This window comes from Clostridioides mangenotii TR (genome assembly GCF_000498755.1).
In the GTDB taxonomy this organism is placed as follows: domain Bacteria; phylum Bacillota; class Clostridia; order Peptostreptococcales; family Peptostreptococcaceae; genus Metaclostridioides; species Metaclostridioides mangenotii_A.
In genome coordinates this window covers 1-95,059 of sequence record NZ_AXUS01000012.1, presented here as the reverse complement: position 1 = coordinate 95,059, position 95,059 = coordinate 1, and the positions used below count along the sequence as shown (strand labels likewise).

Below are 95,059 nucleotides of genomic sequence, written 5' to 3'. Positions count from 1 at the left end.
AATATATATAACAGATTGTCTATATGTGCTTAGTTCTAATATCGTTCTTTATGATAAATTTATAAATTTTTTATATACATAATACAACAACTGCAAAAAAATATATCTATATCTGGTATAATAAAGTTTTGAGGAATAGTAATATTATTCCTCAAATGTTGTTTAAAAGATCGGTAATTAGTAATAGTTTAGAAAATATAGATTTTTGAAATAAAAAGACTTTTGGGAGGTAAAAATAAAGTTTAATTTAATAAATATAGAAGATTGGAATAGGAAAGAACATTACAATCATTATTTAAATAATGTAAGGTGCACATTTAGTGTTACATCAAACATAGATATAACAAAATCTTTAAAATACATAAAGTCTAACAATTTGAAGTTTTATCCATCAATTATATATGCAATTGCAAAGGTCGTTAACAATTACAGTGAATTCAGAACTTATTATGTCAACGGTAGATTGGGGTTTTGGGATGAAATAAACCCAAGCTTTACTATATTTAACAAGGAGACTGAGACTTTTTCTGATATATGGGTTAAGTACGATGATAGCTTTAATAAATTCTACGAGAATTATAACAAAGAAGTAGATTTATACAAAGATTCTAAGAAATTAACTCCACAGTTGAATACACCTCAAAATGTCTTTCCTATTTCAAGTTTACCTTGGGTGAGTTTTACAGGATTTAATCTTAATATTTTTGCAGATAGTAGGTTTTTGTTACCTATATTTACAATAGGGAAGTACTTCGAGCAAAATGAAAAGATTATGCTACCACTGTCAATACAGGTTCATCATGCTGTTTGCTATGGATTTCATGTAAGTAGATTTATAGGTAGCTTACAAGATACTATGATAAATTACAATTTATGGCTAACTAAGAAAGAATATTAATAGAAGAGGTGATTTATTAGAACATTGTGGACTTAAATTTTTAATAACTTGCTTTTATGGTATAATGAAGTGTTAAATAATAATACATATTTATTTAAATTGATTTAAATTAGGAGGAAATGATGGGAAATATATTTTATATAGTAAGGCATGGACAGACAAACTGGAATATACAAGGAAAAACTCAAGGTCATGGTAACTCTGACTTAACAGAAAGTGGAGAAAGCCAAGCAAAACAACTAGCTGACAGTTTAGTTGATCACAATATAGATTATGTTTTTACAAGTGATTTAGGACGAGCAGTTCAGACAGCAGAAATAGTGGGAAATAGACTTGGATTGAAAGTAGAGAAAACGGATGGTCTTAGAGAGATGGGATTTGGAGTTTGGGAAGGTCTACTTATAAAGGAAATTCAAAAAGACTATGCAGAGATTTATAATACTTGGAGAAATGAGCCACATTTAGTGAATATACCTGGTGGTGAGACTCTACATTTAATCAAGGAAAGAGTAGATGAATTTATTGAAGGAATAAATGAAAAATACGATAATAAGCGCATTGTACTTGTAACGCATTCAATAACGCTTCGTGTGATGCTTTTATCTTTCCTCAACTCAGGAATGGAAAATGTATACAGAATTAAGCAGGACAATACAGCTCTTAATATAGTAGAATTTAAAGATTATGGACCAGTTGTTGAAAAGATGAATGATACAAGTCATTTAACAAATCATACAAATATAAGCAACTCAGCTTTAGAATAGAGAATTAGTTTTATAATAATAGATTTTGAGGAGAATTTTATGTCTAAAATATTAGTTGTAGGTGGTGGGCCGTCTGGAATCATGTCTGCCATAACTGCTGCAAAAAATGGTCATGAAGTTGTTTTACTTGAGAGAAATGGAGAACTCGGTAGAAAACTTAAGGCCACAGGCGGAGGAAGATGTAATTTTACAAACTACAGAGAAATAGAAGATTTTTTTGATAAAATAGTTACCAATAAGAAGTTCTTGTACAGTAGTTTTTATACTTTCACAAACAGGGATTTAATTTCATTTTTTGAAGAAAATAGTCTTGAGTACAAGGTTGAAGAAGATAATGATTTTAAAGTTTATACAAAAAATGATAAATCAGTGGAATTAATAGATACTTTAAATAAGATACTTATAAATAACAAAGTTAAAATCATGTACAACAAAAAAGTAGAGGATTTTATAGTAGAAAATTCTAAAGTCGCAGGAGTTATACTTGATTCAGGAGAAAAAATCTACTCAGACAAAGTGATTGTCTCTACAGGTGGTATGAGCTATACCCATACAGGATCGGATGGATCTATGTTCAGTGTATTGGAGAAGTACGGTCATGATATCAAGAAAATATATCCAGCTTTAGTGCCACTTAAAATAAAAGATCAGTGGATTAAAAATCTTCAGGGAGTATCTATGAAAAATGTAGATGTAATGTGGAAGGTAAAAAAGAAAAAATTCCACAAAGTGGGAGATATGCTATTTACCCATTTTGGAATCACAGGACCATGTATATTAAAAGTTTCTTCATATATCAATAAAATGTTAGAAGAAAATGAAGTAGAGTTAACTATTGATTTCCTACCAGAGACTTCAGGCGCAGAGATAATAGATATAATTAAAAAACAACCTAGTAGGAATATAGTAAACAATTTAAAAGAAATTTTACCACAAAACTTCTCTAAAGAAATAATTATAAAATTAAATCTATCAGATAAAAAAGCAGCTGAGATGACAAAATCTGAAGAGCAGATGATTATTGAAGAAATAAAGAATATGAAATTAGTATGTGACGGTACAACTGGTCTGAATACCGCAATGGTAACTTCTGGTGGAGTTTCTGTAAAAGAGATAGATTCTTCTACTATGGAGTCTAAAAAAATAGACAATTTGTATATTACAGGAGAAGTAATCGATATCGATGCAGAAACTGGTGGTTACAATTTACAAATAGCTTTTTCCACTGGATATTTAGCAGGTTTAAGCGTTTAATAAATATAAATTGAGGTGTATTAGTATGAATAATTTAGTAATTGCTGTAGATGGACCTGCTGGAGCAGGTAAAAGCACTATAGCTAAAATTATTGCCGATAAACTCGGTATAAACTATATAGATACAGGGGCAATGTATAGAGCTATAACTTTCAAGTGTTTGAAAAATAATGTAGATGTAGAAAATACAGATGAAGTAGTAAAATTAGCAAAAAGTACAGATATCGATTTTAGAGATAATAATATATACTTAGATGATAAAATAGTAAATGATGAAATCAGAACTGTAGATGTAAGCAACAATGTATCTAAAGTATCAAAAATTAAAGAAGTAAGAAATTTGCTAGTAGATGTTCAACGAGATATCGGATCAAAAAGTTCAGTAATACTGGATGGTAGAGATATTGGATCAGTAGTATTTCCAAAAGCCGATTACAAATTTTATATTGTAGCTACTCCTGAAGAAAGAGGCTCTAGAAGATTTAAAGAGATGAAAGAAAAAGGTTATGACGTAAACCTTGACGAAATAATTAAAGATATAGTTGATAGAGACAAAATGGATATGAGTAGAAAATTTGCACCTCTGGTTAAAGCAGATGATGCGTTAGAAATAGACACCACAGGTAAAACGATTGACAATGTTGTGGCAGAAGTTGTATCGAAAATAAAAGCCTAAAATAATAGTTTTGGTTAGGAGAGATAAAATTGAATTTTTATAAATTTGCTATATATCTGTTTAGAGGGTTTTGTAAGGTATTTTTTAGGTATGAAATAATAGGTGCTGAAAATATACCGAAAGAGGGAAATTTGGTCGTAGCATCAAATCATAAATCTAATTTTGACCCAGTGTTTTTAGCAGCATCAATTTTAAATAGAGAAATTGCAGCAGTTGCAAAAAAAGAATTATTCGATATAAAAATATTAGGATTTATACTTAAAAAATTAAATGTAATTCCAATAAATAGAGAAAAGCCAGATGTATCTACTGTAAAAAATATTTTAAAAGCTGTTAAAAACGGGTATGTACTTGGTATATTCCCAGAAGGAAAAAGGATTAAAGGAGATGAATTTGGAGATGCTAAAGCAGGTCTTGCTTTATTTGCGATAAAAAGCAAAGCCAATGTAGTTCCAATAAGTATAATCTCAAATTATAAAATATTTAGAAAAGCTGTAGTTTATATGGGTGAACCTATATCTTTAGAACAGTATTATGGTAAAAAATTGAGTAATGAAGAGTATGAAAAAATTTCACAAGATATTTTGGATGTAATCAAAGATAATTACTTTAAATATTCTAAATAGGGAGCATAGATATGAATATAAAAATATCAAAAAACGCTGGATTTTGTTTTGGCGTTAAAAGAGCTATGAAGATGGCCTGGGATGAGGTTGAGAGTGGAGATGACGACATATATGCACTAGGACCCCTTATCCATAACAAACAAGCTGTCACTAAGTATGAAGAAAAAGGCCTTAAAACTGTAGATGAAGTTAATGATGTGCCTTCAAACATGAATATGATAATAAGATCGCATGGGGTTGCTGAAAAGATTTACAATGAAGCTGTAGAAAAAGATATAAATATTATAGATACAACGTGCCCATTTGTTAAGAAGATACATAATATAGCTAATGAGCACTACAATAAAGGGTACAAAATAATTGTTATAGGTGATGCTAAACATCCAGAGGTAATAGGAATAAACGGATGGTGTGATGACTCAGCAATAGTTATCAAAACGCTAGAAGAATTAAATGACATAGATTTTGATAATTCACTTAAATACTGTGTTGTAGCTCAAACTACAATAAATTCAGCTTTGTACAATGAAATTACAAATTCTTTAAGAGAGAATTTAAAAGAAGTTGTGTTCAACGATACAATTTGTTCCGCTACCAAATCTAGACAACAAGCTGCTAGAGATTTATCTAAGGAAGTAGATTGTATGATAGTTATTGGAGGGAAACATAGTTCTAACACACAAAAATTAGTAAAAGTTTGTGAAGAATACGTTCCTACTTTTGCAATAGAAACTAAGAATGAAATAAATAAAGATGAGGTTTTAAAATACAGTGAGGTTGGAATTACGGCTGGGGCATCGACTCCAGACTGGATAATAGAAGACGTACTGGATTACTTGAAATCTCTATAATTTAATAAAATGTATACTAATTGATCTATGTGGTTAGAATTTTATTAGTTAATTTTAAAAATAGGAGATGATATTATGGAGCTTATAATATCTGCATCTGAAGAATCTTTTCTACATGTAGGATCAATGATTGGGTTTTTCATATTGCTTTTTGAATATATCAACCACAAAACAAGTGGTAAATTCACTAGCGCCATTTCAAACAACAAGAAGTATCAGCCAGTTTTTGGTGCCTTAATAGGTGCAATACCTGGTTGTGGAGGTACTTTAGCAATAGTACCGCTTTATATAAGTGGAAATTTAAGCTTTGGAACCATAATCGCGAGTTTAATAGCGAGCTTAGGAGATGCCGCATTTGTTTTAATTTCGGCTAACTTTAAATTATTTATATTTATTACAATACTCACAACTATAACTGGTATTATAACTGGTTACATAGTTGATGGTTTTAAACTCGGTGAAAAACTTGGTCTTGGAATTTACAATAAAAAAAGGACTGAAGAAAAAGACATTAAGTTAAATAATGGACATAGTCACTCACACAGTCATGGGCACAGCCATGTACATATAGATGACAAGAATCATGAAGGATCAACTATGGATAAGTTGTCAAATGAGCACGGAACAGTAAATAATTTTGCTTTTGTTATAACCCATGGCATAGGATATAAAGTATACATCTCTATGCTTATAATAGGATTTGTGTTTATGGTGGTTTCTCATTCTGGTTTAAACTTGCCATTTAAAGAAGCTATACATACATTAGAGGAGCTTATATCTGTTTTAGGTATACTTTTATCAATAGTGTATATGTGGTGCTTTAAAAAGGTATTTAAGAACGAAAATACGCATGAAGCTGAAAATAAAAAGTTATCTCTTAGAGAGATGTTAATTCACTCAGTAGGTGAAATTTCATTTGTAATAACTTGGATTTTTGTAGCGTATTTTGTTTATGATATAATTATACTTTTATTTGGAGGAGATCAATTCTTAGTAAATCTAGTATTGTCTACAGGAGTAGTAAGTGTATTTATAGGTGCGGCCCTAGGATTAATTCCAGGATGTGGTATACAGATAGTATTGATGTCATTTTATCTAAAGGGAAATATTCCACTAGGAGCTTTAGTTGCAAATGCTATCTCACAAGATGGCGATGCGCTATTCCCAATATTGGCTATGGATAAAAAAGCTGCAATGTGGTCAATGATAATAACTACCATTCCCGCTGTATTTGTTGGGGTTATAGTATATATCGTATTTGGATAGTTTGTATAAAAAATAAAAAATTATATATTAAATAATGAGCGATTGATAGTTTCTAATGACATAAAGATTTCACCTACGAAATTCAATGTAACTAGAAACAGCAATCGCTCATTTTTTTGATGTATGCATACTTAAAGATGCATATCTTTTAGCATTATATATTTAAAGTATAGTAGATTATTTCTCTATGAATCTGAATTGCCGCGATTTAATATATAAAGTTTTTTACTTAAATAACGCAAGAAAACATTAAAAAATAAAATTTCTTTGTATTTTTAGTAAAAATATTAAAAATATTTACTAACTAATGATTATTTTTGGATTTTCTTTAAGTATTGTTATTGTAAATTTGATCTATATGTATTTATCATAGTCAAAATAATGTAAATTAGGCATTAAAATGATGAGTAAAGTTTACACTATCTTATCTAAATAGTATAATGAACGAGTTGGAAAATGGAGTGATCTTCAAAAAATTATCTAGATAACAATTTAATATTTAGAAGGAGTTTTTATGCAAAATAATAGAGCTATAAATACAAAAGAATTAGTGTTGTGTTCACTTTTCACAGCTATGATAGCAATTGGAGCTTTTATCAAGATACCTATACCTTTTATGGATTATTTCACATTACAGTTCCTTTTCGTAATATTGGCTGGGATGATTTTAGGTCCTAGATTGGGAACTATTTCAGTTTCGATATATATCGTTATAGGGTTAATGGGTTTTCCTGTTTTTGCAGCAGGTGGAGGTATTCAATACATACTAAAGCCAAGTTTTGGTTACTTAATAGGATTTAGCATCTGTGCATTTGTCATTGGATATATCTGTGAAAAAATAAAAACGCCAAGCTTCAAGCAATACCTTATTATTTCATTTATAGGAATGTTTTTTACATATTTAATCGGTTTTATTTACAAATATTTAATTCTTAATTTATATATGAATGAAATTACTCCTATAGGTGTGATAGTGTTGTCTGCATTTCCACTTGATATTCCAGGAGATGTAATTTTATGTATCGTCGGGTCAAGTATTGCAAATCAATTACGCCATGTACTAAAAAAGGAGTATACACTATGATAACTAATTTAAAGAAACAAATATTATCTGGTTATGAGATCACAAAGCAAGAGGCTTTAAAAATTATAGATGTTGATTTAGATGAACTCTGTAATGCTGCAAATGAAATTAGACTTCATTTTTGCGATAATTCATTTGATATATGTACTATAGTTAACGGAAAAAGTGGAAAATGCTCTGAAGACTGTAAATACTGTGCACAGTCTTCTCATTACTCAGCAAATATAGAAGAGTATCCTCTTTTAAATACTAAAGAACTCAAGCGTGAAGCCCTTTATAATCATGAAAATGGGATACTTAGGTATTCAGTAGTAACATCAGGCAGAAATTTATCGGAATTAGAATTAAGTGAAATATGTATTAGTTATGAAGAAATCAAAGAAAGTTGTGAAATCTCTCTTTGTGCTTCACATGGGCTTTTAACATATGACCAATTTGTAAAACTTAAGAGTTGTGGTGTAAATAGGTATCACAACAATCTTGAATCTTCGCGTAAATATTTCAACAAAATTTGTACAACGCATACCTTCGATGACAAGGTAGAAGCTATTTTAAATGCGCAAGAGGCTGGATTAGAAGTGTGTAGCGGTGGAATTATAGGTCTCGGAGAAACTATGGAAGATAGAATAGATATGGCATTTGAACTTAAAGATCTTCATATCAATTCGGTTCCTATTAATGTACTTAATCCAATAAAGGGAACTCCCTATGGAGATTTAGGGGTGCTTGATTATGATGAAATCCTAAGGGTTGTAGCTATCTTTAGATTTATACTGCCTAATGCTGCACTTCGTCTTGCAGGTGGTAGGGGGCTACTTACAGATAAAGGAGAGAAGGCATTTATGTCGGGTGCAAATGCTGCAATATCAGGTGATATGCTGACTACATCTGGTATAAGTATAAAAGAGGATATGGAAATAGTAAAAAATCTTGGATTTGAGGTGAATAGAATATGAGTAAAGGAATATTTGTAACTGCAACTGGTACAGATATTGGAAAGACTTATATTTCTTGTTTATTAGTAAAAGCGTTAATTAAAAATAAAAAAAATGCCGGATACTACAAGCCAGTTCTAAGTGGTGCTATAGTAGAAAATGGAACTTTGATACCAGGAGATGTAGATTTCGTATGTAGGGAGTCGGGACTTAAAAATAAGTATGAAGATTTAGTAACTTATGTATTTAAAACACCAGTTTCACCACATATGGCCTCGAAACTAGAGAATATAAAAATTAAAAAAGAAGATATAATAGATCATTATAAAAAATTGGAAAATCAGTTTGATTATACAGTAGTAGAAGGTTGCGGAGGGATTTTTTGTCCACTTAGAATCGATACAGAACAGATTCTCCTGACTGATATAATAAAAATGATGGGATTAGATATTGTAATAGTTGCTTCATCTGATCTTGGTACTATAAATTCTACTGCACTAACAGTGGAATATGCAAGAAGTTGTAACATAGGCATAGCAGGAATTATATTAAATAATTACGAAAAGGAAAATTATTTGCACGAAGATAATAAAGAAAAAATAGAGCTTTTAACAGGAGTAAAAGTAATTGCCTGTGTTAAAAAAGATGATACAGATATTGAAATGACAATAGAAAATTGTCTAGAATTATTTAGTCGATGAAATCTAGTTAATGAAGTGTATAAGCTAAATCTATAGGCTCGATTAATAAAGCATAATTTTATATTTTAAAAATACATCGATATTTGATCGGTGTATTTTTTGACTTAGTATGCTTAATATAATAATTTGATTATATTTGTTAAATAATAGTTATAAAATAAACAAACATATTTCGACTAATATATTGACATTATTACTATAAATATGTAAATATATATCTATAAACAAACATATTCAAACACACAAACACACATAGTAACAAAAGTATAAATAAGGACGGTGCAAAGCATGTTTCAAATAAATAGACACAAAAAAATCTATAACTACTTACTAGACAAGAATAATGCAACTGTCAATGAGCTAGCAGAAATATGTGATGTAGCGCCTATGACGATAAGAAGAGATCTCGACAAAATGGAAAGCGATGGACTGCTTACACGAGTTTTCGGAGGTGCAGTCATTGGCTCTAATATAGTTAAAGAAATTGCGTATGAAGAAAAAGAAAAAATTTCGATCAATGAGAAGATTTCGATTGCATCTGAAGCTTCAAAGTTAGTTTCTGATAATTCAATAATACTACTTGATTCTGGAACTACATGTATGGAAATAGCTAGAAATCTTGTAGATAGATCAAATTTAAAGGTAATAACTACAGATATACTTATAGCTGCTTACCTTATGAAATTTGAAAATATCGAGGTCTACTGTACTGGTGGTAGAGTTCAAACAGACATAGGTTGTTGTATAGACAACACTACTGTAGATTTTATCAGCAAGATTAATGCTGACATTTGCTTCTTAGGAGCTAGTGCTATAAATAACTCTCTAGATGTATCTACTTTTACAATGGATAAAGTACTTGTAAAACAGACAATGCTTAAATCTTCAGAGTATAGAATACTAGTAGTGGATGATACTAAGTTTGAAAAGAGTAGTTTTGCAAAAATTTGTGAGCTGACTGATTTCAATTTAGTAATAACAAATGGCGATATAAAAGAAAGTTTAAAAGAAACACTTATAGAAAATGGAGTAAGTTTACAGCTTGTGTAAATAGGAGGTATAAAATTATGAAGCTATATATAATAGCAGATGATCTTACAGGTGCAAATGCAACAAGTGTGTTGTTGGCAAAAGAGGGATTTAAATGTTCGAGTTTTATTGATTCCAATCTATTAAATGATAGCAATATGGAAAACTACGATGTGGTAGCAGTAAGTACAGATAGTAGAGGAATAAAAGCTAATGAAGCTTATGACAAAGTAGCAAAAGAAGTAAATCGCGTTAAACATGTAAACCCAACTTATGCAAAGAGAATAGATAGTACACTTAGAGGAAATATTGGTTCTGAAATAGACGCAGTACTAGACAACGTAAAAGATAGCGTGGCTATAGTAGTGGCTTCGTATCCAGATTCATCCAGAATATCAATTGGTGGGTTTTTACTTGTAAATTCGATTCCACTTGAGAAGACTCTAGTAGCAAAAGATCCAAAATGCCCAGTTACAAACTCTAAGATAAGCGAAATTATTAAACTTCAAACTAAACACAGTGTTGGAAATATTGGAGTAAATGAAGTTCTAAGAGGACATATTAATTTATGCGATAAAATAAAAGATCTAGCTAATTCTAATAACAGAATAATAGTTATAGATGCCGTTACCAATGACGATATTGATATAATAGCTAAAGCATCTAAAATGAGTGATTTAAATGTAATTACAGTTGATCCAGGTCCGTTTACAAGAAGTTATTTAAATGAAAAATATGGATCTTCAACAGTTGAACAAGGAAAGAAAGTATTCCTATCTATAGGAAGTGTCTCTAAAACTACAATAGGTCAAATTGAACATTTATTAGTAAGCAGAAACCCTGATTTTGTAAAGGTAGATCCATTAAAACTAATAGATGACAATCAATTAGATAAAGAAATAGATAGAGTAATATCTATAATTCGAGAAAAGCTAGAAGCAAATAAATCTAATATCTTAGGAGTATCTACTACAACTAGGGAAGAAGAGGTTCTAGATCTAAAAGCTTTATCCAAAGAATTAAAGATAGATGAAGAAGCTATATCTGTAAAAATTAACAAAGGTCTTGCAAAAATTACTGAAATAGCTTTAGAAATATCTCATTCAGCAATAGGTGCACTTTATACAAGTGGTGGAGATGTGACTATGGAAGTAATGAAGATATTAGAAGTAGAAGGTATAGACATTAAAGATGAAGTAATACCACTAGCAGTTTACGGTAGATTTATCGGTGGAAAATACAATAATATGCCAGCTATTACAAAAGGTGGACTTATCGGAGATGAAAAAACACTTCTAGTTTGTGTAGATTATCTATTAACTAAGATTTCAACACAATACTACGTTAAATAAATTAGATATAAAAAGATTAGACTAAATGAGGAGGTAATTTTATGCAAAAACCATTCATAGGTGTACCAATAGGTGACCCAGCGGGAGTCGGGCCTGAAATAGTAGTAAAATCAATAGCGAGAGAAGATACAAATAGTTATGCAAATACAGTAGTTTTCGGAGATAAAAAAGTATTAGAAAATGCTATAAAAATATGTGATTTAGATCTTGAAATAAAAGTAATAGAAGATGTTAAAGATGGCGATTACAATAATAAAACACTTAACTTAATAGATTTAGACAATATAGATATGGACAAGTTTGAATTTGGTAAAGTAAGCGGTATGTGTGGAAAAGCATCATATGAATATGTAGAAAAGTCAGTTGAATTCGCTTTAGATAAAAAGATAGATGCAGTTGCCACAACATCTATTAACAAAGAGGCATTTAAAGCTGGTAATGTACCGTATATAGGTCATACAGAAGTTTTAGAGGCTTTAACAAATACTCATAATCCTCTTACTATGTTCCAAGTTCGCGACTTAAGAGTATTCTTTTTAAGCAGACACGTTTCTTTAAGAAATGCTTGCGATTTAGTTACAGAGGAAAATATGTACGACTTTATAGTTAGATCAAAGCAGTCACTTGATGAGTTGGGAATTAAAAACGGTAAATTAGCTGTAGCTGGATTAAATCCTCACTGTGGTGAACATGGGTTATTTGGCGATGAAGAAAGATATATAGAAAAAGCAATAGAAAGAGCCAAAGCTGATGGAATAGATGTAATAGGTCCTATAGGAGCAGATTCAGTATTCTTCTTTGGTCTTCAAGGAAAATACGATGCTGTTTTATCTCTATACCATGATCAAGGTCATATAGCAACTAAAACAGTGGATTTCCACAAGACTATATCTATAACAAACAATATGCCATTTTTAAGAACTTCAGTTGATCATGGAACAGCATTTGATATAGCTGGTAAAAATATAGCCGATGAAATAAGTTTAGTTGAAGCAATAAGACTTGCAGCAGATTATGCACCTAAATTTGGCAAATAGATTTATAAGCTATACAAATTATATTTGATAACTAATATGTTAGTTTATATAAATCAATTGAAATAATTATATTAATTTTAAGGGAGAATAATGATATGGAAACAACAACATTGGTATCGTCAGGCCCACAACTTTTATTAGGGCTTGGACTAGGTATTACTCTGTTAATTTTCATGATGCTAAAGACAAAGTTGCATCCGTTTTTAGCTATGATTATCGCTGCATCTGTCACTGGACTAGTTGGCGGAATGGGAGCAGCAGACGTAGTAGGTAGCATTACAAAAGGTTTTGGTAACACACTTGGAAGTATAGGTATTATAATCGGTTTTGGTGTCATGATGGGAGAGATCTTCGAAGTATCTGGAGCTGCAAAAAAAATGGCTCAGGTATTTGTTAAGAAGCTTGGTAAAGGAAGAGAAGAGTTAGCATTAGCTATCACTGGTTTCCTTGTATCTATCCCGATATTCTGTGACTCAGGATTCGTTATACTTTCACCACTTGCTAAATCAATTTCTAGAAATACTGGAAAATCAGTTATTTCACTTGGTTTATCACTAGCAATAGGTCTTGTAATAACTCACTCATTAGTGCCTCCTACTCCTGGACCAGTTGGAGTTGCAGGTATATATGGTGCTAATGTAGGAACTGTACTACTTCTTGGTATAATATGTGCTATACCTATGACAATTGCAGGTCTTATGTACGCGAAATATATAGGTAAAAAAATGTATAGAGTGCCATCTGAAGACGGAGAAACTTATTTAACAGAATATGTTGCTCCTTCAAATGCAGATGTATTAGGTGATTCTTCTGAAGTCTTACCTTCATCTCTAATGTCATTTATGCCTATAATTGTACCAATATTATTAATACTTATAAATACAGTTGCTGCATTATTTAAATATTCTGGCCCTATGGCTGGAGCTATAGATTTCTTAGGATCTCCTATAATAGCAGTTGGTATTGGTCTTATAGTAGCAATTTATGGATTAGGTGCTAAATACGAAAGAAATGAAATAATAGGAGCAATGGAAAAAGGAATAAAATCAGCTGGTGTTATAATGCTTGTGACAGGAGCTGGTGGAGCTTTAGGTATGATAATAAGAGATAGTGGATCTGGTGATTATATAGCTGGATTGATAGCTCAAACTGCACTTCCAGCAGTAGTAATACCATTTGCTATATCTTCTATAATAAGACTTATACAAGGAAGTGGTACTGTTGCGATGACTACTGCTGCTTCAGTTACTGCACCAATGATGGCAACACTTGGCCTTAGTCCTGAACTTGCAGTTTTATCTGCTTGTATAGGTTCTCTAGTATTCTCACACTTCAATGATTCATACTTTTGGGTTGTTAATAGAACTCTTGGAGTTACTGAAGCTAAAGACCAAATTAGAGGTTATTCTATAGCTAGTACTATAGTATGGGGTGTAGGTTTTGTTGAATTATTAATAATAAGTATATTTTTATAGTGTAATGTTTGATTAAATAAATAATATGATATAAAAAAGCTGTACTGCTAGATGCTATGTAAAAGTATCTACTGTACAGTTTTTTTATTATAAATTCGAAATTAAATCAACCCAAGATCCCATTGCATTTAATAATTACCTTGAAATACTATTTAATCTGAAAAGTATATTATGACTTTACTGTAAAAAATGATAAAATAAAAAATAAGATACAAATATAATTGATATGAAATCTATATGGGAGGATTAAATTATGTATGGACCTGATCCAAATTCAATATATCCAAATAAAGATATAAAATCTATTTGTTACATAAAAAATGTAGTGACTCGCCCTAATATCATTATTGGAGAATACACATACTACGATGATATAAATGGAGCTGAGAAGTTTGAAAAACATGTTACACATCACTATGAATTTTTAGGGGATAAACTTATAGTAGGAAGATTTTGCGCTATCGCTAAAGGTATAGAATTCGTGATGAATGGTGCAAATCATAGGATGAATTCTATAACTACATATCCGTTTAATATAATGGGCTCTGGGTGGGAAAAATCAACCCCTACAAGCAAAGATTTACCGTTTAAGGGAGATACAGTAGTTGGTAATGATGTCTGGATAGGGCAGAATGTAACTGTGATGCCTGGAGTACAAATTGGAGATGGAGCTATAATTGCTGCTAATTCCGTTGTAACCAAAAACATACCAGCTTACTGTATTGCAGGGGGCAATCCTTGTAAAATTATAAAAAAAAGATTTAACGATGATCTTATTGAATATTTACTATATATTCAGTGGTGGAATTGGTCACCTGAGAAAATATTTGAGAATTTAGATATACTTTGTAGTGGAGATTTGAACCTAATTAAAAATATATAATACTATGATTTAAATTAATTAATAAATTTATAAAATGTTATATTATGTGGTATCATCTATAAACAGTAGGTATATTGACGAATAGTATATAGTATAGTACTGTTTTATACAGTTATGTAAAATCTTGTAATCTAAAGACTTAAATAAATATATAAAGTATAATTTTTAAAGTAGTTTTTTGTATATCTTAATTTATAATAAATAATAGGAAGGTGATTAAATGTCTTCTGTAGACTTAGCGATACTAGGTGATCTATATAAAGAACCTAAAAGCGCTTATGAGATTCAAAAAAGTATAGAAAAAACTGGAATATCTAAGTGGGTTAAAATAAGTACACCTTCAATATATAAAAAGACAATCCAGTTAGAGAAAAAAGGGTATTTGTCGAGCGAAAGTATAAGAGAGGGTAGAATGCCTGAAAAGACAATTTATTCTATTACCAAATTTGGAAAAGCGTATTATATGGAATTGATGAAAAAAGCCGCTAGCAATCATATAGATATAATGCTTGAATTTAATGCAGTTATTACAAACATAAATAACTTATCCAGTGAAGATGCTAATGACCTGACTAATTCAATTAGAACTAATATAGAAACTAGTATGATGGAATTAGATAAAACTTTAAGAAATACAAACGATATAGAAAACAAAGGCTTAGAAGATACAGAATTGAAAGATAAAAATCTCAAATTAAATTTTATAAATAAATCTATTGTTAAACAACAATCAAATATCTTTAAAACGCTGTATTTATGGATAAGCGACTTTAAGGACGATCTGAATAAAAACACCTAAAACAAAATTGTTTTAAAAAAGATTATAAAAAAGAGTTGACAAAATTATTGGAAGAATATATCATGAGAACAACACAAAATTAAATTAAATCTTATCCAGAGTGGTGGAGGGACTGGCCCTATGAAACCCGGCAACCAGTATATATTTATTATACATTGGTGCTAAATCCTGCAGCGTGATAGCTGAAAGATGAGTATAACTAAGCTTATTAAAGAGCCTGAGTATACTCAGGCTCTTATTTTTTATTTAAGAGCTCATCGCGATTTATTTAATTTTAAATTAAATCAAAGGGGGACAATTAAATGTCACAAAAAGAAACAATATGTGTACAAGGAAATTATAAACCAGAGAGTGGAGAAGCGAGAGTAGTGCCAATACATCAAAGTACCACTTTCAAATACGATGAATTAGATCAATTGGCTGATTTATTTGATTTAAAAGCTGCAGGACACTTTTATTCAAGACTTAGCAACCCAACAGTTCAGGCCCTAGAAGAAAAGATCAATCTATTAGAAGGTGGGGTTGGTGCACTTGCAGCATCATCAGGTCAAGCGGCGAACTTACTTGCAATACTTAATATATGCCAAGCAGGAGATAACTTCTTATGTTCTTCAAAAGTATATGGAGGTAGTATAAACTTATTTGGTCACACATTTAAGAAGTTAGGTATAGACTTAATAAAATTCAACTTAGATGATGACGCTGATAAAATAATAGCTTTAGCAAACGATAAAACAAAGGCTGTTTTTGGTGAGACATTAGCGAATCCTACACTTGAAGTACTAGATTTAGAAAAGATAGTATATGTAGGAAAAGCTCTAGATTTGCCAGTAATCATAGACAACACACTAGCTTCACCATACCTTTGCAATCCAATTGAATACGGTGTTAATATAGTAACTCATTCAACTACAAAATACTTAGATGGCCATGCTGCTGCTTTAGGGGGAATAGTTGTCGATGGAGGTAACTTCAATTGGGAGAATGGCAAATTCAAAGAATTAGTTGATCCTGATCCTTCATACCATGGATTAAGTTATACTGAAACATTCGGGCAAGCTGCTTATATAACAAAAGCGAGAGTTCAACTTTTGAGAGATCATGGAAACTGCCAAAGCCCATTTAATGCTTTCTTAACTAATCAAAATATTGAAACACTACACCTTAGAATGGAAAGACATAGTTCTAATGCTCTTGCTATAGCAAAGTTTTTACAAAATCATAAAAATATTAATTCTATAAACTATCCAGGTTTAGAAGGTAATAAGTACTACGATAATGCTACAAAATACCTTCCTAAAGGTGCAAGTGGAGTTTTATCATTCAACGTTAAAGGCGGCATAGAAAACGCCAAAAAATTTGTAGGCAAGTTAAATGTTGCGGCACTGGTTACTCATGTTGCTGATGTTAGAACTTCAGTTATTCATCCAGCATCTACTACTCATAGACAGTTATCAGAAAGTGAACTTATTGATATAGGAATACATCCGTCACTTATAAGATTATCGGTGGGAATAGAAAATGTAGATGATCTTATAGCTGATTTAGATCAGGCATTAAAGTTTTAATTCTAAATTAGCTTATTATTTAGTTTAATATTAAAGTAGCTTATATTATTTAGAGTTCTGAATTTAGAATAAATTTGTTGAAGTAAAGGAAGATGCGTTATGTCATTAATACTTACAAGAGGATTACCAGCTATAGAGATATTGGTTGATGAGGGGATTGATGTAGTCTGTGCGGAGGATTACATACTAAATAAAAATAAATACAAAAAGATTGCTATACTAAATCTTATGCCTATAAAAATTGATACAGAGTTGGATTTACTTAGAAGATTAGATAAATTTGGGGGAGATTTACTGATAGATTTTATAAATATTTCGTGTAGAAAAAGCAGAAGAGTTTGCAATGAGTATACTTCGGATTTCTATAAATCACTAAAAGATATAAAAGACACTAATTATGATGGGGTAATAATAACAGGGGCTCCGGTCGAACAAATGGAGTTTGAAGAAGTTGATTATTGGGATGAATTAAAGGATATTATAGATTTTAGCAAAACAAATTCTAAATCTACTTTATATATCTGTTGGGCGGCACAAGCAGGACTTTATAAAGATTACAATATCAAAAAACATCCACTTGAGAAAAAATGCTTTGGTGTATTTGAACATAAAGTAAATAAAGATAGTAAGATAGTAGAAAATTTTGATGAGTTGTTTTTTGCTCCTCACTCGAGACATACGACTATAGATATTAATGATATAAAAAATAACTCCGAACTAAATCTAGTTAGCTACTCTGATAAAGCTGGAGCTTATATTATTGCTAATACTAGAGATATATATGTAATGGGGCACAGCGAGTATGCTAAAGAGACATTGGATAAAGAGTACAAAAGAGATATAGAAAAGGAAGTTGAAATAGAAATACCAATAAACTACTATCCTGACGATGATCCTTTCAAAGAACCGGAAGTAAAGTGGAAGGAACATTCAGAGCTTTTATTTAAAAATTGGATAAATAATTATTTGATTTAACCACTTAGTTAATAACCTCCTTTATTAATAGAGTTGAAAAATATAACAAGAAAAAGAGAGTGTTAGGGGTAACCACTCTCTTTTTTATTGTGTACAATTGTTTCTAAGATACATCCATAGGGTATTAAGATGTTATTAATTTTTTTCTATAAATTATTTTTGTTCATTTGTTCATATAAAGTACATATTCATATGGTTTTCTATAAGTAGATAAATAACGCTATATAAATAGTAACCTTTCTATTGACTTAATAATTATATTAAGATAACATTTAATATATTAAACATTATGGTGTTAAATATTATGATTGGAAATATTTAACTATTGAATATTTAATGTATGCAACTATATTAATATTGATAAGATAAGGAGATGTTATTTATGGATGAGGTTGTTTTCAAACACAAGATTATGGAATACAATAGAAATATACATAATAAGTTTACAAATATGCTAAATGAACACTATAAACCTTTTGGTATTACATCAGTTCAAGCTGTTATTTTGCTCGACCTTTACGAAAATGGCGAAGAGAAGATAAGCGATTTAAGTAAAAATCTAAGCATGACAAACAGCAATGTCTCTGTTATATGTAAAAGACTTGAAAAAAACGGATTTATCAACCGTGTAAGAGATAGTGAGGATCAAAGGATTGTTAGGGTAGTTCTTGCAGAAAAATTTATGGATATACAAACTAACTTAGAGTCTAGCGTATTTGATAACTATTTTGAAAATCTAACTGAAGATAAAATTCAGGATATGAAAGATATAGTAAGCGGTTTAGATAAATTGGATAAATTGCTTTCTTGTATAGAGTGTAAATAACTACACCTAAGTGAAAATTAAATTAATCTTAATTGAGGAGATGACAATATGGATGAAAATAAAAATCCCAAAATACCTACTTTTTACACCTATGCTTTAATTATAATATTAGTTATGGTATTTAATATTGCGCGCCCGATGGTAGGCGATAGAAAAATAGAAGAAATAGATTATGGACGATTTATTGCTATGTTAGATGATGGGAAAGTAAAAGAAGTTGAAATTCAGCCAAATAAAATATTGATAACTCAAAAGCCAGATAATAAAAAAGAAGCTACTGAAAAAGAAAACAGCAAAAATGATAACAAAGAAAATATCAATCCTTTCGAAAGCAAAAATACAGATAATGAACTAAATGAGAAAAAATTTATCACTGGTAAAATGGATAATGATCCAGATTTAGTAAAAAGATTAGAAAAAGCTGATGTGAAATTTTCTACTGATATACCTCGTGAAAACTCTCCTCTAGTAAACTTTTTAATAGGTTGGATAATTCCGATAGCTATATTTATGTTTGTTGGGAATATGATTATGAAGTCAATGCAGAAAAAAATGGGTGGAAACTCCATGCAGTTTGGAAAGAGCAATGCTAAAGTATATGTATCTGCCAAAAGCGGAAAGACATTTGCTGATGTTGCTGGTCAAGATGAAGCAAAAGAAGCTCTTACAGAAATAGTTGACTTCCTGAACAATCCTGCTAAATACAAAAAAATAGGTGCTGAGATGCCTAAAGGAGCTCTTTTAGTTGGACCTCCAGGAACAGGTAAGACACTTCTTGCACAAGCAGTAGCTGGTGAAGCAGGAGTACCGTTCTTTTCTATTTCAGGATCAGAATTCGTAGAGATGTTTGTTGGTATGGGCGCTTCAAGGGTAAGAGACTTATTCAAACAAGCTAAAGAAAAAGCGCCTTGTATCGTATTTATAGATGAGATAGATACAATAGGTAAGAAAAGGGATAATGGCTCAGGATTTGGCGGAAATGATGAGCGTGAGCAGACTCTAAACCAACTTTTAAGTGAGATGGATGGATTTGACGGAGGTTCGGGAGTTGTTATACTAGCTGCTACGAATAGACCAGAGAGTCTTGATAAAGCTCTACTTAGACCAGGTAGATTCGATAGACGTATTCCAGTTGAACTTCCTGACTTAGGAGGTAGAGAGTCAATACTAAAAGTTCACTCTAAAAAAATAAAAATATCTGATGATATAGATTTTAATACAATAGCAAGGGCTACATCGGGAGCGTCTGGTGCTGATCTGGCAAATATAGTTAATGAATCGGCACTTAGAGCTATAAAGTGTAATAGAGATGTAGTTATGCAGGAAGATTTAGAAGAGTCTGTAGAAACTGTAATAGCAGGTTATCAACGTAAAGGAGCAGTTATATCTGCTAAGGAAAAACGTATAATTGCTTACCATGAGATAGGTCATGCGTTAGTGGCCGCTGTAGGTAAAAACTCGGCTCCTGTACACAAAATAACTATAATACCTCGTACATCAGGTGCACTTGGATACACAATGCAAGTTGCTGAACAAGAGAATGTTCTAATGAGTAAAGAAGAGGCAATCGAGAAAATTAGAACCCTAACAGGTGGTAGATCAGCAGAAGAAGTTATATTTAACACAAGCACATCTGGTGCTTCAAACGATATTGAGCAAGCAACTAAGATAGCTAGATCTATGATAGCTAGACTAGGTATGAGTGAAGAATTTGATATGATGGCTCTTGAAACAGTAAATAATCAGTACCTTGGAGGAGATGCTTCACTAGCATGTTCGCCAGATACATCAGCTAAAATTGATGAAGAGGTTTTAGCTCTAATAAAAGCTTGTCATCAAGACGCTATTCAAATTTTAAAAGACAATATAGATAAACTACATGAATTAGCTGCATACCTTCTTGAAAAAGAAACAATAACTGGTGATGAATTTATGGAGATTCTTGAAAATAAAGATAACACAAAAGAAGATATAGATTTAAATAAAGAAAGTTAATATATAAGTGTTTTGTAGATTGAAGTAGAAGTTGTATAGCTTTTACTTCAATCTATTTGTTTTTAAAGTAAGCTTTATTATATTTATAATTCAATATAGAGTTTTATTATCTAATTAATATGATGTAATTAATTCAATTAAAAAATATATAGATGTAAATAATTTAAAACTAAAATAATTTACTGATAATAATATATAATAGATATAGGACAATAATTTGAGGAGAAGATAAAAAAATATGTACGTATTAAATTTAAACACAAAGAAAGTTATTGAAAATATAGATGAAAATTTTTATAATAAAGATAATTCATATGTGATTCTTTGCAACCCTGAGAATTTGTTATATTTTAAGGACATTTTAAATATAGATGAAACTACTTATAGGGATTCACTTAGATACGACGATGTAACCAAACTGCATTTATACGATGAGTATGATTATCTGAGCTTAAATACATTTGAGATAAAAGGGAAACAAACAGTTATTGAAGAAGTGAATATTTACTTAGCGGATAACTTTATATTAGTAGTAGTTACTGAGGAACATTTTATATTTGAACTTATAAAAAATATAATGTTTCAAAGTCCTGCTCTAGAAGAAGATCCTCAAGTTGCAATTTTCCAAATAAACTACTTTATCTTTAAAGAGATAATCGTAAGTGGCTTTGAATCTTTAGAGGCAGTTGAAGACTTAATATTAGAAATAGAGGATGATCTGTCAGATAAAGTAAATAACAGTTATTCCGATAGAATAAGTTATGTTAGAGGTCTTGCAAGAGACATTGTAAAAACGATTAGACCTCTTTTATATATAGGAGATAGAGCCGTTAAAGAAAATGTCAGGTACTTAAAATATCCTAAAGTAAAAAAACACTGTATTGAAAATATGCAGAGAACTGACTTAGGTGTAGATAGATTATACAATTTTGCTATATCCACAAGAGAGCTCTCTGATAAATTGCTAGATATCTATTCATCAAAAGTAGGTGAAAAAACAAATAATTTAATAACAAAATTAACACTTGTAACAGCTATATCTGCGCCACTTACAATAATTACAGGTATATACGGTATGAACTTTAGACACATGCCTGAGCTAGGGTGGGTCTATGGATATCCGTTCATTTTACTTGTGATGATTTCTATTGTAGTTATCGGTTTTATTATTTTTAAAATAAAAAAATTATTATAATACAAATTATTTTCTTTGTTTATAAATTATCTATTTATAACCTAAAAGAGAACATTATTCGACCAATAATTTTATTTTGTTGAAAAAGATATATCAATGTTATATAATTAGACATGTAATTACATAAACTATAAGGAGGAAACAACATGCAAAAAAAAGATATTAAATGGTCAGAACTAGGATTTGACTACTTGAAAACAGACAGAAGTTACATTTCTTACTGGAAAGATGGCAGCTGGGATAATGGTGCTCTAGTAGAAGAAGATACAGTAACAATAAATCAAGGTTCTACTGCTTTACATTATGGACAACAATGTTTCGAAGGTTTAAAGGCTTACACTAATAAAGATGGTGGAATCCAATTATTTAGACCTGAGGAAAACGCTTTGAGAATGCAAAGAAGTTGTAAAAGACTTTTAATGCCTGAAGTTCCTGTAGAAAAATTTGTAAACGCTTGTATAGAACTTGTTAAAGCTAACGAAGCTTATGTTCCACCATATGGAACTGGAGCAACTTTATACTTAAGACCATTTGTTATTGGTGTAGGAGAAAATATAGGTGTTAGACCTGCTAAAGAGTACATATTTGGAATATTCTGTATGCCAGTTGGACCATACTATAAAGGTGGTATGTCTCCAGTAAACTACATAACTACTAACTACGATAGAGCAGCAGCTCATGGAACTGGTAAAGACAAAGTTGGTGGAAACTATGCAGCTAGTTTATTAGCTCATCAAGAAGCAGTTGATAAAGGATTTGCTGACTGTATATACCTAGATCCAGGTACTCATACTAAAATAGATGAGGTTGGAGCAGCTAACTTCTTTGCTATCACAAAAGATAACAGATTTGTTACTCCAGATTCATCATCAATATTACCAAGTATAACTAAATTATCTTTACTACATGTTGCAAAAGAATACTTAGGATTAGAAACAGCTCAAGAGTCTGTTTATATTGACAAACTTGATGAGTATGCTGAAGCAGGAGCTTGTGGTACTGCAGCAGTTATAACTCCTATTGGTGGAATTGAACACAATGGTAAATTACATGTATTCCACAGTGAAACAGAAGTTGGACCAATGGTTAAAAAATTATACGATACTTTATCTGGAATCCAAACTGGTGATGTAGAAGCTCCAGAAGGATGGGTAACAAAAGTTAAATAATAGAATTTAATAAATAAAAGTTGATAAAAAGGAGAATTCAAACGAATTCTCCTTTTTTATTGTAAAGATACTGCTATCTAATATACGAATCTTTATTTTTATCTATTTATTAATTTTATGAAATTGTAGTTATTAAAAAAATATGATACGATTATGACAGGATTTAATAATAATTGAATTAATATAAGGAATGATATATATGAAAAGAAAAGTATATGTAAATTTAGAAAAAAGTACATACTGCATAAGAATAGAAAATAACAGCTTTGATTCTATAGGTAAAAAAATAAAGGAAGTACATCAATGCAAAAAAGCAGTAATCATTACGGATGAAAATGTAAATAATTATTATACAGGTAGACTTGAAAGCTCTCTTCTTAAAAATGATTTCGATGTAGATTCTATAGTTATAAAACCAGGAGAAATGTCAAAGTCATTAGATAGTTTGCCCAAAATATATAATAGGCTTATTGACTTTGACGTTACCAGAAACGATTTGCTTATAGCTTTAGGTGGTGGGGTAGTGGGCGATATATGTGGATTTGTAGCATCTTCATTTTTAAGAGGGATTCCGTTTATTCAAATACCAACATCTCTACTTGCGCAAGTTGACAGTTCGGTTGGAGGGAAAGTAGGTATTAATTTAGAAAGAGGAAAAAATTTAGTTGGCAACTTTTATCATCCTAAAGCCGTTTTTATAGACCCACTTGTTCTAAATACTTTACCTGATAAGTATTTTAAAGATGGAATGGCAGAAGTCATAAAATATGGTTGTATAAAAGATAAAGACTTCTTTTATAAATTGAAGTCATTGAAAACTATAAATGAAATTACAGACAATATCGATGATATAATTTACCATTGTTGCTCGATTAAGAAAGAAATGGTAGAAAGTGATGAAAGGGATCTAAATGAAAGAATGATCCTAAACTTTGGACACACACTTGGACATGCTGTAGAAAAATACTACAATTTTGAAAAGTATACTCATGGAGAAGCTGTTGCCATTGGGATGTACAATATAGCGCTTATTGGCGAAAGAAAAGGTCTCACTAAAGATGGAACTTCTGATGAAATAAAAGACATCTTGTTAGAGCAAGGACTAGCATATAAACTAGATGTAAGTTTAAAATCCTTAATGGAGTTTATAAAAAATGATAAAAAAAATATTGGATCAACACTTAAAGTAGTATTACTTAAAGAAATCGGTGAAAGCTATATATACGATACTACTCTTGATTTCTTTGAGGAGGAAATATAATGGCAGACATAAAGTTATACCCTTCAGAATTAAATGGAGAAGTAATAGTTCCTCCATCTAAAAGTATGTCACACAGAGCCATAATCTGTGCTTCATTAGCTTCTGGAACTAGTATAATCGAAAATATAGATTTTTCTGATGATATTAATTCTACAATAAAAGCAATGAAAATACTTGGAGCTGAAATTACAGTTGAAGGAAAAAGTTTATATATACAAGGAATAAAATCTAAAGAAATGGTAAGAAAATTTGAATACAAAAAACAAGTTCAAGATAAAGAACAATTTCAAATATGCAATTATGATTTAACTAATGAAAATATAAACTTCGAAAAAAATATACCAACTGTGGACTGTAGTGAATCTGGATCTACATTAAGATTTATTATTCCTATATTTTCAGCACTTTCAAAACCTGCAAGGTATATAGGTAGAGGAAACTTAGGAAAAAGACCATTAAGTATTTACTATAAAATTTTGATGATCAAAATATCAGGTATGAGTTTAAAAGCGAAGAACTAGATTTAACAGTTTTGGATAATTTAAAACCTGGTGAATTTTATATTGAGGGAAATGTTAGCTCACAATTTATATCGGGACTAATATTTGCACTTCCTTTACTTAATGGTGACTCTAAGATATATATAACTACAGAATTTGAGTCAAAATCATACTTAGATTTAACCATATTAGTTTTAAAGTCATTTGGTATAGATATTAAAAATAAGGGTTACAGAGAGTTTACTATAAAGGGAAATCAAGAGTACAAAAATTGTAATTACAGAGTAGAGGGAGATTACTCACAAGGAGCATATTTTCTATGTGCTAATGCCCTAGGATCTGATATATCTTTATCTGGCTTAAAAGAGGATAGCCTTCAGGGAGACAAGAGAATAATTGGTATTTTAGATAGTATGGGAACATCATCAAAATTTGTAAATGATAAACTTTACAATATATCAAGAGAACTTACAGGTACGACTATAGATGCATCACAATGCCCTGACATTATTCCTGTACTTTCTTTAGTTGCAACATTAAGCAAAGGTGAAACAAAAATTGTAAATGCTCACAGGCTTAAACTTAAAGAGTGCGATAGACTAGAAGCTACAAGATTAGAACTCCTTAAATTAGGGGGAGACATAGAAGCTACAGAAGACAGCTTGATTATAAAGGGTGTTGATAAGCTTCGTGGAGGGATTAAGGTGTGGAGTCACAACGATCATAGGATTGCAATGATGCTTTCTATAGCTTCTTGTTTTTGTGAGGAAGAAATCGTCATTTGTGATAGTGAATGTATATCGAAATCGTATCCAAATTTTTACAAAGACTTCATTGAATTAGGAGGAAAAATAGATGAGTGGAATTTGGGGAAATAATATAAAAATATCTTTATTCGGGGAGTCACATGGAAATTCAATAGGAATTAACATAGATGGACTTGAGCCTGGGATAGAACTGGATTTAAGCGAGGTTTATACAGAGATGTCTAGAAGATCTCCAGGGAAAAGTCTTTTATCAAGTAAGAGAAAAGAATCAGATATGCCCGATATACTCAGTGGATATTTTGATGGTAAAACGACAGGAACGCCACTGTGTGCTGTAATAAAAAACGAGGATAAAAAATCAAATGACTACAGCAAAATAAAAGATTTAGCAAGACCTGGACATGCAGATTACACAGGTTATGTAAAGTACAACACTTTTAATGACTACAGAGGAGGAGGACACTTTTCAGGTAGACTTACAGCACCGTTAGTATTTTGCGGGGCTATTTGCAAACAGATTTTAAAAAGAAAAGGGATCTTTATAGGTTCTCATATTAAAAAAATAAATTGTATAGAAGATGTAAGTTTTGACTATGCTAATATTTCTAAAAAAGACCTTGAGGAATTAAAAAACTATCAATTCCAGTAATTGATAAATCAAAAGCTGCAGATATGGAAAAACTTATAAACTATGCAATAATGTCAACCGACTCTGTAGGTGGAGTAGTAGAGTGTGCTGTTGTCGGTCTAAAACCAGGAGTAGGAGATCCGTTTTTTGATTCTGTAGAGTCTGTCATATCTCACCTTATGTTTTCTATACCGGCAGTTAAAGGTGTAGAGTTTGGTGCCGGATTTGGAGTTGCTGATATGTATGGATCTGAATGCAATGATGAATTTTACCTTGATAAAAAGGTTATAAAAACTAAGACTAACAATAATGGTGGTATTTTAGGTGGAATCACAAATGGAATGCCTGTAATTTTTAAAGTAGCGATAAAACCTACACCATCAATAGCTAAAACTCAAAACACAGTAAATTTTAAAGATTATAAAGAAGAAAAAATAGCTATTGAGGGAAGACATGACCCATGTATAGTACAAAGGGTACTGCCGGTAATAGAGGCAGCAACAGCTATCGGAATATACGATTTATTGAGGGGTAGTATATAAATGAATAAATTAAACGATTACAGAGACGAAATTGATATAATTGATAAAGGTCTAATAGAGTTATTTGAAAAAAGACTTGATATAGTCTTAAAAGTAGCAGATCATAAAAAAGAAAACAAACTTCCTATCTATCAAGAGGGTAGAGAGAAAGTAGTCCTTAAAAAAGCAGAGGAAAATATTAAAAACGATGATTATTTAAATGAAGCATTATTATTTTTTGAATCAATTATGGATATAAGCAAATCTTTACAAAATAGAAAGAATAATAAAAATGACTAAATATATCGAAGGTTAACATAATTACATTATTGTCGACTAATCTTTGGAAATATGTAAGGTTTAAATATTGGAAATACTATATTTCACATAGTGTATACAAAATATAATTTGAGGAGCTTAATTGATATGAGATTAAAAGTAGATACAAAATTAAAAGGGAAATGTCAAGATATATGTATTGGAAGTATAGAGGCTAATGTAAAAGTTTCTAATTCTAGCAGTGAACTGTTACAATTGATAGAATCTGAATGTAAAAGAATTGAAAATACATATGACACTAAAGACGTATCATCTATAGAAAATATAAATGACTCTAGATTAGCTTATAGAAGCATCGGAAAAGATCCAACGAGATATAGACTTTCCTCAGAAGCATTATTTAGAAGAGTAAGTAAAGGTGATGGTCTGTACATAATAAACAATATAGTTGATATTAATAATTTAATATCTTTAAAAAGTGCCTATTCTGTTGGAACTTATGATTTAGATAAAATAGTTGGACAAATCAACTTCACAGTAGGTGGAGAAGGGGAAAGCTACAAAGGAATTGGAAAGGGTTCTGTAAATATTGAGAATCTTCCTGTATTTGAAGATGAAGAAGGAAAATTTGGAAGCACAACTTCCGATTCTACAAGAGCGATGATAAACGATGATTCGGTACATATACTTATGAATATAATATCTTTTAATAGTGATAAGGAACTAAATTCATATATGGATATAGCTGAAAAATTACTAGTCGATTATGCAGAAGCTAAGATAATTGATAAAAAAATAGTCCGCTAAGTAAAGCGACTTTATTGATACTATAGATAGCTGATAAATATAGATAACTAAAATAAACTAGCCAATATAGGCTAGTTTATTTTTATGTAATTACATATCGAAAATACTTCTAGAAACTTTTAAACCGATATCATCTTCGAACTTTTCGAAAATATCCGAGTACATATTTAATGTAGTAGACACGCTAGAATGCCCAATTCTCGAAGAAATAACACTTCCAGAAACTCCAGCTTCTATTAATACATATACATGAAAATGCCTTAATTCTTGAAATGTTGTCTCTGAAAGATCATTTTTTTTAATAAACTGCTTTAATTTTCTGCTTATAACATCCTCAGCGATAGGATTTGCCTTATCATCGTAAAATAGAAGATTCTGTTTAATTCCTAAAGAGTTTTTTATATTTTTTTTGGAAGACACTTCTTTTAACAATTTAAGTTTTTTCATGATTTCTTTCGGGACACTTATAGTTCTAACAATACTTTTAGATCTCGGTTCTTTTAAGATTACAGAACCATTTTCCCTGACCGATACTTTATCGACTCTAAGTGTACTATTATTAAAATCGATATTATTCCAAGTCAGTCCTAAAATTTCTGATAATTTGAGACCTACGCCACTAGCCAGATACAATGGAATTTCAAGAATTGTATCTTTGGAATGCTCAAGTATATCCTTTATATCATTTTTATTAAATTCTCTTTTAAGTTTATAATTAGATTCAATGTTATCTATTTTTATAAACTTTGCTACATTTCGATTGAGTAATCCACAGTCTACTGCGAAATCTAATGATAGCCTCAGTATATTTAGGTGGATGTTTAAAGTTTTAACACTTAACGAACTTCTAAGTTTATCGATGTAGTCTATTATATCTTGAGATTTTAATTCATGAATTTTAAAATTTCCAATCAATGGTTCTATGTATTTTTCAAAAATTCTGATGTAGTAGTTGTATGAAGAAGGGGAGAGGTTCTCCTGTCTTTCAGATAGATACTTCAACATTAGTTCGTTTATACTCATATCACTAACAACGGGTTCATCATTTAAAAGGCTATTTTTTAACTCGATCATTCTTTTCGTTGCTTCTTTTTTCTTTTCAAAAGATCCCATATTTTTTTGTTTTCTTTTACTCGTATCTGAATCTTTGTATTCCAAGTAGACTATATAGTTTTTACTCCTCTTTCTAATAAATACACTTCCCATAGTTTACAACCTCCTAATAGAGCTAGATATATTATATCATCAGCAGATGAAAAAGCAAAACAACAACTGAATTATTACTGACATAAGATAACTAATACTCCTATGTTATTGTATTTACAAAGGTATATTAAACATAACATAAAACATTTATTTTATGATATGTTCAATGTCTAGAATTTTATAAAACATATAATCACCAATTATTTACAATGAAAGGAGGGTAATAATTATCATCTTTATAATATAATTAATTACTGTATAAATTTAAGAACCTTTGATGCCTTAATTTTGTATTCTAATAATGAGACTATTATTTAATTAAGGAGAGGAAGAGGATATAATGAATCATCAGTATTCTCAAATGAAGCCCTTAGAAAGTAAGAACTGCATCCTAAGGGAAGTTAGGCTGGAAGATGCAAAAGATCTATACGAGTACTATAAATTAGATATAGTTGTAAAATATCTACCTATTAATAGACATACAAGTATAAGTAAGACTAGAAAATTTATTAAAGAGTTTTTTATCTATAACTACAACAAAGGTAGAGTAGGGCATTATGCAATTATATCTAAAAAAGATAACAAAGTTATAGGAAATATGGGCTTTAACAATATAGATGTTAATGCTGAAGAAGCTGAGATAGGAATTTGTATCAATCCAGCTTATTGGGGCCATGGTTATGCAACTGAAATAACCGAACCTTTGATAAGGTATGGATTTAATGAATTAAACCTAAAAAGGATAATAGCGGAGACATATAAAGAAAATATTAACTCTACCAAACCCCTAAAGAACTTAGGTTTTAGATATCTTGATACTGTTAGCAAAAACTTCTCTAAACAATCTATGGGTAATAAAAATTTAAAATTTAAAACTACTTCAAGTAGTGGAATTTTGTGTTATAGATATGAACTGTTAAAACAAAGATATAATAGATACTGTTGTTATCGATAAATTATTTGTATTAATCAAACTTAATTAAACATCTATTTATATAAAAATAGGTCTTAATATATAAGGAAAGAATTACTAGAACCTTTCTAAATCTATTATAAGACCTATTTTTATTTATATTTATGATCCTAAGACTTTAAATCCTTTTCCATAAACCTCTTTGACATCTGACACAATTACAAATGCCTCTGGATCTACATCTTTGACTAGTCTATTTAAGAACAACTCTTGTTTTTTTGTAACTACTACAAATAGCACTTCTTTGCTTGTTTTAGTATATCCGCCTTTACCATCTAAGATTGTAAGACCTCTATTTAACTCTTTAGTAATGGCGCTTCTAACTTTTTCAGGTTCTTCTGATATAATATAAAACGCTCTAGAAGAGTTAACACCTTCTACTATGATATCAGCAACCTTTACTATAACAATTAGTGCCATTCCAGAATATAATGCCGTTTCAATACTGCGATTTACAAAACCAGATGATATAACTATCATACCATCTAAACAACTCATAAATTTAGTAACCTTAATTCCAGGAAACTTCTTGCTAAGTATTAAGGCAATTAGGTCAGTCCCTCCAGTAGAAGCATCGGCTTTAAACATAATTCCGAGACCTATCCCAACTAACAATCCACCAGAGATTGAAGAAAGAATTAAATCCTCAGTAAAATGCATTCTAGATAATGGATCTGTCAATTGTACTATTGCAGAAAATAAAACTGTACCAAATAATGTCTTTAATGAATTTTTTAAACCCATTATTCTAAACGCAAGTATTACTAGTGGAACTCCTATAAGCATCATTACAACAGAAACAGGAAGACCTGTAATTTTGTTAAACAATAAAGAAAGACCACTAAGACCACCAGGAGCAATTGTGTGGGGTTTCAAAAAGGCATTTATACCGACACTCATTGAAATACAACCCATAACTAAACCTGTCATCTCTATCAAAATAGGCAATTTACGCTTTTTCATAGTATCACCTCCTCATTGGCTCCAATATGATATTATAACAGTAAAAGCACTTTTTTTAAAGCTATTTCAGCAATAAAAATCATAATAAAAATAATTCTGATTTGTAATATCATTTTACATCTTATTATGATAAATATGGTATAATAATATTTGAAAGCGATGCAAAAATCGATAAATAAATCTGAAAGGAATTGATTATATGAAGGTAACATTACCAGAAACAGCAGCGGAAACACTAAAAAATATTTTAGATGATAATAAAGATAAACCAAATAGCATAAGAGTTTATTTTGAAGGTGTCGGATGCAGTGGACCATCTTTTGGACTAGCTCTTGATGAACAAAAGAAAGACGATTTCGCTTACGAAACCGGTGGACTAAACTTTATCATGAACATGGCAGATTACCAAGAATATGGTGATATTGTCATAGAAGACAGTGGATACGGTTTTAGAGTTGTGCCTGAAAACATGGATGACATGGGTGGTTGCTCTGGTTGCTCTGGATGTGGCAATTAATTTAGTGTCATAATTTGAAAACCAAAATAAGTTTGCTATAACTATATACAATATATTAGGAGTAATCGTAGAATTTTATATTTATTTAAAAGAATAAAGTGAACGAAATTACACCTAAACTGCAAGGAAACAAAGACCTCTCATAGAAATAATTATGTATACATTTGTAAATATAATTTTTTATGGGAGGTTATTATGATTTTAAATGCTTTTTTACCTTTGTTGATTTCAGTCACAGCTTTATCACCTGCGAGTAGTACAGATAAAGTTTTGACAGAATCTCAACTTAAAGATATTTTTCCTGATTCGAACTTGAGAACTGTAATAAAAAGATACATACACCCTGATGAACTTACTATAAGTAAGGTAAAATCTTTAGATGGAGAGTTTTATGCTTCTGGAGAGAAAATCACAAACTTAGAAGGAATATCTTACCTAGAAAATATCGATGACTTTGTTTTTTGGAACAACAATATCAAAGAGTTGCCTAAAGAGATCACCGAATTAAAAGATATAGATTCTTTAAATTTGGCAAATAACTATATAACAGAGCCTAATGTGATAAATGAACTTAAAGAAAGAGGCGTGGACGTAAACAGCGATTTGAACTTTATAAACTCAGAAGAAAACCAATATAAATTGGATACAAAGCACAACTCTATAAATATAGCTGTAGATGAAAAATTTGATCTAAGAAATGTTTTATCTAAGAATATAGACGACTATTATAAACACTGGGAGACTACAGATGAACTTCCGAAAGATTTAAATTTAATTGTTACTGCAGAAAATGATGTTGTTAACATTAATAATATGATAATAACAGGAAAGAAAATTGGAAAATCAAAAATAAGAGTTGAGATAAACAAAGATGAAAATTCATCTCAAATTGTAATGATAAACGTTAATGTTAAATAAAATGAATATTTTAGGTATTGAATAAAAACTAGCTGATTCTCCAAAGCTAGTTTTTTATTGTCCATATAGTTCTGCTACTTAGAAATATTTCTTCGATTCAAATCATATTATTAAGTATGGCAGCTTATAGGAGGATGATAGTATGCAATTTAAATATTTAAACTGGTATACACAAGCTATTGGGGCTACCTTTGGTATGTTATCCTGTATATTTGGATACCTCAATGGTTTTATGTTTGTTTTATTAAATGATCCAAGCAAATATATAGAAAATATAGGGATACTTGGAGTTATATCAAGTTATACTTTATTACCGTTTTGTATTTTGACCTTTATACTTGCACTTATTAGATCTTATACAATTGAAATAGAAGAGAAGAAATTGTTTGGTTTTTCATTTTTATATCTAAACAATAAGATATCTATACTTACAGTATTACTAGGTATTATTGGGAGCAGGCACTTTTTTATAATACCAGCTATACTAATATTGTTTAATCAGTTCAGTTATAAATTTATTAAAAAGGTTGAAAATAATGAAGAACTTGATTCTAATATTAATAAAACGAAAGAAAAATTTGCAGTCATAACTGAGAACTTATCTGAAAACACGGATGTATATGTAGATTTGGAATTAGAAAAAAATATAGAAATAGACTCACCTGAAAGTAGTAAAGAGTTTACTTAAATTAAAGTGTCGATTTAGCATCGACATTTTTTGTTTTATTCTTTTAAATTAATATCGGACCTATGTAATAATACAAGGGATTAAAAAGAGTATTAATGAAATAAATAATAAAGATGATAGAAAAAACTCATTTTATTATTTTTGTAATTGCGAAGCAGATCTAAAGATACCAATGGTATTGATAAATAATACTATTTAAGTTTTACAGGATCAAATTATAATATATAAATTGAAAATTCTAGTTAATAGAAAATGCTTATGACAACATATATTTAAATAGTTTTTAACAATTTGTTTATTTACGTCTAATGATGTAAAGTATTTTTTGATTGATAAATTTATAACTCGGAGAGGAGAACAAATTATGAATTATACAATTAATAAAGATCAAATGACCCCAAAAGAAAGAATGCAGGCTTTTGGAGCGGGTAAAGAAATTGATAGAATACCATGTTCACCATTTTTAGGAGAAAGCGTTGCGCCTTCTTTTGGATATTCAATATATGATTATAATCATTCTGTAGATGTACTAGTGGACGTAGCAGTTAAAAGTTTCGAAAAGTTTCGTCCAGATAGCATTGGATTTGGGCCAGGGCTTCAAGGAATACCAGAGGCGATGGGGAGTGGAGTCGTATTTCCATTAAACAATACGCCTTTTATAAATAAACCAGCTATATGCGATTATAGTGAAATAGGAAAATTAAGACCTATAGATCCTTATAAAGATGGAAGAATACATTACTTTTTAGAAGCACTTAAAATAACTAATGAAAAATTAAGCTGTGAAGTAGGGGTAGGAACTTCTGTAGGCGGTCCTTTTACTTTAGCATCTTTTTTAAGAGGTACTGATAATTTTTTAAGAGATTTAACAAAAAATAAAGAAAAGGCACATGAACTTTTAGAAATTTCAACTCAAAGTGTTATAAATTATATTGATGCAGCTTGTGATATAGGCTTAACTCCTGGTCTTGCTGAGCCAATTGCATCTTGTACAATGATAAGCCGAAAAAACTTTGAAGAATTTGCAAAACCATACTTAAAAAAGTGTATGGATAGAATTATAGAAAGAACCGGAGGAGGATCGACACTTCATATTTGTGGCAAGACAAAAAAAGTATGGGGTCATATGGTTGATATAGGGATAGCTAATCTAAGTTTAGATAATATAGAGGATATAGGAGAATTAAAAGAAGCATATGGTGATAAAGTATGCTTAATCGGAAATGTGGACCCTGTTGAAACAATTATGAGAGGTACAATAGAGGATATATATATGGAAGCAAAAGAATGTATAATTAAAGGCCATGATAGTATGAAAGGGTTTATATTAAGTACTGGTTGCGATGTACCTATAGGAACGGATCCTAAAAAAATAATAGCATTAATGGATGCTGCAAGGATATTCGGATCTAGCAAAATAAATATTAATGAATTATAAAAAGGAGATTAGCATGTCAAATTTAAAAGAAGATTTATTAAAAAAGTTAGCAGATTGTGTTGTAGAGATGGAAGATGAAACTGTAATAGATGTAGCTAATGAGTATATCGAAAATGAATTTGAACCTTATGAAGGCATATCTAACGGACTGGCTCTTGGAATGGAGGATGCAGGTAAGCTTTATGAAGAAGAGGAGTATTTTATACCTGATCTTTTATTGTGTTCAGATGCTATGTATAAAGGCATTGATATATTAAAGCCTCACATTAAAAAAGATTCAGCTAAAGAAAGTTTTAAAGCAGTAATAGGAGTTGTCGAGGGAGATACACATGATATTGGTAAAAACTTATTTAAAATTATGTTAGAAACTTCAGGATTTGAAGTATACGATTTAGGAAGAGATGTCCCTTGTATTGATTTTATTAATAAAGCAAAAGAAATCAATGCTGATTTAATAGGATTATCTACCCTTATGACTACTACTATGGAAAATATGCAATTAGTGATTGATTTATTAAATAAAGAAGATATTCGTGAAAAATTTGTTGTTATGGTAGGCGGAGGGCCTATATCTCAAGGATTTGCAAATGAAATCGGGGCAGATGGATATGCACATGAAGCATCAAAAGCAGCTAAACTCGCAAAAGAGCTAATAAGCAAGAAAAAATATAAAGAGGTGGTATAATGACACCTAAAGAAAGACTATATAAAGCTTTAAAAGGAGAAGTTGTAGATAGAAAACCTTGTATTTGTCCTGGCGGGATGATGAATATGATAGTGGAAGATATTATGGATATTGAAGGTGTATTTTGGCCAATGGCGCATAGCAATCCTAATATGATGGCAAATTTAACACTAGGTATGTATAAAAACAATGGTTTTGAAAACTTTGGAGTACCATATTGCATGACAGTCGAAGCTGAAAGCATGGGAGCAGAAGTATATATGGGAACAAAAACTACAGAACCTAGAGTAATAAAATATCCAATTGAATCGGTTACTCAGTGGAGTAATTTGGACAAGGTTGATGTAACTAAAGGAAGAGCAAAAGTTGTTATAGATGCTATTAAAATATTAAAAGAAAGTAATAATGATGTTCCTATAGTGGCAAACTTGATAGGGCCTGTTAGTTTAGCATCCTCACTTGTAGAGCCAATTACTTACTATAAAGAAATTAGGAAAAAAAAAGAGGAAGCTCATGAGTTTATGGAATTTGTCACAGATAGCCTTATAATTTTTGGGAAGGCTCAATTAGAGGCTGGGGCAGATGTTTTAACTATATCAGATCCAAGTGGTACAGGAGAAATTCTCGGTGCTAAAACTTTTAGTGAGTTTGCAACTCCATATTTAAATAAGATAATAGATCAATTGAAAGAATACGCTCCTGGAGGAACTATTATACATATATGTGGTAAATTAAAAACTATTTATAAAGAATTAAATGATTTACATAGTGATGCAGTTAGTTTTGATTCTATAACTAATGCTAGACAAGTGGTTGAAAATGTTCCAGGAAAAGTTATTATGGGGAATGTTAGCACTTTTGCTATTGAAAATGGAACTAAAGAAAGTTTAAAGAATATCTCTAATTCATGTTTGAAAAGTGGAGTGGATATATTATCTCCAGCTTGTGGAATAGGCGTAAGAAGTAAACTTGATAACATAAAAGTTTTAGTAGAATGTGCAAAACAATATAACAACTAAAATATATCAATTATAGTGTCGATTTAGCGTTGACACTTTTTCTTTTACTATTTTACCTTTTATGATATAATATTAGCACCAGGTAATAATACAAGGGGGTAAGAAATGAATATTAATGAAGTAAAAGAATTAATAAAGCTGATTGATTCAACAAGTTTAGACCATGTAAAGCTTGAAAATGATTCTTTAAAACTAGAAGTCTCTAGAAACAGTAATACAGTTGAAAAAACCCAAAATAATGTAATTAGAGAAGATAAAAAAGAATCTGCTTGTAAAGAAATAACTGTTGAAAAAGAAGAAATCAGAGATAATAATGAAATTAAAACTGAAAATGATGATAATTTATATATAATCTCAGCACCGCTTATGGGAACTTTCTATGGATCTCCAAATCCTGACTCAGAGAATTTTGTTAAAATCGGAGATGTAATAGAAGAAGGACAGACGCTTTGTATTCTTGAAGCTATGAAACTTATGAATGAAATAAACAGCGAAGTTAATGGTGAAATAGTTGAAATATTGGTTAAAAAAGAAGAACTAGTAGAGTACAATCAACCTTTATTTAAGATTAAACCAATGTAAATAGGAGGTAACTGATGTCAATAAATAAAATACTAGTTGCAAATAGAGGAGATATTGCGGTTAGAATAATAAGAACATGTAAAGAGTTAGGTATAAAAACTGTTGCAATATACTCAGAAGCAGATAAAGATTGTCTGCACAGATATTTGTCTGACGAATCTATATGTATAGGACCAAATAACGTAAGAAAAAGTTATAATAACATAGACAATATAATATATTTAGCGAAAAAGTTAAAATGTGATGCTATACATCCTGGATTTGGATTTTTATCTGAAAACACAGAATTTGTAAGCAAGTGTGAAGAAAATGGAATTATTTTTATAGGTCCTACAAAAGAGCAAATGGAACTTATGGGTGATAAGTCACGTGCAAGAGAGACTATGATGAGTCTAGGCGTACCAGTTGTACCCGGATCAAAGTCAGTACTTAAATCTAAAGAAGATGCCCTTGAAGTGGCTTCTGAGATTGGATATCCTGTAATGATAAAAGCATCTAATGGTGGCGGTGGAAAGGGTATGAGGATAGTATTTAATAAAGAAGAACTTCCTTCACTATTTGATATTGCCAGCTCTGAATCTTTAGCGTCGTTTGGTAGCAATGATCTCTATATGGAAAAATTTATAGAGAATCCAAGACATATAGAGGTACAAGTATTTGGAGATAAATATTTTAATGCTATTCACTTCGGCGACAGAGACTGTTCTATGCAAAGAAGAAATCAAAAAGTTATGGAAGAGTCTCTTAGTCCATATATAACTGATGCTGAAAGAGAAGAGTTATTTAAAACAGCGACAGATATTATAAAAGGTATTGGATATTTAGGAGCGGGTACAATAGAATTTATATTTGACAAAGATAAAAAATTCTACTTTATTGAAATGAATACAAGGATACAAGTTGAACATCCTGTTACTGAGATGATTACAAATATTGATCTTATAAGACTTCAAATACTTATAGCTGATGGGAAAGAGATTCCATACAAACAAGAAGATATTATATTTAGAGGTCATGCTATTGAATGCAGAATTAATGCTGAAAACTCACAAATGAACTTTGCACCATCACCAGGTAAAATAGAGTCCCTTAATTTGCCAGGGGGGTTTGGAGTTAGGTTTGACACATTTGTATATTCAGGATATACAATACCTCCTCTTTATGACTCAATGATAGGTAAACTTATATGTTGGGCTGATACAAGGGAAGAGTGCATTGAAAGAATGTACAGAGCTCTAGATGAAATTATAATAGAAGGAATCTTCACTAATATAGATTTCCAAAAATCACTTATAACATGTGATGCTTTTAGAGATGACACACATCATACTAAATTCATAGAGAATGAATTTATGAAAGAGTGTACTTCAATATAAGGGAGCAATAAACAATGATAAAAAAATTCTTACCATCAAAGGGATCTAAGTATGTAACGATCTCTCTGGATGAAAACTTTAAAGAAAATAGTATAAATGAAAAATTTTGGCTATACTGTAAAGGGTGCGATGAGAGAGTATTCAGAAAAGATATTGAAGAAAATTTATACGTATGCCCGAATTGTGGCAGACACTACAGTTTAAAAGCTAGAAACAGAATAAAACTAATTATAGATAGAGGAACATTTGTAGAGCTAAACGAAGAGGTTGAATTTCAAGATCCTCTAAAGTTCCCAAGCTATAATGATAAATTCAATTCATACAGAGATAAAACAGGAGAATCAGAAGGGGTAATAACTGGGTACGGTAGGCTTAACGGTATAAAAACGGTACTTTGTGTTATGAATCCTGAATTTATGATGGGAAGTATGGGTTCTGTTGTAGGAGAAAAAATAACTTACGCAATAGAGTATGCTGCTGAAAACAATCTTCCAATAATCATATGTTCAGCTTCTGGAGGAGCGAGAATGCAAGAAGGTATGATATCTTTGATGCAAATGGCAAAGACCTCTCAAGCTCTTGCTAAATTAGAAGATAAGGCTCTACCTTATATTTCAATTTTAACTGATCCAACAACAGGAGGAGTTACAGCAAGTTTTGCAATGCTTGGTGATATAATAATTTCTGAGCCTAATACTTTGATTGGTTTTGCTGGTCCTAGAGTTATTGAACAGACGATAAATCAAAAACTTCCTGAAGGATTCCAAACTTCTGAGTTTTTACTAGAACATGGATTTATAGACATGATAGTAGATAGAAGAAAAATGAAAGAGGTATTGTACGAAATTCTTAATATGCATAGATAATGTAATTTAAAATAAGATTTATTTATTTTTAAATCCAGCTAAAATTATTAAATATCAGCCGCATAAAGGAGGTTTTATTTTGAGTGATAGTATTAAAGAAAGAATGAAAACTATTGAAAAAGATATAGAGCAGTTAGAAACCATATCTAAATCAAGCAGTATAGATCTAAATGATAAAATAAATGCATTAAAAGATAAATTGAATAAGTTAAAATACGAAGCTTTTACTTCATTGACACCGTACGATAAGGTGGCTCTCAGTAGAGATAAAGACAGACCAACTACTCAGGATTATATAGATAATATCTGTGCAAATTTCTTAGAATTTCATGGTGACAGATTGTACAAAGACGATCCATCTATAATAGGTGGAATAGGCAAAATAGGCAATTATAATGTAACTATAATCGGACACCAAAAGGGGCATGATACTAAAGAAAAAATAAGAAGAAACTTTGGTATGCCTCACCCTGAAGGATATAGAAAAGCTCTAAGACTTATGAAACAAGCTGAAAAATTCAATAGACCTATAATTACATTTGTAGACACTTCTGGAGCATTTTGTGGTCTAGAAGCGGAAGAGAGAGGTCAAGGAGAAGCTATCGCTAGAAATCTACTTGAGATGAGTAAGCTGTCTGTCCCTGTCATTACTTTTGTAATAGGGGAAGGGGGAAGTGGAGGAGCTCTTGGCATAGGAGTTGGAAACGATATTTGTATGCTTGAACACTCTGTTTACTCTGTAATTTCTCCAGAGGGTCTATCTAGTATATTATTTAAAGATTCATCAAGAGCAAAAGAAGCTTGTAATGTTATGAAGCTTACTAGTAAAGATCTTTTTGATTTAAATATAATCGATAAAATTATTAAAGAGCCACTTGGTGGAGCTCAAAAAGATGTTGAGGCCGTTTCTAAGGAGATCAAAAAGTATGTATTAGATAGACTTGACTACTATAAAGATATCTCTAAAGAGGACATCGTATCTATGAGATATAATAAATTTAGAAATATAGGTAAATGTATATAATAATAGGGTTTACCTCAAAATTGATTGATACTTAATCTTTGAGATGTTACCTAATGTATGTAAAAATACAGTTGAATTAAAAGAGCACCTAAAAGTAAGACTTTAGATAGCTCTTTTTTTGATTCTTAATTTATACAAAAAAATAAGTTGTTGTAAGTATTTAAATCACTACTATTATATGTAAAATTAAACTTTTACTGTCATAATAAGTTTTAAATTGTTACTTTGATTATGTGTTTAAGTAGCTACAAATATTATATTGTAAATATCAAAATTTTTGCTTGGCAATATCATAAAATGTCTAGAGAAATAGAAACACTCTTCAAGGTATTTGGATTTTGCAAATAGAATATATATATTAAACAACAAATAAAGAAACTAAAAATTTTCTTAACTAAAGGGGCTGTTAAATTGGAAATATTAAAAGTTTCAACAAAATCGCATCCTAATTCACTTGCAGGGGCTTTAGCAAGTGTAATTAGAAGGGATGGTGTCGCAGAGGTTCAAGCAATCGGTGCAGGGGCTCTTAATCAATCGATAAAGGCGGTTGCAATAGCGAGAGGGTTTCTAGCACCAAGTGGCGTAGATCTTGTGTGTATACCGGCTTTTACGGAGATTGAGATCGATGGAAATAAAAAGACAGCTATAAAACTTACTATTGAACCCAGATAACGTTAAAAGTTTTTGTTTATTTTGATATTTGTGTGATTTGCTATATATTCTTGGTGTAAAGAGATATCTTTGCACTTTTTTTGATTATAACTTTATTAAGATTCTGTTAATAAAGTTTTGACATTTGTATTTAATATATTTTGTTTACTCATTCTTTAAATAATTATGATATAATTTAGTGCGTATGCGTACTTAATTGTATTATTAGAATATACTGAAACCGAAAGGAGCTTATATTTATGGCTCTAATTTATATATTAAAATCTAGCATAGTAAACGTAATCCTTTTAATTATTACATTTTTAGCGTTTGGATTTGTATTCAGCATAATTGAAAGGAAAAACAATAAATTTATTTACTCAGCATTTGGTAGAAGTGGACTTATCGTAACTGGAGCTATAGGCACCATTATTCATGAATTAAGCCATTTAATTATGTGCCTTATTTTTAGACATCATATAAAAGAGGTAAAGCTGTTTAGACCAATTGAGAGTGAATATGATGGAGTATTAGGATATGTAAGTCATACATACAAGAAAAATAGTTTATATCAGAAACTAGGTAATTTTTTTATAGGTATTGCACCATTAATCGGAGGAACACTATCAATAGTTCTTATATTTAGGTTATTTTTGCCTGAAAGTTTTAGTTCGATTATAAACATTCTTAGTTTAGAGACTTATATTGCTAATATAGAAAGTTTTAATTTTATTGGTTTTATTAATTCTTTATCAAAGGATATTTACATATTTTTCACTTTTATGTTCCAAGGAAATAAACTAATCTCGATAAAGTTTATAATTTTTATATTCTTGATGTATTCGATATCAAGCCATATGTCTTTAAGTTATTCTGACTTTAAGAATAGTTTGTCTGGATTAGGTGTACTTATAGCAATAGTTTTTATAGGATCAATAATATCGTATTTACTAGGCGCAGGGGAGAGTAGTATAGCTGATATGATTATAGAGTATAATATAATCGTTATTTTACTAATGATGCTCGGCTTGTTTTTTTCCTTTGTAACATTGATTATATCTTATATTTTGAGCACTATTATAAGAGGGAGAAGTTAACTTAAATTTTGCATGTTTGATCACAGCTTAAAGTAATTGCATAAGCTTGTTATTGAAAGATATCAGTTTTTAGATGAAATTCAAGATAAAATATTTTTTTGAAATAGTTAGATAATTTTAGGCCGAATAAGCATGTATAGTCGAAATATTCGAGAGCTTTGGAAAATCACGTTCTTATGTTGTTGGAGAAACAAACAGGCAAACTGCTAAATATATGCAGTCTGAAAAAACTTAGGACGAACAATTGATTTTATTGGTAATTTATTTAAATAGAATATAAAAAAGGATAAAATTAAAGGAAATCTTATTAAATAATCCCTTTAGGATAGCTACTAATGCAAAGCTCAATGTTCTTGATACACTATAAAGGGATTTTCTTGTTTCACGTGGTATGATTTAAAATTATTCGAAACTGTTAGCATATTTCATTATCAAAAAGGAATATAAATGAAATTGAAGTAAAGCATCAACTATAAAATTTATTTTGAAATTTTCGTAGTTAATTTATGAATTTTTTATTTGTTGTAATATAAATTATGTATATATGTATATAACCCTCCAAAATAGAGGTTATATATAACTAGTCTTTAAATGTATATTTAGGGAATAGTTAAGCGTATAAATTATAGAAAGAGTGCTTTTGTACTAATTTACCTAAAAACAGCTATTTATATACTTACAAAATATATTGCTATAAAATATATCTTTTCTTTTACATTTGGCTCTACCCTTATCTTTTTGTTAATGGACTTACCATTTTGATATTATTAATCTATTTTAGCAATTTGATAACAAGTTATAAATATTCAGTTAGTTAACATAGTTTTACTCATAACAATTTTTATTAATCATAAATTACATATATCATTCAAATTATACATTTCTAAAACACTTTGATCTACTTTTATTCTATCCTCAATCAATGACCTCTTAAATGACCTTTTAAAGACTTTTATTTACTTTCTTGAGTATTTATACCTTTAACTATTATTTGATTTGAATAATTTAATACTTCTCCATTCATTCTGTGCATGATATGATCATCATGCCTGTAGTGATGTCAATATATGTGACATTGCCGTTATATTTGTGCTCAAAAGAATTTTCCTCTAAATTTGAATCATAACCATTTTTAATATATAATTTAATTTACTACTGTTATTATAATAAAATGTTTCATCGTATTAGGAGGTTGAAAATATGTCTGAAACTAAATCAGTTAAAATCAATAATAAATCAAATAAGCCTGATAATATCGTTATTAGGGATAATGATATTATAGATAGATGTATAAGTGTACAGAAAAAGCTACCTGACTTTATGAAGGATTACTTTATTTATTTGAAGGGTTCGGTGGCTGTAACTACTAGGCTTGCGTATTTAGATGATATACATTTTTTTTGCGAATACTTAGTTGAAACTAACGAACTTACTGTTGCAAAGGATGTAGAAGATATTACTGTTGAAGAATTCAATGAAATTAAAGCAAGAGACCTTAACCTATTTTTAGGTGATTATTGTGGTAGATACTATAAAGAAAATGGTAAAAATACAATCTTGTATGAAAATAACAATAGAGCACTAGCTAGAAAAAAATCTTCAATATCTACACTATTTAAGTTTTTGTATAGGAACGAACAAATTGATAGCAATATCACTGATGGACTTAATCCTATTAAGCTACCGAAGCCGCAACCAGACGCTATAAAGCGCTTAGAGATAGATGAAGTTGCAAAGATGCTTGATGCAGTTGATACAGGCAAAGGGCTTACAGATAAAGAGATGGTCTACTGGGAAAAAACAAGATTGAGAGATAAAGCAATTTTGGCTTTGTTTGTCACTTATGGTCTTAGACTCAACGAACTAAGGGAATTAAATATTTCTTCATTTAATTTTTCTAGAGGCGAATTTATGATTTACAGAAAAAGAGGAAAAGAAGTTCTAATGCCTATCAACCATACATGCGAAACAGTTGTAAAAGACTACATAGAAAATGAAAGACCTAATAGTGAGCTTTTAACAGAAGAATTTAAAGACGCTTTGTTTTTATCTCTACAAAATAAAAGAATTACAGCAAAGGCAATAAGGTCCTTAGTAAAAAAATATACATCAATTTCTATGGATACTAGCAGAGATAAAGGATATAGTCCTCACAAACTTAGAGCCACAGCTGCTACTTCACTTATTCAAAATGGTTTTTCCATATACGACGTTCAGAATCTATTAGATCACGATAATGTAACCACAACTCAGCTATATGCTGCACATAAGAAAAACGTAAAACGTGATATTGTAAACAACTTTGAATGGCTTGATGATGAAAATTAATCTAAACAACAGGAACAAATGTTTGAGTTAGTAATACTATTATGATACAATATATAATATAGAACAATTTAAAATATAAACCCAGAAATGAGTGAGATGATTATGTATTTAGATTTAACAGAAAAACAAGCGCTAATATTAGAGTTTATTAAATCAGAGCTTGTTGCTAAGGGATATCCACCTGCAGTTAGGGAAATATGTAATGCAGTTGGACTTAGATCTACTTCTACAGTACATTCGCATTTAAACAAACTTGAAAAACTTGGATACATAAGAAAAGATCCAACTAAACCTAGAGCTATTGAGGTATTGGACAGAAACAAGGACGATAATGTTACTGGATTTAACCAAGAAATCATCAACTTACCACTAGTTGGCGAAATCACCGCTGGTGAACCAATACTTGCTCATCAGAATATTCAAGAATACATACCACTTCCTACTAACCTAATTAAGGGAAAAGACAACTTTGTCCTTAAAGTAAAAGGTGAAAGTATGATAAACGCTGGTATATTAGATGGCGATTATGTAATAGTAGATAAAAATAGTTCTGCGGAAAACTCAGAAATTGTTGTAGCGCTTGTAAACGGAGAAGCTGCTACGGTTAAGAGATTTTTTAAAGAAGAAAACTTTATAAGACTACAACCTGAAAATGAATTTATGGAAGCGATTATACTTAATGACTACGAAGTTGAGATAATAGGTATCGTAACTGGAGTCTTTAGGGTTATGAAGTAAATTTTTAAAGAAAAAGGTTGACTCCTTATATTTGAGCCAACCTTTTTCTTTTTTATTGTTATTTTATTTTAATCTTTTATTCTACACTATCAAAGCATTTTCTGCTGCACATAAGAGCTTTTACAAATTCTCCAACTTTCTTGTGATCAGTGTGATTTTGATAGTTTATAAGAGCTTCTTTACTTTCAAATAAGCTGTTGAGCATAATATCTACATTACTTGAATCTATGGGATCTATGCTAACTTTGATACTTACTACTCCATCTATTACACTTCCAAGAGCTTCAAGATTAGATTTTATTTTTTTAGAACTCTCTATTCGTTCTTCATTTGAAATTTTTTCATCGAAATTCCATAATACAACATGTCTTACGATATTACCACCTCTTATATAAGTATTAACACTAAATATCTAATTAGCTTTGCTTCTACCGTCAATGTAACTTCCTTCAATCTTACAATCGGAGATAAGTCCATCTCCTGTAGATTCGAAAATAATATCGCCACACTCATCGCTTCTATGTATTTTTATACCCATTTTTTTAAATCTATTCATCGTCTCTTTATGAGGATGTCCGTATGAATTATCCTCTTCAGACAATACAACAGCATACTCAGGGTTTACTTTATCCAAAAATTCTTGAGTAGAACTACTTCTAGACCCATGGTGAGCAACTTTTAATAAGTCTACATTATCCAGCTTTCCTAAAATTTCTTTTTCAGTACCCTTTTCGATATCACCTGTAAATATAGCTTTATCGTTTCCATTTGTGTAAACCAAAACTAAAGACTGTTCGTTAGTCGTGTCTCCACCATTAGTATTAAGTACTTCAAAATAAGAATTATTTAAGTAAAACTTGTTATTTTCAAGTGGAACTCCAGGAGATAATCCTTTATCTGCCATAGCATTTATAAAATCTCTGTAGCTCTTAGTGCTTGCTGAACCATTAGATACTAATACGTTCTCTATTTCGAAATTTTTGACTACAGCATCTAAACCGCCCAAATGATCCGCATGTGCATGAGTAGATATTAAGTATTTAATTGATTTTACACCAGATTTATTTAGGTAGTCAACCATTAGATCTTCGTCATCGTTGTCGCCTCCATCAATTAGTGTGAAAACTCCGTTATCTTCTATAAGTATCGAATCGCTATTACCAGTGTCTATAAAATGTATTTTTACATTCTCTCTACTCGTTTTAATAGTTTCTGTACTCTGCTCACTATTACTATCATTAATCACTTCTTTTACAATATCCAACTGATCACATGCTGTTAAAAAAATTGATACTATAAATACTGTAAGTATCATCAATGATTTAATCTTAATTGTATTTTTCTTAATACTTGTTTTGTAACTGTGCTTCATGTTAAATCCTCCATAATAATAACAATAACCCTTATTATACCATTTTATCATTTTTTAGTGAAATTTGTTATTTTATAAGAATAAATGAAGCTTAATCCCCTATATTTACTATTCTATTTTTATTAATCTATATCGATCTCGTATTTTAATTCGACTCTTCTTGATGAATCTCTGTTTACAGATCCATCCTTATTTTTTATAAGATCTGCTTTAGATCTGCCTACAGCTATTATATGCTTAGTAAATTCAGTTTTATATTTATAATCTCCTATCTCATCACTTACCATATATTTAGTTACACTGTAAGCTCTTCTTTGAGACAAATCTAGATTGTATATATAACTCCCTATATCATCCGTGTGACCTTCTACTACAATTTTTGATATATTGCTACCATAGTCTTTATAAACTGTTTCTACATACTTAGGAATGAATTTTTTTAGCATATCTTTTGCTTCTGGCTTTAGCTCATCACTATCTACATCAAACATTGTACTTTCTCCAAAAGTTACTTGACCGCTACTTTTATCGACTTTAACCGGGATATTATCATTCTTTAAAGTTTCTTCTACTGAGTTATTGATATTTTGTGCCAAATCTTGTTTAACAGATCCAGATATGCTCTGAGTGCTAAATAGAGTTAGGATTACAACCATAAGAACAGTTGATAGTAAATCAGTAAAAGTAGGCCAAAAACTACTCTTCTCAAATTCTTTATTCACGGTTCTTCTATATTTATTTATCATATGCCTCATCCTCACCTATTCTATCTTCCGCTTCATGTTTTAGACTGTTATCATCAATTGGGTTACTCTCATCAATCCTTGTATGTAAATCGTCATATCTATTAACGTTTTCGTTTGATCCACTAGCTTAATGTCATCTCCGTCATTTAAGATTTCTTGATCAGTATCGATTTTTTCGACCAATCTCTCTACAAAATCTTTATAATCAATCAAATCGTATTCTTCCATAATCGAAGTATCAAAAGTCATATTTAGTTTATCTTGTATATCTAGAGATTTATCAAATACTTTATCCAGTTTACCTTGAATATCCAAAGAAAAATCGGCTACTACATCTGCCAGAGTGTTTACTGTGTAATCTAGAGTTACTTTTTCTTCTAGTAAATTTCTCTGAGCTTCTGTCATTTCATTTTCGTGTGAGATAAGTTTAGAAAGCATATCTTGTGCATTCCTCTCATAAATTGCAAATCCAGCATTTATATTTTTTATGTAATCTTTAATTTTATATTGGCTCTCAGTAGCATTTGTAATATTCTTTGTTGATTCTTTTAAATCAAATAACATTTCTCTACTTATATCGTCTTGTCTATCGTATTTTTCGAATAATTTATTAAACTTCACATTTAAAATACTGAATTGTTTATCTAACTTTCTGATGCTCTGATCAAATGTCTTTATAGAGCTTTCTGATCCTTCAAGAAGAGTCTTAAGATTTTTTATCCCGTTTATAAACTCTTCATTAAATTCAGTTAGGTCTTGAGAAATTTTATCGAACTTCTCTATAGACTCTATGGACTTACTTATATGTTTAATCGTATTTTTTACTTCTTCTATCTTCTCATCCATATGTTCTGATTTCTTATGAGTTACTTGGGAAGTAAGCAGATTCTCAGTTTTTAGCATAAGTCTAACTAAAATGTGCTCACAGTCTTTAGTTCTAGTGATAGATGTAATAATGATAGAAAAGACTATACCAAAGATACTAGTTAAAAAAGCTGTCTGCATACTGCTTATTGTAGCCGGTAAAGAGTTTACAATATCACTAGTATTAACAGACAACAGCATTGTAGAAAGCCCTACAAACGTACCTAATACTCCAAATAGTATACATATTGAAGAAGCATTTTTAATACTGTTGATTTTATCTAGAAGAGATCTGTTATTATAATTGAGTCCAGAAATTATCTCTTCTATAAATGAAGTTATATTTACATCTGAGTACCTATGATCTTTGCTGTATTCATCGTACTTAATTTTTATCTCATTATAAAATGAACTCGTGTCCTGGTTTGTGTTTACTTCTATAAGCTTCGAATCTATGAAAGCATACAGCTTACTGTTGTCCAATATTTTGACAACAGCAAATGTTGTTATAAATATCAAAAATGCTACTGTAATTGGATTTGTAAGAATCGAGCTTACGAAATTGACAAGTATATTACTCAAATCTATCCCCACCTTATAAATTATTTATATTTAATCTATACGTAGTAGAGATCTAAAAAATGATAGAAATAAGAAAATTAATGGATTTTTATAAAATATCTGTCTATTAATCGAATAATGATATCTGTGTAGTTTCATAACTTTTTTTATAGGCATATATTATATCATCCATTTTGTACAATATGTTTTTTTTGGCGCACTCTTCTTTGAAAATATAAATTAGCTCTTTATACTTTGGCGAAAGGCAATCGTACCTATCACCGTAAGTTTTAATGTATTTATGTTTAAGATTAGGAAATATTTTATCTAACTTATTATAATACCACTCTCTTTGATTATCTCTCAATGTTAATCCTGGATGTATACTTATAAATTTAGCTCCATTCTCATATGCTAAATTTACAATTCCCATAACATTCTCTCTTGTATCTTCAATAAAAGGAAGTATAGGTCCCATTAAAATTCCAGTGTATATTCCCGCTTCAGATAGCTTTTTTATACTTTCAAACCTTTCAGAAGAACTTGATACATTGGGTTCAACAATTTTGCTTATTTTATCATCCCAAGTGGTAATAGTAATTTTTGCGATAGTCGGTGAATGATCTTTTATATCTTTAAATATATCTATATCTCTTGTGATAAGACTACTTTTCGTATCTATAGCCACTCCGAATCTGTATTTATCTATCAGCTCTAGAGCTTCCCTTGTTAATTTGTACTTTTTTTCATATGGATTGTATGGATCTGACATTGCTCCTGTTCCAATAACGCCTTTTTTAATTTTGCTTTTTAGCTCTCTATCAATCATATCAGTTGAGGCTAATTTTGCTCTGACCGTGTCAAAGTTATCAACCTGATAGCACCTACTTCTGCTATCACAGTAAATACAGCCGTGACAGCATCCTTTATATATATTCATGTTGTAGTCTATGCCAAACCAACGTGAAGTTTTAGTCTTATTTACTATTGTTTTAGCTGGTATAAATTCCATTAGAACTCTCCTTAATACTATTATAATCTCTTATTATATTATATAAAATTTAACTTGACATATATATGTCTTATTTAACAATATTTTTTCTAATTACTAGATAAATGTTTGAAAACAATTCCTAATTAATTATAAAAATCAATAACATTGATATTATAGTTAAAGCTCTATATAATAAATATAGATAAATAAAGGTACAAACAAATTAGTAGGAGGACATATGTTGTTATTTTTATTAGAAGATGTAAGGTACAAAAATATTAAATACCCGAAAATAGAAATTGAAGATAAAAAGATCTCATTTATTTGCGGCGAAAGCGGTACAGGAAAAAGCACTCTGCTTAAGCTGCTAAATGGTGTAATTACCGCTGATAGTGGAAAAATATCTTATTTAAACAACTTGATAGAAAGCTATGATTCTATAGATCTAAGGAAAGATGCAATGCTAGTTGGACAAACAGTTTATCTATTCGATAAGACTATAAGAGAAAATTTTTATGAGTACTATGATTTTCGATGTATAGATAAACCAAGTGATGAAGAAATAATAAAATATTTAAAAATTTGCTGCATTGATTTTAGTCTTGACTCAGTATGTACCACTATGTCAGGTGGTGAACGCCAAAGAGTCTATATTTCAATATGCCTTTCGATGCTTCCAAAAACTATAATGTTTGATGAGCCCACAAGCGCTCTTGATGAATATACGTCTGATAGATTGCTAAATAACATTATTGAGTTTTGTAAATCTATGGATATATCTGTAGTTGTAATTTCTCACAATAAAGCATTAGCAGATAGATATGCAGAAAAATTGATTTACTTATCTAGGGAGGACAATTAATGAACGCTATTATAGAACTTAACATACTACAGTTTTCTCTTATATACTCCTTGTTGCTTATAGTACTTTTTATAATGAAAAGATGCAAAATATCTAAAACAAAGATGTTGTTGATAGCTAGTATGAGGATGAGTGTTCAGCTCGCTTTAGCTGGATTTATTCTTACATATATTTTTAAAAACCCTCACCCTATATTTACAATATTATATCTGACTACAATGACTCTGTTTTCAATATATACTGTCCTATCTAGAAACAAAGGTATAAATAAAAAATTTAAGCTTATAGTTGCCTTCTCGTTATCTATTGTTGGTATATGTATTATATTTTTCTTTATTACAGTAGTTATAGGGGTAAGCATATTTAATCAACAGTATATAATACCAATAAGCGGAATGATATTTGGAAATGCTATGACTGGAGTAAGTCTAGGTTTAAAGACTTTCGATGAAAGTATAAAATCTCAGAGAAACAAAATTGATACACTTGTCAATATAGGGGTGACACCAGACAGAATACTCTCTCCTTTTGCTAATCAAGCACTAGAGACTGCAATACTGCCGACTTTAAATTCCATGATCGGCATGGGTATTATATCTTTACCTGGAATGATGACAGGACAGATATTATCTGGAACTATACCGACAACTGCTATACTCTACCAAATTGCAATAATTATAGCGCAGTGTACAGTTACTTGTCTTGCAGTATTTTGTTCGTTACATTTTGGATGTAAAACACTTTACAATAATAGGAATCAAATGCTTATTTATTGAGGAATCTTCTTACACAGGGTATTTTAAATGTAATAAATGGTATTGTAGTTGGAAAACTAATAGATGAAAAGTATTATGATGAATACAAAGAAGTTTACAGAAGTGTAGTTGGGGTTGAAGCCAATATACCTGATCTACCTATACTTTATAATGTGAATTGCAGTCATACGTCGCATTGAATCTCCTGTATTGGATGTTTAAAATAAAACTTATATAAATTAAGAAAGACTTGTTTAAATTTTGAACAAGTCTTTTTTATGTAGCAATATTTACTTGAATTTGCTTAAAATATCTACTTTCTAGTTTATTAGGAAATCTAATATATTCCATCCAGATGATGTATCGGCCTTGTAAAGTTCCGTATAACCACATTTTTTACAACTTATAGTAATAAATTTCTTATTTTGGACATCAAAAATTTTTGCAAAATTCCCCCAGTTGCTTGGAATTGATCGTGTTCATATGAATTTGATCCACATTTAGGACACTCAAATTGTTTTTTTTCCATATACTCTCCTCCTTATTTAAATTAGCTACTATATTATATTACATTAATAGCCAATTTAAAACCAGTGGTATATTAAATAGTTATGTAAATTATTGTATAGTTATGTAACTTTTAGTGTAAAAATATGTAATTTTCCTATTATATTTTCATATATTCATAAAAATAGGTACAGATTTACCCAAATTTTAATACCATATTAGTATACGAGCTAAAAGCTACAGGAGGTGTCACAATGAATAACAACATAGTAGAAGTTAAGAATCTGTGCAAAAGCTTCTACAATAAAGAAGGAGAACTCAAAGTCCTCGATAATATCAACTTTAGCCTTAAAGAAGGTGAAGTTTTGACACTAGTTGGACCATCTGGAAGCGGTAAATCAACTTTACTAAATATATTAACTAAATTATTAAAGCCAACTAGGGGTGATATAAATATAAATGGAAACATCGGATACATGTTCCAAAGAGACAATTTACTTGAGTGGCGAAATATTATGGATAATATAACTATTGGATTGGAAGTTCAGGGAAAGAAAAAGGATAAAGAATCTCTTGAAAGAATTGAAAAATTGCTAAAGACATACGATTTATGGGATTTTAGAAATATGTATCCAAAGGAACTCTCAGGCGGTATGAAACAAAGAGTCGCATTAATAAGAACCTTATCAGTAGATCCTGATATACTTCTTTTAGATGAGCCCTTCTCTGCTCTAGATTACCAGACTAGACTCCTAGTTTGTGACGATGTCTATAGGATTATTAAAAATGAAAATAAATCGACTATTTTGGTTACACATGATATAGGGGAAGCCATAAGTATATCTGATAAGGTAGCTGTTTTATCTAGGAGACCGGCCACAATTAAAAACATTTACGATATAGATATAAAAGTTGAAGGTGAAAAAATACCAATTAAAACACGTAAGGTACCAGAATTCCAAACATACTTTGATCTTTTATGGAAGGAGCTGGACACTTATGAGATTTAGTAAAGAGTCAGATGGATATCTTAGTTATTTAAAAAATGTAAAACTAGAAAAGAGAAAAATACTCTTTTATCAGATACTAATATTAGTTGTGTTTACATTATTATGGGAATTATTAGCCAATATGAAAATAATAGATACTTTTCTATTTAGTAAGCCTAGTAATATCTATAATTTATTTTTGCAATATGCATCTAATGGAGAGTTATTCAAGCATATAGGAGTATCTGTATACGAAACAATAGTAGGATTAGCAATAGGTACTTTTTTTGGTATTATTATCGCCATTATTTTATGGTGGTCTGAAAAAATATCTAAAATACTAGATCCTTTTTTAGTTGTACTAAATGCACTTCCTAAAACAGCCCTTGCCCCAATAATAATCGTATGGGTTGGCGCAGGAGTTGAGGGGATTATAGTAACTGCCGTTGCTATATCAATAGTTGTAACAATTCTTTCAGCTTACAACTACTTTATAAATGTAGAAGAAGAAAAAGTGAAAATGCTTAGAAGTTTTGGAGCAACTAAGCTTCAAATTCTTTTTAAACTTATTCTACCCGCAAATACTGCCAATTTAATTAATTTAACTAAGATAAATATAGGTATGGCATGGGTTGGAGTAATTGTAGGGGAATTTTTAGTTTCTAGATACGGTATTGGATATTTAATTGTATACGGAAGTCAGGTATTCAAACTTGATCTCGTTATGATGGGAGTTATTGTTTTAGCAGTTTGTGCTTGGGCAATGTACGCTGTAGTAAGTCTAATTGAAAAAATTTATCTTAGTAGAAGATGATTTGTTTAAAATAAGGTGCAACCACTGCACCTTATTTCTTTATTCTTTAATTCATATATAGATTAATCGTTCTTTATTCATTTAAATAATCAATTATAAAACCAGAAAATATATTTATTGCATTTTTTAATAATCTTTCATCTAAATCAAATATGCTGCTGTGTAATTTTTCGGATAGCTTTTTATCCTTTGAGGAGGATCCAATATATACATAAAGTCCTGGTATCTTTGATGTATATTCAGAAAAATCATCAGATGTCATTGCTGGGTAATCGATTACATCTATGTATTTGCTTTCAAGAAATTTAGTTGCAGAATCGACCATTTTATTAACTAAGTTCTTATCGTTTATCACAGGAAAGCAAATACCACTTCTATGGAACTTGTATTTTGCTTTATAAGCTTTTGTATATTTATCAGCAATCTCTTCAATTCTATTCATTATATAATCGACATTTTCACTGCTTATAGACCTTACAGTACCTTCAATATCACAAATATCTGGAATTATATTTCTAGAATTACCTGAATGAAATGAGCAAACTGATATAATAGTTGGTTCTTTAGGATTGTTTATCTTATAAGCTAATTTTTGTATAGCTGAATAGATTTCCGAACCTATAGCAATTGGATCTATACAATTAAAAGGCTCGGCTCCATGCCCTCCCTTACCTATTACAGTTAGTTTAAAAGAAGTACCTGATGACATAGCTACATTTTTTGCTATCCCTATATCTCCAACTTCAATTTCTGGCCAAACATGTCCTCCAAGGACAATATCAACTTTTGGATTTTCAAGAACACCTAATTCAATAAGCTTCTTTGCACCACCAATCTCTTCTGCTGGTTGAAATACAAACTTAACTTTTCCATTTACTAAATGCTTAAGCCTGTATAAAACTTCTGCTACACCTAATCCCCAAGCGGCATGTGCATCATGTCCACAAGCGTGCATATTTTCATTTGTAGATTTAAACTTGTGATTAGTCTCTTCTTTAATAGGCAGAGCATCTATATCAGCTCTAAACATAACTGTCTTACTAGAATTGCTAAGAATACCTTCGCCGTTTAATAATGCAACAACCCCTGTATTATTTATACTTTCTATCTCTGTATAACCAATTTTTGTTAGTTTATTTTTAATAAGCTCGCTTGTTTTAAATTCCTTATTTCCTAGTTCGGGATTTTTATGTATAGTTCTTCTTATGTTTATAATCTCTTCTTCTATATCTGAAGTTATAGTTTGTATTTGATTTGTTACATGCTGCTTTAAATTTCTATAATTATTCATCTATCTAATTTACCTCCATTATCTTAAGTTCTATATCTTACTCTATTCTTTATCTTTATGTGATAAAATTAAGTTAATATTGCTATTCTATTATCATATTTGTTTCTAGTTTTACTACCAAAATAAAGGTGCTTGAGAGCCACTTTTATTTTTACACTCATATTTGTAGTTTTTAATTTATATTGGTATTTTTTATACATTTTAATTTTTTAAATCATACGATATTCATGAATTGCATTAATTTTATTAAATAATTCATTTTTTTATAGATCTTTTTTATATTCTTTTGTAAAAATAAAAGGAACATAAAGTAACGATACTAATATCAGTATTTGTACTATCGTAGAAAATGTAATAACTGATTCATAACTATAATCAGACAATATAACACCAACCCCATTATTTAAAGCATGAATTATAGCACAAAACCATACATTTTTAGTTTTCATATATACATAACCCTAAAAATATAGAAAGTCCAATAACAAATATCAAATGGTTAACTGTTCCAAGTATTGGTGTTTTAGGGCTGTACAATGTAAACTGTAGAGGCAAATGCCACAAACTCCAACAAACTCCTAGCATAATAACTCCTAATCTTTTACCAAATCTATCAAATAGAATATCTTGTAAAAAACCTCTCCAACCGTATTCTTCACCTATAAAATAATACATCGAAGCAAAAGACATTATAGGTAAAAAGAACACGTAATTTAAAATTCCATCATAACTAATCTTTTCTCCTTCTATTATCGAGAAAAATACTATAGGAATAATTTTAGTCAGCATAAAATAACCGATCAATAAAGCTCCTATTTTTATATTATTAAAAATGTAAAAATCACTTAAATTAGTTGAATAAATAATAATAATTAAACCACTTATCAATACTAATAAATAATTTATCCATTCAAATTGCTCTGCATTTATCACTTTTAATGATGAAAGAGTAAATAACAATGTAGAAAGTATAAATAAGAATATCATCCCTGAATAAAATTTATGTTTTTCATTATTTCTTCCTTCTGTATAAAATTTTGCAATGGAAACTGAACTCAATGGCAAAATCATCATAAATCCCGCGAAACTCTCTGGGGCGATATACTCTCTAAAACATAATATTAGTCCTAATAAGAAAGTTAGACCAAATGTTATCGAAAAAAATATTATAATCTGTATTTTTTTTCGAATGGCTTCGTCTTCAATGTATCTTGGTTTTAATAAATTTATCCACTTAGCTTGAAGATTCATATAAACTATCTCCTTTATTTTATATTTTTATGTTATAAGTAAGTTATATTATATATATTAAAAATAGATCTTTAACTGTACCTAAATATAAGTAATATAATTCTTCAAATTCACTTAAAATCCTTCTTCTTATGACATTTATAATTTTAATAAAACCATTGACTTTTCACATAAAAAAGGGAGCAATCAAGCTTCCCTTTTTTCTACATTAGTTTTCTATGCTTAAATTATCCTCTAATTTCAATCAATTCGTTATCAAGTCCTTTGAAAATAACTCTTTTCCAGCCAATTTCTCCTGGTACCCTTGGGCTAGGAATATGTGGTTCGATCACAATCGGGACACCTGCATTTTTAAGTTTTTGGTAATCGGTATCGAAATCATCGCTTATAAGGCAAAAATGAAATCCACTTTTTTTCTTTTCTTCAGTCCAATGCTCAAATTCTAGAACAGTATCTCCTAATTTAAGATAAACTACTTTATCAATTTCAGGCATATCCGGAACATCGTGCTCAAAATACTTCCTAAATCCAAAATGTTTCTCATAAAAATCAATTGATTTTTGTCTATCCTTTACAGCAAATGCAACATGGTCTATTCGTTTAAACATTTAAACACATCCATTCTATAATTAATTACTTCATTAAATTTTAAATTACACAAGCTAATATTGACTTAACTTGTTATCTTAATTTGCAATACAACCCAATTAGATGAGCTCGTGTTACAAAATCCATGAGTCTCTCCCTTGGGAGATAAAATAATATCTTTCTCACTTAATACAAATTCCTCGTTATTTATTGTTATAGTCCCTTCACCTGAAATGACATAAAAAACCTCATCAATATTAGAATGCTTATGATCTGTTGTCGTTTGGCCAGGTTCGTAAAGTAGAAGTCCCACATCAAGCTGCCCTTCTTTAAAGATAGCCTTACGTACACTTTTTTCGGAATTAAAATCAAGTAAATCACCTATATTAATTTTATTCATATTAATATTTCTCCCTTTTAAATATTATGTTTAAAATTGTAGTTGATATTCAACGTAACTAGTTAATTACAACTTAATTCTACGACATAATCAAATTATAAATCCCATACTTACTTATTGCAAGTAGGCACCTTTTTGTGATATACTTACCAAAAAGTAAGTATTGTATAATAACTAAAGGAGATAATAAAATGTCATGTAATAAATCATGCCCTATTGAACATACAGTAAATTTGATTGGTCACAAATGGAAAGTGTTAATTCTTAGAAATCTAATGGACAACGGTACACAAAGATTCAATGAACTTAACAGGGGAATTAAAGATATAAGTCAAAAGATGCTTACACAACAGCTTCGTCAAATGGAAGCCGATGGGCTTGTTAGCAGAAAAGTTTACGCTGAGGTTCCACCAAGAGTTGATTATTCACTTACGGAACTTGGTCAGACACTTAAACCAGTCTTAGATGCAATGAATCATTGGGGAACGGCTCATATAAAAAATACTATATCAGGTGACTAAAAGTGATTGCTTGACGAAGTAAATAGATATTTCTTTGTTGTCTTTATAGACTATGTATAAAAAGTATATGCCTCATAAATTAGAACAAACTTAATGGTTAAAGTGATATAATGTTACTATGATTACCTATACTAAGGTTATAAAAGAAAATAAATTTGTAATGGTAATAAATTAAATAAGTATTTAAACGAAAAAATAGACCCTCTTCTACTTATTAGATGAAGGTCTATTTTTTATAACTTTTTAACTAACTCTCCGCTAGTTGATAAATATAAAGGCGAATATTATAACCTCATTTTTGCCTCTTTTTACTAAGGCAACATTATTATTTAAAATCTAAATATAGCTCTGTTAGACAATTACCTAACAGAGCCTATATGTTAAATTAGTTTATAATTATAGTAGTTTTATCTAATACATTATCGTAAATCCAATGAGCATTTTCTACAGCTAATCGAATACATCCATGGCTCAAGGCCATTCCAAGTCTATCATCAATTATTTCAGTTCCTGCTGGATTAAATAAAATTGAATGATAGTAGTAGCTACCTCGAATTCTAGTAGCGTATTTTACTCTATAAGTATCAGAGCCAAAGTAAGGTTTTCTACCGCTAACATAAAAAGTGCCCTTAATAGTTGGTGTACTAGGTTTTCCTATTGTACATAGCCACTTATACAGTAAATTCCATAAACCATCTTGGTTCTTTTCAAATATATAAGTAATTTTATTTTCTAAATCTGTTGTAATTAAATTTGTAGTGGGGCTTTTAATTTCATTATCATTTACAAACTTTGTCATATCCGTGTAAAAGTAATTAAAATCATATTCTTCAGGTGGATTTCCATCATCAGAAAGGAAATAACTAAATATATATCCTTCTTGATCATCATACATAGCACGACTCCAGTCTCCATTTACAGATAAAACTTGTACTATAGATTTTGGAGGAATTATAGTTACTGGATTTGATTCAGCAGATGGATAAGACCTTAGAGTAACATCTGTCCATGTATATTTTGTTTTGGATAAATAATCACTATATACATACCCTCTCTGTCCATTATATGATACTTCATACCAATCTTCTTCAGCTTCGATAACTTGAACCTTAGACCCAGCCGGTATTACAGTGATTACATTTGAAGAAGTGGATTTTTCTTCTCTTAGATTAGTATTAGCTAAGGTATACTTATATGAATTTTGTTGTTGTCTTTTATATTTTTTCATACTTCACCTCTAAATTTACTTTTTATTATATCCTATGAGTCTTTTTCTATATTTAGCACTATTATACTAAAGACTAGCTCATACAATTTGATATAATTATCTTATAAAATATATCTTTGATACTAAAAAATACATTGATAAAATTGTCAATGTATTTTCATGGATATCAATAGTGGATACAAATTGACGAAATCAAATCCACTATTATATAAATAATTTACTATCTTTTCTACCTTATTTCATAAGATATCTAGGGTATCACCGCTCCTTAAGCTTAATTTCATATAGACAAACTTCCTCTTACAATTTTTTAAAATTTTTATTTTCTTTAAATATGCTAGAATATTAACCCAAACTCCTCCTTTGATTATAAGTTAGTTGTTGTGAAACTAAATATTTTTTCAAAGGTCATCCGATTGCTACAATCCATTTAAAGTGTCTAAGTAAACTCATACACTCTATATAATCTTTTTATTTTTTATGATTAAACCTATTAGTCCTATCATAGTATTATTCATAGGTAATATTTTATTTTTAGCATAATTAGATTTTATTAACTTAATTTTGAAAGTTAGTTGGTGATTGATTGGGATTTATTAAAACATATAAAAAGAAGAATTTTCAAATAGAATTAATAACAAGTATAATGCTTATTTTTGCTACAATATCAGCTATTATCATTTGCAATAGCCCATTTAGTAAAATTTATCATAATATATTTAACGATGTATACATAGTCAACGATTTCTCATTACATATGTTTATAAATGATTTTTTAATGTCAATATTTTTTTTAGTTGCAGGTCTTGAGATTAAACGCGAAGTACTTCATGGGAATCTATCTACTCTTAAAAAGGCATCTTTCCCTATAATTGCTGCAATAGGCGGTGTGGTTTTACCTGCAATAATATATTTTATATTCAATAGAAATACTTCTTATTTAAGTGGAATATGCATACCAGTATCCACTGATATAGCTTTTGCAGTAGGCGTATTTTATATATTCAAAAATAAACTAGATCCTAAACTTAGTGTATTTTTACTATCATTGGCGGTTGTCGATGATTTAATATCAATAATATGCATTGGAGTAATTTATTCTCTGAATATAAAATTACCTTTTTTAATAATTGCACTTATTATATTTTTTTTACTTATAATAGCAAATAAAATATTTAATGTACAAAGTATCTTATACTATCTTATTGCAGGGTTATGTCTTTGGTACTTTATCCATCTAAGTGGTATACACTCTACCATTAGTGGTGTTTTATTAGCAATATCTATTCCATCATCTGGACATAGCAAAATAAGTACATTAGACAGACTCCTGAAAATTTTAACTCCTATTAATAATTTGTTCATAGTTCCGTTATTCGCGTTTGCCAACACTGGAATAGTATTAGTATATAACATAGATATCTCTAGCTCATATCCGTTAATTTTAGGTATTATTATAGGATTGTGTGTTGGAAAGCCTCTTGGAATAATCCTATTTACATATATAGGAAGTTTGCTTCATATTACTGAAAAGCCTAAAAATACTAGTTGGGTGTCTTTGTTTATAGTATCTTTATTGGCAGGTATTGGTTTCACTATGTCTATATTTGTAACGGAGATCGCTTTTATACATGACTTAGTTTTGGTAGATATTGCGAAGCTATCTATTCTAGTAGCTTCAATTATATCTGTAATGTCTACAGCAGTTTGCATCTATCTTTATAGTATTTACTTAAAAGTATTTAGGATTCAGTAAAAAGCTTTACGCTATACAGAAGAATATACGAATATATATTATATATAAAACTAACTCTAAAATGATAGAACAAAAAAGGTATTACCAATTTTTCGGTAATACCTTTTTTGTTCTATTATTTTAAATCAGCTTTATTTAAGTGATTTTTCTTAATCTCATCAAGTAGTCCATCTTTCAAATAAATTTCTAATGCACATCCAACCATTGCCTTTACTGATTTGTGAAGTTTTTCATAAGCTTCCTTAGAATTTGCATGATTTAAAAACTCTTTTTCATGAACATATACCATTGGATTTATATCTAAAGCTATTTCTGTATACATAGTAGGACAAACTTGACTTACATTGCCTATATCTGTAGAGCCTACTGGACCATCTTTTCCTTCTAATATATCCGTTATACCTACCTCAATTAAATTGTTCTTTGTTATATCTTGAAGCATCTTGTTGTTTACTATATTGTCAAAAGAATTTTCAAAATATCTATAGGAAAGCTTAGCACCTGTCATTAACTCTGCACCTTTTGCACAATTTATAACCTTTTTAGTTACTTCATCTAAATAACTTCTTTCACTAGCTCTTATGTAAAACTTACAAGACGCCTTTTCTGGAACTATATTTGGAGCTTCTCCTCCATTTGAAACTATCCCATGTATTCTAACATCTGATTTCACATGTTGTCTTAGTGCATTTATTCCTGCAAAGGTAAGTTGTACAGCATCTAATGCATTAACTCCCATATGAGGGTGACTAGCTGCATGTGCTGCTACTCCTTCAAAACTAAACTCTATTGAATCTATTGCCAAAGCCTTGCATTTTATATTATTAAAAGCTTCTATATGCATCTGATAACATACATCAATATCATCAAAAGCCTCTGCTTTAACTAAATCACATTTTCCTCCTGTTGTTTCTTCAGCTGGTGTTCCTATTAATACAATTTTCCCTTTAAAATTTTCTTTTAACTTACTTAATACTATACAAGCCCCTAATGTCGATGCCGCAATCCAGTTATGCCCACAAGCATGAGCTGGTTCATTATTTTCTCCATATCCAGGTAATGCATCATACTCTGCTAAAAATGCGATAGTAGGACCATCATTATCTCCTAGTTCTGCTCTAAAAGCAGTTTCTATATTGCAGTATGGATAAGTTGTATCAAATCCATATTCCATCATTTTATCGACTAAGTATTTAGATGATATGTATTCTTCTTCTCCTATTTCTGGATTATTAAATATAAAATCACATACTTCTTCAATTTCTTTTCCCAGTTCATTCTCTATCTCATAAGATCTTTTCTTTATACTTTCTATCATAATTTACCTCCTATATTAGAACCCTATATATAAGCCTGTTGTTAAAAATACCATGGTAGTAATTACTAATACTATAATTAAAGGAATTACGAATCTAACCCACTTTGACCAAGGAATATTAGCTAGTGCTAGTGCTCCCATTAAAACACCTGATGTAGGTGTAATTAAGTTAGTTACACCTATACCAAATTGATAAGCTGTAACTATCATTTGTCTAGATACATCTACTAAATCTCCCAGTGGTGCAAGTACAGGTATTGTAAGTGATGCAAGTCCTGATGCTGACGGTATTAAAAATGCTATTAAACCTTCTATTAAGAAAGTTAAATTTATAAATATAGCTTTTGGTAATCCATTTAATACATTTGCTGCAGAATTTAAGATTGTATCTATTATATATCCATTTTCTGCTATTATTACTATACCACGTGCAAATGCTATACATAATCCTGCTGAAATTAAATCTTTTGATCCACTTATAAATGAATTAACTATTTCATCTTGTTTAAGCCCTGATGCTATTCCTGATATAACACCTATAGCTGTAAATATCATTGCAATTTCACTTATGTACCATCCTTGTTTTAAAACTCCATATACCATAATCCCCATGCCTAATGTGAATATAGCTATTACCATAGCTTCTATTTTTGTAAACTCTTTTATGTTTGTATCACTATTAGCTATAGCTTCTTGATTAAGTGATATATCCTGTACTAAAGACTTTGTAGGATCTTTTTTAACTTTATTAGCATACATCATAACAAATCCTATACATATAGCCATATATATTATAAACATTACAACCCTATACTCTATTCCAGAACCTGGTGCTATCTGTGAAAGCGCTTGTGCTATTCCTACAGAGAAAGGATTCGTAGTAGCTGCTCCAAATCCAGCTGTTGCTCCTATAAACACTGTTGCCACTGCTGTTAATGAATCATATCCCATGCTAGTCATAAGTGGAATAAATATCATATAAAAAGGCAGTGTTTCTTCACTCATTCCAAATGTTGTTCCACCTAGTCCAAATAAAATCATTGATATAGGTATTATTAAAAATTGAGATTTCTTCATTTTATTTACAGTATGAGCTATGATGGCTTCTATGGCTCCTGTTTTATTAACTATACCAAAAGCTCCTCCAACTATTAAAACAAATCCAACTACTTCAGCAGCATCTATAAAACCATTTATAGGTGCTGTAAATACTTCAGTAACTCCTTGTGGATTTGATGATACTTTTTCATAAGTTCCAGCTACAACAACCGCTCTTCCTTCTATATCTACTCTTTCAAAACTTCCACTTGGTACTATCCAAGTAAGAACTGCCATTACTATTATTAGTAAAAATATTATAGTAAGCGTCTGAGGCATAGTAAACTTTTTCTTTTTTAAACTACTCATTTTTAAATCTCCCCACTTTTTAAGTTAAAATATTTGATTATCGCTTTCCCTTTTTCTATCCTAGTTTGTATGGATGTAAAAAAGCTCAACATGAATACATGTTGAGCTGAATGTGCTAAATACAACATACCTACATCTTCCTTTTATCTTATTTAAGATAGCTCTCCATCAAAATTCAGGATAATTTTGATGACAGTACTGTACTTATTAAATACAGCCCCAGCACTAGCTTTGGACACTAGCACTTCGGCACTTACTCCTTTTATATTGCTTCACTGGCTTCCGACCTATTCAATATTAATCTTAGTAAATGCGACCTCTACCTCAATCTTTTCATTAGACGAGGTAATTCCTATTAAATTTTATTTGTTGTAAGTAATTGTAGCATAACATATCAAGATTGTAAATATTTTTAGAGTTTTTCAGTATTTTAATAATTATTACATTTACAAATTAGCTTAGTCTAAAAAAATCTTTAAATCATCTTCCACGTTAGTTATTCCAGCTATTCCAAAGTTTTCAACTAAAACTTTAGCTACATTTGGTGATAAAAATGCTGGTAGTGTTGGGCCTAAGTGGATATTCTTAACCCCTAGGTATAATAATGATAATAATACTATTACAGCTTTTTGCTCATACCAAGCTAGATTAAATGCTATAGGTAATTCGTTTATATCATCAAGCTCGAACGCTTCTTTTAATTTAAGTGCTATAAGTGCTAGAGAATACGAGTCATTACATTGACCTGCATCTAATACTCTTGGTATTCCATTTATATCACCTAGACTTAATTTGTTATACTTGTATTTAGCACAACCTGCAGTTAATATTACAGTATCTTTTGGAAGTGCTTTTGCAAAGTCAGTATAATAGTTTCTTGATTTTGCACGACCATCGCAACCCGCCATTACAAAGAACTTCTTAATTGCACCAGACTTCACTGCTTCTACAACCTTATCCGCAAGTTCAAATACCTGATTATGAGCAAAACCACCTATTATCTCTCCAGTTTCAATTTCTACTGGTGGTTTACAATTTTTAGCATGTTTTATTATTACAGAAAAATCCTTATCATCCTCGCTGTTTCCTTTTATATGATGACAGCCTGGAAACCCAGATGCTCCAGTAGTGTATAATCTATCTTTGTAGCTATCTTTTGGTGGTACGACACAGTTTGTAGTCATAAGTATTGGCCCATTGAAACTTTCAAACTCTTCTTTTTGTTTCCACCAAGCATTTCCGTAGTTACCTACAAAATGAGAGTACTTTTTAAATGCTGGGTAATAGTGAGCAGGTAACATTTCTGAGTGAGTATACACATCTACTCCAGTACCTTCTGTTTGCTTAAGTAACATTTCTAGGTCTTTTAAGTCATGTCCTGATACAAGTAATCCTGGATTCTTTCTTACACCTATGTTAACTTTAGTTATTTCAGGATGTCCATAAGATCCTGTATTTGCTCCATCAAGTAAAGCCATTGCATCTACCCCAACTCTACCAGTATCTAAAGTTAATGCTATCAATTCATCTATTGTTAACTTATCATCTAAAGTTTTAGCTAGAGTAGATTGCATAAATGCATTTACTTCTTCACTGTCATACCCTAGGGCATTGGCATGCTTAACATATGCAGACATTCCTTTTAATCCATATATTATAAGTTCTCTTAAACTTCTTATATCTTCATCTTTTGTTGCAAGAACCCCTACACTAGTTGATTTATCATCTAATACATCTTTTAATGTCACTTCTTCTTTTGGTAATATCATATTTTTTAACTTTTCTAAAAGTCCAACTTTTTGATCTATCTCTCTCTTACTTGAAGCATTCCAAAGTGCTGCCTCTGATAAATTATTTTTATTCTTTAATTCAGCTAATAAACTTTCCTTTGAATCTAAAGTTTCTTTTATCCTTGCATAAAATACTTCATCGTTGAAGTTTGCATTAGTTATTGTTGAGAATAAGTTTATTGTTATTAAGTGATTAACACTACTATCAACAAATTGGCCTTCACTTCTAAGTCTAGTTGTAACTTCAGATATTCCCTTTGTAGTATATATCAATAAGTCCTGCATTCTTGATAAATCTGGTGATTTTCCACACACCCCAAACTTTGTACACCCTGTACATCCTGCTGTCTCTTGACACTGAAAACAAAACATTTTATTTTCCATCATTTCTTCCTCCGATTTATTTTAAGATTATTATTAATTGAATTTGTTTGTCATTCAAAACATAAATTTAGTTTAACTTAACTCAACATTATTTTCTGTAACATAAGTTACAATTTATAAATTTATGAAAGCTATTTTAATAAAGATTTAATAGGCTTGGAATACAATTATTTTTTAAATTTATTTACTATTTTAAAAATACTATTATTAAATTATTTATAATAAAATAAGACCATTAATATGTTCTATATCATAAGACCATGGGCGCATGGCATTGGGAACAAAATTTTACTACTTTTAATTTAAATTCATAGTTATATTTAGACACAAAAATGAACCTCCAAAAATTAGATTTTTAGGTCTAACTTTTGGGGTTCACTTCATTTTGCTACAACTTTTATTTATATATTAGTTATATTTCTTCTTTTATATCTTCACTTATATCTTCATTATTATCTATATTTATAACTTCTTCTTTTATATCTCCTCTATTAAACTTTTTCATATCGTTTGTTATGTAGTTTAGTTTATCTATAATATAACCTATTGCAAATGTAGCTATTGAGTAGAATAGGAATGGTACAGAAGCCGTTCCAAAATAGTTTATTATACTTTGTAATTCATCCTTTATTACAAGACCTTGAGATCCTAGACTTGAAATATATATGTATGAGCTATATATTGTAAATATTGTGTAAATACCTAAAAGTATTGATATTGTATATAACGCTAGAACCACTGGATTTTTTCTTTTTTTGTTATCTTTTCTCATAATTAATATTACTCCTTTTTTATTTGTTTTTGTTCAATAGTTTAGATTATAATACAGTATCCTTAATTTAACCTTAATTAAAAAGGCATTGAGGCTATTGTAATAATACATTGTCTAATAAGGTAAATTTAATAAAATTTGCTTTGTTATATATTTTAGTTAAATATCTATTTTTATACGAATCGATTATATTACTCTTTGAAAAAAAATCACTTAATGTACTAAGCCGCTTTCAATTCATCTTCTTCTTTTTTTCTCCTACTTTTAACGAATTTCAATACATAATGTATGGTCATACCTACCCCTATTGCAAATACTAAATCAAATACTACTGTAAATACAAATGTTACAACCAATACTAAGCCATCCGATTTACTTGAAGATAATAACCTTCTAAAATGAGACCATTCTCCCATATTATAAGAAACTACTATAAGTATTGCCGCTAGTGTAGCCATTGGTATAAGTTTAGCAAGAGGCATTAATACAACCATTATAAGTAATAATGTTATAGCATGTACTATACCTGATATAGGACTTTTACCCCCATTTTTAACATTAGCCGCTGTTCTAGCTATAGCTCCAGTTGCTGGAATCCCAGCAAATATTGAAGATGCGATATTTCCAAGTCCTTGTGCTACAAGTTCCATATTAGAATCATGCTTATCATTTATCATATTGTCAGAAACTACGCAAGAAAGTAACGATTCTATTGCACCTAGCAAAGCAACCGTTATAGCTGGTTTTATTAAAGTTTTAATTATTTGTAAATCAATATGCGGTATTTGTGGTTTTGGTATAGACGATGATATTTCATTAAACCTAGAACCTATTGTATCAGTTTGTAGATTAAATAAGTTTACAACTAAAGTAGATAATATTAATACTATTATTGAAGCTGGTATTTTTTTGTTTACCTTAGGCCAGTAAACTAATATCAAAATACATGCTAATCCTATTAGAAATGTTGCTATATCAAAAGTAGATCTATTATGTATATAGCTTTCTACCTTTTCTATAAATTCAGCTGGTACATCTATTATTCTAAGTCCAAAGAAGTCCTTCAACTGAGTTGTAAGTAACGTTACTGCAATACCACTAGTAAACCCTACTGTTATAGTTTGAGGTACATATTTTATTAAATATCCAAATTTAAGTAGACCCATAACTACCAATATAATTCCTGACATCATTGTAATCGTTATAAGTCCAGTCATTCCATAAGTTTTAACTATACCATAAACTATTACAACAAATGCCCCTGTTGGTCCACCAATTTGAACCTTACTACCACCTAGAAAAGATATTACAAATCCTGCGAATATAGCAGTTATAAGTCCTTTTTCTGGAGATACTCCAGATGATATGGCTAAAGCTATAGATAATGGAAGAGCTATTATAGCAACTATAATTCCTGCTACTATATCCTTACCTATTTCCTCCTTTGTTAATTCATTTTCTTTCTTCATTTTAAATAACTTTGGTAACACTTAAACACTTCCCTCCAAAACGAATTATTGCGACATTTACTATATTAGTCCTATTTTTTGATAAAATCCATAAATAATAACAAATTTTATAAAAAAACGACAAATTAAAAAAGCAAGCTCATAGTTAGCGCTTTATCATGTAAAATTATGTTGCGACACAAAATTTTATATACAAGGAAATCTAACTAAGATATATAAACATCTTATCACAATTGAAAGAGAAAATAGAAATTTTAATAAAAGAAGGATTAATGTTAGAGTAATTGTTAAAAAATATAAAAGATACCGCTTGACTATTTATAGTGAGTTAAATAGGACTGAAATTCATCTTTATACCACTTATCTTTATATAGTCCTTTCGTCTCATCTGATATCAATACAAGAGTATTAGAGGAATTTAATTTTCTCATACCACCCTATCCACTTTACCAAATATAGTTATAAGTACAAAGCTATCGCTTTTTAATTTTCTTAACCTTAAACTATCTGATTGTGGTATTATTGTGGTTTTTTATAATAAACTGAATTTTAGAAGCTGTAAATACACTAAATAAAGTATTTAAACTGTAAAAAGACCCTCAACTACTTATAGCTGAAGGTTTTTGGTTTTATATATACCTTTATATATTTATTTAATATCTATAACTATTTTTAGATTTTGTTGTAATCATAGTTGCTAACATCTTTGCAATTATCTTCTCTCCACTTTCATCTGTAACTGTTGACTCTACTATAACTAGAGTTTTTCCAGATTTTATAACTTTACCAGTAGCCACAATTTTGTTTGAAATCGCAGGCCGAATTAAATTTATTTTAAATTCAACGGTTAGCACTTCGGAATCTTCGGACATAGTCGTCAGAGCTGAATATCCACAAGACACATCAGCTAATGATGTGACAACTCCTCCATGTATTAATCCCTGTTGTTGAGTTAAAAAATCTTTACGTTCACATGTAATTATTACCTTGCCATCTTCAACATGCATAAGTTCTGCACCAATAAATGATAAAAAATTCTGTTTTTTAAAACTATCGTTTATTCTGTTATAAAGTACTTCGTTAGTATCCATATTAACTGTACCCCCTCCGAGATAAATATGTAAATATAGTAAGTAATTATTTTTAAACTAAATCTCTATATCAACTTTTTTACCACTCATTGAATAACATTTAGCAATTGCTTCATCAATGTAGAATATTTCAAATTTACCATCTCCTACTGAATACATTTTGCTTAAATCTGGCATTATTTCAAGCGCTTTTATTTGTGTTTCTTTTGATGTAGCAAACGTAGCTTTTCCCGTAATACGTAAAGTGTTAAATTTTTGATCAATACAGCAGATTTCTACTTTTGGATTATTATTAAGTTGCTTAAACATTTTCTTTTGGTTTGATGTACAGAATGCAAGTTTTTCGTTGAATTCCATAACGAAACCAAGTGGGCGTACTCGAGCTTGATCACCTTCAGTTGTTGCTAAATAATAAATTCCTGCTTTGTTTAAAAAATCTAATGCTTTCATAATCATTACACTCCTTTAAGAAACTAATATTAAGGATATCACTTGTACCAAGGATTACCCTTTGATATAATTTTAATATAAAATACATATAAAACAAGTATGCAGTTTTTACTTATAAAGTATCTAAAGTATACTAATATAGTACTAAAAAATATACTCTTGGAAGGATTGAATGATCATGAGTTTAGGGAATGAAAAAATGATTTTAAATAGTGAAGAGTTGATTTGTCCAATAAAGTACGCATTAGACATTGTTGGGGGTAAGTGGAAGTTACCTATTCTTTGCATATTAGCATCAGGTAAACCAACGAGATATAGTAGTTTAAAAAGAAAATTAGAAGATATTACAAACACCATGTTGGCTCAATCATTAAAAGAATTAGAATCTGATGAAATTATACTTCGCAAACAGTACAATGAAGTTCCTCCTAAAGTTGAATATACTATAACTGAAAAAGGTAATAGCATTATTCCTATTTTAGGCAAATTTGCAAAATGGGGCTCCATTAATATGAAAGAAGAAAAAGCATGTGGAGATAAGTGTAAAAAATGCCAAGACATCAAATAATATAAAAAGATAGACCTCAGCTAATAAATAGTTTAGGGTCTATCTTTTTATATTATTTTAACTAACCTTCCGCTAGTTGTGTTATTATTTTTAATTCCAGACTATACATTTTAGTAATTTACTTACATTACATCCAAATTGCCGTTTGGGTATCTTCTTATTTTGTCTATTTTATGATGTAAAGCTATAGCAAACAAACAAAAAATACTCCTAGTGATAGGAGCATTTTTTATATTACAGGCATTTGCCTTTATTTTTTTCTTACTTGTATTACAAGATAAACAATTTCCATTGCAGGTTAAAGAAACTAAAGGTTTCCTGCATCTTGGACATATTATTTCATTTTTAGCTATATATCCACAAGTTTCGCATGTTATTTCCATTTAAACACCTCTTACATAAAAATTTGTGCTACTGCTCCTCCAACTAAAAATGCAACTATAAAGCTTCCAACCCATATAGAAATAGCTTCTGTTTTACTTCTTTCCTTAAATATAAGCATAATAGCTGCTATACAAGGAACAAATAAAGTAATTGTTATTAGAGCAACAATTGTTTGCATTGGTGTAAGAACAAGGTCAGTAAGCCCTGCTGCTCCAAAGTCTCTTCTTATTATACCCATTACAAATGATGTTGCAGCTTCCTTAGGAAGACCTAAGAAACTCTCAGTAATTGGTGCTACTGCATTTTGAATCCAAGTTAGCATATTGGTAGCATCTAGAACAGTTATTATAACCGCTCCTAGTGCAAACAGTGGCATTGCTTCCTTTATAAACATCTTAGTCTTAGACCATGTCTTAACTAATACGTTTGAGAATTTTGGGAGTCTTACTGGTGAAAGATCTATAAATAAATCCGATGATTTCCCTGGTAAAATTTTGTTAAGTGCTGTTCCTGCTAAAACAAAAACAATAACTATTGTACCTACATACAATGCTAAGTACTTCCCACCTAAAGGTGCAATCATACCTGCAATAACCCCAAGCTGAGCTGAACATGGTATTGTAAGTCCTAAAAGTGCTGTAGCTATTACTTTTTCTCTTCTTGTTCCTAGAAGTCTTGTTGTTATAGTTGCCATTGATACACAACCAAATCCAAGTATCATAGGAATAATAGCTCTACCGTTTAATCCAAAGAATGATAATAGTCTATCAGTAAGAGCTGCAAGTCTTGGAAGGTATCCTGAGTCCTCCATTAAAGACATAAAGAAATAGAATGATATAACTAGTGGTAGTAGAAGTCCAAATATATATGATGCCGTTAATGTAAGAATTCCATACTCTCCAGCAAAAAGATCAAAAATAAATCCTTCTTGACCACCAGTAATAGTACCTGTTATGCTTCTAACAAATGGTTCGTAAATAGGAACGAAAAAGCCATCTAATAAGAAGTCAACAACATCTCCAGCTACAAATACCCCGATTACCTTATACATAACGAATAGTATTGCAAGTAATATCGGAATACCTGTTAGTGGTTTTAACATATAGTATCCTATTTTTTCTCTAATACCTTTATTAACAGCATCTGTTAATATTATCTCTTTAACAATCTCATCAACTTCTTTTCTTCTTGCTGCATAAATTTCGTCTCTTTTATTAGGTGCTTGTACATTGTATTTTTCAAGAGTTTCCTCATCATCTTCTCCTATCATTAGGGCTTCACTTTCAATATCAACGATTTCTCTGTATTCTCTAACTATACTTTCGATATCAGAGTTAATATTTCCTACCTTAGCTGAAAATATTTTTTCTTTTACTTCATCTAATCCTTTTTTCTTAGTAGCAACCGTAGGTATTACAGGAACACCTAAAAGATTACTTAGCCTATCAACGTCGATCTTAATACCATTTCTTTCTACATCATCCATCATATTAAGAGCAACTATTACTTTCTTTCCAGAATCTATAATCTGCTTTGTTAAAAATAAGTCTCTTTCAATATGAAGAGCATCTACTATGTTAAGTATTATATCTCCTGTTATTATAACATCCTTAGCAACTGTTTCTTCATCATTAAAGGATGATACTCCATAAACACCAGGTGTGTCTATTACCACATCACCTTTGTACTTGCCATGCGATATGTCAACTGTTGTTCCAGAGAAATTAGAAACGTCTACATAAATTCCTGTTAGGGCATTAAAAAATACAGATTTCCCAACATTAGGATTACCTGCAAGTACAATGGTTTTAGCCCCTTCTGGTATGTCAATTCTTAAGCTTTTACAACAACTCATTAATTTAATAACCCCCGTCTATAAAAGTTCAACTTCTATACTTTCTGCTAAATTTCTTCCTATTGCAATCTCTTGCATTCTACTACTTAATACAACTGGTCCACAAGGCACTTTCGCCGAACAGTTTACTTTAGCTCCCTCATAAAGTCCAAGTCTTATAGCTTGCATTTTAATGCTAGCATCACCTATCTTCTTTATAAGAACGTTTTGTCCTCTTTTACAGTCAGATAGTTTCATATAATCCCCCTCCACATATTGATAATGATTTACATTATTGTATTAAAACTCTGTTAAATTATAACGCCTCTGATAATTATTGTCAAGTACTATACTGGGGTTAGGTATAAGATATAGAACTACTTGAATATCTAGTATGTATGGAGAACAGATTAAATAAAAGGCTTGACGGGCATTGAGATAAAAATACAGAGCCCATCAATTAGTACAGGTCTTAGAGGTGAATTATTAGGGCTTAAATGGTCTGATATTGACTTTAATAATTGCTGTTTAACAGTTAGCCGTACTCTTCAGAATGAACCTATATATGAGCAAAATGGTAATAAGAATTATACTGTAGTAGAATATGAGCCTATGACAGATAATCGATTAGGACTATCCCTCTTCCTAAAGTTATACTTGTTTAATTAAATGAAATAGAACCAATTATATTTCATGGATTAAGAAAAACATACAACAAGGTTATTTGAAAATGATGTTCCGCCAAAAACAGTACAGGCTTTAATGGCACATAGTGATATATCTGTTACTATAAACATCTATACTGAGGTTATGGAAGAAAAGAAATTTGAAGCTGTAAATACACTAAATAATATATTTAAACTATAATAAAGACCCTCAGCTATTTATTAACTGAGGGTCTTTTTTTTTATTATTTTAGTTAGCTTTCCCGTAGTTGGGTTATTATTGGGTTATTTTATACAGTAATAAAGTCTAGGCTTTAGTCCCCATTTTTACCCATGCCAGTATAATGAAATTCATCTTTATACCACTTATCTTCATATAGCCCTTTCGCCTCATCTGATATTAACACAAGAGTATTAGTTGAATTTGATTTTCTCATACCACCCTGCCCACTGCATCGAAAAGCCTTCATTATATCATCATTCTGTAAAACATCCCCTTGTGATAAACCAAATCTATTTTTCATAGGTTAATCTCCTGTCCACCTTATATTTTTTAAAGTAGCTTTTTAACTACTAGTAATATTACAGCTATTTATAATTACTCTCAGAATAAAAATTTATACTTATTATAACTAAATTTTACCATATGTAGTTGTATGAGGTCATTGTATAATTAAAATTTCTCAGTCAGTTATTCTACAGATTATGTATGATCAGAAAATAAAAAAGAGTACTCCATAGTTAACTTGGAATACTCCTATAATCCTTATATTCTATCTCATCTACTGCTTATATAATATAACAATTTTAATACATTTTGGCGAATAATTTTTATAAAAAAAGTTCTCCATAGTTGTTTTGGAGTAATCTGTTATTTATACTGCAATAGTTATTTTGTAATACTGCATTCTTACACTGGAGTATTCGTATTGTAGTACTCCATTAGCTTTTGTTTTAATATCTTTCAATATATATCAAATTAACATAGATATTTTCTATATTTATTGTTGATATATAAAGATTTTCTATTTTATCAAAGCATATTGACACATATCTATATATTTCATATAATATTCATATAGACACTTATCTATATGTTTTAACTTATTTAAACAAAAATGAAAGGTGATGAATAATATGTTCAAACAATTTGATGTTGATGAATTAGACTTAACAAAATATTTATTTTATACGGGTAAAGGTGGAGCTGGTAAAACTTCTGTAGCTTGTGCAACTTCTGTTACATTAGCTGATGCTGGTAAAAAAGTTTTACTTATAAGCACTGATCCTGCTTCAAATCTACAAGATGTATTTAATACAGATCTAAATAATAGAGCAACTGAAATAAAAGAAATCCCAAACTTATCAGTGGTTAATCTAAATCCAGAAGAAGCTGCAAAAGAATACAGAGACTCTGTCATAGGGCCATATAAAGGAAAACTTCCAGAAGCAGTACTTGCAAATATGGAAGAACAATTATCTGGATCGTGTACTGTAGAAATAGCTGCTTTTAATGAATTTACAAATTATCTTGCTGATGAAGAAGTTAAAGATAGATACGACTATATTATTTTCGATACAGCTCCCACAGGACACACACTTAGAATGCTTCAACTTCCATCTGCATGGACTAACTTTATAAGTGAAAGTACTCATGGAGCTTCATGTCTTGGGCAACTTTCTGGACTAGAAGAAAAGAAAGAAGTCTATAAAGATGCTGTTGATACACTAGCTAATGGAGATTTGACAACGCTTGTACTTGTAGCAAGACCTGAAAAACCTACTCTAATTGAAGCAGAAAGAGCATCAGAAGAATTGAGACAATTAGGAGTTAACAATCAGATTTTAGTCGTTAATGGTGTTATGGAAAATGTACAAGAGGATGATGAAGTCTCCACTGAACTATACAACAAGCAACAAGCATCTTTAAACGATATCCCTACTGGAATAAAAGATATCACAACTTATACTGTTCCACTGCGTTCTTACAATGTATCTGGTATAAATAGTATCAGAATGATGTTAAAAGGTGATAACTCAGTAATAGAAACTGACACTTTGGATAATGAAAACTCTCCTTCTATAAACGATCTTATAGAAGATTTCTATAAAACTAATAAAAAAGTAATATTTACTATGGGTAAAGGCGGTGTTGGTAAAACTACTGTGGCTTCAGCTATTGCTCTAGGATTAGCTAAAAAAGGTGTTAAAGTTCACCTTACAACTACAGATCCAGCAAATCATATAAAATATATTATGAGTTCACATGATAATATCACAATAAGTGATATAAATGAAAAAGATGAACTTAAGAAATACCAAGATGAAGTAATTAGTAAAGCATCAGAAACTATGAGTGGTGACGACTTAGAATATATAAAAGAAGATCTACGTTCTCCATGTACACAAGAAATAGCTGTATTTAGAGCATTTGCTGAAGTTGTTGAAAAAGCTGATGATGAGGTTGTTGTAATAGACACTGCCCCTACTGGTCACACTTTACTCCTTTTAGATTCAACTCAAAGTTATCACAAAGAAGTTGAGAGAACTCAAGGTAATATTCCAGAATCAGTTAAGAGATTATTACCAAGACTTAGAGATGAAAAAGAGACTGAAGTTGTTATAGTTACTCTTCCTGAAACAACACCTGTATTTGAAGCACAAAGATTGAATGAAGATCTTAAGAGAGCTGATATACACTCTAAATGGTGGGTTATTAATCAAAGTATGTTAATGACAGGTACTAAATCTCCACTTTTACAAGCAAAGGCTAATAGTGAAATAAAATGGATAAATGAAGTAAATAGAATTTCATCTGGAAACTATGCTGTCATAAAATGGTTACCAAAAGAAGTTAATGACAAAGCTTTACTTGAGATAATTTCTTAAAATAAAATTGTTCAGTTTTATAGTTATGTAGCATTGAAGTTAAATGAGAAGTATTTTAATAAAGTAAATGCTTAAAATCAATCTAGTATATTTTTAGATAACATATACCATCATATTATTATATACAAGATATTGATAATTATAAATATCTTGTATATAATAATATATGAAAATATAAATCCTAAAATTAAGAGGTGTTAATATGAATTATTCTTACGCTGAATATGCTTTAATCTTTAAAGCTTTAACAGATGAAACTAGACTTAAAATTTTAAATATGTTATCTGACAATGAATTATGTGCTTGTAATATCTTAGATGAAGTTAATATAACACAACCTACACTTTCTTATCACATGAAAATGTTAATTGCATGTGATCTTGTAAGTGCTAGAAAAGATGGGTCTTGGATGAAATATACTTTAAAAAATAATAAAATTTTAGAATTAAAAGATTTTTTATTAGAAATTAATAAAACTAAAGATAATCTATCTAAAGACGATGAAAGATGTAATTCCAATAAAAAATTATAGGAGGCAATAACTATGAAAAAAATTGAAATATATGATCCAGCAATGTGCTGTTCAACTGGAGTATGTGGCCCAAGTGTAGATACTGAACTTTTAAGAGTTGCAACTGTTGTAGACAGTCTGAAGAAACAAGGCGCTGGTATTACTAGATATAATTTAGCTAGCGAACCTCAAGCTTTCATCACGAATAAAGATGTAAACAATTTACTTACAGAAGATAATGATATTTTACCAATCACAATTGTTGATGGAGAAATAGTTAAAACAAAATCACATCTAACTAGTGATGAATTTTATAAATATACAGGCATACTTGTTGTAGAAATAGATAGTACAGCAAATAATAGTTGTTGTGGTGGTGACAGTAGCTGTTGCTAGATAAACTTCTCTAATTCTTAAAATCTATGTGGATGTGTAAGAATACTTACACATCCTAAACATATCGTTAATCCCCTCTTTAAATAAAAAATTCATTTTTAAAAAATAAAACATCAAAACTGGCAATTTTATGTTAGCAGTTATTTAAATAATATAATAAATAATAGATAGATACGTCTTTATAAAATAAAAATACGGAGGTAATATATGAGCAATAATAATAAAACCAGTGGAATAGGATTTTTTCAGAAATATTTAACTGTATGGGTTCTCATATGTATGGCAATAGGTATTTTTATAGGTAAATTTATACCATCAATACCGCAATTTTTAAATAAATTTGAATACGCCCAAGTGTCAGTACCAATTGCCATACTTATTTGGCTTATGATCTACCCTATGATGATGAAGGTAGATTTTAAAAGTATCAAAAACGTAGGTAAAAGACCAAAAGGACTGTTTGTTACCTGGGTTACAAATTGGTTAATTAAACCTTTTACTATGTATGCAATCGCTTCATTCTTTTTTTATGTAGTTTTTAAAAATATAATACCAGTTGATCTAGCAAAAGATTATCTTGCTGGAGCAGTTTTATTAGGTGCTGCTCCATGTACTGCAATGGTTTTTGTATGGAGCCATCTTACTAAAGGAGATCCAGCATATACTGTAGTTCAGGTTGCTACAAATGATTTAATTATATTAATTGCTTTTGCACCAATTGTTGCATTTTTATTAGGGGTTAGTGATATTACAGTTCCTATGAATACACTTTTACTTTCAGTAGTTTTATTTGTTGTAATTCCATTGGCTGGTGGTATATTAACTAGAATTTTGGTAATAAAATCTAAAGGTGAAGACTATTACAACGACGTATTTATTAAAAAATTCGATAATGTTACTACAATAGGACTTCTATTAACTTTAATTTTAATATTCTCATTCCAAGGAGATGTTATTGTAAATAACCCTCTTCATATAGTACTTATTGCTGTACCGCTGACAATTCAAACATTCTTGATATTTGCTATAGCATACACAGCTTGTAAAATATTAAAATTACCTTATAATGTAGCGGCTCCTGCAGGAATGATAGGTGCATCGAACTTCTTTGAGCTATCAGTTGCAGTTGCTATATCACTTTTTGGAGCATCATCACCAGTCGCACTAGCTACTATAGTTGGTGTATTAACTGAAGTCCCAGTTATGTTATTGCTTGTAAAAATTGCAAACAGTACTCAAAATTGGTTCATAAAGGAGTCTATAAATGAGTAAACCAACAGTAGCATTTATATGCGTTCATAACTCATGCAGAAGTCAAATGGCAGAAGCAATCGCAAAGGATTATGCAAATGATATTTTTATTCCTTATTCAGGTGGAACAGAAATTAAATCTCAAATAAATCAGGACGCCGTAGCCGTTATAAAAGATTTGTACAATATTGATATGAATAAGACACAAAGGAATAAATTAATTTCTGAATTACCAAATATTGATATTGTAATAACTATGGGATGTAATGTGAATTGTCCTTGGTTACCTTGTAAATACAGAGAAGATTGGGGATTAGATGATCCTACTGGTAAACCAATTGAAGAGTTTTATAAAACAGCTGAAATTATTGAAGAAAAAATGCATGACCTTTGTTTAAGAATACATGAACTAAATTAGAATAAATATTGCATAAATAAAAAAAAGTGTAGGTACTTATTATAAATAATTAGTACCTACACTTTTTATATTCATAATTATTATTACTATTTTACTACTTCATGTTATTTGAGAATGATGTACCTCCTAAAACCGTACAGGCTCTTATGGGTCATAGTGATATATCGATTACTTGAACATATACACTGAAGTCATGGAAGAAAAGAAATATGAAGCGGTTAATACATTAAATAATATATTTAAACTATAAATAAGACCCTCAACTATTTTTATTAGCTGAAGGTCTATTTTTTATAGGTTTATATAAGTTTTTAATCTAGAGGGGGTATAAAGGGGGTATTTTCCTCTACCCAAGATTTATATCTAACTCTATACCCTTTAGATTTCAATATATCCAAGTTACTTCTTAATTATCTCAGTCATTCCACCCATATAAGGCTGTAGGTCCTTTGGTATTTTAACAGTACCCTCAGCAGTTAAATTGTTCTCTAAAAATGCAATAAGCATCCTAGGAGGAGCAACAACAGTGTTGTTTAAAGTATGTGCAAAGTATTTGCCATTTTCACCATTTACACGTATTTTTAAACGACGGGCTTGCGCATCCCCTAAATTTGAACAACTTCCTACCTCAAAGTATTTTTCTTGTCTTGGTGACCAGGCTTCAACATCAACAGACTTTACTTTAAGATCTGCAAGATCTCCTGAACAGCACTCAAGTGTTCTAACTGGAATATCTAAAGTTCTAAAGAAATCCACTGTATTTTGCCATAATTTATCGTACCACATAGGACTCTCTTCAGGTTCACAAACGACTATCATTTCTTGTTTTTCAAATTGATGTATTCTGTAAACTCCTCTCTCTTCTATTCCATGAGCACCTTTTTCTTTTCTAAAGCAAGGAGAGTAACTAGTAAGTGTTTGTGGTAGTGTTTCCTCAGGAAGTATTGTATCAATAAACTTACCAATCATTGAATGTTCACTAGTTCCTATTAAGTAAAGGTCTTCCCCTTCTATTTTGTACATCATCGCATCCATCTCTGCAAAACTCATAACTCCTGTTACAACTTCACTCCTTATCATAAATGGTGGTATACAATAAGTAAATCCACGATTGATCATAAAATCTCTTGCATAAGAAGTTACAGCTGAGTGAAGTCTAGCTATATCTCCCATTAAATAGTAAAATCCGCTTCCAGCAACTTTTCTAGCACTGTCTAAGTCTATCCCATTAAACATTTCCATTATATCTGTATGGTATGGAACCTCAAATTCTGGTACAATAGGCTCTCCAAAACGTTCGACCTCGACATTTTCACTATCATCTTTACCAATAGGAACACTGTCGTCAATGATATTTGGTATTGTCATCATTATAGTTTTAATTTTTTCTTGTAGTTCATTTTCTTTAGTTTCTAAATTAGACAGTTTTCCTGAAGCTTCAGTAACTTTTTTCTTCATCTCTTCTGCTTCATCTTTTTTCCCTTGTGACATAAGAGATCCGATTTCTTTAGAAATCTTATTTCTATCTGCTCTTAATTCGTCCGCCTGAGGCTTAATTGCTCTTAGCTCTAAATCTAAAGCTATTACCTCGTCTACTAAGCTAAGCTTGTTATCTTGGAATTTTTTCTTAATATTTTCTTTAACAATATGCGGATTCTCTCTTACGAATCTTAAATCTAACATAGTTTTCCTCCTTAGAAAAATAATTATATAATATCAAAAAGAACCCTCCATCACATGTATAAACATGGGACGGAAGGTTCCGCGTTGCCACCCAAATTGCAAGCCTAAAAGACTTGCCTCTCGAAATAGTACAATAAAGGATACCGACCTTCAGTTCTCACTGACAGCTCCAAAAGTGGAAAGATTTATTATTACACCGATTCTCACCAAACATCGGCTCTCTGAAGAAATTTTAAATCGCAGCTTTTATCATTGCTGGTTCTTATAATTATATATCATTAATCCCTTGTTTTCAAGGTTTTTAAAGATAATATAACCATATTTATTAATTGTTTGATTACTTATATTGACTTTAATGTTGAGATATAAAACCATAAACTAAAAAGCTTATTTTTTATCTACAAGTTGTATTTCATATCCATTAGGATCTTTAACAAAGAAGAAACTTACATCTGGATTAGGAGAAATTGGTCCTCTAATCACCTCTATATTATTCTTTTCCATAATATTAAGCGCTATTTCTTGAGAATCTACAAAGAAACCTATTGTCATATCTTCGCTTGTCTTTACATTAGTGTGATTCGGGTTGTATATAAGCTCTATTTTTGCCTCATTATTCTTCCCTAGCATTGCAAATTCTGTGCCATCTGGTGTATTAAAACGCTCTGATATATTAAGTCCAATCACTTCATTATAGAATTTTAATGATTCCTCCAGATTATTTACCTTTATTGTAATCCAACATAAATTCATAATTTATTCCCCCGTTATTATTTTTGTGTTAAATAGTTTATTAATTTATTTTTTGTAATATTAATTCTGCTATTATTTAATTTCTATTTTATTACTCGATTTTCCTCTAATAAAAACGAAATATATCAAAAAAGCTAAGACTATTGATATTGATAAATACATATACATTTTACTGTATCCAATTTTTGAAGCAATTATACCAGCTACTACTGATCCGACTCCAATACCCCCGTCAAATCCATTAAAAAACGTGGAATTTGCTGCTCCAATATTTTCCTTTGGGGCATTTATCACAGACATTGTCTGAAGGCTCGACTGTGTTGCACCAAAACCTACACCATATAAAACTCCACTTATAGAAAACATCAGTAACCCATTTGCATAAACTAATACCATTATTCCCAGAAATAAACATGTAAGCCCTGGAAAAACAGCTATATCAAATCCATACCTATCAACTAATTTACCGAAAAAAGGTCTAGAAATCAACAAGGAAATCGCATATATTGCGAAGTATATTCCTACATTTTTTATACCTAAGTCATTCGCATATATAGATATAAATCCTACTATAGAACCATAGGTAATAGTTATGAGAAATATAACTAAAGCTGGAGCAATTGCACTTTTCTCAAATAAGTTAACTTTAGATTTAAAAGGTTTCTCGATAGATTCATTGTAAGATCCTTTAGAAGAATTTTCTGTAAACTCTTTTAAAGATTCAGTTTTTAGATTTTCTTTATCTACCTTTTTATACTTTATTGTAAATGCCAGCAACAATGCTACAATTGTAAGTATAGATGAGACTATAGAAACAATTCTAAAATTATAATAAGCAATTATCTTTAAACCAATAGTAGGCGCTAATGCCATAGCTAAACTACTAGATAAACTAAAATATCCCATTCCCTCTCCAAATCTTTTTTTAGGAATAATATCTGAAGCTATAGTACTACTAGAAGTACTTGAGATTCCCCATCCAAATCCATGTATAAATCGAATAAAAAGAATCATTGCTACTACTGATACCCAGCCGTAAGAAATAGTTGCTGAAATTACAATACACAGACCTATAAAAAATATACCTTTTCTACCGTATTTATCTAAGGCTACTCCAGCAAACGGACGTATCAAAATCGAAGCTATAGTCGATAAACCCGCTATCCAACCAATTATCGAATCTGCTGCACCAAGGCTCTTAACATAAACAGGTAAAACTGGTAATAGCATCTGGAAACTACAAAATATCAATAAGTTTATTAGCATTATCATTATAAACTCTTTGCTCCAGATTGTAGTTTTTACTTTATTATCTTCCACTTATTCACTTCCGTTCTTTTGTAAATATTAATTTCTTTATAACTCATCAATGTTAGAATTGTTTTTTATTTTTTCGTTATGTACATTGTTTAAAATCTTATTTAGAAGTTTAATACTTGTTCCTATCTCTTCAGCAGATAAATCTCTCATTGCTACATTTACAACTTCAATAAATCCTTGTTGAATTCTCGGCGAGATTTCTCTCCCCTTTTCGGTTAGATAAAGTCTATCTGAACGTTTGTCTTTTTCATCCTTTTCTTTTCTAATATATCCACTATCAACTAAATTTTTTATTGCTTTAGCAGTTGTGGATTTTCCAATATATAAGTGTTCGCTAAGCTCTTTTTGAGTTATCCCTTCATTTATAGATACAACATAGAAAAAATCTTGCTGCCCACTTCTTATCGGCAAATCTTTTAATTTATAGTTGACAATGCTATCCATATTTCTATATATTGCTGCATTTAATTTTCCTATTGACTCCATAAATAACCTCCCCTTTAGTTTCATATGCAACTATTTTTAATATAACAGAAAGTAGTTTCCTTTGCAACTACTTTCTGTTATATTAAATAGTTACTAAATATTAACTTTTTAGAATAAACATACACTAAATATATTCCAAAATTTAGTATACGAAAATTGTTACAACAGAAAAAATATAGTAAATATATATATAAAACCCAATAATACCAATATATAAGTATAATCTCTTATATTTACTCTAATGTTTAATTAATCAAAAATGTTTGTATTAATATTCTATTTGTTGTATAATAAATTGTAACTAAATTGTAACTTTCTTACAATTTAGGGAAAATGTGAATTTTAATAGGAGGTTATATATGAAGGTAAAACAAAAGTTATTGGCTTTAGGATTATCTTTTTCAATAGTAATAGCTGCTATGCCTATTGTGAATGCTCTATCAAGTGTAGATACAATTCAAGGCATAGATAGATATGAAACTGCTGCACTTATAGCTGATAAACAAGAGTATACTACTGCTATATTAGTAAACTCTGATAAAAGCTTAGCTGATGGTCTTAGTGCTAGTGGTTTAGCTGGGGTTACAGATTCCCCGATACTGTTGACGCAAAAAGATAAGATACCGAATATCACAAAAGAAAGACTTAAAAAGGCAGAAAAAGTATACATCATAGGTGGTACTAACTCTGTAAGTTCTAAGGTTGAGTCTAGTTTAACTACAAATGGAACTAAGGTAAAAAGAATAAGCGGCTCTGACAGAATAAAAACTAGCTACAATGTTGCTTCAGAGATAAAAACTATTAAGGATATCGATAAAGTAGTATTTACTAATGCCTACAAAGGAGAGCCAGATGCTATGAGTATATCTCCTATAGCAGCAAGAGACGGTGCTCCAATAATACTCACAGACGGTAAAACTACTACATTTGATGCTAAAAACATCGAGAGTTATGTAATTGGTGGTTCATACTCTATGAGTGATAGCTTAGTTAGCAGCACTAAATCTACTAGAATAGGTGGTACTGATAGATTTGATACAAACAAAAAGATAATCAGTCAGTTCTACAACTCTACTGGTGAATTTTACATAACAAAATCAGATGTTTTAGTTGACGCATTGACTGGTTCAACAATTGCAAAAGAAACTCCAATAGTGCTAGTTAATACAATGTCTGATAAAACCATCCTTAATGGAGCAACTAAACTTACTTCTCTAGGAAGTCTTGACAAAGTTACTACACAACGTTGTATAAACGCAACGAACCCTAAAGACTTATACAATGAAGAAGTATTCAATAGCGAACTACAGTCTATAATGGATTATAACAATAGCATGGCTATTGAAGTTCTTAAAGATGAAGCTAAAGCAGTTGCATATGCAAACGCATCAAAACCAGTACTTCAAAATCTTTATGAAGAACATTTGATGATCAACTCAGATAGCACTAAATACAATAAAATGACACAATTAATTTCGCAAGTAATAAACCTAAATAATGCTGTTTCAAATAAGGATTACAAAAGTGCTATAACTTTATCACAGCAAGTTGTTAATACTCTTGCTGAAATAGAAAAACTGAAAATGTCAATATAAATTAACCTTAAATCGTATTTCTCACAAAATCGATTTAATCAATAAAGAAGGATTAGAGCTTAGAAAAGTTCTGATCCTTCTTTTGATTATGGAAATATAAAGATAGAAAGATCATATGAATTTAAAAAAATCTAAATGTAGTGTCTGTTATTTAAGACACTACATTTAGATTTATACTATCTCCTTATAACGAAAAGAACCCTCTCTCTAGAGTTCTTAATTTAATCATAATACCCTTCCCATACTTAAGTATTAAGATTTAAGATACCAATAAACCTGTAAAAATAAAATAGATAAAATCTAATATAAATCTAAAAACCTAAATTTTCTCCAACTAGTATAACTTTGATTCTTCCCTTTTTCGAAGACATGCTGGTAATTACAAATTGACTACCTACGCCCTCCGATACTTTGGAAAGTTCTTCAAAAGTTGAGTAATCTTGTTTAAATTTTAATAGAATCATTTGCGATGCGTAGTTTTTCGTACGAAGTATTGCCATATCCAGATTTGGAACTACTTTATTAAGTCCTGCTATAATTATTACATTTTTAGGTCCAAAAATTAGTGAAGCTACTCTATTTCCATAACCATCAACATTAACCAGTTCTCCTGATTCAGAAATTGCATTAGAACTCATAAAATAGTAATCTGAAGCTAATGCCTGATGAGCTATTTTTTCTTTTTCTGCACCACCTTCTACACTATTTGGATCTAAGAAGTTGTAATCTCCATTATTTAAAACTTCTCTTAAACCAATTTCGTTCAATGTTTCAGAGCCTCCATAAGAAATAGTAGAATTTTTTGGTATCATTTCAATAGCTTTTTCCAGTGCATCTTCCTTTGTTTCACAATAAAAACCTTCCATATTACGCTTTTGAAATTCCTCGATTAATTTCTTTGCTAATAAACTATTATAGCTTTGTTTAGGTGTCATAAGTATCCTCCTAAGATTTTATAAAATAAGTAACTTAACTTAGGTTATCACTCTGGGAAGTAAAAAAACAGTCTTTTTATTAGGATTTTAACTATGATATAATATAAGTAGATAGAGGTTTATTATAGTTTAAAATAAGCGCAAATGTATTCCACTTTCATTTGCGCATTTTATAGTGCCAAAATTTCAAAAATATAAACGAAAGTAACAAATAGTGATATGTACCAATACAATATAATGTCTGTATATTTTATAATTGGAGGTCATCATAATGCTTAAAAAAGTTGTTACAGCGGCAAGTTCACTTGCTATAAGTGCTACACTTTTAACTGGATGTAGTGCAGGAAATGACGATTCAAAAAAACTTGATAAGATTACAATTGCAGAAGTCACGCATTCTGTTTTTTATGCACCACAGTATGCAGCTATTACTAAAGGATTCTTTGAAGAAGAAGGTATCGAAGTTGATACTATAAATACACAAGGCGCGGATAAAACAATGGCTGCTCTTATTTCCGGTGAAGCTGACATAGGACTTATGGGGCCAGAAGCATCTATATATGTGCATAGTAAAGATAAAGATGACTATGCAGTTAACTTTGCGCAACTTACAAAAAGGGATGGAAGTTTCTTAATTGCTAGAGAAAAAATGCTTGATTTTAAGTACGAAGATCTCAAAGGTAAAGAGGTATTAGGTGGTAGAAAAGGTGGAATGCCACTTATGACTTTTGAATATGTATTAAAACAAAAAGGGCTTACTCTTGGTGAAAACACTGATGCTGACAACGTAAATGTAAGAACTGATATACAATTCGGTGTAATGGCTGGTGCATTTGTAGGTGGTGAAGCTGACTATACAACAGCATTTGAACCTACTGCTACTACTATGGAAAAAGAAGGTAGTGGATATATAGTTGCATCTATAGGTAAAGATTCCGGAGAAATACCTTTTACTGCGTATTCAGCTACTAAATCTTATCTAAAAGACAATTCTGACTTAGTTCAAAGATTTACTAATGCTGTTTATAAAGGTCAATTATGGGTTCAAAAAGCTTCTGATAAAGAAATTGCTGAAACTATGAAGCCTTTCTTTGAAGATATATCTATTGAAGATTTAACAACTGTGGTAAATAGATACAAATCAATCGATGCGTGGTCACAAGACCCACTTCTTAAAAAGGAAAGTCTAGATAGACTTATCGCAGTAATGAAAGAAGCAAAAGAACTTGATAAAGATGTTTCTTATGAAGATATAGTAAATATTGATTTTGCTAATACGGCTATAAAAAATGTTAAATAAATAATAAAGAAAAAGGTTGCTTGTAGTCTTTAGATTATAAGCAACCTTTTTCTTTATTATTTTACACAATATTATCTTGATGTATTTGAGCTATTTAAAATTACGAAAAAAATTATCTATTTTAATTTTAACTTCATTATTGTTTATCTAAAACATAAAGAAATATGCCAATACCAAAATACCTAACACTATTCTGTAATAACCGAATACTTTAAAATTATGTTTCTTAATATAGCCCAGAAATAATTTTATTACAACAATCGAAACTAAAAATGCTACTACGGATCCAACTATTAATATTAACCATTCAAAGCTAGTAAATGCAAAACCAGCTTTAAGTAACTTTATCGCACTAGCTCCAAACATTGTAGGTATTGCCATAAAAAACGAAAACTCAGCTGCTACATATCTGGAAGTCCCTAAAAGTACAGCACCTATTATAGTCGAACCAGATCGTGATGTACCTGGAATAAGAGCTAGACACTGAAATACACCTATTGCTAATGCAGTTTTAAACGTTACATCCTTAAAACTGTTATATTTTGGTGTTTTATTTCTATTTTCTAAAAGTATCAAAATTACACCATAAGCTATTAACGCAATAGATACTACAATTGAATTATAGAATAGTTCATTTATTTTGTCCTCAAATAATACACCTACTAATCCTATTGGAATTATTGATATTATAACCTTTATCCATAAATCAATCGTATCGCGTTTTTGTTCTGAATTTTTATCTCTATCAAACGGATTTAATTTTTTAAAGTACAACAATACTACTGCAAGTATCGAACCGAGTTGTATAACAACTAAAAACGTATTTATAAATGTATCAGAAAAGTTTAATTTTAAAAACTCATTAACTAAAATCATGTGCCCCGTGCTACTTACTGGTAGCCACTCTGTAATACCCTGTATAACTCCCAATAGCACGGATTTTAAAATTTCTATTAAACTAAATGCTTCCATTTTCTTACCTCCAATTTCTTAATTAATATAAATTTAAGAAAGATTTTTAAAGACAATTACTTTATATCGTCCTTTTCAAAATATATTAAACTGGCAATAGTACCAATAATAAAAGTTGCAGCGATTATTAAATATGAAATTGCATGTGGTGTATTGTATTCATCGATCTGCCCTGAAACTATTAAATACGATGTAGTCCATGGAAAATAGACCCCTAGATCAGAATTTGACAACATAATATTGGCCATTACTACTGAAATCATAAATATAATTGGTGCAATAATATTTTTTGAATACATGGTAATGAAAAATATTGGTACAGAGGTTAAAAATAAAAGGACACCTCCTAATAAGTAAGCTTTTATAGATGTAAAAATATCTTGTGGCCATAATGATTCTGCACCACAAATAAATCCGAATACTATTGTTGCAATCCAAGAGATAATAGTCAAAAGAATAATCCATATAAAGAAAGTTATAAACTTTGAAAATATAAAGGATCTCTTTGGGATAGGTACTGTAATAATCGATTTTAAAGTATTTTCAGAGTATTCTCTACTAATTAAATAAGCTGCGATCACACCGTAAAGCACTAGACCAAATAACATCATTATATATAGGTTTACATTTTCAAATAATTGCGCAAATGTAACTATTTTCTCGGGATTATCGAGTTTAGATTTAATAATTTCGCCAGATATCATCAGTGGAGCAACTAAAGCACTTAATAAACTCAATGTAAATATTTTGCATCTCTTTAGTTTTAATATTTCACAGTGTACCAAATTAACCAATTTTGCCACCACCAATCAGATTTGAAAAATAATCTTCTAAACTTTCTTCACTGATATTGATTTTAAAAACATCAATATCATTTTTCACAAATAATTTATTGAGTTCAGATCTTAAATTAAAATCTGTATAAATACGTATACTGCCATCACCGTGGACACTATAATCTTTAATATTGTATTGTTCTTCAAGTAATAAACATGATTTATTTTCATTTGATGTTTTAAATTCCAAATATCTTCTATTTCTTTTATGAAGTGTGGCCATCGACACTTCTTCCATCATTTTTCCAGCATGTATTACTCCTATTGTATCTGCTAATTGCTCAATTTCACTGAGTATATGGCTTGATAAGAATATTGTAGTACCATTCTCTTCACACAACCTTTTTAAATAGCTTCTTATCTCTTGAATACCTACTGGATCTAGACCATTTATAGGCTCATCTAAAATCAGAAGCTCTGGATCGTGCATAATAGCCGATGCTATACCTAATCTTTGCTTCATTCCCATTGAATAATCTACAAAAGGTTTCTTCAATTCCTTATCTAAATCAACTATTTCTAAAGCTCTCTTCACAGAATCTTTTCTTTGTATCCCTCGAAGCTTAGCGAATATCTTTAGATTTTCTTCTCCAGTTAAATTTTCATAAAATCCTGGGTACTCTATTATCGACCCGATTCGATTGTACACATTTTTTGAATTTTTATATTCTCTATTTCCAAGTAGCTCTATTTCTCCAGAAGTTGGTTTCGTTAAATTCATAAGCATTCTCATAATAGTTGTCTTTCCTGCTCCATTTCTTCCAAGAAGACCATAAATCTCGCCTCTTTTTACATTTATATTTGCAGAGTCTACACTTTTTTTCTCTCCAAATTTTTTAGTAAGAGATGTTGTCTTAATTATATTATCCATGTTAATTCCTCCTGTTCTTTTTTTATTATAACAAGAAGCCACTTACGCTAGCCTTAATCAAATCTTACAATTTCCTTAATTTTAGTTTTAAATACAAAAAACGCACATAAGTACGTTTTAATAGCTCTATAAAATTGGAAAGTACAATATAAACTCAGTTCCATTTCCGGTTTTACTTTTAACATCTATTTTGCCTTTATGCATATCCATAAACTCTTTTACTATACTAAGTCCTAGTCCACTTCCTCTTTTGCTCCTAGACTTATCACATTTATAAAGTCTATCAAATACAAATCTAATACTATCTTCATCAATACCATCTCCATTATCCTTTATATATATTTCTATATATGAATCTGTCTTTTGAGTCTTAAATTCTATACAGTCTCCAGTGTATTGTACTGCATTTTGTAATAAATTAGAGATTATTCTATTAAAAGCATTTTCATCTATATTTACATTGTATTCATCTTCTGGTATATCAACTTTTAAAGAGATTTTGTTTTGTTCAAAAACTGCTCCCCATTCAATTATATTCTCCCGTAACAATTCATTTATATCTTTAACTTCTGGAGAGAATAGTATCTCTCTCGATCCAATTTTAAACAATTCAAATAAGTTATCTACTAACTCTTTTAGATCGTATGCTTTTTTTCTAGAAGTTCTAATGTACTTTATTTTTTCATCATTATCCAATATATCACTCTCTAAAGCGTCTAAGTATCCGAGCAATGATGTAAGTGGAGTCCTTACATCATGTGATAGGCTAGTCATCAGCTCCTTATTTGCTTGTTCTGTCCTTTTCTGTTGTATTAGTTTCGCTTGATAGGATCTAATTAACTCATTTGTAGCTAATCCCACTTCAGAAAATACTCCCAATCCTAATTCTGATACAAATATCTTTATCTTATCGTAATTTTTAGCTGTTTTTATAATATACAGTAGTTCTTTGAGTTTTGCACGAAACATTATAATATACAAATACATTAAAATGCAAATAATAGATAGCATTATAATTAATACGTCCTTAATAATATCATTCACCTCCAAACTTATAGCCAACGCCCCATACAGTTTTAATAAATTCAGGGGCATCGGGTTTATACTCAATCTTTTTTCTTAGTCTTCGAATATGGACCATTATATTATTATCATCAAACGCGTAATCTTCTTCCCAAACATTTCTATAGATCTGTTTTTTAGTAAATACTTTTCCACTGCTTTGAGCTAAGAAGTACAATAAATCAAATTCTTTTGCTGTTAGATCAACTTTTATATTATCTACTATAACTTCTCTGGTATCTGGATTTATTACTAAACCATCAAAATTTAGTTCTTTCCTGCTTTTAGATTCATTAAAATATGTAGACCTTCTTATAAGAGATTGAACTCTAGCAATAAATTCATTCATGCTAAATGGTTTCGTTAAATAGTCATCTGCTCCTAATCTAAGACCTGACACCTTATCTATCTCACTGTCTTTGGCAGTCAACATAAGTATTGGCACAGAACTTGATTTCCTAACCTCAGTTAAAATTTCAAAACCGCTCTTCTGAGGTAGCATTATATCTAATATTACAAGTTGATAAGAATTTTCTAGTACTTCCTTTAAACCACTAACACCATCATGTCTAAAACTAACTAAATAATTTTCTATTTCAAGGTATTTTTTTAAAACTTTACATAAATCTTTATCATCATCTACAACTAAAATTTTTTGGCTCATATATAAACTCCTTTCAATCGATACTATATACGACTTTAAATCTTTTTAATATCATTTACATCACAAATATGTCTATAATTATAGATTAAAAATAAAAAAAAACTATAAAAATTAGAAAAAGGACTGTGATTACAGTCCTTAGGCATTTGCAAAAGTATATATTGCATCTAACTTTGTAACGAAAAAACTCTCATCTTTACATCCAATATACTTAGCGTATTTTTCAATTTTTTCTTTCATTTTATCATAGCTATCGTAGAAGCTATCTCTGTTTTCTATTAAAGTATCAATATAATTATTCATTAGACCTTCTTTGTATTCATCCATAGAATATCCTAAAAATTTTGTCAAATTGTCAATTTCATTAAACAAATCGCCATCTTCTCTTATAAGAAACTTGTATAGGTCTTCCCTATACGGATTTAACTCTATTATCTGCTTTACCACCTTGCATTCGTCTGGTTTGCTAATAAATCCATCTTTATAGTTATTAAAAAGCGCATTTGATTGATTTATAGACTCTTCATCGATATAAGGACGAACTTTAGTAATTTTATTTTCTAAAAGCACATCCAAAACCGCAAAATGTATGTTAAAGAAGTCCTCTTGTATAAAAGAATTTAACTTATCAACTGCAGCTTCAATCTCATGGATATTTACAATATTATTTTTCTTGTTTTTATTTGGAATTAAGTATGACTTATTGTAGTTGTTAAAAAGCCTATTAAAATCCAGGTATTTATCGCAGTAAACATCTTTAAAAGTATCTACATCTATGGTTATAATATCATAACCCACAATTGTCTCTACTCCAAGCTTAAAAGCTTCTGTAAGATATTTATCTCCTAGTTTTAAACCTCTCTCTGAAATCTGCTTCAAAGAGTGAAAATTATTCATACAATCATCTTTAAATTTTTTGCTTTCTTTAATTGCTCTAAATTTAAATAACTTCCTAATAGCATTGTAATTTTCCATCTGTACATCAAATTTAATATTTGCATCATTTATATCAAATGTAATCATATAAATTATACCTCCAAAAATTTCTTATGTATAATTAATTTGATTACAAATGTGATTATCCTTCTAAATAAAATATTTGTCTAAACTTTTCTCGATACTGTATACATTTATAGTAGATTTAGTAGTCCAAATAAAATCGGTAAAAATACTGCTGGAAGTAAGTTTGCAACTTTTATCTTTGTAATCTCTAAAAGATTTAGAGCAATTCCTATTATAAGCAAGCTTCCAACAGCAGTTAGAGCCGTAACAACTGCTTCGCTTAAAAGTGTCGATAAAAAAGCAGCTCCAATAGTTATTAAACCTTGATATATAAATACTGCCACTGATGAAAATATAACTCCTATACCTAGAGTAGTTGTAAATATAATTGCAGAAATTCCATCTAATAATGCTTTTGTAAAAAGAGTCTGATGATTTCCAGTAAGTCCACTTTCTAGAGCCCCAACTATTGCCATCGCTCCTACACAGTAAATTAAACTAGTTGTAACAAATCCTTTTGCTATAGAAGTTTCTTGGTCGTTTCCTTTAGAAAATTTCTCTTGTAGAAAATCTCCGAGTTTGTTTATTTTCTTATCTATATCTATTATTTCGCCTATTAATCCACCAACTGCAATGCAGACCACTGTTATTAATGTATTCTCACCTTTTAAACTGCCTTCTATTCCTATGTAAAGTACGCAAAGACCTAAACCACTCATTATAGTTTTGCTTACTCTCTCTGGGATTCCTTTTTTGATAAATAATCCCACTAAGCATCCTACTGCTATTGCCAAACTGTTTACGATTGTCCCCAACATGTCATATCTTCCTTTGCTAGTAAATTGATCTTATTGTCTATACTTCTATATTTTCTCTATAATTTTCTAAGCTTACTAAAAACTTTTCAAATCCATCTAAAGGTAAGTTAACCATTTTTGTATTTATATTTGGATGGAAATTTAGATTCTCTCCATTTAGGATATCTTTATCGACGAACAATTTTACCTTATGCTCTTCATCATTCATAAGAGAAAAAGGATTGACGCTTCCAGGTGTTAATTTTAAAACATTTAAAAGTCTCCCTGGTGATGCAAAAGAAAGCCTTGTAGATCCTATTTTATCCTTCAATAATTTTAGATCGACTTGTTTATCATCTCTAACTACAATTAAATAGTATTCACTGCCTTTTGAATTTCTTAAAAATAAATTTTTACAGTGTGTTCCTTTTGCTATGTCTTTTATAGCTACAAGTTCTTCAGCTGTATAGAGCGGTTCGTGTTCTATCACATCGTAATCTACCCCTAAGCCATATAAAGTCCTATATACTTTATTTTCGTTTTCTATTAGTTCTTCAGGTGATAATTGATTATTTTCCATAATTTTTCCTCCTTCCAGTACGTGTTGGTTTTTAAATCGATATAGTGTATAATTAAACGATATTTTATAATAGACTAAATTGATATTTTATTATGAAAATTGAAGTTACTAAAATTAATTATATCTCTTTACTACATATTATTCTAGTTATTTCTACATAAATTTTACTTACTGTATAAACTCATATATAAATAAAACATATTATCCTATTTATAAAAATTCAGTTGGATTTTCTGCGAAATCTTGAAATGATTTTCTAGTAAAAACTGTGTTTTCTCCTAAAAATCGCCTATATCTTTTTTCTTCTTTTTTTAGAGTTACCTCTTGCTTATCCTTATGATTATTGTATACAACAAATTTCAAAGGTGCTTTTCTTCTACTTCCTTGTACTCTTTTCAATAGATACTTGATGTGTATATCAGCCTCGGGGAACGAATAGCCACAAAATACAACAACATCTGCATCTCTTAGTGAATTTTGAGCTGCATTCCATACTTTTGATATATGTATGTTTGAAATATTTTTAAAATAAGTAGGTGGTATTACAATAGGTACAGTATAGTCACCACAATCGAGACATCTAGTTTCTCTAGCCCTTTGAAGTTGTTTCATAACGCCTCCTTCATAGGGTGTTATAGTAACCCCATTACAAACTGGGCAGTAAAGCCAGTTTAGTGAACCATGGATCTTGTAGAGCTTTATAGAAGGCTCAGTTGGTCTTCTCCAACTGTTTTCTAAATTAAAATTAGTAAAATCTATTCCGTAATCTAACATTACATAGTTTTTTATCTTATCACTCATAGTAACAATAGTATTATCTATACATATATCGTAATTTGTACTTATAAATGTCGTATCGAGTAAAAGCTCTTTATCAATTAAATTTCTTATTAAAGTATTGTGGTTAGTACTTTCTATATCTAATTTTGCATTTAATACTTCCGCCATTAAAAATATCAAATACTGTCTCATATATCTAATGCTATCGCTCTTTTTATTTATATCTTCAAGTCCAAAATTTCTAAACGACTCTCCCCTCTGCTCTGCTAAATCTAAAAGACCTAGTACTTCTTCAAATGTTGGAAAGTTAATGTCACTCATATCGTCATTCATAACATCTATATCAAATATCTGCTTAAAAAACCTGAACAGCTCAATATTCATCTCACTTTCAAAATCTTTTTCGTTTAGATTTCTAAAATAAGCGCTAAATAGTTCATTTTGTATAGGAAAATTATCTGAAGCAGACGCTCCAGCACCCAAAAATACTGCTAATTTCATGTCACTACTCCTTCTAAATATCGTTATAATAAATGAGGTGTCTAAATAGATATATCAAAATAGATATTTCTGATTTGAGACACCTCATAAAGTTAAAACTTAATCTTTTGTCGATTTATTACAAATTTTTAGTTGCACTTTATTCCCACTTAAATTTTAAGAAGCTCGTAAATCGCCAATGCGTATATTTTAGAAGCTTTAACTATATCGCTGATTATAGCAAATTCATTTACTTGATGCTCTGTTTCAGGACTTCCTGGGAAAATAGATCCAAAGGCCACACAATTATCTAAAGCTCTTGCATATGTAGCTCCTCCAGACGAAACTGGAGAACCATCAAGGCCTGTTTCTTCTTTATAGACATTTCTCAGAGTCTTGACAAGTAGGCTGTCTTCAGGAATATATATAGAATCTAAAAAGTCGTATTCTTCATATTCTAATTCATATTTTTCTGCTAATTTTTTTAAATTACAAACTACCTCTTCTACTTTGTATGTCACAGGAACTCTTATATCTAGACCTGCTATTTCTTCATCTTCTTTAATTAGCAATTTACCGGCATTTACAGTCAGTTTACCAGATATATCATCTACACAGTTTTTAACTATATTTAGTCCATTTGCATCTTCGCCTATA

Annotated in this window: 97 protein-coding genes, 2 pseudogenes, 2 riboswitches and 1 other annotated feature; of the genes and pseudogenes, 59 read left to right on the top strand and 40 right to left on the bottom strand. The window is 30.1% G+C overall.

Annotation, left to right across the window (positions count from 1 at the left end; genetic code table 11):
- The first annotated feature begins 235 nt into the window (after nucleotides 1-235).
- The 28 genes and pseudogenes from catA (at nucleotide 236) to T473_RS0107715 (ending at nucleotide 28,121) form a co-directional block, all read left to right on the top strand.
- Entirely contained in the window at nucleotides 236-898 is a 663-nt protein-coding gene (gene catA / locus T473_RS0107845) for a type A chloramphenicol O-acetyltransferase (RefSeq protein WP_024621415.1), read from the top strand.
- A 122-nt stretch (nucleotides 899-1,020) separates the two neighbouring features.
- Entirely contained in the window at nucleotides 1,021-1,662 is a 642-nt protein-coding gene (locus tag T473_RS0107840) for a histidine phosphatase family protein (RefSeq protein ID WP_024621414.1), read from the top strand.
- Nucleotides 1,663-1,701: 39 nt separating this feature from the next.
- Nucleotides 1,702-2,916, top strand: a complete 1,215-nt coding sequence (locus T473_RS0107835; RefSeq protein WP_024621413.1) for a BaiN/RdsA family NAD(P)/FAD-dependent oxidoreductase — start codon at nucleotides 1,702-1,704, stop codon at nucleotides 2,914-2,916.
- A 25-nt stretch (nucleotides 2,917-2,941) separates the two neighbouring features.
- On the top strand, nucleotides 2,942-3,592 hold the full coding sequence (cmk, locus tag T473_RS0107830; RefSeq protein ID WP_024621412.1) for a (d)CMP kinase: 651 nt from the start codon (nucleotides 2,942-2,944) through the stop codon (nucleotides 3,590-3,592).
- Nucleotides 3,593-3,621: 29 nt separating this feature from the next.
- Nucleotides 3,622-4,218 carry a lysophospholipid acyltransferase family protein gene (locus T473_RS0107825; protein WP_024621411.1) on the top strand — a complete coding sequence of 199 codons (597 nt, stop codon included), beginning with the start codon at nucleotides 3,622-3,624 and terminating at the stop codon, nucleotides 4,216-4,218.
- An 11-nt stretch (nucleotides 4,219-4,229) separates the two neighbouring features.
- Complete coding sequence (locus tag T473_RS0107820; RefSeq protein ID WP_024621410.1) at nucleotides 4,230-5,069, top strand: 4-hydroxy-3-methylbut-2-enyl diphosphate reductase; 840 nt, start codon at nucleotides 4,230-4,232, stop codon at nucleotides 5,067-5,069.
- A gap of 75 nt (nucleotides 5,070-5,144) precedes the next feature.
- Nucleotides 5,145-6,335 carry a putative manganese transporter gene (locus T473_RS0107815; protein WP_024621409.1) on the top strand — a complete coding sequence of 397 codons (1,191 nt, stop codon included), beginning with the start codon at nucleotides 5,145-5,147 and terminating at the stop codon, nucleotides 6,333-6,335.
- A 514-nt stretch (nucleotides 6,336-6,849) separates the two neighbouring features.
- Nucleotides 6,850-7,419 (top strand): biotin transporter BioY, encoded by a 570-nt coding sequence (locus T473_RS0107810; RefSeq protein WP_024621408.1) that lies wholly within the window; start codon nucleotides 6,850-6,852, stop codon nucleotides 7,417-7,419.
- Entirely contained in the window at nucleotides 7,416-8,375 is a 960-nt protein-coding gene (bioB, locus tag T473_RS0107805) for a biotin synthase BioB (RefSeq protein ID WP_024621407.1), read from the top strand. The genes T473_RS0107810 and bioB overlap by 4 nt, the downstream gene beginning before the upstream one ends.
- Nucleotides 8,372-9,055 (top strand): dethiobiotin synthase, encoded by a 684-nt coding sequence (gene bioD, locus T473_RS0107800; RefSeq protein WP_024621406.1) that lies wholly within the window; start codon nucleotides 8,372-8,374, stop codon nucleotides 9,053-9,055. The genes bioB and bioD overlap by 4 nt, the downstream gene beginning before the upstream one ends.
- A gap of 288 nt (nucleotides 9,056-9,343) precedes the next feature.
- The gene (locus tag T473_RS0107795) at nucleotides 9,344-10,105 is read left to right on the top strand and encodes a DeoR/GlpR family DNA-binding transcription regulator (protein WP_024621405.1); all 762 of its coding nucleotides are present in this window, start codon (nucleotides 9,344-9,346) and stop codon (nucleotides 10,103-10,105) included.
- A 17-nt stretch (nucleotides 10,106-10,122) separates the two neighbouring features.
- The gene (locus T473_RS0107790; protein WP_051365888.1) at nucleotides 10,123-11,436 is read left to right on the top strand and encodes a four-carbon acid sugar kinase family protein; all 1,314 of its coding nucleotides are present in this window, start codon (nucleotides 10,123-10,125) and stop codon (nucleotides 11,434-11,436) included.
- Nucleotides 11,437-11,477: 41 nt separating this feature from the next.
- Nucleotides 11,478-12,473: a 4-hydroxythreonine-4-phosphate dehydrogenase PdxA gene (pdxA, locus tag T473_RS0107785; RefSeq protein ID WP_024621403.1), complete on the top strand. Its 996-nt coding sequence runs from the start codon at nucleotides 11,478-11,480 to the stop codon at nucleotides 12,471-12,473.
- 95 nt (nucleotides 12,474-12,568) lie between these two features.
- Complete coding sequence (locus T473_RS0107780; protein ID WP_024621402.1) at nucleotides 12,569-13,948, top strand: GntP family permease; 1,380 nt, start codon at nucleotides 12,569-12,571, stop codon at nucleotides 13,946-13,948.
- A gap of 253 nt (nucleotides 13,949-14,201) precedes the next feature.
- On the top strand, nucleotides 14,202-14,831 hold the full coding sequence (locus T473_RS0107775; protein WP_416361122.1) for a Vat family streptogramin A O-acetyltransferase: 630 nt from the start codon (nucleotides 14,202-14,204) through the stop codon (nucleotides 14,829-14,831).
- A 220-nt stretch (nucleotides 14,832-15,051) separates the two neighbouring features.
- Nucleotides 15,052-15,630 carry a PadR family transcriptional regulator gene (locus T473_RS0107770; RefSeq protein WP_024621400.1) on the top strand — a complete coding sequence of 193 codons (579 nt, stop codon included), beginning with the start codon at nucleotides 15,052-15,054 and terminating at the stop codon, nucleotides 15,628-15,630.
- Nucleotides 15,631-15,718: 88 nt separating this feature from the next.
- Nucleotides 15,719-15,826: riboswitch (SAM riboswitch) on the top strand.
- Nucleotides 15,827-15,932: 106 nt separating this feature from the next.
- On the top strand, nucleotides 15,933-17,198 hold the full coding sequence (locus tag T473_RS0107765; RefSeq protein ID WP_024621399.1) for an O-acetylhomoserine aminocarboxypropyltransferase/cysteine synthase family protein: 1,266 nt from the start codon (nucleotides 15,933-15,935) through the stop codon (nucleotides 17,196-17,198).
- Between the two features lie 99 nt (nucleotides 17,199-17,297).
- Nucleotides 17,298-18,173: a homoserine O-succinyltransferase gene (locus T473_RS0107760; RefSeq protein ID WP_024621398.1), complete on the top strand. Its 876-nt coding sequence runs from the start codon at nucleotides 17,298-17,300 to the stop codon at nucleotides 18,171-18,173.
- A 382-nt stretch (nucleotides 18,174-18,555) separates the two neighbouring features.
- The gene (locus T473_RS0107755; protein ID WP_024621397.1) at nucleotides 18,556-18,999 is read left to right on the top strand and encodes a MarR family winged helix-turn-helix transcriptional regulator; all 444 of its coding nucleotides are present in this window, start codon (nucleotides 18,556-18,558) and stop codon (nucleotides 18,997-18,999) included.
- A 48-nt stretch (nucleotides 19,000-19,047) separates the two neighbouring features.
- Complete coding sequence (gene ftsH / locus T473_RS0107750) at nucleotides 19,048-20,994, top strand: ATP-dependent zinc metalloprotease FtsH (RefSeq protein WP_024621396.1); 1,947 nt, start codon at nucleotides 19,048-19,050, stop codon at nucleotides 20,992-20,994.
- 238 nt (nucleotides 20,995-21,232) lie between these two features.
- The gene (locus T473_RS0107745; RefSeq protein ID WP_024621395.1) at nucleotides 21,233-22,189 is read left to right on the top strand and encodes a magnesium transporter CorA family protein; all 957 of its coding nucleotides are present in this window, start codon (nucleotides 21,233-21,235) and stop codon (nucleotides 22,187-22,189) included.
- 146 nt (nucleotides 22,190-22,335) lie between these two features.
- A complete protein-coding gene (locus T473_RS0107740) occupies nucleotides 22,336-23,358 on the top strand; it encodes a branched-chain amino acid aminotransferase (RefSeq protein WP_024621394.1) in 1,023 nt (340 codons plus the stop codon).
- A gap of 199 nt (nucleotides 23,359-23,557) precedes the next feature.
- Nucleotides 23,558-24,619, top strand: coding sequence for a 3-dehydroquinate synthase (gene aroB, locus T473_RS0107735; protein WP_024621393.1), 1,062 nt, complete (start codon nucleotides 23,558-23,560; stop codon nucleotides 24,617-24,619).
- Nucleotides 24,619-25,140, top strand: coding sequence for a 3-phosphoshikimate 1-carboxyvinyltransferase (locus tag T473_RS19730; protein WP_330369422.1), 522 nt, complete (start codon nucleotides 24,619-24,621; stop codon nucleotides 25,138-25,140). The genes aroB and T473_RS19730 overlap by 1 nt, the downstream gene beginning before the upstream one ends.
- An 11-nt stretch (nucleotides 25,141-25,151) precedes the next feature.
- Entirely contained in the window at nucleotides 25,152-25,997 is an 846-nt protein-coding gene (locus T473_RS19725; RefSeq protein ID WP_330369421.1) for a 3-phosphoshikimate 1-carboxyvinyltransferase, read from the top strand.
- Nucleotides 25,975-27,056 (top strand): annotated as a pseudogene (aroC, locus tag T473_RS20105) (chorismate synthase). The gene T473_RS19725 and the pseudogene aroC overlap by 23 nt, the downstream one beginning before the upstream one ends.
- Nucleotides 27,057-27,335, top strand: coding sequence for a chorismate mutase (locus T473_RS0107720; RefSeq protein ID WP_024621392.1), 279 nt, complete (start codon nucleotides 27,057-27,059; stop codon nucleotides 27,333-27,335).
- A 126-nt stretch (nucleotides 27,336-27,461) separates the two neighbouring features.
- Nucleotides 27,462-28,121 carry a B3/B4 domain-containing protein gene (locus T473_RS0107715; RefSeq protein WP_024621391.1) on the top strand — a complete coding sequence of 220 codons (660 nt, stop codon included), beginning with the start codon at nucleotides 27,462-27,464 and terminating at the stop codon, nucleotides 28,119-28,121.
- Nucleotides 28,122-28,211: 90 nt separating this feature from the next.
- On the opposite strand, the gene T473_RS0107710 is transcribed toward T473_RS0107715, so the two are convergent.
- A complete protein-coding gene (locus tag T473_RS0107710; protein ID WP_024621390.1) occupies nucleotides 28,212-29,327 on the bottom strand; it encodes a tyrosine-type recombinase/integrase in 1,116 nt (371 codons plus the stop codon).
- A 340-nt stretch (nucleotides 29,328-29,667) separates the two neighbouring features.
- Between T473_RS0107710 and T473_RS0107705 the strand changes: the two genes are divergently transcribed.
- Complete coding sequence (locus tag T473_RS0107705; RefSeq protein ID WP_051365887.1) at nucleotides 29,668-30,282, top strand: GNAT family N-acetyltransferase; 615 nt, start codon at nucleotides 29,668-29,670, stop codon at nucleotides 30,280-30,282.
- A gap of 120 nt (nucleotides 30,283-30,402) precedes the next feature.
- On the opposite strand, the gene T473_RS0107700 is transcribed toward T473_RS0107705, so the two are convergent.
- Nucleotides 30,403-31,263, bottom strand: coding sequence for a YitT family protein (locus T473_RS0107700; protein WP_024621388.1), 861 nt, complete (start codon nucleotides 31,261-31,263; stop codon nucleotides 30,403-30,405).
- A gap of 199 nt (nucleotides 31,264-31,462) precedes the next feature.
- Between T473_RS0107700 and T473_RS0107695 the strand changes: the two genes are divergently transcribed.
- From T473_RS0107695 to lexA, 14 genes are all read left to right on the top strand, one after another.
- The gene (locus T473_RS0107695) at nucleotides 31,463-31,780 is read left to right on the top strand and encodes a Fe-S cluster assembly protein HesB (RefSeq protein WP_024621387.1); all 318 of its coding nucleotides are present in this window, start codon (nucleotides 31,463-31,465) and stop codon (nucleotides 31,778-31,780) included.
- 195 nt (nucleotides 31,781-31,975) lie between these two features.
- Nucleotides 31,976-32,698: a leucine-rich repeat domain-containing protein gene (locus tag T473_RS0107690; protein WP_024621386.1), complete on the top strand. Its 723-nt coding sequence runs from the start codon at nucleotides 31,976-31,978 to the stop codon at nucleotides 32,696-32,698.
- A gap of 142 nt (nucleotides 32,699-32,840) precedes the next feature.
- Nucleotides 32,841-33,386, top strand: coding sequence for a hypothetical protein (locus tag T473_RS0107685; RefSeq protein WP_024621385.1), 546 nt, complete (start codon nucleotides 32,841-32,843; stop codon nucleotides 33,384-33,386).
- A gap of 364 nt (nucleotides 33,387-33,750) precedes the next feature.
- The gene (locus tag T473_RS0107680) at nucleotides 33,751-34,824 is read left to right on the top strand and encodes a uroporphyrinogen decarboxylase family protein (RefSeq protein ID WP_029791622.1); all 1,074 of its coding nucleotides are present in this window, start codon (nucleotides 33,751-33,753) and stop codon (nucleotides 34,822-34,824) included.
- Nucleotides 34,825-34,837: 13 nt separating this feature from the next.
- Complete coding sequence (locus T473_RS0107675; RefSeq protein WP_024621383.1) at nucleotides 34,838-35,509, top strand: corrinoid protein; 672 nt, start codon at nucleotides 34,838-34,840, stop codon at nucleotides 35,507-35,509.
- Nucleotides 35,509-36,528: a methylcobamide:CoM methyltransferase MtbA gene (locus T473_RS0107670; RefSeq protein ID WP_330369418.1), complete on the top strand. Its 1,020-nt coding sequence runs from the start codon at nucleotides 35,509-35,511 to the stop codon at nucleotides 36,526-36,528. Before T473_RS0107675 ends, T473_RS0107670 begins: the two co-directional genes overlap by 1 nt.
- A gap of 105 nt (nucleotides 36,529-36,633) precedes the next feature.
- Nucleotides 36,634-37,110, top strand: coding sequence for an acetyl-CoA carboxylase biotin carboxyl carrier protein (gene accB, locus T473_RS0107665; protein WP_024621381.1), 477 nt, complete (start codon nucleotides 36,634-36,636; stop codon nucleotides 37,108-37,110).
- Nucleotides 37,111-37,124: 14 nt separating this feature from the next.
- Nucleotides 37,125-38,486 carry an acetyl-CoA carboxylase biotin carboxylase subunit gene (gene accC / locus T473_RS0107660; RefSeq protein ID WP_029791621.1) on the top strand — a complete coding sequence of 454 codons (1,362 nt, stop codon included), beginning with the start codon at nucleotides 37,125-37,127 and terminating at the stop codon, nucleotides 38,484-38,486.
- Nucleotides 38,487-38,500: 14 nt separating this feature from the next.
- The gene (gene accD, locus T473_RS0107655) at nucleotides 38,501-39,352 is read left to right on the top strand and encodes an acetyl-CoA carboxylase, carboxyltransferase subunit beta (protein WP_024621379.1); all 852 of its coding nucleotides are present in this window, start codon (nucleotides 38,501-38,503) and stop codon (nucleotides 39,350-39,352) included.
- A 103-nt stretch (nucleotides 39,353-39,455) separates the two neighbouring features.
- Nucleotides 39,456-40,376, top strand: coding sequence for an acetyl-CoA carboxylase carboxyltransferase subunit alpha (locus T473_RS0107650; protein WP_038300411.1), 921 nt, complete (start codon nucleotides 39,456-39,458; stop codon nucleotides 40,374-40,376).
- A gap of 411 nt (nucleotides 40,377-40,787) precedes the next feature.
- Entirely contained in the window at nucleotides 40,788-41,048 is a 261-nt protein-coding gene (locus T473_RS0107645) for a stage V sporulation protein S (RefSeq protein ID WP_024621377.1), read from the top strand.
- A 239-nt stretch (nucleotides 41,049-41,287) separates the two neighbouring features.
- On the top strand, nucleotides 41,288-42,124 hold the full coding sequence (locus T473_RS0107640) for a hypothetical protein (RefSeq protein WP_024621376.1): 837 nt from the start codon (nucleotides 41,288-41,290) through the stop codon (nucleotides 42,122-42,124).
- Between the two features lie 1,200 nt (nucleotides 42,125-43,324).
- Nucleotides 43,325-44,452, top strand: coding sequence for a tyrosine-type recombinase/integrase (locus tag T473_RS0107635; protein ID WP_024621375.1), 1,128 nt, complete (start codon nucleotides 43,325-43,327; stop codon nucleotides 44,450-44,452).
- A gap of 102 nt (nucleotides 44,453-44,554) precedes the next feature.
- Nucleotides 44,555-45,190, top strand: a complete 636-nt coding sequence (lexA, locus tag T473_RS0107630) for a transcriptional repressor LexA (protein WP_024621374.1) — start codon at nucleotides 44,555-44,557, stop codon at nucleotides 45,188-45,190.
- A gap of 76 nt (nucleotides 45,191-45,266) precedes the next feature.
- Here lexA and T473_RS17725 read toward each other — a convergent pair whose 3' ends face one another.
- The 5 genes from T473_RS17725 to T473_RS0107610 form a co-directional block, all read right to left on the bottom strand.
- Complete coding sequence (locus tag T473_RS17725; RefSeq protein ID WP_038300402.1) at nucleotides 45,267-45,566, bottom strand: Dabb family protein; 300 nt, start codon at nucleotides 45,564-45,566, stop codon at nucleotides 45,267-45,269.
- A gap of 36 nt (nucleotides 45,567-45,602) precedes the next feature.
- Entirely contained in the window at nucleotides 45,603-46,562 is a 960-nt protein-coding gene (locus T473_RS0107625; protein WP_024621373.1) for a ComEC/Rec2 family competence protein, read from the bottom strand.
- Between the two features lie 122 nt (nucleotides 46,563-46,684).
- Complete coding sequence (locus T473_RS19410; protein WP_024621372.1) at nucleotides 46,685-47,308, bottom strand: OmpA family protein; 624 nt, start codon at nucleotides 47,306-47,308, stop codon at nucleotides 46,685-46,687.
- 39 nt (nucleotides 47,309-47,347) lie between these two features.
- Nucleotides 47,348-48,754 (bottom strand): MotA/TolQ/ExbB proton channel family protein, encoded by a 1,407-nt coding sequence (locus T473_RS0107615; RefSeq protein ID WP_024621371.1) that lies wholly within the window; start codon nucleotides 48,752-48,754, stop codon nucleotides 47,348-47,350.
- 106 nt (nucleotides 48,755-48,860) lie between these two features.
- The gene (locus T473_RS0107610) at nucleotides 48,861-49,745 is read right to left on the bottom strand and encodes an SPL family radical SAM protein (RefSeq protein WP_024621370.1); all 885 of its coding nucleotides are present in this window, start codon (nucleotides 49,743-49,745) and stop codon (nucleotides 48,861-48,863) included.
- Between the two features lie 220 nt (nucleotides 49,746-49,965).
- Between T473_RS0107610 and T473_RS0107605 the strand changes: the two genes are divergently transcribed.
- From T473_RS0107605 to T473_RS0107595, 3 genes are read left to right on the top strand one after another with little or no spacing between them, the layout of a single operon-like run.
- Nucleotides 49,966-50,589, top strand: coding sequence for an ABC transporter ATP-binding protein (locus tag T473_RS0107605; RefSeq protein ID WP_024621369.1), 624 nt, complete (start codon nucleotides 49,966-49,968; stop codon nucleotides 50,587-50,589).
- Entirely contained in the window at nucleotides 50,589-51,365 is a 777-nt protein-coding gene (locus T473_RS0107600) for an ABC transporter permease (protein ID WP_024621368.1), read from the top strand. Before T473_RS0107605 ends, T473_RS0107600 begins: the two co-directional genes overlap by 1 nt.
- Nucleotides 51,362-51,544 carry a hypothetical protein gene (locus tag T473_RS0107595; protein ID WP_024621367.1) on the top strand — a complete coding sequence of 61 codons (183 nt, stop codon included), beginning with the start codon at nucleotides 51,362-51,364 and terminating at the stop codon, nucleotides 51,542-51,544. The genes T473_RS0107600 and T473_RS0107595 overlap by 4 nt, the downstream gene beginning before the upstream one ends.
- Before the next feature lie 120 nt (nucleotides 51,545-51,664).
- Here T473_RS0107595 and T473_RS20100 read toward each other — a convergent pair whose 3' ends face one another.
- The gene (locus tag T473_RS20100) at nucleotides 51,665-51,814 is read right to left on the bottom strand and encodes a zinc ribbon domain-containing protein (RefSeq protein ID WP_416386996.1); all 150 of its coding nucleotides are present in this window, start codon (nucleotides 51,812-51,814) and stop codon (nucleotides 51,665-51,667) included.
- A gap of 291 nt (nucleotides 51,815-52,105) precedes the next feature.
- On the opposite strand from T473_RS20100, the gene T473_RS0107585 reads away from it, so the two are divergent.
- Together T473_RS0107585 and T473_RS0107580 are read left to right on the top strand one after the other, a co-directional pair.
- Nucleotides 52,106-52,861, top strand: a complete 756-nt coding sequence (locus T473_RS0107585) for an ABC transporter ATP-binding protein (RefSeq protein WP_024621366.1) — start codon at nucleotides 52,106-52,108, stop codon at nucleotides 52,859-52,861.
- Nucleotides 52,851-53,654 (top strand): ABC transporter permease, encoded by an 804-nt coding sequence (locus tag T473_RS0107580; protein ID WP_024621365.1) that lies wholly within the window; start codon nucleotides 52,851-52,853, stop codon nucleotides 53,652-53,654. The genes T473_RS0107585 and T473_RS0107580 overlap by 11 nt, the downstream gene beginning before the upstream one ends.
- 73 nt (nucleotides 53,655-53,727) lie before the next feature.
- On the opposite strand, the gene T473_RS0107575 is transcribed toward T473_RS0107580, so the two are convergent.
- The 5 genes from T473_RS0107575 to T473_RS0107560 all read right to left on the bottom strand — a co-directional run bounded on the left by T473_RS0107575 (nucleotide 53,728) and on the right by T473_RS0107560 (nucleotide 57,184).
- Nucleotides 53,728-54,945, bottom strand: a complete 1,218-nt coding sequence (locus T473_RS0107575) for a M20 metallopeptidase family protein (RefSeq protein WP_024621364.1) — start codon at nucleotides 54,943-54,945, stop codon at nucleotides 53,728-53,730.
- A gap of 263 nt (nucleotides 54,946-55,208) precedes the next feature.
- On the bottom strand, nucleotides 55,209-55,394 hold the full coding sequence (locus T473_RS19090) for a hypothetical protein (RefSeq protein ID WP_242825887.1): 186 nt from the start codon (nucleotides 55,392-55,394) through the stop codon (nucleotides 55,209-55,211).
- Nucleotides 55,384-56,196, bottom strand: coding sequence for a CPBP family intramembrane glutamic endopeptidase (locus T473_RS16450; protein ID WP_242825886.1), 813 nt, complete (start codon nucleotides 56,194-56,196; stop codon nucleotides 55,384-55,386). The genes T473_RS19090 and T473_RS16450 overlap by 11 nt, the downstream gene beginning before the upstream one ends.
- A gap of 227 nt (nucleotides 56,197-56,423) precedes the next feature.
- The gene (locus tag T473_RS0107565) at nucleotides 56,424-56,804 is read right to left on the bottom strand and encodes a VOC family protein (RefSeq protein WP_024621363.1); all 381 of its coding nucleotides are present in this window, start codon (nucleotides 56,802-56,804) and stop codon (nucleotides 56,424-56,426) included.
- 65 nt (nucleotides 56,805-56,869) lie between these two features.
- Nucleotides 56,870-57,184, bottom strand: a complete 315-nt coding sequence (locus T473_RS0107560; protein WP_024621362.1) for a cupin domain-containing protein — start codon at nucleotides 57,182-57,184, stop codon at nucleotides 56,870-56,872.
- 191 nt (nucleotides 57,185-57,375) lie between these two features.
- On the opposite strand from T473_RS0107560, the gene T473_RS0107555 reads away from it, so the two are divergent.
- Nucleotides 57,376-57,705 carry a winged helix-turn-helix transcriptional regulator gene (locus tag T473_RS0107555; protein ID WP_024621361.1) on the top strand — a complete coding sequence of 110 codons (330 nt, stop codon included), beginning with the start codon at nucleotides 57,376-57,378 and terminating at the stop codon, nucleotides 57,703-57,705.
- 385 nt (nucleotides 57,706-58,090) lie between these two features.
- On the opposite strand, the gene T473_RS17235 is transcribed toward T473_RS0107555, so the two are convergent.
- Nucleotides 58,091-58,933: a L,D-transpeptidase family protein gene (locus tag T473_RS17235; RefSeq protein WP_024621360.1), complete on the bottom strand. Its 843-nt coding sequence runs from the start codon at nucleotides 58,931-58,933 to the stop codon at nucleotides 58,091-58,093.
- 586 nt (nucleotides 58,934-59,519) lie between these two features.
- Between T473_RS17235 and nhaA the strand changes: the two genes are divergently transcribed.
- Nucleotides 59,520-60,689 (top strand): Na+/H+ antiporter NhaA, encoded by a 1,170-nt coding sequence (gene nhaA, locus T473_RS0107545; protein WP_024621359.1) that lies wholly within the window; start codon nucleotides 59,520-59,522, stop codon nucleotides 60,687-60,689.
- A 115-nt stretch (nucleotides 60,690-60,804) separates the two neighbouring features.
- On the opposite strand, the gene T473_RS0107540 is transcribed toward nhaA, so the two are convergent.
- The 7 genes from T473_RS0107540 to T473_RS0107510 form a co-directional block, all read right to left on the bottom strand.
- A complete protein-coding gene (locus T473_RS0107540; protein WP_024621358.1) occupies nucleotides 60,805-62,007 on the bottom strand; it encodes a M20 family metallopeptidase in 1,203 nt (400 codons plus the stop codon).
- A 15-nt stretch (nucleotides 62,008-62,022) separates the two neighbouring features.
- Complete coding sequence (locus T473_RS0107535; RefSeq protein ID WP_024621357.1) at nucleotides 62,023-63,414, bottom strand: YfcC family protein; 1,392 nt, start codon at nucleotides 63,412-63,414, stop codon at nucleotides 62,023-62,025.
- Nucleotides 63,415-63,564: 150 nt separating this feature from the next.
- A riboswitch (Lysine riboswitch) is annotated at nucleotides 63,565-63,744 on the bottom strand.
- 128 nt (nucleotides 63,745-63,872) lie between these two features.
- Nucleotides 63,873-65,591, bottom strand: a complete 1,719-nt coding sequence (hcp, locus tag T473_RS0107530) for a hydroxylamine reductase (protein ID WP_330369416.1) — start codon at nucleotides 65,589-65,591, stop codon at nucleotides 63,873-63,875.
- Nucleotides 65,592-66,000: 409 nt separating this feature from the next.
- Entirely contained in the window at nucleotides 66,001-66,360 is a 360-nt protein-coding gene (locus tag T473_RS0107525; protein ID WP_024621355.1) for a hypothetical protein, read from the bottom strand.
- Between the two features lie 221 nt (nucleotides 66,361-66,581).
- Nucleotides 66,582-67,850, bottom strand: coding sequence for a SulP family inorganic anion transporter (locus T473_RS0107520; protein WP_024621354.1), 1,269 nt, complete (start codon nucleotides 67,848-67,850; stop codon nucleotides 66,582-66,584).
- 632 nt (nucleotides 67,851-68,482) lie between these two features.
- Nucleotides 68,483-68,920 carry a PaaI family thioesterase gene (locus tag T473_RS0107515; protein WP_024621353.1) on the bottom strand — a complete coding sequence of 146 codons (438 nt, stop codon included), beginning with the start codon at nucleotides 68,918-68,920 and terminating at the stop codon, nucleotides 68,483-68,485.
- A 57-nt stretch (nucleotides 68,921-68,977) separates the two neighbouring features.
- Complete coding sequence (locus T473_RS0107510) at nucleotides 68,978-69,376, bottom strand: pyridoxamine 5'-phosphate oxidase family protein (protein WP_330369415.1); 399 nt, start codon at nucleotides 69,374-69,376, stop codon at nucleotides 68,978-68,980.
- Nucleotides 69,377-69,542: 166 nt separating this feature from the next.
- Between T473_RS0107510 and T473_RS0107505 the strand changes: the two genes are divergently transcribed.
- The gene (locus tag T473_RS0107505; RefSeq protein ID WP_242825885.1) at nucleotides 69,543-69,938 is read left to right on the top strand and encodes a winged helix-turn-helix transcriptional regulator; all 396 of its coding nucleotides are present in this window, start codon (nucleotides 69,543-69,545) and stop codon (nucleotides 69,936-69,938) included.
- A 122-nt stretch (nucleotides 69,939-70,060) separates the two neighbouring features.
- Here the strand turns inward: T473_RS0107505 and T473_RS0107500 are convergent, their stop codons facing one another.
- From T473_RS0107500 to T473_RS0107490, 3 genes are read right to left on the bottom strand one after another with little or no spacing between them, the layout of a single operon-like run.
- Nucleotides 70,061-70,321 (bottom strand): hypothetical protein, encoded by a 261-nt coding sequence (locus T473_RS0107500; RefSeq protein ID WP_024621350.1) that lies wholly within the window; start codon nucleotides 70,319-70,321, stop codon nucleotides 70,061-70,063.
- Between the two features lie 11 nt (nucleotides 70,322-70,332).
- The gene (gene feoB, locus T473_RS0107495; RefSeq protein ID WP_024621349.1) at nucleotides 70,333-72,177 is read right to left on the bottom strand and encodes a ferrous iron transport protein B; all 1,845 of its coding nucleotides are present in this window, start codon (nucleotides 72,175-72,177) and stop codon (nucleotides 70,333-70,335) included.
- An 18-nt stretch (nucleotides 72,178-72,195) separates the two neighbouring features.
- Entirely contained in the window at nucleotides 72,196-72,414 is a 219-nt protein-coding gene (locus T473_RS0107490) for a FeoA family protein (protein ID WP_024621348.1), read from the bottom strand.
- Nucleotides 72,415-72,912: 498 nt separating this feature from the next.
- On the opposite strand from T473_RS0107490, the pseudogene T473_RS20095 reads away from it, so the two are divergent.
- Nucleotides 72,913-73,023 (top strand): annotated as a pseudogene (locus tag T473_RS20095) (hypothetical protein); the annotation flags it as partial.
- Nucleotides 73,024-73,135: 112 nt separating this feature from the next.
- Here the strand turns inward: T473_RS20095 and T473_RS0107485 are convergent.
- On the bottom strand, nucleotides 73,136-73,345 hold the full coding sequence (locus tag T473_RS0107485) for an SRA domain-containing endonuclease (protein ID WP_024621347.1): 210 nt from the start codon (nucleotides 73,343-73,345) through the stop codon (nucleotides 73,136-73,138).
- 613 nt (nucleotides 73,346-73,958) lie between these two features.
- Here T473_RS0107485 and arsA point away from each other — a divergent pair.
- From arsA to T473_RS0107460, 5 genes are all read left to right on the top strand, one after another.
- Nucleotides 73,959-75,710 (top strand): arsenical pump-driving ATPase, encoded by a 1,752-nt coding sequence (gene arsA / locus T473_RS0107480; protein WP_024621346.1) that lies wholly within the window; start codon nucleotides 73,959-73,961, stop codon nucleotides 75,708-75,710.
- A gap of 202 nt (nucleotides 75,711-75,912) precedes the next feature.
- The gene (locus tag T473_RS0107475) at nucleotides 75,913-76,242 is read left to right on the top strand and encodes an ArsR/SmtB family transcription factor (protein ID WP_024621345.1); all 330 of its coding nucleotides are present in this window, start codon (nucleotides 75,913-75,915) and stop codon (nucleotides 76,240-76,242) included.
- A 12-nt stretch (nucleotides 76,243-76,254) separates the two neighbouring features.
- Nucleotides 76,255-76,617, top strand: coding sequence for an arsenite efflux transporter metallochaperone ArsD (gene arsD, locus T473_RS0107470; RefSeq protein WP_024621344.1), 363 nt, complete (start codon nucleotides 76,255-76,257; stop codon nucleotides 76,615-76,617).
- A gap of 207 nt (nucleotides 76,618-76,824) precedes the next feature.
- Nucleotides 76,825-77,889, top strand: coding sequence for an ACR3 family arsenite efflux transporter (arsB, locus tag T473_RS0107465; RefSeq protein WP_024621343.1), 1,065 nt, complete (start codon nucleotides 76,825-76,827; stop codon nucleotides 77,887-77,889).
- Nucleotides 77,882-78,286 carry an arsenate reductase/protein-tyrosine-phosphatase family protein gene (locus tag T473_RS0107460; RefSeq protein WP_024621342.1) on the top strand — a complete coding sequence of 135 codons (405 nt, stop codon included), beginning with the start codon at nucleotides 77,882-77,884 and terminating at the stop codon, nucleotides 78,284-78,286. The genes arsB and T473_RS0107460 overlap by 8 nt, the downstream gene beginning before the upstream one ends.
- A 399-nt stretch (nucleotides 78,287-78,685) precedes the next feature.
- Here T473_RS0107460 and serS read toward each other — a convergent pair whose 3' ends face one another.
- The 4 genes from serS to T473_RS0107440 all read right to left on the bottom strand — a co-directional run bounded on the left by serS (nucleotide 78,686) and on the right by T473_RS0107440 (nucleotide 82,528).
- Nucleotides 78,686-79,969: a serine--tRNA ligase gene (gene serS, locus T473_RS0107455; protein WP_024621341.1), complete on the bottom strand. Its 1,284-nt coding sequence runs from the start codon at nucleotides 79,967-79,969 to the stop codon at nucleotides 78,686-78,688.
- A gap of 62 nt (nucleotides 79,970-80,031) precedes the next feature.
- Nucleotides 80,032-80,231: a binding site (T-box leader), on the bottom strand.
- 125 nt (nucleotides 80,232-80,356) lie between these two features.
- Nucleotides 80,357-80,722 carry a VOC family protein gene (locus T473_RS0107450; protein ID WP_024621340.1) on the bottom strand — a complete coding sequence of 122 codons (366 nt, stop codon included), beginning with the start codon at nucleotides 80,720-80,722 and terminating at the stop codon, nucleotides 80,357-80,359.
- Between the two features lie 72 nt (nucleotides 80,723-80,794).
- The gene (locus T473_RS0107445; protein ID WP_024621339.1) at nucleotides 80,795-82,042 is read right to left on the bottom strand and encodes an MFS transporter; all 1,248 of its coding nucleotides are present in this window, start codon (nucleotides 82,040-82,042) and stop codon (nucleotides 80,795-80,797) included.
- 36 nt (nucleotides 82,043-82,078) lie between these two features.
- The gene (locus T473_RS0107440; protein WP_024621338.1) at nucleotides 82,079-82,528 is read right to left on the bottom strand and encodes a MarR family winged helix-turn-helix transcriptional regulator; all 450 of its coding nucleotides are present in this window, start codon (nucleotides 82,526-82,528) and stop codon (nucleotides 82,079-82,081) included.
- A gap of 359 nt (nucleotides 82,529-82,887) precedes the next feature.
- Between T473_RS0107440 and T473_RS0107435 the strand changes: the two genes are divergently transcribed.
- On the top strand, nucleotides 82,888-84,123 hold the full coding sequence (locus tag T473_RS0107435; protein WP_024621337.1) for a cell wall-binding repeat-containing protein: 1,236 nt from the start codon (nucleotides 82,888-82,890) through the stop codon (nucleotides 84,121-84,123).
- 311 nt (nucleotides 84,124-84,434) lie between these two features.
- Here T473_RS0107435 and T473_RS0107430 read toward each other — a convergent pair whose 3' ends face one another.
- A complete protein-coding gene (locus T473_RS0107430) occupies nucleotides 84,435-85,058 on the bottom strand; it encodes a lactate utilization protein (RefSeq protein ID WP_024621336.1) in 624 nt (207 codons plus the stop codon).
- Nucleotides 85,059-85,329: 271 nt separating this feature from the next.
- Between T473_RS0107430 and T473_RS0107425 the strand changes: the two genes are divergently transcribed.
- Nucleotides 85,330-86,358: an ABC transporter substrate-binding protein gene (locus tag T473_RS0107425; protein WP_024621335.1), complete on the top strand. Its 1,029-nt coding sequence runs from the start codon at nucleotides 85,330-85,332 to the stop codon at nucleotides 86,356-86,358.
- 147 nt (nucleotides 86,359-86,505) lie between these two features.
- Here the strand turns inward: T473_RS0107425 and T473_RS0107420 are convergent, their stop codons facing one another.
- The 10 genes from T473_RS0107420 to T473_RS0107375 form a co-directional block, all read right to left on the bottom strand.
- Nucleotides 86,506-87,330 carry an undecaprenyl-diphosphate phosphatase gene (locus T473_RS0107420; RefSeq protein WP_024621334.1) on the bottom strand — a complete coding sequence of 275 codons (825 nt, stop codon included), beginning with the start codon at nucleotides 87,328-87,330 and terminating at the stop codon, nucleotides 86,506-86,508.
- 56 nt (nucleotides 87,331-87,386) lie between these two features.
- Nucleotides 87,387-88,124 (bottom strand): ABC transporter permease, encoded by a 738-nt coding sequence (locus tag T473_RS0107415; protein WP_024621333.1) that lies wholly within the window; start codon nucleotides 88,122-88,124, stop codon nucleotides 87,387-87,389.
- Nucleotides 88,117-89,037, bottom strand: coding sequence for an ABC transporter ATP-binding protein (locus tag T473_RS0107410; protein WP_024621332.1), 921 nt, complete (start codon nucleotides 89,035-89,037; stop codon nucleotides 88,117-88,119). Before T473_RS0107410 ends, T473_RS0107415 begins: the two co-directional genes overlap by 8 nt.
- Before the next feature lie 126 nt (nucleotides 89,038-89,163).
- On the bottom strand, nucleotides 89,164-90,006 hold the full coding sequence (locus T473_RS0107405) for a sensor histidine kinase (protein WP_161627543.1): 843 nt from the start codon (nucleotides 90,004-90,006) through the stop codon (nucleotides 89,164-89,166).
- A gap of 67 nt (nucleotides 90,007-90,073) precedes the next feature.
- Nucleotides 90,074-90,763: a response regulator transcription factor gene (locus T473_RS0107400; RefSeq protein WP_024621330.1), complete on the bottom strand. Its 690-nt coding sequence runs from the start codon at nucleotides 90,761-90,763 to the stop codon at nucleotides 90,074-90,076.
- 138 nt (nucleotides 90,764-90,901) lie between these two features.
- Nucleotides 90,902-91,786 carry a hypothetical protein gene (locus T473_RS0107395; RefSeq protein ID WP_024621329.1) on the bottom strand — a complete coding sequence of 295 codons (885 nt, stop codon included), beginning with the start codon at nucleotides 91,784-91,786 and terminating at the stop codon, nucleotides 90,902-90,904.
- A gap of 107 nt (nucleotides 91,787-91,893) precedes the next feature.
- On the bottom strand, nucleotides 91,894-92,583 hold the full coding sequence (locus T473_RS0107390; RefSeq protein WP_024621328.1) for a DUF554 domain-containing protein: 690 nt from the start codon (nucleotides 92,581-92,583) through the stop codon (nucleotides 91,894-91,896).
- A gap of 37 nt (nucleotides 92,584-92,620) precedes the next feature.
- Nucleotides 92,621-93,142, bottom strand: a complete 522-nt coding sequence (locus T473_RS0107385; RefSeq protein ID WP_024621327.1) for a prolyl-tRNA synthetase associated domain-containing protein — start codon at nucleotides 93,140-93,142, stop codon at nucleotides 92,621-92,623.
- 210 nt (nucleotides 93,143-93,352) lie between these two features.
- Nucleotides 93,353-94,423: an SIR2 family protein gene (locus T473_RS0107380; RefSeq protein WP_024621326.1), complete on the bottom strand. Its 1,071-nt coding sequence runs from the start codon at nucleotides 94,421-94,423 to the stop codon at nucleotides 93,353-93,355.
- Between the two features lie 149 nt (nucleotides 94,424-94,572).
- The coding region (locus tag T473_RS0107375) for a M20/M25/M40 family metallo-hydrolase (RefSeq protein WP_024621325.1) at nucleotides 94,573-95,059 on the bottom strand (487 nt) is incomplete at its 5' end.

Coding starts and splice junctions, on each gene's coding strand:
- T473_RS0107840 (WP_024621414.1), top strand. CDS start 1,021: ATGGGAAATATATTTTATATAGTAAGGCATGGACAGACAAACTGGAAT.
- T473_RS0107835 (WP_024621413.1), top strand. CDS start 1,702: ATGTCTAAAATATTAGTTGTAGGTGGTGGGCCGTCTGGAATCATGTCT.
- cmk (WP_024621412.1), top strand. CDS start 2,942: ATGAATAATTTAGTAATTGCTGTAGATGGACCTGCTGGAGCAGGTAAA.
- T473_RS0107820 (WP_024621410.1), top strand. CDS start 4,230: ATGAATATAAAAATATCAAAAAACGCTGGATTTTGTTTTGGCGTTAAA.
- T473_RS0107815 (WP_024621409.1), top strand. CDS start 5,145: ATGGAGCTTATAATATCTGCATCTGAAGAATCTTTTCTACATGTAGGA.
- T473_RS0107810 (WP_024621408.1), top strand. CDS start 6,850: ATGCAAAATAATAGAGCTATAAATACAAAAGAATTAGTGTTGTGTTCA.
- bioB (WP_024621407.1), top strand. CDS start 7,416: ATGATAACTAATTTAAAGAAACAAATATTATCTGGTTATGAGATCACA.
- bioD (WP_024621406.1), top strand. CDS start 8,372: ATGAGTAAAGGAATATTTGTAACTGCAACTGGTACAGATATTGGAAAG.
- T473_RS0107795 (WP_024621405.1), top strand. CDS start 9,344: ATGTTTCAAATAAATAGACACAAAAAAATCTATAACTACTTACTAGAC.
- T473_RS0107790 (WP_051365888.1), top strand. CDS start 10,123: ATGAAGCTATATATAATAGCAGATGATCTTACAGGTGCAAATGCAACA.
- pdxA (WP_024621403.1), top strand. CDS start 11,478: ATGCAAAAACCATTCATAGGTGTACCAATAGGTGACCCAGCGGGAGTC.
- T473_RS0107780 (WP_024621402.1), top strand. CDS start 12,569: ATGGAAACAACAACATTGGTATCGTCAGGCCCACAACTTTTATTAGGG.
- T473_RS0107775 (WP_416361122.1), top strand. CDS start 14,202: ATGTATGGACCTGATCCAAATTCAATATATCCAAATAAAGATATAAAA.
- T473_RS0107770 (WP_024621400.1), top strand. CDS start 15,052: ATGTCTTCTGTAGACTTAGCGATACTAGGTGATCTATATAAAGAACCT.
- T473_RS0107765 (WP_024621399.1), top strand. CDS start 15,933: ATGTCACAAAAAGAAACAATATGTGTACAAGGAAATTATAAACCAGAG.
- T473_RS0107760 (WP_024621398.1), top strand. CDS start 17,298: ATGTCATTAATACTTACAAGAGGATTACCAGCTATAGAGATATTGGTT.
- T473_RS0107755 (WP_024621397.1), top strand. CDS start 18,556: ATGGATGAGGTTGTTTTCAAACACAAGATTATGGAATACAATAGAAAT.
- ftsH (WP_024621396.1), top strand. CDS start 19,048: ATGGATGAAAATAAAAATCCCAAAATACCTACTTTTTACACCTATGCT.
- T473_RS0107745 (WP_024621395.1), top strand. CDS start 21,233: ATGTACGTATTAAATTTAAACACAAAGAAAGTTATTGAAAATATAGAT.
- T473_RS0107740 (WP_024621394.1), top strand. CDS start 22,336: ATGCAAAAAAAAGATATTAAATGGTCAGAACTAGGATTTGACTACTTG.
- aroB (WP_024621393.1), top strand. CDS start 23,558: ATGAAAAGAAAAGTATATGTAAATTTAGAAAAAAGTACATACTGCATA.
- T473_RS19730 (WP_330369422.1), top strand. CDS start 24,619: ATGGCAGACATAAAGTTATACCCTTCAGAATTAAATGGAGAAGTAATA.
- T473_RS0107720 (WP_024621392.1), top strand. CDS start 27,057: ATGAATAAATTAAACGATTACAGAGACGAAATTGATATAATTGATAAA.
- T473_RS0107715 (WP_024621391.1), top strand. CDS start 27,462: ATGAGATTAAAAGTAGATACAAAATTAAAAGGGAAATGTCAAGATATA.
- T473_RS0107710 (WP_024621390.1), bottom strand. CDS start 29,327: ATGGGAAGTGTATTTATTAGAAAGAGGAGTAAAAACTATATAGTCTAC.
- T473_RS0107705 (WP_051365887.1), top strand. CDS start 29,668: ATGAATCATCAGTATTCTCAAATGAAGCCCTTAGAAAGTAAGAACTGC.
- T473_RS0107700 (WP_024621388.1), bottom strand. CDS start 31,263: ATGAAAAAGCGTAAATTGCCTATTTTGATAGAGATGACAGGTTTAGTT.
- T473_RS0107695 (WP_024621387.1), top strand. CDS start 31,463: ATGAAGGTAACATTACCAGAAACAGCAGCGGAAACACTAAAAAATATT.
- T473_RS0107690 (WP_024621386.1), top strand. CDS start 31,976: ATGATTTTAAATGCTTTTTTACCTTTGTTGATTTCAGTCACAGCTTTA.
- T473_RS0107685 (WP_024621385.1), top strand. CDS start 32,841: ATGCAATTTAAATATTTAAACTGGTATACACAAGCTATTGGGGCTACC.
- T473_RS0107680 (WP_029791622.1), top strand. CDS start 33,751: ATGAATTATACAATTAATAAAGATCAAATGACCCCAAAAGAAAGAATG.
- T473_RS0107675 (WP_024621383.1), top strand. CDS start 34,838: ATGTCAAATTTAAAAGAAGATTTATTAAAAAAGTTAGCAGATTGTGTT.
- T473_RS0107670 (WP_330369418.1), top strand. CDS start 35,509: ATGACACCTAAAGAAAGACTATATAAAGCTTTAAAAGGAGAAGTTGTA.
- accB (WP_024621381.1), top strand. CDS start 36,634: ATGAATATTAATGAAGTAAAAGAATTAATAAAGCTGATTGATTCAACA.
- accC (WP_029791621.1), top strand. CDS start 37,125: ATGTCAATAAATAAAATACTAGTTGCAAATAGAGGAGATATTGCGGTT.
- accD (WP_024621379.1), top strand. CDS start 38,501: ATGATAAAAAAATTCTTACCATCAAAGGGATCTAAGTATGTAACGATC.
- T473_RS0107650 (WP_038300411.1), top strand. CDS start 39,456: ATGAAAACTATTGAAAAAGATATAGAGCAGTTAGAAACCATATCTAAA.
- T473_RS0107640 (WP_024621376.1), top strand. CDS start 41,288: ATGGCTCTAATTTATATATTAAAATCTAGCATAGTAAACGTAATCCTT.
- T473_RS0107635 (WP_024621375.1), top strand. CDS start 43,325: ATGTCTGAAACTAAATCAGTTAAAATCAATAATAAATCAAATAAGCCT.
- lexA (WP_024621374.1), top strand. CDS start 44,555: ATGTATTTAGATTTAACAGAAAAACAAGCGCTAATATTAGAGTTTATT.
- T473_RS0107625 (WP_024621373.1), bottom strand. CDS start 46,562: ATGAAGCACAGTTACAAAACAAGTATTAAGAAAAATACAATTAAGATT.
- T473_RS19410 (WP_024621372.1), bottom strand. CDS start 47,308: ATGATAAATAAATATAGAAGAACCGTGAATAAAGAATTTGAGAAGAGT.
- T473_RS0107610 (WP_024621370.1), bottom strand. CDS start 49,745: ATGGAATTTATACCAGCTAAAACAATAGTAAATAAGACTAAAACTTCA.
- T473_RS0107605 (WP_024621369.1), top strand. CDS start 49,966: ATGTTGTTATTTTTATTAGAAGATGTAAGGTACAAAAATATTAAATAC.
- T473_RS0107600 (WP_024621368.1), top strand. CDS start 50,589: ATGAACGCTATTATAGAACTTAACATACTACAGTTTTCTCTTATATAC.
- T473_RS0107585 (WP_024621366.1), top strand. CDS start 52,106: ATGAATAACAACATAGTAGAAGTTAAGAATCTGTGCAAAAGCTTCTAC.
- T473_RS0107580 (WP_024621365.1), top strand. CDS start 52,851: ATGAGATTTAGTAAAGAGTCAGATGGATATCTTAGTTATTTAAAAAAT.
- T473_RS0107575 (WP_024621364.1), bottom strand. CDS start 54,945: ATGAATAATTATAGAAATTTAAAGCAGCATGTAACAAATCAAATACAA.
- T473_RS19090 (WP_242825887.1), bottom strand. CDS start 55,394: ATGAAAACTAAAAATGTATGGTTTTGTGCTATAATTCATGCTTTAAAT.
- T473_RS16450 (WP_242825886.1), bottom strand. CDS start 56,196: ATGAATCTTCAAGCTAAGTGGATAAATTTATTAAAACCAAGATACATT.
- T473_RS0107565 (WP_024621363.1), bottom strand. CDS start 56,804: ATGTTTAAACGAATAGACCATGTTGCATTTGCTGTAAAGGATAGACAA.
- T473_RS0107560 (WP_024621362.1), bottom strand. CDS start 57,184: ATGAATAAAATTAATATAGGTGATTTACTTGATTTTAATTCCGAAAAA.
- T473_RS0107555 (WP_024621361.1), top strand. CDS start 57,376: ATGTCATGTAATAAATCATGCCCTATTGAACATACAGTAAATTTGATT.
- T473_RS17235 (WP_024621360.1), bottom strand. CDS start 58,933: ATGAAAAAATATAAAAGACAACAACAAAATTCATATAAGTATACCTTA.
- T473_RS0107540 (WP_024621358.1), bottom strand. CDS start 62,007: ATGATAGAAAGTATAAAGAAAAGATCTTATGAGATAGAGAATGAACTG.
- T473_RS0107535 (WP_024621357.1), bottom strand. CDS start 63,414: ATGAGTAGTTTAAAAAAGAAAAAGTTTACTATGCCTCAGACGCTTACT.
- hcp (WP_330369416.1), bottom strand. CDS start 65,591: ATGATGGAAAATAAAATGTTTTGTTTTCAGTGTCAAGAGACAGCAGGA.
- T473_RS0107525 (WP_024621355.1), bottom strand. CDS start 66,360: ATGAGAAAAGATAACAAAAAAAGAAAAAATCCAGTGGTTCTAGCGTTA.
- T473_RS0107515 (WP_024621353.1), bottom strand. CDS start 68,920: ATGGATACTAACGAAGTACTTTATAACAGAATAAACGATAGTTTTAAA.
- T473_RS0107510 (WP_330369415.1), bottom strand. CDS start 69,376: ATGATTATGAAAGCATTAGATTTTTTAAACAAAGCAGGAATTTATTAT.
- T473_RS0107505 (WP_242825885.1), top strand. CDS start 69,543: ATGATCATGAGTTTAGGGAATGAAAAAATGATTTTAAATAGTGAAGAG.
- T473_RS0107500 (WP_024621350.1), bottom strand. CDS start 70,321: ATGGAAATAACATGCGAAACTTGTGGATATATAGCTAAAAATGAAATA.
- feoB (WP_024621349.1), bottom strand. CDS start 72,177: ATGAGTTGTTGTAAAAGCTTAAGAATTGACATACCAGAAGGGGCTAAA.
- T473_RS0107490 (WP_024621348.1), bottom strand. CDS start 72,414: ATGAAACTATCTGACTGTAAAAGAGGACAAAACGTTCTTATAAAGAAG.
- T473_RS0107485 (WP_024621347.1), bottom strand. CDS start 73,345: ATGAAAAATAGATTTGGTTTATCACAAGGGGATGTTTTACAGAATGAT.
- arsA (WP_024621346.1), top strand. CDS start 73,959: ATGTTCAAACAATTTGATGTTGATGAATTAGACTTAACAAAATATTTA.
- T473_RS0107475 (WP_024621345.1), top strand. CDS start 75,913: ATGAATTATTCTTACGCTGAATATGCTTTAATCTTTAAAGCTTTAACA.
- arsD (WP_024621344.1), top strand. CDS start 76,255: ATGAAAAAAATTGAAATATATGATCCAGCAATGTGCTGTTCAACTGGA.
- arsB (WP_024621343.1), top strand. CDS start 76,825: ATGAGCAATAATAATAAAACCAGTGGAATAGGATTTTTTCAGAAATAT.
- T473_RS0107460 (WP_024621342.1), top strand. CDS start 77,882: ATGAGTAAACCAACAGTAGCATTTATATGCGTTCATAACTCATGCAGA.
- serS (WP_024621341.1), bottom strand. CDS start 79,969: ATGTTAGATTTAAGATTCGTAAGAGAGAATCCGCATATTGTTAAAGAA.
- T473_RS0107450 (WP_024621340.1), bottom strand. CDS start 80,722: ATGAATTTATGTTGGATTACAATAAAGGTAAATAATCTGGAGGAATCA.
- T473_RS0107440 (WP_024621338.1), bottom strand. CDS start 82,528: ATGGAGTCAATAGGAAAATTAAATGCAGCAATATATAGAAATATGGAT.
- T473_RS0107435 (WP_024621337.1), top strand. CDS start 82,888: ATGAAGGTAAAACAAAAGTTATTGGCTTTAGGATTATCTTTTTCAATA.
- T473_RS0107430 (WP_024621336.1), bottom strand. CDS start 85,058: ATGACACCTAAACAAAGCTATAATAGTTTATTAGCAAAGAAATTAATC.
- T473_RS0107425 (WP_024621335.1), top strand. CDS start 85,330: ATGCTTAAAAAAGTTGTTACAGCGGCAAGTTCACTTGCTATAAGTGCT.
- T473_RS0107420 (WP_024621334.1), bottom strand. CDS start 87,330: ATGGAAGCATTTAGTTTAATAGAAATTTTAAAATCCGTGCTATTGGGA.
- T473_RS0107410 (WP_024621332.1), bottom strand. CDS start 89,037: ATGGATAATATAATTAAGACAACATCTCTTACTAAAAAATTTGGAGAG.
- T473_RS0107405 (WP_161627543.1), bottom strand. CDS start 90,006: ATGTTTCGTGCAAAACTCAAAGAACTACTGTATATTATAAAAACAGCT.
- T473_RS0107400 (WP_024621330.1), bottom strand. CDS start 90,763: ATGAGCCAAAAAATTTTAGTTGTAGATGATGATAAAGATTTATGTAAA.
- T473_RS0107395 (WP_024621329.1), bottom strand. CDS start 91,786: ATGATTACATTTGATATAAATGATGCAAATATTAAATTTGATGTACAG.
- T473_RS0107390 (WP_024621328.1), bottom strand. CDS start 92,583: ATGTTGGGGACAATCGTAAACAGTTTGGCAATAGCAGTAGGATGCTTA.
- T473_RS0107385 (WP_024621327.1), bottom strand. CDS start 93,142: ATGGAAAATAATCAATTATCACCTGAAGAACTAATAGAAAACGAAAAT.
- T473_RS0107380 (WP_024621326.1), bottom strand. CDS start 94,423: ATGAAATTAGCAGTATTTTTGGGTGCTGGAGCGTCTGCTTCAGATAAT.